The organism is Variovorax sp. MSC1_012, assembly GCF_023667525.1.
GTDB lineage: Bacteria > Pseudomonadota > Gammaproteobacteria > Burkholderiales > Burkholderiaceae_C > Variovorax > Variovorax beijingensis_B.
The window spans coordinates 228,137-341,689 of sequence record NZ_JAMOZJ020000002.1; the positions used below are offsets into that span (position 1 = coordinate 228,137).

Annotated in this window: 101 protein-coding genes and 1 pseudogene (2 of these 102 only partly in view); 33 read left to right on the plus strand and 69 right to left on the minus strand. The window is 67.9% G+C overall.

Features of this window, described 5'->3' with window-relative positions:
• The 13 genes from L1081_RS26450 to gspG all read right to left on the minus strand — a co-directional run.
• On the minus strand, positions 1–7,099 hold the 5' portion of the coding sequence (locus L1081_RS26450; RefSeq protein ID WP_489417988.1) for a filamentous hemagglutinin family protein. Its footprint begins 5,558 nt before the window's first position; the window shows 7,099 of its 12,657 coding nt (coding positions 1–7,099); its start codon is at positions 7,097–7,099; its stop codon lies off the left edge, out of view.
• A gap of 182 nt (positions 7,100–7,281) precedes the next feature.
• A complete protein-coding gene (locus L1081_RS26455; protein ID WP_489417603.1) occupies positions 7,282–7,662 on the minus strand; it encodes a DUF4880 domain-containing protein in 381 nt (126 codons plus the stop codon).
• Between the two features lie 57 nt (positions 7,663–7,719).
• Positions 7,720–8,715, minus strand: coding sequence for a FecR domain-containing protein (locus tag L1081_RS26460; RefSeq protein ID WP_489417604.1), 996 nt, complete (start codon positions 8,713–8,715; stop codon positions 7,720–7,722).
• On the minus strand, positions 8,715–9,266 hold the full coding sequence (locus L1081_RS26465; RefSeq protein ID WP_164547839.1) for an RNA polymerase sigma factor: 552 nt from the start codon (positions 9,264–9,266) through the stop codon (positions 8,715–8,717). The genes L1081_RS26460 and L1081_RS26465 overlap by 1 nt, the downstream gene beginning before the upstream one ends.
• Positions 9,263–10,021, minus strand: a complete 759-nt coding sequence (locus L1081_RS26470) for a hypothetical protein (protein ID WP_489417605.1) — start codon at positions 10,019–10,021, stop codon at positions 9,263–9,265. Before L1081_RS26470 ends, L1081_RS26465 begins: the two co-directional genes overlap by 4 nt.
• Positions 10,022–10,279: 258 nt before the next feature.
• The gene (locus L1081_RS26475) at positions 10,280–11,521 is read right to left on the minus strand and encodes a substrate-binding domain-containing protein (RefSeq protein ID WP_489417606.1); all 1,242 of its coding nucleotides are present in this window, start codon (positions 11,519–11,521) and stop codon (positions 10,280–10,282) included.
• A gap of 209 nt (positions 11,522–11,730) precedes the next feature.
• Positions 11,731–12,936, minus strand: coding sequence for a type II secretion system inner membrane protein GspF (gene gspF / locus L1081_RS26480; protein ID WP_489417607.1), 1,206 nt, complete (start codon positions 12,934–12,936; stop codon positions 11,731–11,733).
• Positions 12,937–12,946: 10 nt separating this feature from the next.
• Complete coding sequence (gene gspE / locus L1081_RS26485; RefSeq protein WP_489417608.1) at positions 12,947–14,374, minus strand: type II secretion system ATPase GspE; 1,428 nt, start codon at positions 14,372–14,374, stop codon at positions 12,947–12,949.
• A 22-nt stretch (positions 14,375–14,396) separates the two neighbouring features.
• Positions 14,397–16,982, minus strand: a complete 2,586-nt coding sequence (gene gspD, locus L1081_RS26490; RefSeq protein WP_489417609.1) for a type II secretion system secretin GspD — start codon at positions 16,980–16,982, stop codon at positions 14,397–14,399.
• A 23-nt stretch (positions 16,983–17,005) separates the two neighbouring features.
• Positions 17,006–17,608: a type II secretion system protein M gene (locus tag L1081_RS26495; RefSeq protein ID WP_489417610.1), complete on the minus strand. Its 603-nt coding sequence runs from the start codon at positions 17,606–17,608 to the stop codon at positions 17,006–17,008.
• Entirely contained in the window at positions 17,605–18,813 is a 1,209-nt protein-coding gene (gene gspL, locus L1081_RS26500) for a type II secretion system protein GspL (protein ID WP_489417611.1), read from the minus strand. Before gspL ends, L1081_RS26495 begins: the two co-directional genes overlap by 4 nt.
• The gene (gspK, locus tag L1081_RS26505) at positions 18,792–19,751 is read right to left on the minus strand and encodes a type II secretion system minor pseudopilin GspK (RefSeq protein ID WP_489417612.1); all 960 of its coding nucleotides are present in this window, start codon (positions 19,749–19,751) and stop codon (positions 18,792–18,794) included. The genes gspL and gspK overlap by 22 nt, the downstream gene beginning before the upstream one ends.
• A gap of 93 nt (positions 19,752–19,844) precedes the next feature.
• Positions 19,845–20,294 carry a type II secretion system major pseudopilin GspG gene (gene gspG / locus L1081_RS26510; protein WP_489417613.1) on the minus strand — a complete coding sequence of 150 codons (450 nt, stop codon included), beginning with the start codon at positions 20,292–20,294 and terminating at the stop codon, positions 19,845–19,847.
• 431 nt (positions 20,295–20,725) lie between these two features.
• Between gspG and L1081_RS26515 the strand changes: the two genes are divergently transcribed.
• A complete protein-coding gene (locus L1081_RS26515; protein ID WP_489417614.1) occupies positions 20,726–21,247 on the plus strand; it encodes an arsenate reductase/protein-tyrosine-phosphatase family protein in 522 nt (173 codons plus the stop codon).
• A gap of 1 nt (position 21,248) precedes the next feature.
• Here L1081_RS26515 and L1081_RS26520 read toward each other — a convergent pair whose 3' ends face one another.
• The 16 genes from L1081_RS26520 to L1081_RS26595 form a co-directional block, all read right to left on the minus strand.
• On the minus strand, positions 21,249–22,163 hold the full coding sequence (locus L1081_RS26520) for a DNA/RNA non-specific endonuclease (protein ID WP_489417615.1): 915 nt from the start codon (positions 22,161–22,163) through the stop codon (positions 21,249–21,251).
• Between the two features lie 53 nt (positions 22,164–22,216).
• On the minus strand, positions 22,217–22,459 hold the full coding sequence (locus tag L1081_RS26525; protein ID WP_124959605.1) for a hypothetical protein: 243 nt from the start codon (positions 22,457–22,459) through the stop codon (positions 22,217–22,219).
• Positions 22,460–22,467: 8 nt separating this feature from the next.
• Positions 22,468–24,111: a S8 family serine peptidase gene (locus tag L1081_RS26530; protein WP_489417616.1), complete on the minus strand. Its 1,644-nt coding sequence runs from the start codon at positions 24,109–24,111 to the stop codon at positions 22,468–22,470.
• Positions 24,112–24,302: 191 nt separating this feature from the next.
• Positions 24,303–26,513, minus strand: a complete 2,211-nt coding sequence (gene paoC / locus L1081_RS26535; RefSeq protein WP_489417617.1) for an aldehyde oxidoreductase molybdenum-binding subunit PaoC — start codon at positions 26,511–26,513, stop codon at positions 24,303–24,305.
• Positions 26,514–26,518: 5 nt separating this feature from the next.
• Positions 26,519–27,469, minus strand: coding sequence for an FAD binding domain-containing protein (locus L1081_RS26540; protein WP_489417618.1), 951 nt, complete (start codon positions 27,467–27,469; stop codon positions 26,519–26,521).
• The gene (gene paoA, locus L1081_RS26545) at positions 27,466–28,113 is read right to left on the minus strand and encodes an aldehyde dehydrogenase iron-sulfur subunit PaoA (RefSeq protein WP_489417619.1); all 648 of its coding nucleotides are present in this window, start codon (positions 28,111–28,113) and stop codon (positions 27,466–27,468) included. Before paoA ends, L1081_RS26540 begins: the two co-directional genes overlap by 4 nt.
• Positions 28,114–28,342: 229 nt before the next feature.
• Positions 28,343–29,305 carry an AraC family transcriptional regulator N-terminal domain-containing protein gene (locus L1081_RS26550; protein WP_489417620.1) on the minus strand — a complete coding sequence of 321 codons (963 nt, stop codon included), beginning with the start codon at positions 29,303–29,305 and terminating at the stop codon, positions 28,343–28,345.
• A gap of 133 nt (positions 29,306–29,438) precedes the next feature.
• Positions 29,439–30,428: a tripartite tricarboxylate transporter substrate-binding protein gene (locus L1081_RS26555; RefSeq protein WP_489417621.1), complete on the minus strand. Its 990-nt coding sequence runs from the start codon at positions 30,426–30,428 to the stop codon at positions 29,439–29,441.
• 23 nt (positions 30,429–30,451) lie between these two features.
• Positions 30,452–31,690 (minus strand): SDR family oxidoreductase, encoded by a 1,239-nt coding sequence (locus tag L1081_RS26560; protein WP_489417622.1) that lies wholly within the window; start codon positions 31,688–31,690, stop codon positions 30,452–30,454.
• A complete protein-coding gene (locus L1081_RS26565) occupies positions 31,690–32,235 on the minus strand; it encodes a nuclear transport factor 2 family protein (protein ID WP_489417623.1) in 546 nt (181 codons plus the stop codon). The genes L1081_RS26560 and L1081_RS26565 overlap by 1 nt, the downstream gene beginning before the upstream one ends.
• Positions 32,232–32,612, minus strand: a complete 381-nt coding sequence (locus tag L1081_RS26570) for a VOC family protein (RefSeq protein WP_489417624.1) — start codon at positions 32,610–32,612, stop codon at positions 32,232–32,234. The genes L1081_RS26565 and L1081_RS26570 overlap by 4 nt, the downstream gene beginning before the upstream one ends.
• On the minus strand, positions 32,609–33,367 hold the full coding sequence (locus L1081_RS26575) for a glucose 1-dehydrogenase (RefSeq protein WP_489417625.1): 759 nt from the start codon (positions 33,365–33,367) through the stop codon (positions 32,609–32,611). Before L1081_RS26575 ends, L1081_RS26570 begins: the two co-directional genes overlap by 4 nt.
• A complete protein-coding gene (locus tag L1081_RS26580) occupies positions 33,364–35,496 on the minus strand; it encodes an acetate--CoA ligase family protein (protein ID WP_489417626.1) in 2,133 nt (710 codons plus the stop codon). Before L1081_RS26580 ends, L1081_RS26575 begins: the two co-directional genes overlap by 4 nt.
• Position 35,497: 1 nt before the next feature.
• Positions 35,498–36,259 (minus strand): enoyl-CoA hydratase/isomerase family protein, encoded by a 762-nt coding sequence (locus L1081_RS26585; RefSeq protein WP_489417627.1) that lies wholly within the window; start codon positions 36,257–36,259, stop codon positions 35,498–35,500.
• Positions 36,256–37,368 carry an acyl-CoA dehydrogenase family protein gene (locus L1081_RS26590; RefSeq protein WP_489417628.1) on the minus strand — a complete coding sequence of 371 codons (1,113 nt, stop codon included), beginning with the start codon at positions 37,366–37,368 and terminating at the stop codon, positions 36,256–36,258. Before L1081_RS26590 ends, L1081_RS26585 begins: the two co-directional genes overlap by 4 nt.
• A gap of 3 nt (positions 37,369–37,371) precedes the next feature.
• Positions 37,372–38,532, minus strand: coding sequence for an acyl-CoA dehydrogenase family protein (locus tag L1081_RS26595; protein ID WP_489417629.1), 1,161 nt, complete (start codon positions 38,530–38,532; stop codon positions 37,372–37,374).
• Between the two features lie 228 nt (positions 38,533–38,760).
• On the opposite strand from L1081_RS26595, the gene L1081_RS26600 reads away from it, so the two are divergent.
• Positions 38,761–39,711, plus strand: a complete 951-nt coding sequence (locus tag L1081_RS26600) for an IS110 family transposase (protein ID WP_209503614.1) — start codon at positions 38,761–38,763, stop codon at positions 39,709–39,711.
• 41 nt (positions 39,712–39,752) lie between these two features.
• Here L1081_RS26600 and L1081_RS26605 read toward each other — a convergent pair whose 3' ends face one another.
• Both L1081_RS26605 and L1081_RS26610 read right to left on the minus strand, forming a co-directional pair.
• Positions 39,753–40,688 carry a flavin reductase gene (locus L1081_RS26605; protein WP_489417630.1) on the minus strand — a complete coding sequence of 312 codons (936 nt, stop codon included), beginning with the start codon at positions 40,686–40,688 and terminating at the stop codon, positions 39,753–39,755.
• Between the two features lie 21 nt (positions 40,689–40,709).
• On the minus strand, positions 40,710–41,801 hold the full coding sequence (locus tag L1081_RS26610; protein ID WP_489417631.1) for an LLM class flavin-dependent oxidoreductase: 1,092 nt from the start codon (positions 41,799–41,801) through the stop codon (positions 40,710–40,712).
• A 102-nt stretch (positions 41,802–41,903) separates the two neighbouring features.
• Here L1081_RS26610 and L1081_RS26615 point away from each other — a divergent pair, with 102 nt between their 5' ends.
• Positions 41,904–42,812 carry a LysR substrate-binding domain-containing protein gene (locus tag L1081_RS26615; protein WP_489417632.1) on the plus strand — a complete coding sequence of 303 codons (909 nt, stop codon included), beginning with the start codon at positions 41,904–41,906 and terminating at the stop codon, positions 42,810–42,812.
• Positions 42,813–43,139: 327 nt separating this feature from the next.
• On the opposite strand, the gene L1081_RS26620 is transcribed toward L1081_RS26615, so the two are convergent.
• Positions 43,140–43,718, minus strand: a complete 579-nt coding sequence (locus L1081_RS26620) for an SbtR family transcriptional regulator (protein ID WP_489417633.1) — start codon at positions 43,716–43,718, stop codon at positions 43,140–43,142.
• 150 nt (positions 43,719–43,868) lie between these two features.
• Here L1081_RS26620 and L1081_RS26625 point away from each other — a divergent pair, with 150 nt between their 5' ends.
• From L1081_RS26625 to L1081_RS26635, 3 genes are read left to right on the plus strand one after another with little or no spacing between them, the layout of a single operon-like run.
• Entirely contained in the window at positions 43,869–44,603 is a 735-nt protein-coding gene (locus tag L1081_RS26625; RefSeq protein WP_489417634.1) for an SDR family oxidoreductase, read from the plus strand.
• Positions 44,604–44,623: 20 nt separating this feature from the next.
• Positions 44,624–45,391: an SDR family oxidoreductase gene (locus L1081_RS26630; protein WP_489417635.1), complete on the plus strand. Its 768-nt coding sequence runs from the start codon at positions 44,624–44,626 to the stop codon at positions 45,389–45,391.
• 29 nt (positions 45,392–45,420) lie between these two features.
• A complete protein-coding gene (locus tag L1081_RS26635; protein ID WP_489417636.1) occupies positions 45,421–46,020 on the plus strand; it encodes an NAD(P)-binding domain-containing protein in 600 nt (199 codons plus the stop codon).
• Positions 46,021–46,123: 103 nt separating this feature from the next.
• Here the strand turns inward: L1081_RS26635 and L1081_RS26640 are convergent, their stop codons facing one another.
• From L1081_RS26640 to L1081_RS26650, 3 genes are all read right to left on the minus strand, one after another.
• On the minus strand, positions 46,124–46,795 hold the full coding sequence (locus L1081_RS26640; RefSeq protein WP_489417637.1) for a hypothetical protein: 672 nt from the start codon (positions 46,793–46,795) through the stop codon (positions 46,124–46,126).
• 48 nt (positions 46,796–46,843) lie between these two features.
• On the minus strand, positions 46,844–47,143 hold the full coding sequence (locus L1081_RS26645; protein WP_489417638.1) for a hypothetical protein: 300 nt from the start codon (positions 47,141–47,143) through the stop codon (positions 46,844–46,846).
• Between the two features lie 75 nt (positions 47,144–47,218).
• Entirely contained in the window at positions 47,219–47,521 is a 303-nt protein-coding gene (locus L1081_RS26650; protein ID WP_489417639.1) for a hypothetical protein, read from the minus strand.
• Between the two features lie 188 nt (positions 47,522–47,709).
• Between L1081_RS26650 and L1081_RS26655 the strand changes: the two genes are divergently transcribed.
• Positions 47,710–47,937: a hypothetical protein gene (locus L1081_RS26655; RefSeq protein ID WP_489417640.1), complete on the plus strand. Its 228-nt coding sequence runs from the start codon at positions 47,710–47,712 to the stop codon at positions 47,935–47,937.
• A 653-nt stretch (positions 47,938–48,590) separates the two neighbouring features.
• On the opposite strand, the gene L1081_RS26660 is transcribed toward L1081_RS26655, so the two are convergent.
• A complete protein-coding gene (locus L1081_RS26660) occupies positions 48,591–49,472 on the minus strand; it encodes an SMP-30/gluconolactonase/LRE family protein (protein ID WP_489417641.1) in 882 nt (293 codons plus the stop codon).
• A 139-nt stretch (positions 49,473–49,611) separates the two neighbouring features.
• Here L1081_RS26660 and L1081_RS26665 point away from each other — a divergent pair, with 139 nt between their 5' ends.
• A complete protein-coding gene (locus L1081_RS26665) occupies positions 49,612–50,571 on the plus strand; it encodes a tripartite tricarboxylate transporter substrate-binding protein (protein ID WP_489417642.1) in 960 nt (319 codons plus the stop codon).
• 12 nt (positions 50,572–50,583) lie between these two features.
• On the opposite strand, the gene L1081_RS26670 is transcribed toward L1081_RS26665, so the two are convergent.
• The 3 genes from L1081_RS26670 to L1081_RS26680 all read right to left on the minus strand — a co-directional run bounded on the left by L1081_RS26670 (position 50,584) and on the right by L1081_RS26680 (position 53,979).
• The gene (locus tag L1081_RS26670; RefSeq protein WP_489417643.1) at positions 50,584–51,795 is read right to left on the minus strand and encodes a CoA transferase; all 1,212 of its coding nucleotides are present in this window, start codon (positions 51,793–51,795) and stop codon (positions 50,584–50,586) included.
• Between the two features lie 100 nt (positions 51,796–51,895).
• The gene (locus tag L1081_RS26675; RefSeq protein WP_489417644.1) at positions 51,896–53,194 is read right to left on the minus strand and encodes an aspartate carbamoyltransferase; all 1,299 of its coding nucleotides are present in this window, start codon (positions 53,192–53,194) and stop codon (positions 51,896–51,898) included.
• Between the two features lie 83 nt (positions 53,195–53,277).
• Positions 53,278–53,979, minus strand: coding sequence for a TetR family transcriptional regulator (locus tag L1081_RS26680; RefSeq protein ID WP_489417645.1), 702 nt, complete (start codon positions 53,977–53,979; stop codon positions 53,278–53,280).
• Positions 53,980–54,148: 169 nt separating this feature from the next.
• Here L1081_RS26680 and L1081_RS26685 point away from each other — a divergent pair, with 169 nt between their 5' ends.
• Positions 54,149–55,072, plus strand: a complete 924-nt coding sequence (locus L1081_RS26685; RefSeq protein ID WP_489417646.1) for a c-type cytochrome — start codon at positions 54,149–54,151, stop codon at positions 55,070–55,072.
• Between the two features lie 31 nt (positions 55,073–55,103).
• On the opposite strand, the gene L1081_RS26690 is transcribed toward L1081_RS26685, so the two are convergent.
• The 4 genes from L1081_RS26690 to L1081_RS26705 are packed head-to-tail and all read right to left on the minus strand — an operon-like array spanning position 55,104 to position 59,371.
• A complete protein-coding gene (locus L1081_RS26690; protein ID WP_489417647.1) occupies positions 55,104–56,717 on the minus strand; it encodes a GMC family oxidoreductase N-terminal domain-containing protein in 1,614 nt (537 codons plus the stop codon).
• Positions 56,714–57,718, minus strand: coding sequence for an ABC transporter substrate-binding protein (locus tag L1081_RS26695; protein WP_489417648.1), 1,005 nt, complete (start codon positions 57,716–57,718; stop codon positions 56,714–56,716). Before L1081_RS26695 ends, L1081_RS26690 begins: the two co-directional genes overlap by 4 nt.
• A gap of 50 nt (positions 57,719–57,768) precedes the next feature.
• Positions 57,769–58,584 (minus strand): ATP-binding cassette domain-containing protein, encoded by an 816-nt coding sequence (locus tag L1081_RS26700; protein WP_489417649.1) that lies wholly within the window; start codon positions 58,582–58,584, stop codon positions 57,769–57,771.
• Between the two features lie 16 nt (positions 58,585–58,600).
• A complete protein-coding gene (locus L1081_RS26705; protein WP_015865572.1) occupies positions 58,601–59,371 on the minus strand; it encodes an ABC transporter permease in 771 nt (256 codons plus the stop codon).
• Between the two features lie 93 nt (positions 59,372–59,464).
• Here L1081_RS26705 and L1081_RS26710 point away from each other — a divergent pair, with 93 nt between their 5' ends.
• Both L1081_RS26710 and L1081_RS26715 read left to right on the plus strand, forming a co-directional pair.
• A complete protein-coding gene (locus L1081_RS26710; protein WP_489417650.1) occupies positions 59,465–60,190 on the plus strand; it encodes a GntR family transcriptional regulator in 726 nt (241 codons plus the stop codon).
• Positions 60,187–61,332, plus strand: a complete 1,146-nt coding sequence (locus tag L1081_RS26715) for an enolase C-terminal domain-like protein (RefSeq protein ID WP_489417651.1) — start codon at positions 60,187–60,189, stop codon at positions 61,330–61,332. The genes L1081_RS26710 and L1081_RS26715 overlap by 4 nt, the downstream gene beginning before the upstream one ends.
• A gap of 1 nt (position 61,333) precedes the next feature.
• Here the strand turns inward: L1081_RS26715 and L1081_RS26720 are convergent, their stop codons facing one another.
• Positions 61,334–61,669, minus strand: coding sequence for a cupin domain-containing protein (locus L1081_RS26720; RefSeq protein ID WP_489417652.1), 336 nt, complete (start codon positions 61,667–61,669; stop codon positions 61,334–61,336).
• Positions 61,670–61,863: 194 nt separating this feature from the next.
• On the opposite strand from L1081_RS26720, the gene L1081_RS26725 reads away from it, so the two are divergent.
• Positions 61,864–62,127, plus strand: coding sequence for a type II toxin-antitoxin system prevent-host-death family antitoxin (locus L1081_RS26725; protein ID WP_489417653.1), 264 nt, complete (start codon positions 61,864–61,866; stop codon positions 62,125–62,127).
• A gap of 4 nt (positions 62,128–62,131) precedes the next feature.
• Positions 62,132–62,458 (plus strand): CcdB family protein, encoded by a 327-nt coding sequence (locus tag L1081_RS26730; RefSeq protein WP_489417654.1) that lies wholly within the window; start codon positions 62,132–62,134, stop codon positions 62,456–62,458.
• A gap of 56 nt (positions 62,459–62,514) precedes the next feature.
• On the opposite strand, the gene L1081_RS26735 is transcribed toward L1081_RS26730, so the two are convergent.
• Positions 62,515–64,659, minus strand: coding sequence for a glycoside hydrolase family 3 N-terminal domain-containing protein (locus L1081_RS26735; RefSeq protein WP_489417655.1), 2,145 nt, complete (start codon positions 64,657–64,659; stop codon positions 62,515–62,517).
• A gap of 134 nt (positions 64,660–64,793) precedes the next feature.
• Here L1081_RS26735 and L1081_RS26740 point away from each other — a divergent pair, with 134 nt between their 5' ends.
• The 4 genes from L1081_RS26740 to L1081_RS26755 are packed head-to-tail and all read left to right on the plus strand — an operon-like array spanning position 64,794 to position 71,508.
• Positions 64,794–66,089, plus strand: a complete 1,296-nt coding sequence (locus L1081_RS26740) for a glucoamylase family protein (RefSeq protein WP_489417656.1) — start codon at positions 64,794–64,796, stop codon at positions 66,087–66,089.
• Positions 66,086–67,462 carry a glycoside hydrolase family 15 protein gene (locus L1081_RS26745; protein ID WP_489417657.1) on the plus strand — a complete coding sequence of 459 codons (1,377 nt, stop codon included), beginning with the start codon at positions 66,086–66,088 and terminating at the stop codon, positions 67,460–67,462. Before L1081_RS26740 ends, L1081_RS26745 begins: the two co-directional genes overlap by 4 nt.
• Positions 67,463–67,465: 3 nt before the next feature.
• The gene (locus L1081_RS26750; RefSeq protein WP_489417658.1) at positions 67,466–69,226 is read left to right on the plus strand and encodes an SbmA/BacA-like family transporter; all 1,761 of its coding nucleotides are present in this window, start codon (positions 67,466–67,468) and stop codon (positions 69,224–69,226) included.
• Entirely contained in the window at positions 69,223–71,508 is a 2,286-nt protein-coding gene (locus L1081_RS26755; protein WP_489417659.1) for a CocE/NonD family hydrolase, read from the plus strand. The genes L1081_RS26750 and L1081_RS26755 overlap by 4 nt, the downstream gene beginning before the upstream one ends.
• Positions 71,509–71,512: 4 nt before the next feature.
• Here L1081_RS26755 and L1081_RS26760 read toward each other — a convergent pair whose 3' ends face one another.
• Positions 71,513–73,150 carry an alpha-amylase family glycosyl hydrolase gene (locus tag L1081_RS26760; RefSeq protein ID WP_489417989.1) on the minus strand — a complete coding sequence of 546 codons (1,638 nt, stop codon included), beginning with the start codon at positions 73,148–73,150 and terminating at the stop codon, positions 71,513–71,515.
• 214 nt (positions 73,151–73,364) lie between these two features.
• Between L1081_RS26760 and L1081_RS26765 the strand changes: the two genes are divergently transcribed.
• The 3 genes from L1081_RS26765 to L1081_RS26775 all read left to right on the plus strand — a co-directional run bounded on the left by L1081_RS26765 (position 73,365) and on the right by L1081_RS26775 (position 75,454).
• A complete protein-coding gene (locus L1081_RS26765) occupies positions 73,365–73,934 on the plus strand; it encodes an acyl-CoA thioester hydrolase/BAAT C-terminal domain-containing protein (protein WP_489417660.1) in 570 nt (189 codons plus the stop codon).
• Positions 73,935–74,141: 207 nt separating this feature from the next.
• Positions 74,142–74,822 (plus strand): hypothetical protein, encoded by a 681-nt coding sequence (locus L1081_RS26770; protein WP_489417661.1) that lies wholly within the window; start codon positions 74,142–74,144, stop codon positions 74,820–74,822.
• A 260-nt stretch (positions 74,823–75,082) separates the two neighbouring features.
• On the plus strand, positions 75,083–75,454 hold the full coding sequence (locus tag L1081_RS26775) for a DUF4279 domain-containing protein (RefSeq protein WP_489417990.1): 372 nt from the start codon (positions 75,083–75,085) through the stop codon (positions 75,452–75,454).
• A gap of 199 nt (positions 75,455–75,653) precedes the next feature.
• Here the strand turns inward: L1081_RS26775 and fusA are convergent, their stop codons facing one another.
• The 9 genes from fusA to L1081_RS26820 form a co-directional block, all read right to left on the minus strand.
• Entirely contained in the window at positions 75,654–77,714 is a 2,061-nt protein-coding gene (gene fusA, locus L1081_RS26780) for an elongation factor G (protein ID WP_489417662.1), read from the minus strand.
• Positions 77,715–77,840: 126 nt separating this feature from the next.
• Positions 77,841–78,188 carry a GFA family protein gene (locus L1081_RS26785; RefSeq protein ID WP_489417991.1) on the minus strand — a complete coding sequence of 116 codons (348 nt, stop codon included), beginning with the start codon at positions 78,186–78,188 and terminating at the stop codon, positions 77,841–77,843.
• Positions 78,189–78,266: 78 nt separating this feature from the next.
• The gene (locus tag L1081_RS26790) at positions 78,267–79,082 is read right to left on the minus strand and encodes an SDR family oxidoreductase (RefSeq protein WP_489417663.1); all 816 of its coding nucleotides are present in this window, start codon (positions 79,080–79,082) and stop codon (positions 78,267–78,269) included.
• Between the two features lie 33 nt (positions 79,083–79,115).
• A complete protein-coding gene (locus L1081_RS26795; protein ID WP_489417664.1) occupies positions 79,116–80,717 on the minus strand; it encodes a lactate permease LctP family transporter in 1,602 nt (533 codons plus the stop codon).
• Positions 80,718–80,809: 92 nt separating this feature from the next.
• Positions 80,810–81,127: an NIPSNAP family protein gene (locus tag L1081_RS26800; RefSeq protein ID WP_489417665.1), complete on the minus strand. Its 318-nt coding sequence runs from the start codon at positions 81,125–81,127 to the stop codon at positions 80,810–80,812.
• Between the two features lie 44 nt (positions 81,128–81,171).
• Positions 81,172–82,149 carry a tripartite tricarboxylate transporter substrate-binding protein gene (locus L1081_RS26805; RefSeq protein ID WP_489417666.1) on the minus strand — a complete coding sequence of 326 codons (978 nt, stop codon included), beginning with the start codon at positions 82,147–82,149 and terminating at the stop codon, positions 81,172–81,174.
• A gap of 33 nt (positions 82,150–82,182) precedes the next feature.
• Positions 82,183–83,868 carry a thiamine pyrophosphate-dependent enzyme gene (locus L1081_RS26810; protein ID WP_489417667.1) on the minus strand — a complete coding sequence of 562 codons (1,686 nt, stop codon included), beginning with the start codon at positions 83,866–83,868 and terminating at the stop codon, positions 82,183–82,185.
• A 135-nt stretch (positions 83,869–84,003) separates the two neighbouring features.
• Positions 84,004–84,921 (minus strand): helix-turn-helix domain-containing protein, encoded by a 918-nt coding sequence (locus L1081_RS26815; protein ID WP_489417668.1) that lies wholly within the window; start codon positions 84,919–84,921, stop codon positions 84,004–84,006.
• A gap of 122 nt (positions 84,922–85,043) precedes the next feature.
• The gene (locus L1081_RS26820) at positions 85,044–85,574 is read right to left on the minus strand and encodes a MarR family transcriptional regulator (RefSeq protein ID WP_489417669.1); all 531 of its coding nucleotides are present in this window, start codon (positions 85,572–85,574) and stop codon (positions 85,044–85,046) included.
• 110 nt (positions 85,575–85,684) lie between these two features.
• Here L1081_RS26820 and L1081_RS26825 point away from each other — a divergent pair, with 110 nt between their 5' ends.
• Positions 85,685–86,485, plus strand: coding sequence for an SDR family NAD(P)-dependent oxidoreductase (locus L1081_RS26825; protein ID WP_489417670.1), 801 nt, complete (start codon positions 85,685–85,687; stop codon positions 86,483–86,485).
• Positions 86,486–86,509: 24 nt separating this feature from the next.
• Positions 86,510–86,664 (plus strand): annotated as a pseudogene (locus tag L1081_RS26830) (alkene reductase); the annotation flags it as partial.
• 42 nt (positions 86,665–86,706) lie between these two features.
• Here L1081_RS26830 and L1081_RS26835 read toward each other — a convergent pair.
• The 3 genes from L1081_RS26835 to L1081_RS26845 form a co-directional block, all read right to left on the minus strand.
• Complete coding sequence (locus L1081_RS26835) at positions 86,707–87,153, minus strand: hypothetical protein (protein ID WP_489417671.1); 447 nt, start codon at positions 87,151–87,153, stop codon at positions 86,707–86,709.
• Between the two features lie 117 nt (positions 87,154–87,270).
• Positions 87,271–87,732, minus strand: coding sequence for a methyltransferase (locus L1081_RS26840; RefSeq protein WP_489417672.1), 462 nt, complete (start codon positions 87,730–87,732; stop codon positions 87,271–87,273).
• Between the two features lie 107 nt (positions 87,733–87,839).
• Positions 87,840–88,733: an FAD-dependent oxidoreductase gene (locus L1081_RS26845; protein ID WP_489417673.1), complete on the minus strand. Its 894-nt coding sequence runs from the start codon at positions 88,731–88,733 to the stop codon at positions 87,840–87,842.
• Positions 88,734–88,892: 159 nt separating this feature from the next.
• Between L1081_RS26845 and L1081_RS26850 the strand changes: the two genes are divergently transcribed.
• The gene (locus L1081_RS26850; protein WP_489417674.1) at positions 88,893–89,471 is read left to right on the plus strand and encodes a TetR/AcrR family transcriptional regulator C-terminal domain-containing protein; all 579 of its coding nucleotides are present in this window, start codon (positions 88,893–88,895) and stop codon (positions 89,469–89,471) included.
• A 91-nt stretch (positions 89,472–89,562) separates the two neighbouring features.
• Here the strand turns inward: L1081_RS26850 and L1081_RS26855 are convergent, their stop codons facing one another.
• The 4 genes from L1081_RS26855 to L1081_RS26870 form a co-directional block, all read right to left on the minus strand.
• Positions 89,563–89,862: a hypothetical protein gene (locus tag L1081_RS26855; RefSeq protein WP_489417675.1), complete on the minus strand. Its 300-nt coding sequence runs from the start codon at positions 89,860–89,862 to the stop codon at positions 89,563–89,565.
• Positions 89,852–90,394, minus strand: a complete 543-nt coding sequence (locus L1081_RS26860; RefSeq protein WP_489417676.1) for a 2'-5' RNA ligase family protein — start codon at positions 90,392–90,394, stop codon at positions 89,852–89,854. The genes L1081_RS26855 and L1081_RS26860 overlap by 11 nt, the downstream gene beginning before the upstream one ends.
• 86 nt (positions 90,395–90,480) lie before the next feature.
• The gene (locus L1081_RS26865; RefSeq protein WP_489417677.1) at positions 90,481–90,882 is read right to left on the minus strand and encodes a hypothetical protein; all 402 of its coding nucleotides are present in this window, start codon (positions 90,880–90,882) and stop codon (positions 90,481–90,483) included.
• Positions 90,883–90,945: 63 nt separating this feature from the next.
• Complete coding sequence (locus tag L1081_RS26870) at positions 90,946–91,338, minus strand: VOC family protein (protein ID WP_489417678.1); 393 nt, start codon at positions 91,336–91,338, stop codon at positions 90,946–90,948.
• Positions 91,339–91,414: 76 nt separating this feature from the next.
• Between L1081_RS26870 and L1081_RS26875 the strand changes: the two genes are divergently transcribed.
• Positions 91,415–92,176, plus strand: a complete 762-nt coding sequence (locus L1081_RS26875; RefSeq protein WP_489417679.1) for a response regulator — start codon at positions 91,415–91,417, stop codon at positions 92,174–92,176.
• 62 nt (positions 92,177–92,238) lie between these two features.
• Here L1081_RS26875 and oxlT read toward each other — a convergent pair whose 3' ends face one another.
• Entirely contained in the window at positions 92,239–93,591 is a 1,353-nt protein-coding gene (gene oxlT, locus L1081_RS26880) for an oxalate/formate MFS antiporter (protein WP_489417680.1), read from the minus strand.
• Between the two features lie 223 nt (positions 93,592–93,814).
• On the opposite strand from oxlT, the gene L1081_RS26885 reads away from it, so the two are divergent.
• The 4 genes from L1081_RS26885 (at position 93,815) to L1081_RS26900 (ending at position 105,015) form a co-directional block, all read left to right on the plus strand.
• The gene (locus L1081_RS26885; RefSeq protein WP_489417681.1) at positions 93,815–95,635 is read left to right on the plus strand and encodes a histidine kinase; all 1,821 of its coding nucleotides are present in this window, start codon (positions 93,815–93,817) and stop codon (positions 95,633–95,635) included.
• A gap of 201 nt (positions 95,636–95,836) precedes the next feature.
• The gene (locus L1081_RS26890; RefSeq protein ID WP_489417682.1) at positions 95,837–96,271 is read left to right on the plus strand and encodes a DUF4019 domain-containing protein; all 435 of its coding nucleotides are present in this window, start codon (positions 95,837–95,839) and stop codon (positions 96,269–96,271) included.
• A gap of 717 nt (positions 96,272–96,988) precedes the next feature.
• On the plus strand, positions 96,989–104,152 hold the full coding sequence (locus L1081_RS26895) for an ESPR-type extended signal peptide-containing protein (protein WP_489417683.1): 7,164 nt from the start codon (positions 96,989–96,991) through the stop codon (positions 104,150–104,152).
• Between the two features lie 29 nt (positions 104,153–104,181).
• Complete coding sequence (locus L1081_RS26900) at positions 104,182–105,015, plus strand: OmpA family protein (protein ID WP_489417684.1); 834 nt, start codon at positions 104,182–104,184, stop codon at positions 105,013–105,015.
• A 71-nt stretch (positions 105,016–105,086) separates the two neighbouring features.
• On the opposite strand, the gene L1081_RS26905 is transcribed toward L1081_RS26900, so the two are convergent.
• On the minus strand, positions 105,087–105,677 hold the full coding sequence (locus L1081_RS26905) for an exopolysaccharide biosynthesis protein (protein WP_489417685.1): 591 nt from the start codon (positions 105,675–105,677) through the stop codon (positions 105,087–105,089).
• Between the two features lie 527 nt (positions 105,678–106,204).
• Between L1081_RS26905 and L1081_RS26910 the strand changes: the two genes are divergently transcribed.
• The 5 genes from L1081_RS26910 (at position 106,205) to L1081_RS26930 (ending at position 109,294) form a co-directional block, all read left to right on the plus strand.
• On the plus strand, positions 106,205–106,834 hold the full coding sequence (locus L1081_RS26910; protein WP_489417686.1) for a hypothetical protein: 630 nt from the start codon (positions 106,205–106,207) through the stop codon (positions 106,832–106,834).
• Between the two features lie 22 nt (positions 106,835–106,856).
• The gene (locus tag L1081_RS26915) at positions 106,857–107,624 is read left to right on the plus strand and encodes a helix-turn-helix domain-containing protein (RefSeq protein ID WP_489417687.1); all 768 of its coding nucleotides are present in this window, start codon (positions 106,857–106,859) and stop codon (positions 107,622–107,624) included.
• Positions 107,625–107,925: 301 nt separating this feature from the next.
• Positions 107,926–108,279, plus strand: a complete 354-nt coding sequence (locus L1081_RS26920; protein WP_489417688.1) for a hypothetical protein — start codon at positions 107,926–107,928, stop codon at positions 108,277–108,279.
• A 20-nt stretch (positions 108,280–108,299) separates the two neighbouring features.
• Positions 108,300–108,647, plus strand: a complete 348-nt coding sequence (locus L1081_RS26925; protein ID WP_489417689.1) for a type II toxin-antitoxin system prevent-host-death family antitoxin — start codon at positions 108,300–108,302, stop codon at positions 108,645–108,647.
• On the plus strand, positions 108,647–109,294 hold the full coding sequence (locus L1081_RS26930; protein ID WP_489417690.1) for an AAA family ATPase: 648 nt from the start codon (positions 108,647–108,649) through the stop codon (positions 109,292–109,294). The genes L1081_RS26925 and L1081_RS26930 overlap by 1 nt, the downstream gene beginning before the upstream one ends.
• 51 nt (positions 109,295–109,345) lie before the next feature.
• On the opposite strand, the gene L1081_RS26935 is transcribed toward L1081_RS26930, so the two are convergent.
• The 5 genes in view from L1081_RS26935 to L1081_RS26955 are tightly spaced (at most 25 nt apart) and all read right to left on the minus strand, a layout consistent with a single transcriptional unit that may run on beyond the window.
• Positions 109,346–110,353 (minus strand): hypothetical protein, encoded by a 1,008-nt coding sequence (locus L1081_RS26935; RefSeq protein WP_489417691.1) that lies wholly within the window; start codon positions 110,351–110,353, stop codon positions 109,346–109,348.
• 25 nt (positions 110,354–110,378) lie between these two features.
• Complete coding sequence (locus tag L1081_RS26940) at positions 110,379–110,861, minus strand: hypothetical protein (protein WP_489417692.1); 483 nt, start codon at positions 110,859–110,861, stop codon at positions 110,379–110,381.
• 23 nt (positions 110,862–110,884) lie between these two features.
• Complete coding sequence (locus L1081_RS26945) at positions 110,885–112,069, minus strand: hypothetical protein (protein ID WP_489417693.1); 1,185 nt, start codon at positions 112,067–112,069, stop codon at positions 110,885–110,887.
• 2 nt (positions 112,070–112,071) lie between these two features.
• On the minus strand, positions 112,072–112,428 hold the full coding sequence (locus tag L1081_RS26950; protein WP_489417694.1) for a PAAR-like domain-containing protein: 357 nt from the start codon (positions 112,426–112,428) through the stop codon (positions 112,072–112,074).
• On the minus strand, positions 112,425–113,553 hold the 3' portion of the coding sequence (locus L1081_RS26955; RefSeq protein WP_489417695.1) for a DUF2169 domain-containing protein. It continues 212 nt past the right edge of the window; the window shows 1,129 of its 1,341 coding nt (coding positions 213–1,341); the start codon falls outside the window, past its right edge; it ends in the stop codon at positions 112,425–112,427. Before L1081_RS26955 ends, L1081_RS26950 begins: the two co-directional genes overlap by 4 nt.

The following is a 113,553-nucleotide window of genomic DNA, read 5'->3' on the forward strand; positions in this document are numbered from 1 at the left end:
GGTGGTACACCGACAGCGAGCTCTTGCCATCGGAAGTGAAGCGCTCGGTGGCCGTCAGCTTCACGTCGGCAAAGCCCAGCGCGAGCCGCGCATCCGTTTCGATGTGGGTCGGTTGCGCGTAGGGGCCGTGGCCGAGCACGATCGACCGGGCGGCGATGTCGAGCGTGCCCTCGCCCAGCAGTCCCGGCATCGCCGCGCCGGGTTCGTTTTCAGAGCCGGTCCAGACGAACTCGCCGGCGCGGATCGAAGCGACGTCGCCCGCGGCACCGTAGCCGTAGATGGCGGGCGTGCCGAGCACCAGCCGCTCCAGGCTGGAGGCATCGAGGCTGGCCGCGCCGTAGATGTTCACCGCGTCGCGCGCATTGAGCACCAGCGTCTCCAGCGCCGGGGCGCCGGTGGCCGTGTTGCCGGCCAGCAATTGGCCGAGCCTTGCCTGGTTGAGCACGAGGCCGTGCGGCAGTTGCCCGTTGGCGTCCGCGGCGGCAATGCGCGCGTCGTCGCCCAGGTTCACCGCGGCGAGCGCCAGCACGAGATTGCGCGTGCCGTAGGACACGTTGTCTGCCAGCGTCAGCGAGCCATCGGTCGCGACTGCGAGCGTGCCTTCGGACACCAGCCGGGTCTCGCCGCTGCACGCCGCGCTCACGCAGCTGCCGACATTGACCGTCACGGGCTGAAGATCTGCGTTCACCGGCGCCAGCATCAGGTTGAACCAGCCGTTGGACAGCGCCAGCACGCCGTTGCCGGAGAACAGGTAGCCGTCGTTGGAGCCGTAAGCGAAGGCCTGGCGGCCGACGGTGCTGATCGACGCCCCCTGCTCGATGGTGATGGCCGGGTCGCCAGCATTGCTCGGGCCGCTCGCCAGCACGATGTCGGCGGCCGACAGGTGCGCGCCACTGCGCACGACGAGGCTGCCATTGCCGGCGATGGTGGCCACGCGGCCGGCCTGCCCATAGACGGGGGTGATGCTGCCGTTGATCACCAGGCGCGCGGCGCCCAGCCGGTTCAGCGCTTCGTCGTGGACGGAGGCGCCTTCCAGGCCGGTGGCCGCCGTCTGTCCGGCGCCCAGGATCTCGCGCACGTTGCGGACATTCACGGTCCCGCCGAAGCCCTGCGTGCCGGCCGCGGCGCCCAGGCGCAGTTCGCCGTCGAACGCAAGCCCGGTGCGCTCGGCGTCGTCGTCCCTGGGCTTCTCCAGGAAGACGTCCAGCGTCTTCGCGTCCGAGGTGAGCATGCCGCGCAGGAAGCCGCGCCGCTCGGCGTCGGCCAGCACGAAGGCGTTGTAGCCGGTCTCGTTGTAGCTCGCGTGGCTGCGCACCTTGTCGCCCGGCGTGACCAGGACCTGGGTGGGCACCGCATCGCGGATCGCGGTGTGCGCCACGCCCAGGTAGCCGGGCGTGAGGTACGAGCCGTGGCCCACGCCGCTGGCCCCTGCGAGGCCGATGCCGTCGGCCGCGCCGATCTCCACCCGGAATGCGCCGGGCAGCAGCGCGTAGTTCGACGGCATCAGCGTGTAGGTTCCGGCGGGCAGGCCCGGAATGCCCGCGGGCACGGTGATCTGCCGGCCGATGCCGGGCGTGCCGAAGCCCGCCTCGGGCGCCACCGGCGCATAGCGCGCGGCGCTGCCGGGCACGATGGCATACACCGCGTTGCCGGCGCTGCTGTAGCGGTTCAAAGGGTTCGCATTCGCGAGCGGCGTGTTCAGTACGTCGACCGAACCGCCTCGCCCGCTGACGAAGCCGGCGCCCGAGAGCGTGCCGCCGCCCGACAGGTCGAGCACGGCGCCGCCCTGCGCATCCAGGTGCCTGGCCACCACCGAGATGCCGCGTGTCAACGCGCCCACGCTGTCGAGTTGCACAGCCTGGCCGTTGTATGCATAGCTCAGGCCGTCGACCGTGCCGCCGTACGGCATCGTGAGCCCGGCGCCGCTCACCGAGGTGATGCTGCCCGCAAGCAGGTTCACGCGCTCGGTCACCGCGCCAACCTCCGCGCCGGTTCCCAGTGTCAGCAGGCCCAGCGGCGCCCGCACGATGCCGCCCTGCTCGATGGTCTCGGCGCCCAGGCTGAGACTGCCGAAGACCGAATAGGGCATGGCGACTTCGCCTTCGCCCTGGCGACGGATGGAGAGGACGCTTCCGGGCTGGTAGTCCACGATGCCGTCGATGCTGCGGTAGCCGGCCTGGACCGTGGCCCGTGCGCCCGTCGTCGGGTAGATCTGTTCGGCAGCGAGCGCGAGGTTGCCCGTGATCGCGAGGCTGCCCCCCAGCATGCGGATGTCGCCCCGGCTCGTGAGCTCGGCGGCGTCGAAGCCGCGCCGGTCCACCGTGTAGCGCGAGGTGCGCAGGTCGAGCTCGGCGTGGGTGCCGAAGCCGACGTCGTCGCGCACGTCGATCAGGTCGGCCAGCACCGAGAACATGCCGTCGGTGGGTTGCTGCGACGGGCCGGCGGCCCAGTTGGCCCTGGGCATGGTGAAGCCGTCGGGCGCGGTCAGGGTCGTGCCCGCCAGGCGCACATAGGGCGCCGACAGCGACACGTTCGTGCCCGCGGCGGCATTCTCTGCATGCGCATAGGTGCCCGCATAGAGGCGCAGGCTCTGGCCCATGTGCAGCGCCACGTCGCCATCGAAGCTCAAGGGGCCGTTGGCGAGGATCGACAGGTTGTCGAAGCCGCCGGCCTCGATGCGGTCGACGCCGATGCGCGCCGTGCCGGTAAGCAGCTGCTGCTTCGCATCCGGTCGGGCCAGCCCCGCCGCGAGCAGGCTGTCGCCCTGCTCCTGCGCGAGCACCAGCTCGCGATGCCGCAGCACGTCGCCGCGCGTGGTCGAGGTGGGATAGATGGCCGACTCGAGCGCCAGCCCCAGCGTGCCGCCGGCCGCGCCGGCGCCGCCGGCCGCCGCGCGCAGCGTGCCGTCCAGGTACAGGCCCTGCACGGACTTCAGCACGATCGAGCCGCCGTCGGTGGCCACCTGCATCGGCGCGAAGCTGCGGTCGATGCTGTCCATGGCGCGGTCGAACGTGGCGCTCGTTCCCGAGGCGTCGAGCAGTGCGCCCGGGCGAATGACGACGAAGGCATGGGGCGCGTCGGCCCGGCCCTCCTCTTCCCAGTCGAGCGCGCCGCCGATGCGGATGGTGCCGCCGTCGGCCGCCTGTCCGTAGCGCCGGCCGTACACGTCCTGTGCGGTGACGGCGCGCGCCGCGACGTCGAGCACCGCGCGCTCGCCGATCCAGAACAGGCCGGGCGCATCGGGGATGCCGCCGCCGTCGATGGCGATCGTGCCGCCCGGTGCGGTCAGCCGGCCGTCGACCGTGACATCCCGGCCATTCAGCGTGATCGACTGGCCGGGGTCCACGGTGACGGCGGCGCCAGCGCGCACGTCGACCGGGCCGCCGGGGCCGGTCGACGCGCCCGAGCCTGCGCCCGATTGCAGCGTGAGGCTCGCGCCGCGGCGCTGGGTGAGCACGCCCTTGAGCGCATCTTCCTGCCAGAGCGGCGGGGTCCAGCGTTCGAGCGCGGCGGCGGGATCGCTGCCGGTGGCGGCCGTCTTGGACGCATCGGTGAAGCGGTAGACCGGCATGCGCACATCGAGCGCGGCGTTGTCAGCCACGGCCACGCCCAGGCGGCCATTGAAGTCGTAGTTCGCGAAGCCGGACTGGAGCATGCCGGCGCCGATCGAGAGGCTCGCGCTCGTGACCACCGGCCGAAGGAACACGGCGCCGGCGGCGATGCGCGTGCCGCTCGCGATGGTGAAGTCCGCCGGCGCGGCCCGGCCCGCGGCAACCGTGACCGTCTGGGCCTCGATGCCGAAACCGTTGGGGAACACGTTGGCGGGCACGACGTAGTCCACCGGGAAAAAATTGGAGCTGACCATGCGCACCACTGTGGCGCCGGCCGGGACCGTCTCGCTCTCTCGACCGGCACCCGTGAGGAAGGCCTGGAATGATCGCTGTTGGCCGTTGACGATCGCAAACACCGTGTAGCCGACCGTTCCCCTGGCATCGGGAAGCCGCCAGTCGGCGGCCAGTGTCACGGCCCTTGTCGCGTCGTCGAACAATGGCGGGCTGGCCACGGCTTCTCCGGGCAGCGCGCGCGTGCGTTCGTAGCCGTAGTCCACCGGCAGGATGTCGCCAGCGTGCACCTGGTAGTTCTGCAACAGGATCGCATCGAGCGGTGCCGCTTCGCCCGCGCCCAGCACGCCGTCAGCGCCTTGCACCTTGCCGCCGACCACGATGCCGCTGCCCGACACCATCCGGAGCGTGCCGCCGCCGTTGACGCCGTAGCCGCGGATGTCGCCATCGACCGTCAGCAGCCCGTTCGTTGCCACCCCATCGACTTGGGCATCCGCCACCAGGCTCACGTCGCCGCCGCGGCCGCCGCGCGTCCTGCCATTGGCCAGCAGCGCGCCGCCCGAAGAAACGTCCACGAGCGAGCCGGCCGCAAGCGTCACCGCGCCGGTGCTGCCGATGTTCACCGAGCCGCCGTCCAGGAAAGCCAGCCCCTTCGCGTCGCCCGGCTCCAGCTGCAGGTTGCTCCAGAGCCCCCGCGCATCGAGCGTCACGTCCCTGGCGACGATCACCTCGGTCGGCTTGCCCTCGCTCGCCGGCAATGCGCTCTCCACCGGGGCGCCGGCCGCGGTCACCGAGCTGAGCACGTTGCCCAGCGCGATGGCACCGCCGCGGGCCGTGAGGTCGGCGTTCACCGTCACCTGCGGCGCGTGCAGCGCGATGCGGCCGCCGGGCGCGACGCTCAGGGCCTCCCCGACCTCCACGCTGTCGCTGGCCGCGGCCATCACCGTGCCGAGGCCGAAGCCGCTCAGCCGCTCGCTGTCGAGCAGGAGCGCGTCGCGGCGCGCCTGCGGCAGCGCGGTATCGGGTGCCAACACGGCGCCGGCATCGGGCGGCGCGGGGCCGAACACGATGTTGTCGAACGTGGGCACGAGGTTGTGGAAGACGCCTACCGGACCGACCTTGGCATCACCGTTGTAGGCCGTCTCGTAGCGCCCGAGCACCAGCTGCCCGGCCTGCGCCGCCGCGTTGTGCGACTGCGCGTAGCCGTCCAGGCCCGCATCGCCGCGCTCGACCTGCCGCGCGCCCTGGAAGGCATGGGCCGTGATGTCGCCGTCGAGCACCGCGGCGCCGGTGGCCACCACCAGCCGCCCCGCGTCGCGGCCCACGGTGTAGCCGTTCTCCAGCCGCTGCTGCGGTCCGATCAGCGGGTTGTAGAAGTAGCCGGTGGTCTTCTCGCCCCAGCGCTTGTGCGCGTCTTCGTAGCCCTTGTAGAGGCCGCTGTAGGCGAGGTCGGCGGGCGCGTTCGACACTTCGTACAGGCGTCCTTCGGGCCCCTTGAGCCAGCTCTGGCGGATGAAGCCGGTCTGCACGTCCAGCGTGCCGCCCGAGAGGTTGATGTTCGATCCGGCCTGCGTGACCAGTTCGCTGCCCGCGAAGACGACGCTGCCGCCCTGCGCGGCCCACTCGCCGATGCCGTGGCCCTGCAGGCCGAGGTAGCCGCCGACTTCCAGCAGGCCACCCGAGGTGTACCAACGCTCGCCGTCGTAGCCGCCCACGCCTCGCGCCACGCGCACCAGCTTGCGCCGGTCGATGAACACGTTGCTGCTGTTGAGCATCGAGGTGTCGCGGTTGAGCGGCGCATCGCGCTGCTCGTTGCCCTGGATGTTGATCTGCACGTTGTTGGACGACATCGCCACCTGCACGCCGACCGCACCCGAGACGTCGATGCGCGCCCCGCTGCCCACGGTGCTTCGTCCGCCGGCGGCGCCCGCGGTCACCGCGAGCTGCCCGCCGGTGGCCAGCGTGGTCGAGCCGCCCTCGAACAGCACGCTGCCGCCCGAGACGATCTCGATGCGCGACTGGTCGCGCCGGTCGTCCAGCAGCGAAAGGTTGTCGAAGGCGCCCTGCACGCTCGCGCGGCGCAGCACGTCCTGCCTGGCCGATTCGGTGATGAGCGCCTCGCGCTGGCTGTCCAGCGCGGTGCGGCCGTTCTGGCCGTCCAGCAGCACCGCGTTGACCGCGCGCTGCGTGACCGTCACGCTGCCCAGCTTGTCGCTCGCCGAGTTCAGCAGATGGATCGAGCCGCGCGCATCCACGGTGGTGGTGGCGAGTGCCACGCCGTCCTGCACCACCTTGCGTCCGGCCAGCGTGACGTCGCCCTCGGGCGCCTGCAGCAGGCCGGTATTGACGACCTTGCCCGAGCTGCTGTCGGCATCGAACTGCGGCGCCACTTCATTGCCGCGCGTGGTCGAGACCTGGTTCGCCGCCGTGCCCTGGCCGGGACGCACGATGAAGAAATCGCCCGCGGCCAGCTGCACCTGCCCGCGCGGCGTGGTGATGGTGCCGGCGTTGCTCACCTCCTGCCCCATCAGCAGCACGTAGCCGCCACCCTGCTTCACGGAAGCGGGCGTGCGGGTGGCGAGCTGCGCGCCCGCCTCGACCTTCACCGCGCCGCCTGCGTCGGTGAAGCTCGGCGCATAGCCTTCGCCCGCGGGCGCGCTGTGGATGCCGCGCGCCTTGAACTGGTCGTCGCTGATCTTCGCGGCGGCCGCCACCAGGTTGCGCGTGTCGGTCTGGCTGCTGCCGCTGAAGACGATGCCGTTGCGGTTGGCGATGAGCACCGTGCCGTCGGCCTTGATCTGCCCCTGGATCTGCGAGGGCCGCGCCTGCGGATCGTTCACGCGGTTGAGCGCCGCCCAGTCGGCCTGCTGCCTGAATTCGACCGTGGTGTTGCGCCCGACGTTGAAAGTCTCCCAGTTGAGGATGGCGCGGTCGCCGGTCTGCTGGATCGCCACGTTCGTGCGGCCATCGGCCTGCTGCGATTGCACCGGTGCATTGGCGTTGTGCCAGCCCGCGGTGAGGCTGTGGGTATCGACCCGCAGGCCGCCTTCGGCCAGGCCGTCGGGCACCGACGACGGATCGCGCAGCGCCGCCTCGCGCGCCGCGGCCTGCGCGGCCTGTTGCGCCGCGATGGCTCGCGCGGCCAGGTTCAGGTTGCCGATCGAGCGCTGGAGTTGCTCGCCGGCCTGCTGTTGCTGCTGCGACGGGCTCGCAAGGCTCGACGCCGGCATGCCGTTCGGCAGCCTGCCGGTCTGCATCGCGCCGGCCTGGGCCGCACCCTTGTTCGCAAACCACGCAGGGCTGAAGGTCTGGCCCGCGTGCGCCGGGCCCAGTGCGCCGGCCGCCGCCAGCGCCACCGCCATGGCACGCGCCAGCGGCGTCAGGCGCAGGCCACCGCTACCGGACGATGCGGATCGGCGTGAATGAGGGGTGTGCGGATTCAAGACCATGATTGCCTGCGGCGATAGTGCGGGAACGAGATGTCGGAAGCAGCGCCGCGAGCGGCACCGCGGTCGGTGATGCGAATGTCGCCCGCGGTGCAGGCGATCAATGGATGGCCGGCGGCCCCTCGGCGGCGAACGGGTGGCGGCGATGGCGAGAGGCCGTGCGCAGCGGGCAGCAGCAGCCGCCACAGCACCAACGCCTCGTGCCAGGCTTGGGCATGCGTGGCACTGCGCGCGCGCCAGACGTCGAGCGCAAGAAGCTCGGCCTCGCTGACGCTGAGGCGGTTCAGGCGCACGATCCAGTCCAGCGCCTCGCCCAGGCAGGCTTCCTTGCTGCGGGCTTCGCGCGGCCGTTCGTCATGAGGCGTCGGTTGCATACCCCCATGACGAGCCTGCGTGAGGCGACCCGTAAATTATTTTTCGAAAAAACCGTCTCAGCTCAGCAACACGATGCCGCCCGGCAGGCTGCGCACCTTGGCGCCATAGAGTTCGCGGATCATCACCAGTGCGTTGTCGATGCTGCGCAGCGACAACTGCATCCGCACCAGCGTGCGGCCCAGCGACTCGTTGCGCAGGATGACCTTGCCCGGGCGATAGCGGTTGATCTCGTCGATCACTTCGGCGAGCGGTGTGCGGTCGAAAGACAGCACGCCCGTGCGCCACGTGCTCACGCTGGCCACGTCCGCACGCACCACGTCCTGGATGCCGGCCCGGTCGTACACCACCTGCCGGCCCGCTTCGACCGAGCGCTGCTGTCCGCCCACCGACACCAGCACGCGGCCATCGAGACAGGTCACGCAGACCTGCGGCCCGGTGTGGCGGATGTTGAAGCGTGCGCCGCGCGCCAGCAGGCGGCCGCCGCCCGTCTCCACGAAGAAGTCGGCGCTGCCTGCCGCCGCGATCTCCGCCTCGCCGGCCAACAGTTCCATGCCGCGCAGGTTCGCGCCGCTGCCGATGCGGTTGATGAGCGTCTGCGTGTTCATGCGCACGCTGACGTCCTCGCCCAGCGCCACCTGCCGCTGCTCGCCCGTGGCGGTGCGGTAGTCGGCGGCCAGTTCGCCGACCGACGGCCACAGCCCCAGCGGCGGATCGACCGCCAGCACACCCGCTGCCACGGAAGCCGCGACCGCGCCGCCCATGAACGCCCTGCGCCCCGGGGACCGCAGGGCCTCGGACACCCCGGGCCACGAGAACAGCGGCGCCCGCGCCGCCTGGCGCGCAGCTTCTTCGGCCAGCAGCGGATCGAGCGCCGACCACACGCGCATGACCTCGCGCCAGGCTTGCGCGTGCGCGGCGCTCAGGGTCGCCCATTGCCGGAATGCGTCGGCGTCGGCGCGGGTCGCCTGGCCCGAATGCAGCCGCACCCACCAGGCATGGGCCTGGCGTTGCAGCGCACCGGGGTCGAGCTTGGAAGAAGACATGACGCTCATCAGTATTTTCTCGGGCCGGCAAAATGGCCGCGCTGGGCGGCCTCCACATCCGGCAAATGCTTCTTGCAGTATTCGAGGGCCGCGCGCAGTTCCTTCTCGACCGTGCTCACGGAAACATCGAGATGCTGCGCAATCTCGCTGTTGAGCTGGCCTTCGACGCGCGCCGCCACCAGGATGGCGCGCCGCCGCGCCGGCATGCGCGCGAGCACGAGGCTCAGTGCCTGCACATCGCTGCGCCCGCTCGCGATGCGTTCGGGGTCGCCCACCTCGTCCACCATGTGCACCAGCGCGTCGATCTCGCCGCGCGCGAGCAGCACATTGTCCTGGCGGTAGCGATCGGTGGCAATGTTCGCGGCCATGCGAAGCAGGTAGGCGTCGGCATTGTTCACCGTCGTGGTGCCGTCGCTCATGGCCGCGAGGCGAAGCCAGGTCTCCTGCATCGCGTCGGCCGCATCGTCGCGCGAACCGACGATGCGCTCGAGCTTGCCGCGCAGCTCGACGTAGCGCGCGACCATGCGCGCGCGCAGCGTGGACGCCATGCCTTCGCTCATTGCGCGTAGACCTTGCCGCGGTAGGCGGCCTGCCCGCAATCGACCTGCGCGCCCGGCCCCTCCGGCAGCAGCAGGATGACCAGCGGCTGCGGCAGCGACGGCGGGGGTGCGCTGCCGATGGACAGGCTGCGCACCCGGCTGCGCACGGCCGCATCGCGGTTCGCGTCGCCGGTCGTGCTGAGCAGGCGGAAGCTGTCCACCGCGCCGCGCGCATCCAGCCGCAGCTGCAGCGCCAGGCGATAGCTGCCTGGCCGCGTTTCGGCCGAAGCGCACAAGGAACCGCGCAGGGCCTGCTGGACCTGGGCGGCGTAGGACTGATGCAAGACTTCCCCTTCTTTGAACCCCGACCCCTCCAGCCCCGGCGCATCCGCTCCTCGCGGCGCGTCCGCAGCGCCGGGTGCGCGCGAGGTCTGGATCACCAGCGAACTCGCATTGGCAAGACGCGCTTCCAGGCCGGTACCTGCCAGCATTGCTTCCATCGCTTCCGCCGCGGTCAGCAAGCCGCGCACGGCAGTCGAGAGGCGCTGCGCGTGGTGGCCATCGATCAGCACATCCATCCGCGTCGCCGCGCTGTAGGCTTCGATCGCGTCTCCCAGGCGCTGGGCCGGAATATCGAAATCGATGCGCGCCGTGGACGCCTGCTGCGCCGCGGGCTCCGGCTGCGCATGCGCCTCGCCGCACCCGAACAACGCAACCGCGCCGGCCAGGCACCAGGCCAGTGCCAAAACACTGACCGATGCCGAAATCGCTGTCATACCGGGTTGGCGCACATGTCCCTGAGTTGCCGCGTCCGCCGCACAGGCCACCAGGCGCTCTTGCAGACCCGGGTGAAGTTAGTCGCCCGAGGTGACGTTCGCGTGACATCGCAAGCCGCTCCATGTGCGCTGATCGGGCAGACGGCCCAAAGCCCCGGGACCAGGGCCGTGCCGTGGCACAGCCCTTTTCCCGGGGCAGGTTCGCAGCCGCAAGCACCGAGGTGCGACGACTCCGAACCTATGGTCAGCAGATGCCGATCAGTTCGCGAGCGGACGGCCGATGCCGTTGCAGACGTTGACGTTGCCGATGCCCAGCGGGTGGGCGGCATTCAGGAACACGCTGGAGATCTGGGTCTTCCAGTTGTTCGCGCCGACCGTGCCGTCAGGCAGGTTCACGAAGTTGTGGGTGGTGATCGGCGTGTTGTAGGTGGTGCCGAGCAGGCCGGTCAGGAAGTTCTTGACCTTGGTCTGCACCGCAGCGTCCTTGTAGCACTGGTTCACCAGCAGGTTGGTGGTGCCGAAGATCGGGTAGCTGGAGCCCGTGCCCGTTGCCGGGGTCGGCTTCGAGTAGGCCGGCACCCAGGCGAGCGGGTTGCTGGCCTGCGCAGCACCACCCACCGGCAGCGACACGGCGGCCAGCGCGGTCTGGATCGACGAGGCCAGCGGCAGGTTGCCGTTGACCCGCGCGACAACCGCGTTGCTGCTGCCCGTGTAGGTGGAGTCGGGGCTCAGGTAGCCGACACGCGAGTCGGTGCCGGTGCCGATGAAGGCATTCGACACGCCGGCGTTGCCGTTGGCGCCGAACCAGTGGGCCGGGATCGTGCCGCCGGTGACGGCACCGGCCACCATGGTGGCGAAGTTGTTGGAGACGACGAAGCCCGAGGTGGGGCAAGCCGCAACCAGGTAGCGGCTCAGCAGTTCGGTGGTGCCGCTGTTGTCGGTGCGATAGACCACCTTCACCGTCGTGGCGTCGGTGGTGCCGCGCAGCTGGCCCCAGGTCTGGCCGCCCGTCTTGTTGCTGAAGACCGCGCACATCTGTGCGTCCGACAGGTTCAGGTTGCTGATGCCCGAGCGCTTGTAGGGGATCAGCACCGAGGTGGCAACCGCGGGGATCTGGATCATGCGGCTCCAGGCGGCCGGGCCGGTCACGCCGGTGACGTGGGCGGTGTTGTACGCGTCACGCTCGGCCGCGGTCACGGCGGAATCGCTGCCTGCGAAGTGGACCGACTGCGTGGCGGTCCATGCCGGCGTGCCGGACACGGATTCGTTCTTGAACGCGGTGGCGCTGTTGCTGAAGAAAGCCGACTTGCCGGCGCCGCTGCCGGTGCCGGTGTAGCTGAAGTTGGTGAGGCCCACGCCGCTCGGCAGGATCTCGTCATACAGGATCTCGGGCAGTGTCGCGCCACCGCCGACGGCGATCTGCGCGGACGCAGCACCGGCAGCCAGCAGGCAAGCCATCGTCACGGCCGACAGTGCGGCCGTCTTGAACTTTGCATTCATGGAAACTCCTTTGAATGGACCAGATAAATGAACTACCGAAGACCGTGCGCTCACTCGAGCACCTGTCTTCTCGCTACCTCTGTCGCCTCTCCAGCGACGCCTTTGATCCTGCGTTTCGCAGGTGACAGCAGGCCGAAAAAAGCTCGGGAACACGCACCGCGAAAACTCCCGAACACGCAGCTGGTTTCGAGAGGCCTGCTCCCGAACATTCAGCGCACCATCTGGTTGATCTCCATGATCGGCATGAGCACGGCAAGGACGATCACCATCACCACGCCGCCCATGCCGACGATCATCAACGGCTCCAGCACGGTGGTGAGGCGCATCGCCCGGCGCTCCAGATCACGGGAGAGGTTCTGCGCCGCACGCTCGAACATGGCTGCCAGCGCGCCCGTCTTCTCGCCGCTGGCCACCAGGTGCACGAGGTTCGACGGAAAAATCTTTTGCGCCTTGAGCGCCGCCGCCAGCGGCGTGCCCTCCTTCACGCGGCCCGTGGCCTCGAGCACGCAGCGCTTGATCCATTCGTTGCCGAGCGTCTGCCGCGCGGCTTCCAATGCGCGCAGCAAGGGCACGCCGGCGTCCATCAGGATCGACAGCGTGGAGGCGAAGCGCGCCGTGTCCACGCCCAATGCATAGCGGCCCACCATCGGCAAGCGAAGCACCAGCGCATGCCAGCGCAGCCGCCGGGCCGCATCGCGCAGCGACGCGCGGCCCAGCACCCACGCGCCCACGGTCAGGCCCGCGGTGAGCCAGCCCCATTCGCGCACGAAGGCGCTGGCGGCCAGCATGGCCCGCGTGATGGCCGGCAGCTCCTGCCGCGCCTGCGCAAAAGCGCCGATGACCTGCGGCACCACGTAGCCCAGCAGGAACACGACGATGCACAGCGAGACGAAGCCCACGATGGCCGGATAGATGAAGGCCGTGAGCACCTTGCTGCGCAGGTTGTCGCGGTTCTCCAGGTAGTCGGCCAGCCGCTCCATGACGCGCGCGAGATCGCCCGAGTCTTCGCCCGCGCTCACCAGCGCGCGGTAGATCTTCGGAAAGTCGCGCGGCCGCTCGCCCAGCGCATCGGCGAGCCGCATGCCGGCGCGCACGCCTTCACAGACCGCACCCAGCGCTTCGGCCACGTGCTTGCGCTCGGCCTGCTCGATGGTTGCGACCAGCGCGGCCTCCAATGTCAGCCGCGCGCCCAGCAGGCTCGCAAGCTCGCGCGTGGCCCAGCACAGGTCGCCGGCGCTCAGCTTCGGATTCATCCAGGCCAGCGCGCCGCCGCTCGCGGCCTTCTCGCGGATGTCCAGCGGCGTGAGGCCGCGCTCGCGCAGCTGCGTGCGCACCGATCGCGCGGACTCGCCCTCGGCGGTGCCGCGCTGGATCTCGCCGGCGCCGTTCGCGGCCTCGAACTCGAAACGTGGCATGCCGCGGCTCCTAGGCGTCGCGCGTCACGCGCAGGATTTCCTCGGCGGTCGTCACGCCCTCTTGCACCCAGCGCTGCCCGTCCTCGCGCATGGAGCGCATGCCGTGGCGCACCGCCGCGGCGCGCATGGCCTGCTCGTCGCCGCCTTCGTGGATGAGGCGCCGGATGTCGTCGTGCACCACGAACAGTTCGTGGATGCCGGTGCGGCCCTTGAAGCCGGAGTTGCCGCAGGCGGGGCAGCCCACCGGCACGTAGGCCATGCTGCCGTCGGGCCGCGGCTGCGGCGCCTTGCAGGCCGGGCAGAGACAGCGCACCAGCCGCTGTGCCAGCACGCCCAGCAGCGAGGACGACAGCAGGAAGGGCTCGATGCCCATGTCGCTCATGCGGGTCACGGCCGAGACGGCATCGTTGGTGTGCAGCGAGGCCAGCACGCCGTGCCCGGTGAGCGAGGACTGCACCGCGATCTGCGCGGTCTCGAGATCGCGGATCTCGCCGATCATGATGTTGTCCGGGTCCTGCCGCAGCGCCGCGCGCAGCGCCGCACCGAAGGTCATGCCGATCTTGCTGTGCACGGGGATCTGGCCGATGCCGGGCAGGTCGTACTCCACCGGGTCTTCGACGGTGAGGATGTTGCTGGTCCTCAGGTCGAGCTGGCCCAGCGCCGCATAGAGCGTAGTGGTCTTGCCGCTGCCGGTGGGGCCGGTGACGAGCACGATGCCGTGCGGCTGGCGCACCAGCCGCGTGAGCTCGGCCAGCGTGTCGGGCGCCATGCCGAGGCGCTCGAGCCGCAGGCGGCCCGCGTCCTTCTCGAGCAGCCGCAGCACCGCGCGCTCGCCGTGCGCGGTGGGCACGGTGGACACGCGCACGTCGATCGGCCGGCCGCCCACGCGCAGCGTGATGCGCCCGTCCTGCGGCAGCCGCTTCTCGGCGATGTCGAGCTGCGACATGATCTTGATGCGCGAGATCAGCGCCGCATGCAGCGCACGGCGCGGCGCCACCACGTCGCGCAGCGTGCCATCGACGCGGAAGCGCACCACCGAATGGGTCTCGAACGATTCGAGGTGCACGTCGCTCGCGCCATCGCGCGCGGCCTGGGCCAGCAGCGCGTTGATCATGCGGATGACTGGCGCATCGTCCTGCGCGTCGAGCAGGTCGGTGACGGCGGGAATGTCCTGCATCAGGCGCGCAAGATCGACCTGCTGCTCCACCGCGCCGACCACCGAGGCGGCATCGCCGGCGTCGGCGTAGCTGCTGGCCAGCAGGCCGTTCATCTCATCGTCGCCGATGCGCTGCAGCGGCAGCTCGCCCAGCAGGCGGCACGCCTCGACGACGGCCCAGCCCGGTGTGGCGGGGCACACTGCGATGCAAGGCGCATCGCCCTCCTGCCGCACGACGATGCGATGGCTCCGTGCCCATGCATGCGGCAGCGCGGCGGTCATTGCTGCACCCTTGACGCGGCGCTCATGGCGCCACCACCAGCTCGGGGCGGTAGCCCAACTCGCGCAGCACGGCGATGGCGTTGTCCACCGCCTGCGGATCGCGCGGGATCTCCACCCGCACCAGGTTGCCTTCCCCTCCCGGGCCGCCGACGATGTAGGCGCCGATGCCGCTGATGCGCACCCGCTTGACGATGCGCACCGCATCCTGCTCGGCGTTCACGTCGGCAATCTGCACCACGGTGACCTTGTCGTTCATGCCGCCATGCAGCGCGGCGGGGTCGGATTCCACCGTCACGCCCACCGGCAGCTGCGACCGCAGCTCGGGTGGCGGCGCCGCGGCGGCCGCCGGCGCCTGGCGCACCGCGCTGGCCGAGGCGGTGGGCGGCGGCGCCTGCTCTCGCGTGCGCTCCCAGTTCTGCGGACGCAGGTCGACCTCCGGCGCGCGCCGCACGGCGGGCACGTCCGCCGGGGGCAGCGCGGGTCCGCCCAGGTCGGGCAGCAGGCCGTGCGGCACCGGCCGCGCACGGCCCTGCTGCATGCGCATGAAGTTGTAGCGGTCCAGCGTGAGGCCGCGGCTCGCGTTCGCATCCCGGATCACGTAGGGCCGCAGGAAGACCATCAGGTTGGTCTTGACCCGCTGGCGCCTGTCGTAGCGAAACAGGTTGCCCAGCACCGGTAGCGAACCGAGGCCCGGCACGGCTTCGCTGCCGTTGGTCACGCTGTCTTCCATCAGCCCGCCGAGCACCATGATCTGCCCGTCGTCCACCAGGATGCTGGTGTCCAGTGCACGCTTGTTCGTCACGATGCCGGAGGCGCCCGAGTTCTGCTCGTCGATGGACGAGACCTCCTGGTAGATATCGAGCTTGACCGTGCCGCCCTCGGAGATCTGCGGGCGGATGTTGAGCTTGAGGCCGATGTCCTCGCGCTGGATGGTCTGGAACGGATTGGTGCTGCTGTTGCCGTTGGTGATGTACTGCCCGCTCACGAAAGGCACGGTCTTGCCCACCATGATCGAGGCCGGTTCGTTGTCCAGCGTGAGGATGTTGGGCGTGGAAAGAATGTTGGCGCCGTCCTTGCCCTGGAGCGCGCGGGCCAGCATCTTGAGGTTGAGGATCTCGCCCACGCCCGGCAGGTTGATGGTGCCGTCGACCACGCCGATGTTGAGGCCCCTGGGCATCACGTCGATGGTGTTGGCCGCGTTCGCATTGAGCTGGGCACCGCCGAAGTTCGTGCCCGCGCGCACCCGGCCGTTGCTGCCGCCCGCCATCCACTGGATGCCCAGTTCGGAGGCGTCGCGCTCCGTCACCTCGACGATCAGGCTTTCGACCAGCACCTGCGCGCGGCGCTGGTCCAGCAGGTCGATCACGCTGCGCAGGCTGCGGTACATCGGCTCCGGCGCGGCAATGATCAGTGTGTTGGTGGAAGCGTCGGCCTGCACCGTGACGCTGCCCGTGGAGAAGGCGGTCGACGTGCTTCCCGCCGCGGCGCCCGAAGGCTGACCGGCGCCGCCCGCAACCGCGCGCAGCCCGCCGCCGGTGCTTGCCTTGCCGGCGGCGCCGGTCGTGCTGCCGGCGCCAGGGATGGTGCTGCCGCCTGCGGTGGCATTGCTCCCGCTCCCGTTCGCTCCCCCTGCTCCGCTCAGCATGCCGCCCGACCCCAGCGCCGCGCGGACCGAGCCGCTGCCGGTGGCTGACGCGTCCACCGACTCACCCGTCAGCAGGCCGCGCAGCACACCGGCCAGATGCACGGCCTGCGCGTTGCGCAGGTAGACCACGTGCAGGTTTCCCGCATCGGTCTGCGCGCTGTCGAGCTTGGCGATCAGTTCGCGCGCGAGGGCCGTGCGCCCCGGGCTGCTGGCACGGATCACGACGCTGTTGGAGCGCGGGTCCGCGAGCACCACGATGTCGCGGCGGCCCTTTTCGCCGCTGCCTTCCAGCAGTTCGGTGGCGAGCGCGGCAATGTCCACGGCAATGCCGTTGCGCAGCTTCACCAGCTCGGAATCCAGCGATGCCGGGGTGTCGATGCTCTCGATGATGCGGGCCAGGCGCTCGAGGTTGTCGATGTGGTCGGTCACCACCAGCGTGTTGTTCGATGCGTAGGCGGCAATGGTGTTCTCGGCCGCGATCAGCGGCTTGAGCACCGGCACCAGCGCTTCGGCGTTTTCATAGTTCAGGCGGAAGGTGCGCGTCGCCAGGCCGCCGCCGGGATTGCGCGTGTTGACCGCCCCGCCCTGCAGCTTCGCATCGGCCGCGGGCACGACGCGGCTCACCTCGCCGACGTCCACGATCACGAAGCCGCGCATGCGCAGCGCGGTCGACAGCATGCCGTAGGCCGTGGCCGCAGGCACCTCGCCTTCCGAGACGAGCGTGATCTGCCCTTTCACGCGCGGGTCGAACAGGAAGTTGCGGCCCAGGAAGCGCGCGAGCGCCGACACCACGGAGGTGATGTCCGCGTCGACGAAATTCAGCACCACCTTCTCGTCCTTGCCACCGCCCCTGGCGGGTTGCGGCGCGCGGGCATCGGGGCGGTTCGGCGGCAATGCGGAAGGCGGCGCGGCCGCCGCGCACATGGCCAGGCCCAGGCAGCATGCCACTGTCCATCGGCGCATGGCTGCACCCTTTCGATCTCGTGTCACTGGCCATCCTTGTTGAGTTGCCTGGACTGCACGTCCACCACGCCGCGCACCAGGCCTTGCGAGCCTGTAGCGGGGTCCCCCGCACCATCCACGCGATCCAGGGCGGCACGCACGATCTCGACGTCGCCGCGTGCCGCCACGGCCATCAGCCAGGAGAACACCTGGCCGGCAGGAGCCGGTTCGGCAAATTCGATCCGCCACGCTTTCGCTGGCGATGCCTTGCCCGCAGCCGGCGGCGCGTCGGCCGCGGCGTCCTGTAGCCCGTAGAGCCCTCGAAGGCCCGCGCGGTCCAATCCAGCCTGCAGCGGCTCGGCCACGCCGCGCGCTGCGCGCGCAACGGGAACGCCCGCCAGCAGCTGGTCGAGTTCGGCGGACTGGGCCTGCAGCTTCGGCAGGTCGCGCTGCCATCGGGCCACGGTATCGAGAGCGGGCCGGGCCAGGACCAGCCACAGAAAAGCCAGCGTCGTCACGAGCACGGCAATACCCACGGCCGTGCGATCGCGCGCAAGCAGTGCGCGCCAGCGGCCTGCGCCTTCGCGGGCGAACTGCCGCGCCGGGCTCATGCGGTGAACCAGCGCTCGCAGGCGATCGCGGATCACGGCGGGTCTTTCCGCTGCGGGTCGGGCGCCGCGGCGTCGGCCACCGCGCTGCCTGCCGCCATCCGCACGCGCAGCACGCCCGCATCGCTCTCGACAGCCAGGCCCTGCTCGCGGGCCCGGGCCTGCAGCGTGCCCCATGCCTCGGACGATGGCGCCCCGCCATCGCGCCAGCGGATGCGCAGTTCCTCCGGTGCATAGCGCAGGCTCTGGACCTGCCCGGCCGGCACCTCCGCGAGCAAGCGCACGGCCCCCTGCGCAAGACCCGCGTAGCCGCTGCCGGCCGCCTGCGGTCCGCCCGCCGCGAGCGCCTCCTTTTGCTGCCGCGCCTGCTGCACCGGGTTGACGACCAAGGGCAGGTCGGGGAACGCGGCCTTGACCCGCGCGGCCATCTGCCGCTTCAGCGCCTGCCCCTGCGTTGCCAGTTGGCCGGCGTAGACATTCAGGCCACCCAGCCAGACCGCGGCGGCGATGGCGCCCCAGCCGAGGGCAGGTCCGGCGAGCGCGGCGCCGCCACTGGCGCCCGCCGCTTCCGCGGCAGGCAGCGACCAGCGCCAACCCTCGCCCGACCAGCGCGCGGCCGCATCGGCTTCTTCGATATCGAGCCAGCGGATGGAAGCAGGTGCCCCTTGGGCCGCCAAGCTCGCGGCGTGGTCAGCGCCCTGCGGCATCCAGTGGGTGAAGCCCTGGCTCCGGCCCGTACGGACGATGCACCAGCCATCGATCCGGCATCCCACCCAGCCCTGCGCCGCAAACGGCAGGAAAGCAGTTGGAGGACAAAGCCCGCGCACCGCAATGCCGCTGCGCCGCAGCAGTCTCGTCCAGCCGTCCATCGCATGGGCGCCGAGCCATGCCGCGCCAACCGTGCCGTCGGCCTCGCGCGGACCGAAGCCGACCACCAGGCTTTCCAGCGGCTGGAGCGCGCAAGGTTCGACAGCGCCCAGGACGGCGGCACGAAGACGCCGCCCCGACAGCGGCGGCAGCGTGAAGCCGGCCATCGGCAGGTCGCCGGGATGCAGGCAGGCCTCATAGCGTCTGGACCGGAAGCGGCCGGCGACATCGCCCAGGGCCAGCGTGCCGCCGTCGCGCCACGCGCCGTCGGATCCGCGCCAGCCGCAGCGCACGGCAAGCGTCGGATCATCCGGGCCTGTCCAGGGCGGCAGTTGCAGGCGCAGCAGGTCGACCTTCACACGCCCTCCCGCAGCCACACCACGCGTGGCAAGGCATTCTTGTCATCGTGCAGCAGCGCCACCTGCACGAACTTCGTACGCGCGGTGTCGAGCACGCTGGCAACGCGGAACCAGTTGCTGGTGATGCCGATGCGAATCTCGTCGGCCTCCAGTTCCGGCATCTGCAGGCGGTTGGTGAAGTCGCCCCGATTGATGAACCACTGGCCGCGGTCGCGCGCGGCCAGCACGGCGCGGGCCCTGTCCAGCGAAAGGCCCGACACGCCAGCCGCCAACAGTTCCGCACTCGCGGTGTTCGAATTGATCCAGGTCCGCTGCGGCAGCACGGTCACGAAGGGGGCCAGCCTCGCGAGCACGCCGGCATCCACGCCGGAAACGGCGAGCAGGTCTTCCAGTGCGCGCAGTCGCGGCGCCTGCGCGGTGCGCGGCAACACCGGCGGCAGGTCCAGCGTGGCCGCCAGCTTGCCGGCCCGCTCCTGTGCCGCATCCGGCAGGGCATCGGCCGGCAAGGCCTCCGCATCGCCCAGGCTCACGATGACGCGGCGCATGATGGACCGGGCCGGTGCCTGCGGCACGCCCACCATCGCGCAAAGCCGCGTGAACACCTCCGCCTCGGCGGGATCGATGCGCCCCTGGTCCACCAGGTTGCGCAGATTGAACTTGCCCTGCTCGTCGGTGATTTCGCTGACAAGGCGCCCCCCCTCGACGGCCACCTGGCCCGACGCCTGCCTCGAGAAAGGCCGGCTCCACGCCCCGTCGAGACGGGTGGTCGGCTCGCGCACGGCCTCGGCGCGCAACAGGCGCTGCGCCGCGCTGATTTCGCCACGCAGCAGCCAGCGCGCCTGCACGCGGGACTGGCCGTCCTGGGTGGTGCGGATGAAAGCGGATTGCCGGCCCAGCAACGCAGCCGCCAGCGCGGCGATGACGGCCACGATCAGCAGCGCGCTGACCACCGCCATGCCCCGTGCGCGCGCCCGGCTCCGCCGGCCCACCTTCGCGGCCGGGCAGCCGTCCGTCCTGATACCCACCAATCTGCCCACGGTACTGCCGCGCTACCAGGAACCGATGTCCGCGGCGGCCTTTTCCCCATCGGGCTCGCCATCGGCGCCCAGCGAGAACACGTCGACCTCACCGTGGGTGCCGGGATTCAGGTACTGGTAGGCATTGCCCCAGGGATCCTTCGGCAGGCGCTCGAGGTAGGTGCGCCAGTTGGCCGGCACCTTGCCGGAGGTTGGCTTCTCCACCAGCGCGCGCAGGCCTTGCGCGGCACCGGGGTAGGCACCGTTGTCGAGCCGGTAGAGCTTCAGTGCCTGCATGATCGCGGCCACGTCCTGCCGCGCCGCGGTGGCGCGCGCCTGGTCGGGCCGGTCCATCAGACTCGGCACGATCAGCGCGGCGAGCACGCCGATGATCACCAGCACCACCATCAGCTCGATGAGCGTGAAGGCGCGCTGCAGAAGAGGACGCCGACCTGCGCGACAACGAGTTGAACGTGCGGCCATTTTCCACTCCCAGAGCAAAGGACATCAAAGACAAGCACCAGCGCCGATCGTTACCGCGCCGCATGTCAGCGAGATTGAAAATCCTCGGGAGTTCGCATGGCCGAGGGATGAGGCGTGGGCTTTTCCGGATGTTGCGGCGGTTGGCGATTCGGAGAAGGCCGCCCATCTGGCGATACAGACGCTGTATGCACTGCCGCCGGCGGCTGGAACTGTTTGTCAGCCTGCCGCTCCAGGGCACGGATCGCGCCGCCATCCGATCGGACCTTCGGGATCTGGCGCACATGAGATAGCGCCCGGGAGAGGCGCCCGCGCCGGCCTGCAATCCCTGCCCGCCATTGCGGGCGTCATACACCCGTCATGCCGGTCGGGATCAATGCGCGGAATCATCATCCACATGAAGGCCGCCTGCGCGCGGCCGCATTTGCCACGCCATGAACCCGAGCCACCCTGTTCACGTCCTCTTCCTCTGCAACAGCAACGCGGCACGCAGCCTGATCGCGGAATCGCTGCTCAATCACCTCGGCAAGGGCCGCTTCCTCGCGTGTTCCGCAGGCCTTGCGCCCACGCCGGACGGGAAGCCCGATCCCCGCGCCATCGAAGCGTTGAAGGATGCGGGCCTGCCGACCGATGGGTTGCGCAGCAAGAGCTGGGACGAATACGGCCTGGCCTCGGCGCCGCACATGGACCTGGTCGTCACGCTTTGCGACGAGGCCGCGGGCGAGACCTGCCCCGTCTGGCCCGGTCAGCCCGCCGCGGCGCACTGGTCCCATCCGGACCCCCGTGCCGAAGGCGGTGGCGACATCGACGCCTTCGTGAAAACGATGCACGCGATCCGCCGCCACGTGGAACTGCTGGTCAACCTGCCGGACGAGCGCATCGACCGCCTGGTGATCGAGTCCGAGGCGCGGCGCATCGGCACGCCTGCCGGGGAGCCCGCCTCCCCCGCGCCATAGATCAGCCCGGAAGCCTGGTGTCGCTGAAGCGCCGGATCGGCTGGACGAAGCTGATGTCCGCGCCGTCGAGCACATCGCGCCCTTCGAGGCTTTCGAACTTGAGCCCGGTCTCGGCTTCGATGAACGAGAGCGGGCGCTGCGACGTGGCAAAGTCCTCCAGATCGCGCGCCACCCCCGAATCGAGATAGGTGCCCTGGCTCATCAGGTAGGCGATGGCGGCCAGCTCGCCGGTCGCCTCGCTGATGAAGGCAACGACCTTCCAGAAGTCGCGCGGGATCCGGACGCCGAATCTCTCGGCATCGTCCGGCCGGAGAATCGGCCCGGTGAAGACGCTGATGCGCTTGTCGTCGCCTTGCGCATTGCCGAGGACGTAGTCCTCCAGGTCGCCCCACAGCCCGTCGTTGAAAGGCTGCCACTGGGGACACGCATTGGTTGCAAAGAAGGTGTCGATGTTGGCCCGCTGCGCGGTCGCCAGCGAACCCCAGTTCGGGTCCTGCCTGCGCGTCATGTGGCCGCGCGAGAACTTCCTGTCCTGCTCGGGGCCGTAGGCTTCCCGCAGCATCTGGTATTCCTTCTTGATGCGGCCGTCATAGTTCCAGGTATCGTGGCGCGGAACGTTCTTCGACCTGGACCCGTCGACGTTGCAGGCGGAATAAAGCGGCACGCGGCGGGAAATGCACTGCACCGTGCTGAAGTGCTGGTACTTGAGCTCGAAGGAGCCGTCTTCGAGCGTGGCGATATCGTCCATCGATATGGCCTCGCTCATCGAGGGCAGCTCTACGCGGTTGCCGTCCCCGAAGAAGTCGGGTGCGTAGCCTTGCCGGCCCCTGAAGAATTCCGCCGGCTTGGGCGTTGCGGCAACGCGCTGGATACCGGTCCATGAGTTGCTCACGACCTGGACGTCTGTATCGGACATGGAACTTCCTCTCCAAAAAACCCGCGGCCGGTAGCGGCCGGGGCGCCTCGCGACTATTTGCCGAGCTTGGCGCGTGCGTTTTTCAGATTGAAGACAGGCTTGCGGATTTCCGCAAAAGTCGGTGGGGTCACCACCCATTCGGGATTCTGTTCAAGCGCCGCCAGTTGCGCGTCGTCGTCGATCTGGGCCTCCACCAGGGTGCCCGTCTTCGGCGTGAGAACGACGCCCGGCACGCAGCGCCGCAGCCGCGCCTCGGCCGACAACTTCTGGTCGGGACGGCCTGTGTAGGTCAGCACCACGCTTGTCACTTCAGAACTCCAAACCCTTCGTATTCGGCCGACCAACCCACCTTTCGGGCTGCCTGCGACAGCATCTTGACGATGGCGTCGGCCTTTTCAGGACCTCTGGCCATGTTAAGCAGCTTCTGATTCCCTGACAACAGACGGGCCGCCATGCCCGACGTGAACGGCGTGGCCATCGACGTGCCGGACATCATCGCGTATCGCCCGCCCGGAAACGCCGACAGGACGGCGACGCCCGGGCCGATGAAGTCGGTTGAAAGCCCGTAGTTCGAGAACTCGGCAACGAATTCCTTCTTGCGGCGGATTTCGCTCTCCTGAAAGCTCTCGGGACAGTCCGCCGGAAACGTTCCGTCGCGGCCGAGCGCGCCGACTGCCAGGGTGTGGCTGTAGCGCGCGGGATAGCGCAGCAGCGACTGCCCGTCGTTGCCGGTGGCCGCGAACACCGCAATGCCGGCGTTGCGCGCCTTTTCGAGAATGTCCGGCATCTCCGGCATCGGCTCGAGGCTGCCCATGCTGATGTTGACGATGTGGCAGCCGTCGCTGATCGCTCGTTCGAGCGCGCTGGCAATGTCGCTGGATTTCGCACGCCCGCGTTCGCCTGTCTTGGGGCACACGCGGTAGGCCAGCAGGCGGCAGGCCGGCGCCAGGCCGTAGATCCCGGTGCCAGCAGCCATCCTGCCCGCGATGATGCCGGCAACATGGGTCCCGTGCCCGATGCCGTTGTCGAGGAAATCCGCGGCATCGTCGCCAGTGACGAAGCATCCGCCGCCCGCCACGGCAATGTCGGCATGCGGCCCGACGCCGCTGTCGATCACGCCGACCGTGACGCCCGCTCCCGCCTGGGGATCGTAGGGCGCGTAGTTCGCAAGCAGTTGAAAGCTATCGGGTGCCAGCGCCGTGGTCCGGACATCCAGCCGCTTCGGTGCCGCAACACGGTCGAACCCCTTCAGGAAGACCGACCAGTGCGTGTGTTCCGGCTCGACCAGGATCATTTCCACCCGCGGGTAGAGCACCGGAATTCCGAGGCTCGCGATTCCCTGGCTGTCGGTCACCGCCGGCACGTGTGCGCCATCCCAGTCGACGAGCGCCTTGACCCGAATCCCCGGCACGGGGTTGCCCAGCGAGTCGGCAAGGCGCAATTCGAAGCGCTTGACCTTGGCTCCCGCCGCAACCTGGATCGCACTGGACTCCAGTTCCTCGCCCAGCGGCCGGATGTACTGGAGGTAGGCCCATGCAGCCGGTGCAACCCGCAGTCCGGGCGTATTGCGGCGCATCGCCAGCAGTGCGGACGAGTTGGCCTTCATGACCGACACGCCGTCCAGCTGCTTGACCAGATTCATCCGTGGCGCACCGCGGCCTTGCACCCCTTGCCCGAGCGCTTCTTCGGCGTTGCCCAGGTTGATGGCGCCCAGCGTCGCCAGCTCGCTGCCACCGGGCGCTGCGCTCTTCGAAGGCCACACGATGACGTCGTCGGAAAACTTGGGCTCCGCCGCGATGCGGCGCAGACGCAATTCCTGCAGCAGGCGCTCGATCTTCTCGCCGTCCGACTTCGACATGTCGCCTTTTGCGTGCTGGTAGGTGCGCTCGGTTCGACGCGGCGAACCGGCCTGTCCCAGAACTTCCTTTCGCTTGCGCTCTGCAGCCATGGGCTCTCCTCGTAACCCGGCTTATCGCACAAGGGCGTTTCAAGCCAGTGAAAGCCGAGCTGCTTGTGGTGCTCTCAGCCCTTGCGGCTCAAGCAGATCGATGCGGCGTCTTCTCAGGCGCAAGAAACGCGTCCAATCTGTTGAATATCTGCCATCCGCGGCCGATGGCACGACCGCCCTGCTTCGTCGCCTCACACCACCGGCGGCAACCGGTCCAGCAGCTTGTCGAGCGTGATCGGATAGCTGCGCACCCGAACGCCCGTGGCGTTGTAGACGGCGTTGGCCACCGCGGCCGCGACGCCGCACATGCCCAGCTCCCCGACCCCCTTGGCCTTCATCGGCGAGGAGATCGGGTCCGTCTCGTCGAGGAAGACCACGTCCTGGTGGGGAATGTCGGCGTGCACCGGCACCTCGTAGCCCGCGAGGTCGTGGTTGACGAAGAAGCCATGCCGCTTGTCGAGCGCGAGATCTTCCATCAGCGCCCCGCCGACGCCCATCGTCATGGCACCGATCACCTGGCTGCGCGCCGACTTGGGATTCAGGATGCGCCCCGCCGCGCACACCGCGAGCATGCGCCGCACGCGGATCTCGCCGGTGGCGGCATCGACGCCCACCTCCACGAAATGCGCGCCGAAGGTGGACTGCTGGTACTTCTTGTCGAGGTCGCCGTACTCGATGCCATCCTCGACCATCAAACCTTCGGCGCCCGCTGCTTCGGCAAGCGGCACCGCACGCTCGCCGGCGCGCACCATGCCGTCGGCGAATTCCACGTCGACCGCGCCGAAGCCCAGCTTGCTCGCGACGGCCTCGCGCAGCTTCATGCAGGCCGCATAGACGCCCGAGGTCGAGTTGTTGGCGCCCCATTGCCCGCCCGAGCCGGCCGACACGGGATAGGCCGAGTCGCCCAGGCGCACGAGCACCCGGTCCAGCGGCACACCCATCGTCTCGGCGGCGGTCTGCGCAATGATGGTGTACGTGCCGGTGCCGATGTCGGTCATGTCGGTTTCCACCGTGACCATGCCCCGGTTGTCCAGTCGCACGCGCGCGGCCGACTTCATCAGGAGGTTGTTGCGGAACGCCGCGGCCACGCCCATTCCCACGAGCCAGCGTCCGTCGCGCTGCTGTCCCGGGGCCGCGTTGCGCTTGCTCCAGCCGAAGCGCTCGGCGCCCGTGCGCAGGCATTCGATCAGCCTGCGCTGGGAATACGGACGCTGCGGTTTCTCCGGATCGACCTGCGTGTCGTTCCGGACGCGGAATTCGACCGGGTCGAGCGCGAGCTTCTCCGCCATCTCGTCCATGGCAATTTCCAGCGCCATCATGCCCGGCGCCTCGCCTGGCGCGCGCATGGCGTTGCCCTCGGGCAGGTCCAGCACGGCCAGCCGCGTGGTCGTCAGGCGGTTGGCACCGGCGTACAGCAGCCGGGTCTGGTTGACCGCGGTTTCCGGCTGTCCGCCCGGCAGGTCGCCGGACCAGCCTTCGTGCGCGATGGCGGTGATCTTGCCGTCCCTCGCGGCGCCGATGCGGATGCGCTGGATGGTCGCGGGCCGGTGCGTGGTGTTGTTCATCATCAAGGGCCGCTGCAAGGCCACCTTCACGGGCCGCTTGGCCGCCCGCGCGCCCAGCGCGGCAAGCACCGCATCGGCGCGCACGAACAGCTTGCCGCCGAAGCCGCCGCCGATGAAGGGCGAAACGAGGCGCACGTTTGCCTTCGGGATGCCGAGCGTCCTGGAGACGTCGCCCACGCCCCAGTCGATCATCTGGTTCGATGTCCAGAGCGTGAGCTTGTCGCCCTGCCACTGCGCGATGGAGGCATGCGGCTCCATCATGGCGTGCGACTCGTCGGGGGTGGTGTAGGTCGCATCGAGCTGCACGGCGGCCGCGGTGAATGCACCCGGAAAATCGCCGGTCTTCGTTTGCGGCTCGCCCGAAAACGGACTGGGCTTGGGCATCTGTGCCGCGTCTTTCTCGGCGGCAAGGTCGAAGCGGCCCGGCGCACGCGTGTACGCGATGCGCACCAGCTGCGCCGCGGCGCGCGCCTGCTCGAAGGTGTTTGCGACGACCAGCGCGACCGCCTGGTGGTAGTGGTCGATCTCGGGGCCGCCCAGGAGCCTGGCCGTATTGAAGTCGCCTTTGCCGAGCTTGCCGGCATTGCGCGCGGTGACGATGGCCAGCACGCCCGGCGCGGCGCGCGCGGCGCCCAGGTCCATCGAGGCGATGCGGCCTTTCGCGATGCCGGCACCCACCACCCAGCCGTAGGCGGCGTCGGGCACCTCGGTGTGGCGTTCGTAGGCGTAGCGTGCGGTGCCGGTGGTCTTCATCGGGCCGTCGATGCGGTCGGTCGGCTTGCCGATGATCTTGAGCTGGTCGATCGGATTGGTGGTGGCGGGCGTGTCGAATTTCATGCTGCTCAGCTCCTTGCTTGCGCCAGTGCCGCGGCCAGCGCGCGCTCGGCCAACGGCAACTTGAATGCGTTCTCGTGCGTCGGCTGCGCGCCGGCCAGCAGCTGCGCGGCCACCGCCTTGGCGCCCTGCGGCATCGCGGCCTCCGCGGCCTCCACGCGCCACGGCTTGTGCGCCACGCCGCCCAGTGCGACGCGGCCCGAGCCGTCGCGCTGCACGACCGCCGCAACGGACACCAGCGCAAAGGCGTAGGAGGCGCGATCGCGCACCTTGCGGTAGATCTGCGCGCCACCGATCGGCTTGGGGAGCGTGACGCCGGTGATCAGCTCGTCGCGCTCCAGCGCCGTCTCGATGTGCGGCGCGTTGCCGGGCAAGCGGTGAAAGTCGGCGATCGGGATCACGCGCGTGCGGCCGTCGGGGCGCACCGTCTCCACCGCCGCGTCGAGCACGCGCATTGCCACGGCCATGTCGCTCGGATGGGTGGCGATGCAGGCCGTGCTCGTGCCGATCACCGCATGCTGTCGCGTGATGCCGCCGATGGCGCTGCAGCCGCTGCCGGGCTGGCGTTTGTTGCAGGGCTGGTCGGTGTCGTAGAAGTAGGGGCAGCGCGTGCGCTGCAGCAGGTTGCCGGCCGTCGTGGCCTTGTTGCGCAACTGGCCGGAGGCGCCGGCCAGCAGCGCGCGCGACAGCACGCCGTAGTCGCGGCGCACGCGCTCGTCGGCCGCCAGGTCGGTGTTGCGCACCAGCGCGCCAATGCGCAGGCCGCCTTCGGGTGTGGCTTCGATCTTGTCCAGCGCCAGGCCGTTCACGTCGACCAGGTGCGTGGGCGCCTCGATCTGCAGCTTCATCAGGTCCAGCAGGTTGGTGCCGCCCGCGATGAACTTGGCGCCGGGGCTGCGCGCGACCGCCGCCGCGGCCTGCGCGGGCGACTGCGCTTTCTCGTAGGTGAAAGGCTTCATGTGCGGCTCCCGGCCACCTCGGTGATGGCATCGACGATGTTGGAGTAGGCGCCGCAGCGGCAGATGTTGCCGCTCATGCGCTCGCGCAGCTCTTCGGCCGACAGCAGCGGACGCGCGGTGAGATCGGCGCTCACGTGGCTCGGCACCCCGCGCTTGATTTCGTCGAGTACGGCCACCGCCGAGCAGATCTGGCCGGGCGTGCAATAGCCGCACTGGTAGCCGTCGTGCCTGACGAAGGCGGCCTGTAGCGGGTGCATGTTCTGCGGCGTGCCGAGGCCCTCGATGGTGGTGACCTGCCCGCCGTCATGCATGACGGCGAGCGTCAGGCAGGAATTGATCCGCCGGCCGTCGGCAATGACCGTGCAGGCGCCGCACTGGCCGTGGTCGCAGCCCTTCTTGGTGCCGGGCAGGTGCAGATGCTCGCGCAGTGCATCGAGCAAGGTCGTTCGCGTATCGAGCTCGAGCGAATGAGCCTGCCCGTTGACGTTCAGCGAAAGCTTCGCGCGGGGTCCTGCCGCTGCGGCTGCTCTCGGGGCCGCGGCTTCGGCTGGCGCCGAAGAAGAAACCGCCGCGGCGGTGGCAGTGGCGGCGCCGGCAATGAGTGCGTCGCGCCGCGAGATCAAGGGGATCGTGGGACTGTCCATGTCGGCTCCTGTTGTTCGAGGTTCGGGTGCATCGATCGGCCATCGTTTTTTTCCTGATACCACGCGCCATCGGCGGTCGCAATAGGAGAACGGATGCCATGCACCTGCGAACAGTTTCATCGTGTCTTCGGCTCACCATTTTTCTGGCGCGGCGCGGGGATTGATAGAGCATTCCGCTCGTTTTCTTGCCCAATCCGCTGATGCCGCAACCGCCTGCGAACGGAAGTTCCTATGCCAGGCTCGCGAGCCCTTGCCCGGGCGCCTCGGCGCCCCTGGCGGCCCCTCGCAGCACCTCGATGTCCCGCTTGGGCGGCGCACCGAACAGCCGGCTGTACTCGCGGCTGAACTGCGAGGGACTTTCATAGCCCACCCTGAACGCCGCACCCGCTGCATCGAAGTGTTCGCTCAGCATCAAGCGTTTCGCTTCGTTCAACCGCAGCCACTTCTGATACTGCAGCGGGCTCATCGCGGTGAGCTGGCGAAAGTGGTGATGGAAGGTGGGTGCACTCATCTGCACACGCGCCGCGAGCTCGTCGATGCGCACCGGCAAGGCGTAGTTCAGCTTCAGCCAGTCGATGGCCCTCGCGATCCGGTAGCCCTGTCCGTCCACCGAGGCGATCTGCCGCAGCCTCGCTGCCTGGTCGCTCATCAGCAGCCGGTAGTGGATCTCGCGCTGGATCAGCGGTGCAAGAACAGGAATGGCATGGGGCTCGTCCAGCAGTTCGAGCAGGCGCGCAAACGGCGCCAGGATCGCCGGCGTTGCCGCGCCGATGCCCACCCCCACGCCGACCCGGCGATCACGCGGCGGCGGCAGGCCGCCCTGCGCGATCAGCTCGGCCAATATGCGCACGTCCAGCTTCAAGAGCAGCCCCAGGCAGGGCTGCCCGGGACTTGCCACCTTCACCTCCGAATTGGCGGGCACGTCCAGCGAGGTGACGAGAAATCGCGAAGTGTCATAGGCATAGGCCTCGCCGCCCACCCACATCTGCTTGGCGCCCTGGGCAACGAGCACGATGCTCGGCTCGACCATGCAGACGACGGGCGGGGCGGGACATTCGCGCCGAAAGAAGCCCAGGCCGGCGATCGGTGTTTCGAAGTCGCCCGCGCCCGGCGTGCGCGCGCCGATGATCTGCGCCATCGCCTGCTGCGGCGGCCCGCACTGAACCGCCGTGTCGTGGTGTCTGGATGCCATGCTGCGTGGAGCCTCCGCGGAAGACTCTAACCCGCGGGCCCGAACTTCATCCACAAAAGGGTGCCACCGCCACAGGATCAGGCAAGAAATCCAGCGAAGTGCGCAATCGATGGCCTGTGGATCCCGCCAACGCTCAATCGAGCCGCAGCTTCGCGACTCGGGCCAGCGACTGCCAGGCCGCGAGGTCGCGCCGCACGGTGGCCGCGAACTGGTCGGCGTCCTTGATGGGCGGGCGCGGCATGTTCTGCGCGGCGAACTTCTGGATGATCTCGTCGGCCGAGAGAATCCGGTTGATCTCCTGGTTCAGGCGCAGCACCACCTCGCGCGGTGTACCGGCCGGCGCGAAAACGCCATACCAGCCGTCCGCATCGAAGCGGTAGCCCTGCTCGGTCAGCGTGGGCACATCGGGCAGCGCCGGCCCGCGCGCGGAGCCGGTGCAGCCCAGCGCCCGCAGCTTGCCGCCGCGGATGTGGGGCACCGGCGATGCGATGTCGACGAAGCCAATGCCGATGCTGTTGCCCAGCAGGTCGCTCAGCAGCGGCGAGACGCCCTTGTAGGGCACGTGCACCATGTCCATGCCGTACTGCGCCTTGAGGCCCTCCATCACCAGGTGGCCGGTCGATCCGCTGCCCCAGGAGCCATAGGCCAGCTTGCCGGGGTTGGCCTTGGCATGGCGCACCAGGTCCGCCAGCGACGCGATGCCCGTGGCCGGATTCGCCACCAGCAGGATGCCCGCAGCGCCGACCTGGGCGACGGGCAGCAGGTCCTTCTGGGCGTCGTAGGGCATCTTCGGCTGGATGACCGGGTTGATGGCGATGGCCGAGGATGGCGACAGCAGGATCGTGTAGCCATCGTGCGGCGCCTTGGCGACCGCGTCGTTGCCGATCAGGCCGTTGGCGCCGGGCTTGTTGTCCACCACCACGGGCTGCCCGAGGGCCTGCTGCAGCGGCCCGGCCAGAAGGCGCGCGAAGATGTCCGAGCCCGCGCCTGCGGGGCCGGACACGACCATGCGCACGGGGCGTGCCGGCCAGCTGCCGGCTTCGCTGGCGCGCAGCGGCGCTTGCAGCGCGAGCAGGCCCGCGCCGGCCAGCAGGCGGCGGCGGGAAATGAAGGCGTCGATCATGCGGAGGTCTCCTTGTCTTTGGTTCAGGGTTCGGCCGCGCCGGCCCCGGGCCGCAGCACCTGCCCGGTCAGGAATTGCGCGCGCGCGCCGGCCAGGTAGCCGAGCAGCGGCAGGCAGCTGTCCGGTGCGAGGCCGGGCGGCAGTTCCAGCGCGTTGACGCGCAGTCCATGCGCGCCCCATTCGGCTGCCAGTGTGGCCACCAGCATGCGGGCGGCTTCGGCATCGCCGGCCAGCTCCCAGGGCAGCTGCGCAGCAGGCCACGGCAGCAGCAGCGTGAGGCTGGCCAGCGCCGCATGGCGCGCGCGGAAGCAGCGGGCCGCGTCGAGCACGGCATCGAGCTGCGCACCCGGCGGCGCATCGAATGCGCGGCCGTCGATGACGGCGGGATAGCTCTGGATGCCGGCGCGATCCGCATGCGAACGCACCCACGTATCCAGCGCAGCTTGCCAGTCCGGCACGCGCACCGCCTCGCAACGCGGCTGCAGCGGCGCCTCGAACGGCAGCGGGGCATGCGCGCAAGGCGGCAACGGCTGGCTGCCGCCGCAGATGGAGGAGCCGCCATCGAGCACCAGCAGCTGCCCCGTCAGCATGCGTGCACCCGCGCTGGCCAGGAAGCACAGCGCCTCGGCCATGTCCTCGGGCTCGGCCATCCGGCCCATGGGAATCTTCGAGATCGCCTGCACCGGGTTCAGCCGGCCGCCATCGATCAGGCGCTGCACGAGCTCGGTTCGCACGAAGCCCGGCGCGAGCGTGGTCACCGTCCAGTCGGGCCGGGCTCGCGCCAGCGCCCTGCCCTGCGCGATCAGCCCCGCCTTGCTTGGGCTGTAGAGCCCCCGCCACGGAATGGCGCGCAGCCCCGCGCCAGACGCCACGTTGACGATGCACGCGCCCGGCCGAAGCCGCGGCGCACAGGCCTGCACCATGCGGGCCGGGGCCGCCAGGTTGAGCGCCAGCAGGCGCGCGGCCGTGCCGTCGTCAGGGCAGGACGTGGCCTCGGCGCCGCCGGCCGACAGGCCCGCGTTGTTGATGAGGACATCGAGCGGCGGAATCTCCTGCCCCAGTCGCTCGATCCGCGCGGCATCGGTCAGGTCGGCCACCAGGCTCAGCGGCCGCTCGGCCTCGATCGGCCAGAGCGCTTCGAGGCGCCGCAGCGCGTGCGCATCGGCATCGACCAGCACGCAGCGCCAGCCGGCACGCGCGAGGCCCAGCGCCGCCGCGCGGCCGATGCCGCCGCCGGCGCCGGTGAGCAGCACCGTCGCCATCAGGCGCTCCGCACTGCGCGCAGCAGCGCATACACCGCGTCGTGCGGCGCCGCGATGCCCACCGGCCGGCGCGCGCCGAACAAGGCGGTGTCGTCCTGCTTCAGCTCCGGCCGCGTGCGCTCCTCGATCCAGTCGTAGATCACGGTGCGTGCGGCCACGCGCCACTCGCCGCCGCGGCGCTCGAAGCGGTCCGCATAACGGCCGCACAGGAAGGTTTCGCGTTCGGGCTGCGCGGCCGTGGCCTGCAGCGCGAAGAAGCTGCTTTCCACCGCCGCGGCATCGCCGTGCAGTTCGATCATCACGTTGGTGATCTGGTGGACGCGGCGGCCGCCCTGCCGCAGCTTTTCAAGCGCCTGCGCGATGAAGCCGGTGGCGCTGCCGTTCCAGGCGCCGTGGCAGTCCGTGGCGTCCTCCCAGTAGGCCGAACGCAGGGCCGCCTCGTCGCAGCGGTCGATGCCCCGGCAATAGCGCAGCAGGCAGTCGCGGATCGCCTCGCGGTCCAGCAGGGCCTGCAGCGTGGCCGGCACTTGCACGGAGGCACTCATGCGGCCGCGGGCGCGGCGCGCCGGAACAGCTGCACCAGGTTGCCCTCGGGATCGCGCAGCGACAGCACGGCGCCGTGGCTGTCCATGTCGCGCAGGCCCAGCACCTGCCCGCCGGCGGCAGCGATGCGCTCCGCCGTACCCTCGAAGTCGTCCACCTCCAGCACCATCACCAGCCCGCTGGTGGCGGGCGCCGCCTCCTCGGTGCAGGCCAGCGCCACGTTGGTGCCGCCCACGCCGTACTGGATCCAGCGGTCGCCATCGCGGAACTTCATCGGCAGGCCCAGTGCGGCCTCGTAGAAGGCATGCAGGCTGGCCGGCTGCTTCGCCACGACGAACACGTTCTGCACGCGCTTGGGCGGTTGAACGGCGGCGCTCACAGAGATGTCTCCGAGGCGCCGCCGTCCAGCCGCAGCACGTCCGCGTTGAAGAAGCGCGAGCCGTCGCCGGCCAGGAAGCAGATGGCGTCGGCGATGTCTTCCACCGTGCCCAGGCGCCCCAGCGGCGTGCGCGCGATGCGCCGGGCGTCGAGCTCCGCATTGCGGTGCTTGGCCGTGCCCTCGGTGGGCACGGCACCGGGCGCGACCGCGTTCACGCGGATGTTGCGCGCGCCCAGGTCGGCCGCCGATGCGCGCGTGATGCCCAGCACGCCGGCCTTGATGCCGCTGTAGACCACCGAGCGCATCGGCGACTTGAAGGCCGCGATGGAGGCCACGTTGATGATCGAGCCGCCGCGCTCTGGATCCATCGCCTCGGCCGCGGCCTGGATGCCCCAGATCACCGACTTGAAGCCGATCTCCACCATGCGGTCCATGACCTCCGGCGTGATCTCGGGCAGCGGCTGGTAGCGCACCCAGGCGGCGTTGTTGACCATGACGTCCAGCCGGCCCGCATCGCGCGCGAACTGCGCCACGGCCTCGCGCATGCCGTCGCGCGTCGACACGTCGCAGGGCAGCCCGATGGCCTGGCCGCCGAGCGCGCGGATCTCGGCCACGGCCTCCTCCACGAACTCCGGCTTCAGGTCGTTGATGCCGACGGTGGCGCCCAGGCGCGCCATGGCGCGCGCGGTGGCGCGGCCGATGCCGTGACCCGCGCCGCTGATGAAGGCCGTGCGGCCTGTAAGGGACATGTTCATTGCTTGCCTTTCATGGCGTGTTCCTCGGGCACGAGCAGCGCGTCGAGCGCATGCGCGCCGCGGCCCTGTTCCAGCACCACCAGGGGGTTGATGTCGATCTCGGACACGCTGTCCGCATGCCGCACCGCGAAGCGCGACAGCGCCGCGATGGCCTTCGCCGCCGCCTGCACGTCGGCCCTGGGCCGGCCGCGCGCGCCGTCGAGCAAGGGGAAGGCCTTGAGCGAGCGCAGCATCGCTGTGGCCTGCGCCTCGTCGACGGGCGCGAGCTGCAGCGCCACGTCCCTGAAGATCTCGGCAAAGATGCCGCCCAGGCCGACCATCACCATCGGGCCGAACACCGGGTCCTTCCTGGCGCCCACGATCAGCTCGACGCCGCCCTGCACCATCTGCGCGACCAGCACGCCGGCGATGCGGGCGCCGGGCGCCTTCAGCGCCACGCGTGCCAGCAGCTGGTCGTATTCCTCGCGCAGCTGCGCTTCGGAACGCACGCCGACGAACACGCCGCCGACCTCGGTCTTGTGCGCGATGTCGGGCGAGACGATCTTGAGCACCAGCGGAAAGCCCATGTCGCGCGCAGCGGCGAGCGCCTCGTCGACGCTGCGCGCGACCGCCTCCCGCGGCACGGGCAGCCCCGCCTCGGCCAGCACCGCCTTCGCACTGGCCTCGGTGGCGAAGGCCGCGGCGGCCAGCGGCGCGCGCGCGATGGCCGCAGGAGCAGCCCGTTCGGCATCGCGCGCGCCGAAGCGCAGCAGCGCAGCCACCGTCGCGCAGGCCGCATCGATGCCCTCGACCACCGGAAAGCCCATTGCGTTGAGCCGTGCACGCACCTCGTCGGGGGCCCGCGCGCACAACAGGATCAGGCGCGCGGGATGGTCCTTGCGCACCTGCGCGAGCGCGTCCAGGAACACGTCGCGCAGCCGCGGCACGTGGAAGGCGTTGGCCGACTGCAGGACCAGCGCGTCGCAGCTGTCGTCGCGCGCCACGGCATCGAGCATCCGCGCCAGAACCTCGGGCCGGCTCGACACCTGCGCCGTCATGTCCACGGGATTGGACGGCGCGGCAAAGGGCACGGCCGACAGGATGCGCTCCTGCGTCTGCGCCGCGAGCCTGGGCAGCGCCAGGCCCTGCGCGCTGGCCGCATCGGCCAGCAGCACGCCGAAGCCGCCGGAGGCCGTGAGCACCGCCACGCGGTGGCCGCCGGGCACGCGCGCCGGACCGACCACCGACAGCGCATGGCCGACCTCGAGCAGCAACTCGATGCTGGGCACGCGCAGCGCGCCGCCCTGGCGCAGCACGGCATCGAACACGGCGTCCGACCCGGCCAGCGCGCCGGTGTGCGAGGCCGCGGCCGCGCTGCCGGCCTCGGAGACGCCGACCTTGAGCACCACCAGCGGCTTGCCGGCCTCGCGGGCCATCGCCATGGCCTGCATGAGCTTGGCGCCGTCGCGGCAGGTTTCCATGCAGCACAGGATCACCGAGGTGCCGGGGTCGGCCGCCAGCGAGGCGATGGCATCGGCAATGTCCACGTCGCATTCGTTGCCCGTGGTCAGCATGCGGCTCACGCCCAGGCCGCGCTCGCCGGCCAGCCGCAGGGTGAAGCTGCCGAGGTTGCCGCTCTGCGAGACGATGCCCACCGAGCCCGCCGCGGGAAAGCACGATTCCAGCGCCACCGAGAAGGTCGCAATGCTCTTGTCGGGCACGCCGATCGCGCCCAGGCAGTTGGGGCCGACGATGCGCATGCCGCTGGCCCGCGCCACCTCGCCGATGCGCGCCTGCAGGCGGCTGCCCTCCTCGCCCATCTCGGAGAAACCGGCGGACAGGATGACCGCGGCCTTCACGCCGCGCTGCGCGCAGTCCTGCACCGCGTCGAGCACGCCCGCGGGCGGCACCGCGATCACCGCGAGCTCGGGCACTTCGGGCAGTTCCTCCAGGCTCGCATAGGCCTGCAACGACTGCACCAGGCCGCCCTTGCGGTTGATCGGGTAGATGCCGCCCGCATAGCCGTACTTCTGCAGGAACTGCAGCGGCCGGCCGCCGATCTTGGTGACGTCGTCCGAGGCGCCGAAGATCGCGATCGAGCGCGGCTTGAACAGCGCATCCAGCCCGCGCCCCACTTTCACTGCCTGCATCTCAGCGCCCCTGGTAGACCGGCTTGCGCTTTTCGAGGAAGGCCTTGCGGGCCTCCTGCGCATCCTCGGTCTTGGCCAGCGCCATGGTGATGTTCTGCTCGAAGCGGTAGCCGTCGCGCTGCGGCATCAGGTCCATCATGTTGGCCGCCTGCTTCGCATAGGCGACGGCGAGCGGCGCCTTGGACGCGATCTCCTGCGCAATCTCCATGGCCAGCGGCATCAGCCGATCGCCCGGCACCACCTCGTCGAGCACGCCGCGGCGGTACAGCTCGGCGGCGGGTACCTTCATGCCGGTGAAGAACATGCGGCGCGTGAACGAGCGGCCGAACAGGGTGCGCAGCATCGAGACGCCGCCGGCCAGGCCGACGTTGATCTCGGGCATGGCGAAGGTGGCGTCCTCGCTCGCAAGGAAGATGTCGCACGCGGCCATGAGGCCGAAGCCGGCGCCCAGCGCGGGGCCGTTGACGGCCGCGATCACGGGCTTGGCGCATTCGCGGATCGCATTGCCCGTCTCGCGCGTCCAGCGGTTGTGGTCGAGGAAGTCGCCCGCCTTCTGCGCATCGGGCCGGTCCTTGAGGTCCGCGCCGGAGCAGAAGAACTTGCCGCTGCCCGTGAGGATCGCCACGCGCACGTCGGCGCGCTCGGAGACCTCGTCGAAGACCTCGATCAGGCGGCGCCGCGTGGCGCGGTCCAGCGCATTGACCGGCGGCTTGTCGAGCCGGACGACGGCGATGTATTCGGAAACTTCCAGTTCGATGCTCATCGCACACTCCGGGTTGGGTTGGAAAGAAAAACTTGTGGCGCGGGCTCGTGCGGCGCGAGCAGCCGCGCCACATGCAGCAGCCGGTCGCCGTAGCGGAACTCGGAGGCGATCAGGCGCTGCGCCGTGCGGGTGGCCAGCACCTCCTCGCTCACGCCCATGCCGCCGTGCATCTGGATGGCCGATTCGGCACAGGCGCGCGCCGACTCGGCCAGCGACACCTTGGCCAGGCGCAAGGTGCGGCGCAGGCCGACCGCACCCTGCTCGTATTCGTGGAAGCAATGGATCACCAGGCCCTTGGCGCCCAGGTACTTCACGTACATGTCGGCCACGCGATGGCGCAGCACCTGGAAGCTTGCGAGCGCCACGCCGAACTGGCGCCGCTCCTTCAGGTGGAGCACGGTCTGGCGGATCAGGGTGGCCAGCGCCGCCACCGTGTCGGCGGCGGTCAGCAGCAGGGCCGCGTCGGTCGCCTTGGCGCGCGCCTCTCGCACAGCGGTGCCGCGTGCGATGCAGGCGCCCTCGGGCAACGCGAGCTGCTCCAGCACGAAGTCGGCACCCGTGCGGCCCTCCATCGTCCGGTAGCGGGCCGTCGGCGCGCCGATGCGCTCGGCATCGACCAGGAAGAGGGCCTCCTCGCCATCGTCCAGCTGCGCGGGCACAAGGTAGTGCGTGGCGGGCAAGGTCAGGTCGACGCCCTGCACCACGCCGCTCAACGCATAGCCGATGTCCAGGTGCCGGGCCGTCACGGCAGGGTCCTCGGGCGTGGCGGACAGCGCGGTCATCGGCGCGATCCGCGCGCTGCCCTCGGCCACCGCCTCCAGCCAGCGATGGGCCGTCTCGGCGCCGGCCGCCTGCAGCAGCAGCGGCACCACGGCGCAGGTCTCGACCACCGGCAGCTGCAGGCCATGCGTGGCCAGCCCCTCGACGATGGAAGCGAGGTCGTTCAGGCTGCCGCCGACGCCGCCGGCTTCCTCGGGCACGAGCGTCGCGGTCCAGCCCAGTTCGCGCACGGGGTCGCCCTGGATCTGCTGCGCGATGTGATCCTCGGCATAGCGGCTCGCCGCATCGAGCAGCATGCCGGGAAAGAGCGGCGGGAAAGAAGTGGACATGGCTCAGGCTCCCAGCAGTTCGTTGGCGACCACGTTGCGCTGCACCTCGGAGGTGCCGCCGGCGATGGTGCGGGCGCGCGTGAACATGTAGTTCTGGATCCAGGTGGCGTCGGGCACGTCCTCCCCCGCATCGACGAGGAAGCGGTGCGCCGCGTCGGGTCCGACCGCATCGAGGGCGATGGTCGTCAGGCGCTGCGCCACATCGGCGCAGGTCATCTTGATGGCGGAGGGCTGCACGCCCAGCGGGCGCTGGTGGATCAGGTCGTCGGTGGCCTCGGCCATCATCACGCGCGCGCCCTTCACGTCGGCCTCGCACAGCAGCAGCTTGTGGTGCAGGCCGCTGAAGTCGCGCTGTCCCGCGGCAGCGCGGCTCGCCTGCTCGACCAGCTGCGTGACCTGCCGGCGCATGAGCTCCAGCCGCGCCACGTTGGCCGGCGGCAGGCGCTCGCGCTCGAGCAGGAACTTGGCGCAGGTCCAGCCCTTGCCGACCTCGCCCAGCAGGTTGTCGGCGCGCACGCGCACCTCGTCGAAGAAGACCTCGTTCAGGTGGTGCCAGCCGTCGATGGTCTTGATCGGGCGCACGGTGATGCCCGGGGTGTCCATGGTCACCAGCAGCAGCGAGATGCCCTCCTGCTTCTTCGCTTCCTTCGAGGTGCGCACCAGCATGTAGATCATGCTGGCCTCGTGGGCATGCGAGGTCCAGATCTTCTGGCCGTTGACGACCCACTCGCCGCCTTCGAGCCGCGCGCTGGTGGACAGCGAGGCCAGGTCGGAGCCCGAGCCGGGCTCCGAATAGCCCTGGCACCACCAGTCGGAGCCGTCGAGGATGCGCGGCAGGAAGCGCGCCTTCTGCTCCGGCGTGCCGAAGCGGATGATCACCGGGCCGATGTGGCCCAGGCCATGGTGGTAGAGCGGCGGGCAGTCGTTCTCGGCCATCACCTCCTCGAAGATCAGGCGCTGGCGGATGTCCCATCCGGTGCCGCCCGCTTCGCGCGGCCAGCTCGGCGCGCCCCAGCCCTGGGCGTTCAGGATCTGCTGCCAGGCCTGGTATTCGCGCTTGGTGATTTTCTGGCCGGCCGCGACCACGGCGCGGATCTCGGGCGGGCAGGCTTGGCGCGCGAACGATTCGAGTTCGCGCCGGAAGCCGGCGTAGTCGATGGACATCTTGTCTCCTTATATCTTTCGAATAGTTCAAACTTCATTGCTCGAGGTGCTGCAAAGCACGTCGATCAGTGAACGGGTTGACTCGCCACCGCGCAGCCTGGGTCTCCTGCGAGCCCGAGCTCGACCTACAGCACAGGGCGCGCGGTGGTGGTCTCTTTGTTCTGCTGCATCCCGAATGGTTGATCGAACACATTTCGTATTCATAAGGCTGGGAGCCGGAGAACTGTCATGAGTGAACCTGTCTACGTAGGCATCGACATCGCCAAGGCCAGCTTCGAGGTGGCCGCCAGTGGCGAGACACAGACCTTGAACCTGGGCAACGACGAGGCCGGTCATGCCGAGTTGTGTCAGGTGCTCGTGCCGCTGGCACCTCGCCTGATCCTGTTGGAGGCCACCGGTGGCCATGAGCAGGGTCTGGCGCTCGCGCTGGCAGCCGCTGGTCTGCGCGTGTCGGTCATTAACCCGCGACAGGCGCGCGACTTCGCGCGCTGTATGGGCAAGCTGGCCAAGACCGATCGAATCGACGCGCAGATGCTTCGCGGATTCGCCGAACTGCTGGACGCCCAGGGCCATGAGCCACGCGCGCTGGCCGACGAGCAGCAGCGTGAGCTCACCGCCATGGTGGCCCGCCGACGCCAGCTGGTGGCCATGCTCGTGGCCGAACGCCAACGCCTTGCACTGGCTCATCCGAAGGCCAAGGCCAGCATCCTGGCGATCATGGATGCCATTGCCGCCCAGCTTCACGACATGGACGGCGAGCTGCGCGAGCACGTGCACGCACATCACGCAGACCTGGCGCGTTTGCTGACCTCGGTCAAGGGGGTGGGGCCGACCACGGCCAGCACCCTGCTGGCGCAATTGCCCGAACTGGGCAAGCTCAACCGCAAGCAGATCACTTCCCTGGTGGGCCTGGCTCCAGTCAACCGCGACTCGGGCACCTTGCGCGGACAGCGTCACATCTTCGGTGGACGCGCGGACGTGCGCCGCGTGCTGTACGTCGCCGCTTTGGTAGGCACGCGATTCAATCCCGTGCTCAAGGCCTTCTATGCGGCCCTGCTGGCCGCAGGCAAGCCAAAGAAGGTCGCCTTGGTGGCATGCATGCACAAGCTGCTCATCATCCTCAACGCCATTGCCAGAACCAGGCAACCTTGGCGCGACGACTTTGCGGTGGCAGCTTGAGTTGGTCATACAAGATGGTTGCTGTTGGAAATGGAAAGGGCTCAGCCCTTGCGCAGCTGCGTGATCAGTTCGTCCAGCGCGGCGGCGGCGCCCTCCGGGTTGCGCCGGCGCAGGTTGTGCGCCACCTTGCGGCGCAGCGGAAAGAGGTCGGGGCGCGGGCGCACCGAGAGCACATGCGTCATGCGTTCGCGCAGCACGCTGGTCATGGTCTGCGCCATCAGCGTCAGCGCCTCGTTGTGGCCGGCGGCTGCGATCGAGGCGAAGAAGGCGCTGGCGGAGGCGATGCGCTCCTTGAGTGGCGCGTCGTCGGGATGCGCCTCGATGGCATCGGCGGCCCGGTGCACTGCGTCCAGCTCGGCTTCGGTGGCGCGCTCGCTCGCCAGGCGCAGCAGGGTGCCGTAGAGCGTGCGGTAGGCCTCGTCGATGTCGGCATCCCCGAGCCGGCCCTCCACGACCAGCTTGCGCAGCGACTCGGCCAGCATCATGTAGGCACCCTTGTAGAACACCAGCGCCTGGTCGGGCACGCCGGCGCTCAGGTGCCGGACCTCGCCGATGAAGATGGTGTGGTCGCCGGCTGCGTGGGCGGCATGCACGCGGCATTCGAAGCTGGCCAGGCAGTCGTCGATCAGCGGCATGCCCAGCCGGCCCGCGCGCCAGGCCACGCCGTCGAACTTGTGCTCGATCCGGCTCGAGGCGAAGCGGCCCGACAGCGCATCCTGCTGCTGCGAGAGGATGTTGATCACGAAGCCCTCCGCGGCCTGGAAGGTCGGCAGCAGGCGGCTGGCGTTGCGCAGGCTGAACAGCACGAGCGGCGGGTCGAGCGACACCGAGCTGAACGAATTGCAGGTCAGGCCGGCCGGCTGGCCGTCCGGCGTGCAGGTGGTGATGACGGCCACGCCGGTCGGGAAGCATCCGAGCAGCTGGCGCAGCTGCGCGGGCTCGATGGCGGGGCGGAGGTCTTCGGCGACTTCAGGCATGGCGTCTCGCAGCGCGCGGCCTCAGGCCGCGGCGAGTTCGGGCCGCGCCGCGGGCCGGTGCGGCGGATCGTTGGCGATCTCCTGCTGCACCGCCGGGATGATGACCTTGCCCCAGGTCTCGAGCTGGCGCAGCATCGCCTTGTGGTCGAAGTCGCCCATCTGCGTCTGGAAGCAGTAGTGCACCGGCTTGAGCGTGCGGATCTCGTTGACCACGCGCTCGATCACCGTGTCGACGCTGCCCACGGGCAGCAGCGCGCGCATCTCGTCCAGGCTCGGCTCGCCCTCGACGATGCCTTCCTCGACCTGGTAGTCGTCGGCGATCTGCGCGGTGCGGCGCTTCAGGCTCACGGCGATGCGGCGCTGGTAGCGGGCGCACTCGAGGTAGCGCTCCACCTCGTCCTTGTTGTTGCTGGCATAGGCCGCGCGCAGCAGGCCGACCTGTACGCCGGCGGGGTCCTTGCCCTCGGCCGCGGCCACCTTGTCGATCAGCGCGCGGGTGCCGGCCAGCTTCTCCAGGCCGCCGTCGCCGCCCGAGACGAACACATGGTGGCCGGACTTCACGGCGCGCGACAGGAAGGCCGGGTCGACGCTGGTGATCCACATCGGCGGCGTGGGCCGCTGCACCGCGCGCTGGCTGATGGCGCTCATGGGCTGGCGGTAATGCTCGCCCTCGTAGCTGAACTTGGGCTGCGTGAGGCCGGCCTCGAGCATGTCGATCATCTCGAAGGTGCGGCCCTTGGCGGATTCGAGCGACACGCCGAAGCGCTCGAACTCGAAGTGCTGGTAGCCCGAGCCGATGCCCAGGTTGAGGCGGCCGTCGGACAGCTGGTCGACCATTGCGACGTCGGCGATCAGTCGCGCCGGCGTGTACAGCGGCGCGACCACGATGCCGGTGCCCAGCCGGATGTTGCGGGTGACTGCGGCGCAGTGCGCGATCATGGTCAGCGGCGAGGAACACAGGCCGTAGTTGCTGAAGTGGTGCTCGGCGTACCATGCGGCACCAAAACCCAGTTCGTCCGCCAGGCGAGTCTGCTCGACGGCGTCGCGCAGGATCTGGTGGGAGGTTTTGTGCTTGTTCCGCTGCTGCATCAGAATGAAGATTCCGAAATCCATCGCTGTGACTCCTGGTTGGCTGGTTTTGATCGAGGTCCATCGTAGGAACTCGAACCGCCTGCGGATCACCAGCGAACGCACACCTTCTTTGCGTCTTTCGAAATGAAGGCCCTCGATTCGCTGCGCATCTTCGTGGCCACCCAGAAGAAGGGCAGCCTCTCGGCGGCGGCCCGCAGCCTCAGCCTGTCGCCGGCCACCATCTCGCGGCGCATCAGCGCGCTGGAGGAAGAACTGGGCGTGCAGCTGGTGGACCGCACCAGCCGCAACCTCAAGGTGACCGAGGCGGGCCAGGCCTTCCTGGAGCGGGCCGAGGCGGTGCTGGAACTCATGAGCGAGGCCGAGCAGGTGGTGCACAACGCGCGCCAGCGCCCCGAAGGCCGGCTGCGCGTGCATTCGCGCACCCACATCGGCCTGCGCGTGCTGGCGCCGCTGCTGCCGCGCTTCGCGGAGCTGTATCCGGACATCCGCGTCGAGCTCGAACTCTCCGAACATCCGGTCAACCTGGTGGAGCACGACTTCGACGTCGACATCCGCACCGGCGAATCCACCGATTCGGGCTTCGTCATCAAGCGGCTGCTGTCGAGCGACGAGGTGCTGGTGGCCAGCCCGGCCTTCGTGAAGACCTATTCGCGCATCCGGCATCCGAGCGACCTGCCGCAGGTGCGCTGCCTCACCTACCGGCGCGAGCGCGAGGTCATCACCTGGAAGTACATCGACGAGGCGGGCGAGCAGCAGGAGCTGGCCATCCAGGGCGTGCTGAGCGCCAACAACGGCGAGCTGCTGCGCCTGGCCGCGATCGGCGGCATGGGCGTGGCGCTGCTGTCCGAGGCCACCGTGCGCAAGGACCTGCAGGGCGGCACGCTGGTGCGGCTTTTGCCGGACTACCGCTTTGCGGTGCGGGCCTTCTCCAACGGCGTCTTCGCGGTCTTCCGGCAGAGCCGCGTTCTGCCGCTGAAGGTGCGCGCCTTCGTGGACTACGTGGCCGACGCGCTTCGAAACGAGAAGCGCTAGTTCACGGGTTGGCCGGGAGCAGCGCCGGCAGCGGAACGGCGTCGCGCTGCGGTTGCGATGGGCAACGCCGTCCGGTTTTTCACCACCACGGCTGTTCCTTGCCATTAATGTCGGAGACACCCGCTCTCGCGCCCGCGGCCCGTCGCGACTGAGGTGGGGTCCTGAAGTCTGAGGCTCGGTCCAGAAAGCACTTCGTGTGGGCGATGCAGCGGCATTAAGGTCGGAGACTGACCAACCTTGGCAAGAGCACAAGAATGCACACTGGCAGACGGCTTCCGGGCCATAAGCCGCCCTTCGAGTGCCGTCGTCAACCGATCATCGATCTGATCAGGCGCGTTGCCCCTGGACATCGCTGCTCGATCGATTTGTCAGGATGGCGCTCGCGACGATGCGAAAGAGACGATCGGCCCGTGGGGCAAATGAGGGCTGGCCGGCGAGCCAGCTGAGTGCCGACATGAGAGCGAACAGGTCCTCCCCGTCCATATCGGCGCGCGCGGTTCCCTCGGCCTGAGCTCGGCGCAGCAGTCGCGCGCCCGCAGAGTGCAGCGCTGTGCTTGAAGCGTGAAGCGCCGAGTCCGGGTCCGCGTGGGCGCTCGCCATCAAGTCGCAAACGCCGCTATAGGTCTGCGTGAATCCCACTGCTTCGCGAAACCAGGACACGAGCGCTTCGTCAGGTGGGCTCGACGTTTCGAGTTCGGTCGCCTGCTGGGTCAGTGCGTCCGCATTCTTCCGCAGCAACGCGTCGAACAAGGCTTCTCGTGTCGGGAAGTGCCGAAGCAGTGTGGCCAACCCGACCTCGGCCCGGCGGGCGATATCTCGCATCGACGCGTCGGCGCCATGCTCGGTGACGACGTCACGCGCGACTGCAAGTAGATGGCTGTGGTTTTTTTTGGCGTCGGCTCGCATCGATGATCTTGACAAATGGATCAGTGATCCGTATATTCGGATCAGTGGTTTGGATGTTGTTAATCTTGATTTGGACCACTGATCCACATGATACCGCGCCTTCGTACCAATGGGAACAGCGGCACTTCAACACCAACCAAGGAACATCACATGACCAGACTGAATGGAAAGACCGCCGTGATCACCGGCGGCGCGACGGGCATCGGTTTTGCAGCCGCCAAGCGCTTCATCGAGGAGGGCGCCTACGTCTTCATCTTCGGCCGCCGGCAGGAAGCACTCGACGCCGCTGTGGCCGAGCTTGGACCCAATGCCCGCGCAGTGAAGGGCTCGGTTTCCAATCCAGCCGACCTCGACCGGCTCTATGCCGCGGTAAAGGCCGAACGCGGCACCGTCGACATCGTCTTTGCCAACGCCGGAGCGGGAGGCCCGCTTGCGCTCGGCAAGATCACCGCCGAGCACATCGACGAGGCCTTCGACACCAATGTGAAGGGTGCGATTTTCACGGTCCAGCAGGCGCTGCCGTTGATGAGCAAGGGTGCATCGATCATCCTGACCGGATCGAGCGCGGGCACCACGGGCGCCCCAGGATTTACTGCCTACAGCGCAAGCAAGGCGGCAGTGCGCAACCTCGCGCGGACCTGGGCGGAGGACTTGAAGGGCACCGGCATCCGGGTCAACGTGCTGTCGCCCGGACCAACGGCGACTGACCTTGCGAAGGCAGCGCTGGGCGAGGAAGGCGTCAAGGCCTTCGGCGCGATGGCGCCACTTCAGCGTATGGGCGATCCGGCGGAGATCGGCGCCGTGGCTGCCTTTCTCGCGTCGTCGGACAGCAGCTTCATGACCGCAAGCGAGGTCGCCGTCGACGGCGGCCTGGCGCAACTCTGAACCCAACGAAAGAAAACCAAATGGAACAATCCCTCAAAGGTAAGACTGCTCTCGTTACCGGGGCATCGCGTGGCATTGGCCGCGCCATAGCCGAACGACTTGCGAAGGATGGTGCGACGGTCGCGCTGACCTACAACGCCAGCAAATCTGGCGCAGATGAGGCGGTCGCGGCCATCGAGAAAGCTGGAGGCACTGCGTTCGCGATCCACGCGGACCTCGTTGACCCGGCGACCGTCCCGACCTTGTTCGAGAGACTGGACGACGAGTTCACCAAGCGGAACGGAAGCAAAGCCCTCGACATCCTGGTCAACAACGCTGGCAATTCCGGCTATGTCGGTTTCAAAGACGCGACGCCGGCCAGTTGGGACACGCTGATCGCGGTCTACGCCCGCGCGCCCTTTTTCATCGTTCAGGCCGCGCTGGATCGTCTCGCCGATGGCGGACGCATCATCAACATCTCTTCCGCTGCGGCCACGAAGCCCGTGACGGCCGCGCCCATTTACTCGATGGCCAAAGCGGCCATCAACAACCTGACCCAAGCGCTCGCCTCCGAACTGGGGCCGTGCGGAATTACCGTGAACGCGGTAGCGCCAGGCTTCACGCGAACGGAAGCGAACGCAGCCTTCCGAGAAAACGCCGAACTCGTCAAGGCGGTCGAGGCCGACATCGCGCTGGGACGTTTTGGCGAGCCTTCGGAGATCGCCGCCGTCGTGGCGTTCCTGGCTTCCGATGACGGCCACTGGGTCACCGGCCAGACGATTGAAGCAAGCGGCGGCTACAAGCTCTGACCGAGTCTAAAAACCAAAAGGAAAATCATATGAACTACGCAATCATCGGCTTCGGCGAGATCGGCCAGACCCTCGCCAAGGCGTTTGCTCGCAAGGGCATCGCCGTATCTGTCGCAACCACGCGCGACCCGGAAAGCTTTGCATCGGCCGCGACCGCGATCGGGCCCGGCATCATCCCCACAACACTTGCGGAGGCGGTCAAGGCGGACGTCGTCTTCCTGGCTGTCCGTTTCCAATCGCACCCGGAGGTCGCAAAGGCACTGCCGAACTGGCAGGGCAAGATCATCGTCGATGTGACCAATGCCTACGGCGTGTCCACCGAGGAGTTGGGCGGACGGCCTTCGGCCAAGGTCGTCGAGGAGGCCTTTGCGGGCGGCAGGTTGGTCAAGGGCTTCAACCATCTGGTCGCTGCCGTCCTGGACCAGGATCCGGCGGTACACGGCGGTAGGCGAGTGGTGTTCTTGACGAGCGACGATGACGATGCCGCAACGCAGATCGGCGCGCTCGCGGAAGATCTGGGCTTGGCACCGATCCAGCTTGGCGGGCTTTCAGAAGGTGGGCTGCTGGTGCAGGCGCACGACAAGAGCTGGGGCCGCCTGATCTTCAAGGACTTGGTCAAGTTCGATTGATGAACAGCACGAGCGAGGGAATAGTCGACCGCTTTTGAGCGATCTGAATCTCTGCAACGGGCCCACAAGAGACATAGCAGCATTTCTGAAGAAGTCATTCAATTTACGAAGACCTCCGCTTGACACTGGCAGCCCGCCTGAAGAAGACGGCGATGGCCAGCAGTCCCGCAAAGGCAACGCCCTCGAGCCATGCCTCGCCCAGACGGCCATCGATCGCCACCTCCGCAGGGCTTGCCTGCCCTGACCTGTAGGTCACCCAGACATCGTCAGCCCAGAAGCCCACACAGAAGTCCCCGACCTCTTTCGCGCATTCCGTGTGCAAGGAGTACCCGCGCCCATCGAGACGTGTCCCTTGCTGTTTGTCAGTGCCGACCACCCAATTTCGGTACTCGTCGTGGTCCGGGAGCCTCTTGTTCTGATCGATGAAAGTCCGTGCGTAACGGGACACGATTTCGATGTGATTTTGATCAGAGGGGCTGATTCGATGCGTCAGGTGCGTGGCATCAAAACACGCGATGACAAAAATCGGTGCCGCGAGGATCAGAGCGAACCAAGAGATCGCCACGCAAAGGGACTCCAGCAGGCGTGCCAAGATCGGCGTTCGGTTGCCCTCAACTTGTCGAGCTTGTGCCATCTGGTTTGAGCCTACGTGCAAAGTGCGAAATTTCTGCCGCAGGCTATCGCGGGTGGGTTCGCGCTTGATGAAGTCCGAATGAAGTCTCGCGGCACATCCGACCTGTTTGCGTGGCTTTGCGACCCAAATGGATTCACACACTTAGATTCCCGCTCCTGGTCGGATTTTGCCCTTGTCGCTCATACGCCACTACGGATACCAAACAAGCGAGCAGCCTTCCGACAAGGCCCCCTCATAGTGCTTCTTGAACGCATGCATCCGCGGGTCATTGAGCGACTCAACTTCGATCGGTCGCCCAGCGCCGACGCGAAGTTCTATGAACCCAAATCGTGCGAGCTCCGATGTTGCCTTGTCTTCTCGAGATACATCGTCTTCTTGCGCCAGAAAGAGGATGACCTTATGTTTGCCGCCGAGCGCGGGCGCTTCCCACTCGAAGTCGCAACCTCCGACATACGTCGCTTCAGCCCCGTAAATATAGATCTTGGTCATGTTGGCCCCCGCCAGGCCGAATCATTCGGACTTGCTCCGGAATGTCGGCTTCTGGCCGGTTTGAGTCCTCATGGGCTAATTCGGATTCTTGTCCTCGGCTCGAGTCCAAGCAGCCTGCGGCGAACTGCGAACTGCAGTCCACCCCGGGGCTAGATCAGCCAACTCGAGCACTGTTGGATCTCGTTCCACCATGCTGCGCAGCGTGACCAGAAGCGCCTCTGACATATCTATCGACTCCCCTGTGAGAAACGACCAACCTGCATCTTCGACATCGCGAGACACCATGAGCAAAGGCTTTGTCGCCTGAACAATGGACTTCACGGTGAAACACATGACGTTGGGCGGATCCTCGAACGGCCATGGGGTCGAAGTGCTCATCTAGACGGCCTCTGTGAATGTCTGGTGTGGAGCGAATTCTGGCGCAGAGCGGGAGGACTGCTTCTGGCCGACTGTAGACGGTCGGCCTGCAAGATGCCCTCAGCGTTTGTTGTCGAGACAATGGGATGCCGGGCCTGAGAATCGGCGGAAAATCCACTCCTCGTCCAACCATACAAGCTGAGTTCTTTATGACCGCCGAACCTAAGAAGTCCTGGATAGTTGCGAGCGATGTCAGTAGTCGAGATGGAATCGGCATCGAACTCCTTGTCAATGACGAGCTGGTGCTGGAGATTTTCCGCGACGACACGGCGAAAACACGAGAAGTGACGCTCCATCAGAAAGAAGTGTCGCTTGAACTGCTGGAAGAATCCATCGCGATGTTCAAGCGAGAGATACCGTGGGAATTTCTGGATTGAATGCCGGGGCTGCTTGACGGACACCCATTCGCCGATGGGTTCGGAGGTCCGCTCCTGGCCGACGGGCGACTATCGGCAGCCACATTCATTGGGCCCATCGCGGGAGCCTGTCATGGTCTTAGGATAAATGGGCACCATCTGACCTTGCTTCGCTCGCGCCGCGCAATAGGTTCGACATTGCTCCTCTAGGCGCGAGCCAAGCCAGCCAGCGCCAAAGGCAATCAGCACGCTCACCACGCCGAAGGCCACGATAGCTCCAAGCGCAATCAGGCTAGGCGAAATCCGGCGTTTCATGTTTGGACAAGGCGCATTTTGGCCAACGAGATGAATGTCTGGTTGTGGCCGACGGCGGCCGATTGGGCTAGCGCGCCGACTTTCGCTCAATGCGAATCACCTGGGGGTCAACGGCATCCATGAACATGTAGCAGCGGCCGAAGAGCGCCGCCTTTCCATGGTCATCAAACACGTTGGGCCCGGAGCCGGTAATTAGAACCTCATCAGTGGCCAGGGCGTCCAGATGCCGCTGCTGAATCTCTGCCCAGTGGTCGTCAACCAACTCCTTGAGGACGACCGTCGCGACGTTTGGGCCAGACCTGTCAGCGACATCCGCACGAACATCGAGCGATTTTGTCTTTAGCTTCCAGCTCGGCGCGCTAGCAGCCTCCGTAGCGGTCGGGCAGGCGCCCCGGCGCAGGCAGCCCCTCGATCCGGAACAGCCCGCCGTCCTGCGCCTTGTTCCCCTGCAGGCGCGCGCTGCGAGAAATGCTGGTCAGGTACATGTGCTCCAGACGTGGCCCGCCGAAGCAGATGCTCGTGGGATAGCTCGCGGGCAACTCGATCAGGCGTTCCAGCCTGCCGTCCGACGCGTAACGCGCGAGCCTGGCGGCGCGGGTCAGCACGGTCCAGACGAAGCCCTCAGCATCGACCGTCGCGCCATCGGGACCGGAATCGAATTCACGCGTCCTCGCGAACACGCGCTTGTGGCGCAGCGGGCCGTCGGGGTCGTAGTCGTAGGCCCAGATGGTTCGCTCCAGGCTGTCGGCCAGGTACAGCACGCGGCCGTCGGGGCTGAAGCAGGGGCCGTTGGCAAAGCCGATGTCGTCGGCCAGCTGCTCCACGCGGCGGTCGGTGCGCAGCCGGTAGAGACCGCCCATCACCGGCTCTGCGGGCTGGCGGTCGACGTGCATGGTGCCCGCCAGAAAATTGCCGGCCGCGTCGCACTTGCCATCGTTGAAGCGCACCTTCGGGTGGTCCACCGGGATGCGGGCCAGCGGCTCCAGCGTGCGCGCAGCGAAGTCGTAGCGCGCGAAGCTGTTGCGCAGCGCCACCACCACGGCCGCTCCGCGGCAGGGCGCAGTCGAGCCCACGGGCGCCGGCAGCTCATGCCGCTCGGCCTGCTCGGCCCCGGCGTGCAGCCGCCACAGCGCGCCGCCCAGCGCGTCGATCCAGCTCAGCGCCTGCGCATCGGCATCCCAGCAAGGGCTCTCGCCCAGCTGGTCCCGGGTCGTCCCGATTCTGGTGATCTGCACGGTCATCGGCGAAGTGTGCAGGGCCGAGCTGCGCGCTGCCGGCGCTTCCCGCAAAGCTGCTTTTCATTTCGTGCAGCGCTGCGCCGAGGGCGGCCACCTAGACTGGCTCCAGAGCCCGATCCCGGGCCGGAAACAGGAGACAAGAATGAGCTACCGCAAACTCGTGATCGGGCTGGCGCTGGGTGCCTGCGCGCTCGTCGCCCCCGCACTCGCCCAGCAGGTGACCCGCATCGTCGTGCCCTTTGCCGCCGGCGGCGGCACCGACCAGTACTGCCGCATCCTGGCCCAGGAGCTCAACAAGCAGGGCCTGAACGTCATCATCGAGAACAAGCCCGGCGCGAGCGGCATCCTCGCCGCCGACTACGTCGCGCGCGCCAAGCCAGACGGGCAGACGGTGCTCGTGTCCTCGCTGGGCACGCTCGCGAACAACAGCGTGCTCTACGACAAGCTGCCCTACGACCCGGCGAAGGACTTTGCCGCCGTCGCGCAGATCGCCTACCAGCCGGCCATCGTCGTCGGGCGCACCGACCTGCCCTACAAGAACATCAAGGAAATGGTGGCCTATGCCAAACAGAACCCCGGCAAGATCAACCGCGGCTCGCCGGGCGCGGCCATCCTGACCAACCTCGCGCCCATCGCCTTCGAAAAGGAGCAGGGCTTCAGCACGCTGCACATTCCCTTCAACGGGGATGCGCCGGCCGTGCAGGCACTGCTGAGCCAGCAGATCGACATCCACGGCACCTCCATCACCGGATCACTGCCCCATGTGAAGTCGGGCAAGCTGCGCGTGCTGGGCGTGATGGATTCCAAGCGCCTGCCGCAGGTGCCCGACGCGCCCACCTTCAAGGAGCAGGGCTTCGACATGGAAGCCACGCTCTGGTACTCGCTCTCGGTGCCCGCCGGCACGCCGCGGCCCGCGATCGAGCGCCTGAACAAGGCCGTCAACCAGGTGATCGCCGACCCCGACTTCGTCGCGCGCGCCCGCGCCATCGGCATGGAGCCGCGCGGCGGCACGCCCGAGGAACTGGACAAGTTCATCAAGGCCGAGGCGGACCGCTGGCTTCCCGTGCTGCGCGGCCTGAACCTGCCCAAGCAGTCGCACTGAAGGGCGCCATCCTCATTTGATGACGCTCCTGCGGGCCAGCGACTCAAGCTGGCCCTGGTCCATGTCCAGCAGTTCGCGCAGCACCTCGGCCGTGTGCTCCCCGAGGTGCGGCGGAGGATGGCGCACGTCCGATCGCGCGCCGTCGATGACGTAGGGCGGCGCATGGACGGCCTGCGCGCCGGCCTCCGCATCCTCGAACCGGTGCCAGACGCCGGCCTGCGCCGTCCGCTCGGACTGCAGCGCCTCGTACAGGCCCAGCACCTCGCCGCATGGAATGCCGGCCTCGTTCATGCGCGCGAGGAGATCGGCGCGAGGGAACTGCGCGATGCGGCCGAGCAGGATGGGCAGCAGTTCATGCCGGTGCTTTGAGCGCTCGGTGTTGGTGGCGAACTTCGGATCGGCCGGCAGCTCGGGGCAGAGGATCACCTCGTCGCAGAACTTCCTGAACTGGCCGTTGTTGCCGACGGCGATCACGAGCGGGCCGTCGGCAGCCTCGAACACGCCGTAGGGCACGATGGACGGATGCGAGTTGCCGAACTTCGCGGGATCGCCCTTGTGGAGCCAGGCGGTCAGGCCGTAGTAGGACGTGATCATCATGCCGCTGTCGTAGAGCGACATCTGGATGTGGCGGCCTTCGCCGGTGCGCGTGCGCTCGTACAGGACCGCGAGAATCGCCTGGGCCGAGTACATGCCGGTGAACATGTCGACCGCGGCAATGCCGAACTTGAGTGGCCCCTGCCCCTCCTCGCCGTTCATGGCCATGAGGCCGGTCTCGCCCTGGATCACCAGGTCGTAGCCCGGCCGCGCCTTCTCCTGGCTCAGCACCGAGTAGCCCGAGATCGAGCAGTAGATGATCTTCGGGTTGATCCCGCGCAGGTCCTCGTAGCCCAGGCCCATCTTCTGCGCACCGCCGTACTTGAAGTTCTGGATCAACACGTCGCACTGCGCCGCGAGTTCGCGCACGAGCGCCTGGCCATCCTCGTCCTGCAGGTCCACGCAGATCGAGCGCTTGTTGCGGTTGCAGCTGTTGAAGTAGGAGGTGTTGTGGTGGCCGATGCGCACGCCCCAGTCGCGCGTGTCGTCGCCGCGCTCGGGATGCTCGACCTTGATCACGTCGGCGCCCAGGTCGGCCAGCGCCATGCCGCACAGCGGACCGGCCATCACGCGCGACAGGTCGAGCACGCGCACGCCGGCCAGGGGTTGCATGGAAAGGTGGTTCTTCATTCGGGGTCCTCGGGGCACCCGCCCCGGGGCGCCAGAACACCCAGTCTAGGAGCGCACCCCTCCCGCCATGCACCGGCGCATGAAAAGGTGCTTTGTAGTTTCAGTCGAGTCCGTCGAAGTCCGCGTCGTCGGGCCCGATGTGCGCGGGCGAGCGCCAGCCCGCATCGCGCATCGAGCGCGCGACCTGCTGCTCCACGCCCATCAGCACCGCGAAGATCGCCATGCGCACCGGGATGCCGTTGTCGGTCTGCCTGAAGATCGCCAGCCGCGGATCATGGTTGAGGTCCACGCTCAGGTCGTTCGCGCCCGGGCGCCCGTCGCGCGGCAAGGGATGCATGAGAATGGTGTCGGGCTTGCAGGCCGCATCCACCAGGGCCTTGCACACCTGGAACTCGGGTGTGTAGCCCTCCAGCGTTTCTCCGTTCGCGAACCGCTCCTTCTGCACGCGCGTGGCGTAGACCACGTCGGCGCCGCGCAGCCCCTGCGCCAGCGAGGAGGTCTGCTCGACGACGTGGCCGTTGCGCGCGACCAGCTCGACCAGGTAGGCCGGCATCTCCAGCGAGGGCGGCGCCACCAGCGTGAACTTCAGCCCGCGGTACAGCGCCAGCAGCCGGATCAGCGAGTGCACGGTGCGGCCGTACTTGAGGTCGCCGACCATCGCCACGTGCGTGCCGTCGACCAGCTTGCCCATGCGCGAGAACTCGCGCTGGATGGTGTACAGGTCGAGGATGGCTTGGCTCGGGTGCTCGCCGGGGCCGTCGCCGGCGTTGATGACCGGAATGTTGGTGGCGCGCGCGAACTCGGCCACCGAGCCCTGCTCGGGATGGCGCACCACCAGCGCATCGACATAGCCGCTCATCACGCGGCTGGTGTCGTAGATCGACTCGCCCTTGGCCATCGACGAGAAGGTGAAGCCCGTGGTGTCGCACACCGTGCCGCCGAGCCGGCAGAAGGCAGCGCCGAAGCTCACGCGCGTGCGCGTGCTGGCCTCGAAGAACAGGCTGCCGAGCACGGCACCTTCGAGGATGCGCGTGACCTTCTGCCGGCGCGCGATCGGCTGCATCACGTCGGCGACGTGGAACAGGTCCTCGAGGCTGCCGCGGTCGAACTGCGCGACCGACAGCAGCTGCGGCTTGCCTTCGGCCGCGATGCGCTGCGCGAGCGGGCGCTGCTGCCCTGTGCCCGCCAGGCCGGCGCCGGTGTCGAGCGCCTCGCGCTGAAGAATCTCGGCAACGAACTTGCCGACCATCTCCGGCATCGCCCGCGACTCGCTCGAGTCGGACGGCAGCAGCCAGGTGTCGAGCGCGCGGCGGCGCACGCCCAGCCGTTCGGAAAATGCGTCGCGCGTGAGATTGAGGCGGCGCATCGCGTCGCGCAGGAGGTCTTGCTGTTGGCTCATGTGCGAAATATACGCGATGAGCAAAACTTCAGACAGAAAATATACTCAGTGCGTATATTTTGTTCCGCCTGTCCGGTCGATGGCTAAGGCGCGCTGCCTCGCGCCTTCTTCTTCGGCGCATTCCGCGCCTCCCTCCGCGATGCGCCCGGCGGGCCAAAGTCCGGCAACGGCCGGCGTGCCATGGCCTCGGCGGCCGCAAAGGACATGCCCAGCCCGCGCAGCACCATGGCGGCCACGGTCATGTCATGGTCCGGCGGCGCCGCGCCACTGGCCACCGTGCGCATCGCCTGCGTGCAGGTGCCCATGATCATGTCGAGGGCCGCCGCCTCGCTGCTCACCTTGAAGACCCCTTGCGCCTGCCCCAGCCGCAGATCGGCCAGCGCATAGGCCGCGACGTGCGACAGCAGCTGCGGTGCCGCCGCCGCCACGTCCATCATCAGCAATGCCCAGGCGGGGCTCTGCCAGGCCAGCCAGAGATAGCGGCGATTGCCGATCGCCATGCGCCGGGCACCTTCGGCCACGCCGACCTGGCTGTCGGCAATGCGCTCGCACATCGTTTCCGCGAGCCAGACCGCGACCGCCTGCACCACCTCTTCCTTGGTGCTGAAGTGGTTGTAGACCGTGCTTGGTGTCATGCCGGCCTGCCGCGCGATCTCCTGCATGGTGGCGGCGCCCACGCCGCTTGCGGAAAACGCCTGCACGGCGGCAGCCAGCAACTGGCGGCGTGTGCGCTCGCGCTTGCCGAGGCCTTCGGGCTGGGCCGCCAGGGCCTCGGCCAAAGGCATAGGCAATCCGGACAGTGCCAATCCCTGAAAATTTATCATATCGTTCAATTTTGGACACATCGTCCAAATTTGTCCATAGCGAGCATTTCATGGAGACCCTCATGTCGGCCATCCCGAACCTTGCATATCCGCTGCCCCGCCGCCGCAATCATCGAGCCGAGGCCGCGCGATGAATGCATCCACAGGACGTGCAGCCCGCTGGCTGCGTCGCGGTGCGGGGCTGCTGCTGGTGCTCGTGCTGCTGGCCGGGGCGGTGGTGTGGGGCGGCCTGCAATTGGCCGACCGGAAGATGGCGCGCCGCGTCGATGTCGACGTGCAGCCGGTGGCCTTGCGCGCGCTCACCGACACGGCAGTCATTTCGCGCGGGCAGTATCTCTATGCCTCGCGCGGCTGCGTCGACTGCCACGGCGCGAACGGCGGCGGGCGCACTTTCATCAATGACCCGAACGGCCTGCGCGTGGCCGGGCCGCAGATCGCCCCCGGCGGCGCGAGCGTGACCGCCGCCTATCGGCCGGAGGACTGGGTGCGCGCGATCCGCCACGGCGTGCATCCGCGCGGCCGGCCGCTGATGATCATGCCGAGCGAGGACTACAACCGCTTCACCGACGACGACCTGGCGGCCCTCGTTGCCTACATCCGCAGCATGCCGCCCACGCAGGGCACGCCCGCGGTGGTCGACCTGCCCGTGCCGGTGCGCGCGCTCTACGGTTTCGGCGTGATCCAGGATGCCGCCGCGAAGATCGACCATGCGCGGCCGCCCGCCGCGCCGGTGCCCGAGGGTGTGAGCGTGGCGCACGGCGCCTACGTCGCGAATATGTGCCTCGGCTGCCACGGAGCGAAGCTGGAGGGCGGCAAGATACCCGGCGGTCCGCCGGACTGGCCCCCGGCCTCGCGGCTCGCGATCGGCGACGGATCGGTGATGCCGCGCTATCCCGATGCGGAATCGATGATGCGCCTCTTCAAGACCGGCCAGCGCGCCGACGGCACGCCGGTTCGCGTGATGCCCTTCGAGTCGCTGCGCGAGATCAGCGAGACGGACGTGCGCGCACTCCATCTGTTCCTGCAGCAGCAGCGGCCGTCGCCCCAGGGCTGAAGGCCTTTGTGAACGATCCGGCGAGGCGCCATCACTGCGCCTGCAGCACCAGCGCCGCCCCCTTCTCCGCAATCATGATCGACGCGGCATTGGTGTTGGTCGACACCATGGCCGGCATCACGGCCGCGTCGATCACGCGCAGCCGCTCGATGCCGCGCACGCGCAGCTGCGGGTCCACCACCGAGAGCGCGTCGCCCCCCATGCGGCAGGTGCCGGCGGGATGGAACACGGTGCCGCCCTTGTGGCGCGCAAAGGCCTCGAGCGCGGCGTCGTCGGCCGCATCGCGCCCGGGCAGGTATTCCTCGTCCGTGACCAGCTCGCGAAAGGCCGGCTGGCGGTAGATCTCGCGCAGCATCTTCAGGCCCGCCACCAGCACCTTGGCGTCGTGCGGATCGCTCAGGTAGTTGGAGACGATGCGCGGCGGCGCCAGCGGATCGGCCGAGCGGATCTGCACCGTGCCGCGCGACAGCGGCCGGCACTGGGTGGCCGAGGCCGAGAAGCCGGAGAAGCGGTGCAGCGGATCGCCCGGCTTGTCCACCGACAGCGGCATCACGTTGAACAGCACGTCGGGGCGGCCGCCCTCGGCATGCGGGCTGCAGACCATGCCGCCGACCTGCCCCGCGCCCACCGTGAGCGGACCGCGCTGGCGGAACAGCCACTGCGCGCCCATCGCGGCCAGCGCGAGCGGGTTGCGCACCTGGTCGTTCAGCGACATGCGCTTCTTGAGCTTGACGATCACCCGCGCCTGGTAGTGGTCCTGCAGGTTCTCGCCGACCTGGGGCGCATCGGCCTGCACCGCGATGCCGTGGGCACGCAGCAGGCCGGCCGGACCCACGCCCGACAGCTGCAGCAGCTGCGGCGACTGCAGCGCGCCCGCCGCCAGCAGCACCTCGGCGTCTGCGCGGGCGCTGCGCAGCGCGCCGTCCTGCAGCCATTCCACGCCGACCGCGCGGCCCTGCTCGATCAGCACCCGCGTCACGTGCACGCCGGTCAGCACCGTGAGATTCGCGCGGTTGCGCACCGGCGCCAGGAAAGCCGTGGCCGCATCGCAGCGCCAGTGGCCGCGCAGCGTCAGCTGGTAGGCGCCCAGGCCTTCGGTGCGCGCGCCGTTGAAGTCCGGGTTGCGGCCGTGGCCGGCCTGCACGCCCGCCTCGATCCAGGCGGCGCAGTAGGGATGTTCGTTCCGCAGGTCCGAGACGCACAGCTCGCCCGAGGCGCCGTGGTACTCGCTCTCGCCGCCCTGGTAGCGCTCGGATTTCTTGAAGTACGGCAGCACCTCGCGAAAGCTCCAGCCACCGGCGCCGGCCACGGCGGCCCAGTCGTCGAAGTCGGCATGCTGGCCGCGGATGTACAGCAGGCCGTTGATGGCGCTGGAGCCGCCCAGCACCTTGCCGCGCGGCCACACGATGGCGCGGTTGCCCGTGGCCTGCTGCGGCTCCACGGCAAACTGCCATGAATAGCGCGGGTCGTAGATGGTGCGGAAGTAGCCGATCGGCATTCGCAGCCAGAAGGCGCCGCCCTCCCCGCCCGCCTCGAGCACCAGCACGCGGCAGCGCGCATCGGCGCTCAGGCGGTTGGCCAGCACGCAACCGGCCGAACCGGCGCCGACGATGATGTAGTCGTAGCCGCCGGCGCCCGCCGTCATGCCTTGACGGTCTCCAGGAAGGGCTTGGCGTCGAAGTACTGCTCGGCCTTTAGCGCACCCTGGATGTTGGCGTTGGCAACGAAGAAGTCCGTCACCTGCTGCAGCCACTTGGTGACCGTGCCGTCCTGGTAGCGCGTGCGCCATTCGGCGTTGGTGTAGTACTTGGAGGCCTTGAACTGCTCCTTGAAGTCGGCCAGCGGCACCTCCTTGTACTGGGTCTTCTGCAGCATCTCGGCCGCGGCGTCGGGCTTGCCCGTGACCACGTCGTTGACCTCGGCCCATGCGGCGATCAGCTTGGCGATGACGGCGCGGTTCTTGTCGTAGTAGTCGTTGCGCGCGGCCCAGCCGCCCATGATGGCGGCCTCGGGGAAGAAGGCCGAGGCGTCGATCAGCTTGCGCGCGCCCGGCAGCTTCTGGCGGATCACCGAATCGAAGGGCACCCACAGCGCCACCGCCGGCACCGCGCCGGAGATGAACGAAGTGACGGCCTCGGTCATGCGCTGGTTGACCAGCCTCACGTCCTTGGCCGGGTCCAGGTTGCCCGAGCGCAGCGCGCGGTCCAGGAACACGTGCGCCGTGGTGCCCGTGGTGGTGGAGATCTGCTTGCCCTTGAGATCGGCCACGGTCTTGATGCCTGCGTCCTCGCGCACCCACAGCTGGGCCGTCGCGTACTCGATGTTGTTCATCAGGAACACCTTGCCCTGGCCGCGCGCCGGAAAGTTGGACACCACGGCGCCGGTGGACAGCATGTCCAGGCTGCCGCCGATCATGGCCTGGAACAGCTCCAGGCCGGTGGTGAACTGGATCAGCTCCAGCTCGAGCCCCTGCTTCGCAAAGGCACCGCTCTCCTGCCCGATCCAGATGTGGCCGTCCACGGCCGGAGTGTGCAGGTAGCCCACCTTGACCTTGGTCCGCGCCTGGGCGAAGGCCGGCATGCCGCCGGCCAGTGCGGCCGCGCCGGCAGCGGCGGCCTGGATCAGTTGTCTGCGTCGAAGGGCCATGGTGTGTCTCCTGTGGCGGGGTGGTGAAAGCGGCAAATGGGAGCGATTGGCTAGTCCGACATGCGCACGGCCTGCCGCGCCTGCGCGGCGTATTCCTGCATGACGAGGTCGCGGATGTGGGCGCGCAGTTCGGCGAAGCGCGGATCCTCGTGCAGGTTCTCCGCGCGCGGATAGCCGAAGGGAATGTCGATCACGGTGCGGATGCGCGCCGGCCGCGCGGTGACCACGACGATGCGCGACGACAGGTAGATCGCCTCCTCCACCGAATGGGTGATCAGCATCACGGTCTTGCCGTCGCTCTGCAGCACCTGCAGCAGCAGGTCCTGCATGGCCGAGCGGGTCTGCGCGTCGAGCGCGCCGAAGGGCTCGTCCATCAGCAGGAACTCCGGCCGCACCGCGTAGGCCCGCGCAATCGCGAGCCGCTGGCGCATGCCGCCCGACAGGTGCTTGGGAAAATGCCCGGCAAAGTCCGACAGCCCCATCAGCTGCATGTAGCGCTGCACGATCTCCTCGCGCTCGCTGGCCGGCACGCGGCTCGCGGAGAGCTTCAGGCCGAACTCGATGTTCTGCCGCACCGTGAGCCACGGGAACACGCCGTACTCCTGGAAGATCACGCCGCGGTCGGGCCCCGGCGCGGCCACCGGCTTGCCATCGAGCAGCACCTGCCCGCTGGTGGGTTGGACGAAGCCGCCGACGATGTTCATCATCGTCGTCTTGCCGCAGCCCGACGGGCCGATGATGGAGACGAACTCGCCGTTGCGGATATCGAACGACACGTCGTCGAGCACGCGCATGGGGCCATGCTCGGTCGGAAAATCCACCGACACGTGGTCGAAGCTGATGCGGATGGGTTGCGGTTGCGTCATGGCGGGCGGCCCTCCTTCAGGCGATACGGTCCTGCCAGGCCACCAGCCGGCGGGTGGCAAGGCGCAGCAGCAGGTCCATGACGAGCGCGATCACGCCGATGCAGATGATGCCCACGTAGATGATGTCGAGCTGGAAGAACGAGGAGGCGTTCTGGATCAGCGCGCCCAGGCCCTGCTGCGCCGCGATGAGCTCGGACGCGACCAGCGTGGCCCAGGCCACGCCGAGCGCCACGCGCACCGCCGTGAGGATGTGCGGGATGGTCAGCGGCACGATCACCTTGCCGAAGATCTCCACATCGCTGGCGCCCAGCGTGCGCGCCACCTTGATGTAGATCGGGCTGATCTGCGCGATGCCCTCGTACATCACGATCACGCCCGCGAAGAACGAGGCGTAGAAAAGGATCGCGGTCTTGGCCGCTTCGCCGATGCCGAAGTACACGATCACCAGCGGGATCAGCGCGATCGGCGGCAGCGCGCGGAAGAAGTTGATGACCGGGTCCATGAAGCTGCGCAGGCCCCGGTACCAGCCGAGGCAGAAGCCCACCGGCACCGCGAGCGACACGCCCAGCGCCACGCCGATGAAGACACGCTGCGTCGACATGTAGATGTCTTCCCAGAGCCTGCCGCGCGACAGCTCGACGAACTTGGCCAGCACCATGTGCGGCGCCGGCACCAGCGCGGGATTGACCAGGCCGCTGGCGCGGATGGCGTACCAGAGCGCCAGGATCAACAGCCACGGCGCCACGATCAGCAGCGCGCGCGTCAGCGGGGAAGAGGAGCTTCTCATCGGCGGTTTGTCTCTCGTTGGCGGACGTCGGCCCGTGGGCTCTTGTCTCTATGGGTCTGTCATACTATAGACCATACGTTTGCTTGATAAAACATGTCTTCCAAGTTTCTCGACAGCCCGATGCCCCGCTACCACCAGCTGGCGGACCTGCTGCGGCAGCGCATCGCCCGCGGCATCTGGCCGCGCGAGCACCGGCTTCCCTCGCTCGAGGAGCTGACGGCGGAGTTCGGCGTGGCGCGCGTCACGGTGCGCCAGGCCATCGACCTGCTCGCGCGCGAGGGCCTGGTGTCGCCGCAGCAGGGCCGCGGCACCTTCGTCACCGGCATGCCCAACCGCGACCGGTTCATCAGCGTGGTCACCAGCCTGGACGAGCTGGCGCGCGTCTACGAGGACACGCAGCCGAAGATCATGAACATCGACGAGGCGGCAACCTCCCCGCCGCTCGCACCGGGCGAAGGCAATCCCGCCGCGCGCTATGCCTTCATGCGCCGCGTGCACTTCCGCGACGGCCGCGCCTACTGCGTCATCAACATCTACCTGGACGAACGCATCTTCCGCAAGGCGCCCGAGAAGTTCCGCACCAAGACCGTGATCCCGCTGCTGATCGCGATGAAGAGCGTGAAGATCGCCCAGGCACACCAGGTACTGACCATCGGCACGGCCGACATGGAGGTGGCCGGCCTGCTGGAACTGCCGATGAATGCGCCGGTGGCCGAGGTGCGCCGCATCTTCAAGGACGCCGAGGACACCGTGATCTACCTGGCCGACGTCACCTACCGCGGCGATGCCATCCGCGTCGAAATGAACCTGAAACCATGAAACCGCTGCCCCTCTCCCCTGTTCATGCCGCGCGCATCGAGGCCTTCGTGTTCCGCTGCCCGATCGCCACGCCCGTGCGCACCTCGTTCGGCACCATGCACGACCGGCCGGCCGTCTTCGTGCGCGTGGAAGACCACGACGGCGCCACCGGCTGGGGCGAGGTCTGGTGCAACTTTCCTTCCTGCGGCGCGGAACACCGCGCGAAGCTCATCGACACCGTGATGGCGCCGCTGCTGGCGAGCCGCGCCTTCGACGGCCCCGCCGAAGCCTTCGACTGGCTGACCGAGCGCACTGCCGTACTGGCGATCCAGTCCGGCGAGCCGGGCCCGATGGCGCAGGTGATCGCCGGCATCGACCTGGCGCTGTGGGACCTGTGCGCACGCCGCGCCGGCCAGCCGCTGTGGCGCTACCTTGGCGGCAAGCACGACGGCGTGGGCGTCTATGCCAGCGGCATCAATCCCGACCGCCCGCAGGACCTGGCCGCCGCGCGGCTGGCCGAAGGCTACCGCGCGTTCAAGCTCAAGATCGGCTTCGGCCGCGAGCGCGACCTGGCGAACCTGGCGGCGATGCGCGAGGTGCTGGGCCCCGGCCTGCCGCTCATGACCGACGCCAACCAGGCCTGGAGCCTGGACGAAGCCCGCGGCATGGCGCCGCAGCTGGAAGCCTTCAACCTCGGATGGCTGGAGGAGCCGCTGCGCGCCGACCGGCCCTGGCACGAGTGGCAGCAGCTGTCGCAGGCCACGGGCATTCCGCTCGCGGCCGGAGAGAACATCGCGGGTCCAGCGGCCTTCAATGCCGCCATTGCGCAAGGCGTGCTCTCCGTGCTGCAGCCCGACAGCGCCAAATGGGGCGGCATCTCGGGCTGCTGGCCCGTGATCGCACGCGGCCAGGCCGCAGGCCTGCGCTACTGCCCGCACTACCTGGGCGGCGGCATCGGCCTGCTGCATTCGGCCCACCTGCTGGCCGCGGCCGGCGGCAGCGGAATCCTCGAGATCGACGCCAACCCCAATCCGCTGCGCACCGCGCTCGCGCCGGCGCTGTCGCGCGTGACGGAAGGACGCTGCAGCCTGGGCGAGCAGCCGGGCATCGGCGTGGAGCCCGACCTGAGTGCGGTGGCGCAGCTGGCCGCGGCGGGCTGCTGACTCAGTCGGTGCGGCTGGCCGGCAGCACGACGGTCATCAGCAGCCTGGCATCTTCCAGTGCATGCAGGCCGTGCGGCACGCCGCCCGCCAGGTACATGACCTGGTCGGCCTCGAGCAGCTTCACGTCGCCGTCCAGCTGCACCTCGACCTTGCCGCGCATGCACTGCAAGGTCATCGAGGTCGAGACGGCATGCGAGGGCACCTGCTTGCCGGCCGGCAGCACCAGCCACATGAGTTCGATGTCGCGGGCCTTCAGCAGCGCGCAAGTTTCGGTTGCCTGACCGTCGAGCGCGTCGAGGTTCACGACCTGGCCGGAGGATGCGTGCGTGAGTGCCATGCGGGCAGTGTGGCAAGGCGCGCGGGCACTGTCCAGAGGGCGGTCCTCCGGCGCAGCGCCTGCCGATTTCGCCGCAGAGACTGGTTGCATTGCCCACCGCGACCGTGAAGCCCACAGCGAACTCGGCGCCCGGACTGGGCATCGGCATCCGGCGCGCTAAACTGTCCATGTTAGCTACTTTGCAGGATCGGGCAATGATCACCGTCACCTCCGTCGAGGCGCAAAACAAGTTTGGGCAGCTGCTGGACACAGCACAACGCGAGCCAGTCATCATCACGCGTCACGGGCGGCCCGCTGCCTACATGATCTCGCCTCAAGACATGAAGGAGTTTCAGGAGGCGCGTGCACGCTGCGGCCAAGGCAAATCTGCGCGCGACTGGGCCACGGCAAGCGCACAGGCCTGGAATGAATTCGACACCAAGTTCGGCTCGTTCGCGGACGAGCACTCGACTCTCTGAACCAGTGGCGCAATTCGACGTTCATCGCAACAAAGGGAGTCAGAAAGAAAGCATCCCCTTTGTGGTGGTCATCCAGTCTGCGCGATTCGATGCCTACCGCCGCAGAGTGGTTGTTCCCTTGGTCTTGCGCCAGTACGCCCCTGGCTCATCGGTTTCCGGCTCCCGGATGAATCCCATCTTCCGCATGGGTGGTGTCGAAGTCGTCCTCAATCCTTTGCAGGTGGTATCCGTGGCGACCGATCAACTCGGTGCCGTGGTCGACTCTCTTGCGGAGCATGGGCAACAGATCATTGATGCGATGGACGAGTTGACGACCAGAGTCTGGGGATAGGAGAACAAAGCGCGTTCGAGGAGCTTCGGTCACAGGCGACCGACATCCACGGGGTTTCAATACAACTCGATGGTCTGGCGCAGCAAGCCTGATTGCTCGGCACTCGGCCCGACGAGGATCTCGACTTCGCCCGGCTCGAACAAGGGCTGCAGGTCCGGCCCGAGATAGCGCAACTCGGCCGCCGGCAGCTCCAGATTCACCGAGCCGGCAACGCCTGGCTTCAATCGCAGCTTCGCGTAGCCCTTGAGTTCCAGCAGCGGCCGGGTGACGCGGCTCAGCTTGTGGCGAACGAACAGGAAGACCGTCTCTTCGGCCTCGCGCGCGCCGACGTTGCGCAGGCTGACGCTGATCGCAAGCAGGTCCTGCTCGCGCACGCGCCGCGGCTCGACCTGGAGTTCGTCGTAGTCGAACCGGCCGTAGGTCAGGCCGTGTCCGAAGTCATACAGCGGCGTGTTGGCCACGTCCAGGTACTTGCTCGTGAAGTGGTCGGCGGGATTCATCGGCCGGCCGGTGGGACGCTGGCCGAAGTGGATCGGCACCTGCCCGAGAGCGCGCGGCCAGCTCATCGGCGTGCGGCCGCTGGGCGATACCCGGCCCGTGACCACGTCGGCAATCGCATGGCCGGCCTCGGTGCCGAGGAACCACGCAGCCAGCAGCGCATCGGCGTTTTCAGCCAACCAGGGTATGACGAGCGGCCGGCCCGAAAACAGGATCGCGACGACGGGGATGCCCAGTGCGCGAGCACGCGCAGTCACCGCTTCGGCCAGCGCCTGCTGCCGCCCGGGCAGCGCGGGCGTGGCGCGGCTCGCCGCCTCGCCGCTCATCGTGGCGCGCTCGCCCAGGCACAGCACGACCGCGTCGACGCCGTCGCACATCGCGATGGCCGCTTCGATGCCGCCGTCGTCGCCGCCCTCGATGGCGACGCCGGGTGCATGGCGTATGTCGGTCTGCGGCAGCGCGGCGCGCAGGCCGGCAAGCACGCTGACGGCCGGCTCGTGCTCGCCGGCGCCCCACCACGGGCCTTTCATCTCGGTGCTTGCATCGGCCAGCGGGCCGACGACGCACAGTGCCCTCGGTGCCACAGGCAAAGGCAGCGTGTCCCGCTCGTTCTTGAGCATGACAATGGCCCTGCGCGCGGCGTCGCGCGCCAGCGCGTGCCGCTCGGCAACGACCGCCGCGGGTTCCGGTGCCGCGCCGCGGCGGTAGGGGTCGTCGAACAGACCGAGCTGCTCCTTGAGCCGCAGCACGCGGCGCACGCTCGCGTCGATCTCTTCGATCGTCACCCTTCCCTGCTCGAGTGCGATCGGCAGACCCTTGCGATAGGCGTCGGCCATCATGTCGATGTCGACGCCGGCCTTCAGCGCCAGTACCGCGGCATCGACGAGATCGGCCGCGACGCCGTGCTTGATCAGTTCCGCGATCGCGTTGTAATCGCTGACGATGACGCCGTCCCAGCCCATCTCTCCGCGCAGCCAGTCGCGCAGCAAGGGGATGTGCGCCGTCATCGGCACGCCGTTGAGATCGGTGAAGGCGGGCATCAGCGTCGCGACGCCCGCGCGCACCGCTGCTTCGAAGCCCGGCAGATGCACCTCGCGCAAAGTACGCTCGGAGATGTCCACCGCGGCGTACTCCCGCCCCGCGGTGACTGCGCCGTACGCGACGAAATGCTTCGCACAGGCGGCCAGCGATTCGGCCGACGACAGATCGGCCCCCTGGAACCCGCGCACCTTGGCCTCGGCGATGCGTGCGTTGAGCCAAGGGTCTTCGCCAGGCCCTTCCGCGGTGCGGCCCCAGCGCGGATCGCGCGATACGTCGAGCATCGGCGCGAAAGTCATTGCCAGGCCCTCGGCGGCGCCTTCGCGCGCGGCCTCGCGCCCCGTGCGCTCCCAGAGGTCTTCGTCGAAGCTGCCGGCCTCCGCGAGCGGAATCGGAAAGAGCGTGCGATGGCCGTGAATGATGTCCAGGCCGATCAACAGCGGAATGCGAAGCCGTGATTTCTCGACGGCCAGCCGCTGCATCTCGTGCGTGGGACCGGCGCCGACCATGTTCAGCAGATTACCGACGGTGCCGTCGATGATCGACTGCGTGGAGTCCCCCGCGAGCACCGGTCCGGTGACCGTGTAGCTGGAGGCAGTCATCGTCAGTTGACCCAGCTTTTCGGCTAGCGTCATCCGGGCCATGAGGGTGTCGATGCGGCTCATCAGGGATTTCGAATAGAACCCAAGGGCCTTAATGATGGCATGCTGCGGGCAGAGAGCCCTCGGCCGTGTGGCGCCGCCGACGATTCGGCGAAACCAAACGTGACACCCGGGACCACCAACGAAAGGAGCCATGCGTGTTGAAGGATGACAGGAACCCGAAGGCATTGGCAGCCCTGCCCGATGAAGCCTTGATCGATGCCGTGCAGCGGCAGACCTTCCGCTATTTCTGGGACGGTGCGGATGCCGCCAGCGGCCTGGCGCTCGACCGCCGCACGCTGGTCGGCGCCACGGGCGAAGACCTGGCCGACGACCGGGTCGCGATCGGCGGCACGGGCTTCGGCATCATGGCCTTGATCGTCGCGGTGGAGCGCGGCTGGGTCACGCGCGACGCGGCGCTCGAGCACCTGGGGCGCATGCGGGACGCCCTCTTTCGCGCCAGGCGCTACCACGGCGCCTTCCCGCACTTCATGGATGGGGCAAGCGGCGCGACGATCCCGATGAGCCCCAAGGACGACGCGGGCGACCTGGTCGAGACCTCGTTCCTCTGCATGGGCCTGCTCTGCGCGCGCCAGTATTTCAGCGAGGACACGGCCGCGGCGCGCCGGTTGCGCAGCGACATCGACACGCTGTGGCACGAGGTCGAATGGAACTGGTTCACCCAGGGCGGGCGCGACGTGCTGTACTGGCACTGGAGCCCGAAGCACGGCTGGGCGATGAACCATGAGGTGCGCGGCTGGAACGAGTGCCTCATCACCTACTTCCTGGCGGCGGCCGCGCCGCGCCATGCGATCGATCCGAGGGTCTACCACCGCGGCTTCGCGGCGGGGCCCGGTTTCCTCAACGGCCGGTCGTACTACGGCATCGAGATACCGTTGGGCATGCCGTACGGCGGCCCGCTGTTCTTCACACACTACTCGTTCTGCGGCCTCGATCCGCGCGGCCTGAAGGACCGCTACGCCGACTACTGGGATCTCAACACCCGCCACCTGCAGATCCACCGTGCCCACTGCGCCGCCAACCCTCGGGGCTTCCCGGGCTACGGCGAATCGTGCTGGGGCCTGACCGCGAGCGACGACCCCGACGGCTACCTCGCGCACGATCCGAGCAACGACAACGGCACCATCTCGCCGACGGCCGCGCTGGCCAGCCTGCCCTACGCGCCCGCCGAGGTGATGCGGGTGCTGCGGCACTTCCTCACCGTGCATGGCGAGCGGGTGTGGAGGGACTACGGCTTCGTCGATGCGTTCTGCGAGGAGCGAGGCTGGTTCGCAGACACCTTTCTGGCCATCGACCAGGGCCCGATCGTCGTGATGATGGAGAACCATCGGACCGGCCTTCTGTGGAAACTGTTCATGAGCGTGCCCGAGGTGCAGGCCGGGTTGCGCGCCCTGGACTTCAGCAGCCCGCATCTCGGGTCGTCGGCCGCGTGAGCTCCAGCGTGGCGAGCCAGCAGGACCCGGCGTTCGAGCCCTGGCTCGAAACACAGCTGCGCCATTCGGCGGCAGCGATGCTGTCCAGCATCTCGCCGGTGTCGATCGTCAAGCACCGGCCGGGCTTCGGCCAGACCGTGCGGCCGATCCCCGGCGCCGTGGTCGCCTCGCCCGTCCTCGCCGACTACAACCCGGACCCGGATTATTTCTTTCATTGGTTCCGCGATTCCGCCGTCGTCATCGATGCATTGCGCCTGCTCTATGCCGAAGGGCGCGTCGGCGACGAAGCCCTGCAGCACCTGCGCGACTTCATCCGCTTCAGCCTGGACTTGAACCGCCTCGACGGTCGCGCGGCTGCCGCGGTGGAGGACCGCAGCGCGTGCGTGGCTCCCGAGCTCCTGCAGTACCTGCGCGAGGACCATGACCTTGCGAAAGCTTTCGGCGACCTGGTGGCCGCCGAGACGCGGGTGAACCCCGACGGCACGCTCGATGTCTGCCGATGGAATCGCCCGCAACACGACGGCGCGCCGCTGCGCGCGCTGGCGCTGCTGCGCTGGGCGGCCGGCGGGTACCTCGACGCGCCGCTGCTGGCGGAAGCTGCCGAGCTGATCCGCTTCGATCTCGACTTCACGCTGCGCCGCTGGCGCGAACCCTCCTACGACATCTGGGAAGAGGAACTCGGCCACCACTACTACACACTGCGCGTCGCGGGAGCGGCGCTGGCCGAAGGCGCGGCATGGCTGGAGGACCTGGGCGAGGCGGCGCAGGCGCGGCGCTGCCGGGAAGAGTCGCGCGCGGTGCTGCGCCTGCTCGACGACTACTGGGTGGACGAACGAGGCGCCACGCGTGGCTACTACCGCTCACGCGCGCTGGAGGACGGCCGGCCCGGTCCGAAGGCGCTGGACATCGCGGTGATCCTGTCGGCGATCCACAGCCTTGGCATCGAGATCGCGCATGGACCGGCCGATCCGCGCATGCAGGCCACGCTGGCGCGCCTGGACGCGCTGTTCGATGCGGCCTATCCCATCAACCGCGGCCGCGCCGCAGGCCGTGGCGCGGCAATGGGCCGCTACGCCGGCGACGTGTACTACTCGGGCGGCGCGTACTACTTCTCGACGCTCGGCGCCGCCGAGTTCTGCTTTCGTGCCGCGGCGGCGATGGGCGGCGATGCACGCCATTGGTTCGAACGCGGCGACGCCTACCTCGCCACCGTGCGCGCGTACACGCCGGCCGGCGGTGATCTGTCGGAACAGTTCGACCAGCGAAGCGGCGCGCAGACCTCGGCCAAGCAACTGGCCTGGAGCCACGCCGCGTTCATTTCGTGTGTCTCGGCGCGCCGCAGCGCGGCCGCCGCTTGCCAGGCGCCGCGGTAGGCGATGAGCGCGAGGCCGAAGAACCGCGTCGAGCCGGCTGCAAGGACCGGCTTCTTCCGTCAGGTCAGCGAGCTGCTCGGCGCCTTGCGCGTGTCCCCGGTCGCGAAAACGCTTGTCGTGCTGATGGGCGCGATCGTCGTGGTCGTCGCGCTCACAGCCTACGGGCAGATCGAGCTCAACAGCTGGAACAAGCCGTTCTACGATGCGATCTCGCGCCGCGACCTCGGCGAATTCGTCGTGCAGGTCGGTGTCTTCGCAATCATTGCGGGCGCGCTGCTGGTCCTGAACGTGGCGCAGAGGTGGCTCGGCGAAACCTTGCAGCTGAAGCTGCGCGAGGCCGTGGTCAACGACCTCGTGGGGCTGTGGCTGCAGCCGCGCCGGGCGTTCTGGCTGCAGGCCAGCGGTCCGATGGGAGCCCACCCCGATCAGCGAATGCACGACGACACGCTGAAGCTGTGCGATCTGTCGGTCACCCTTGGCGTGGGCCTGTTGCAGGCGGCAATGCTGTTCGGCAGCTTTGCGAGCGTGCTGTGGGTCCTCTCCAAGGACTTCAGCCTCTTCTTCAATGGCAAGGACCATGTGCTGCCGGGCTTCATGTTGTGGGCGGCCATTGCCTATGCGATCGCCGGCTCGCTGGTCACCTACTGGGTCGGCAGCGGCCTGATCTCGCGCAACGCCGAGCGCTACGCGCGCGAAGGCGAATTGCGCTTCTCGCTGACGCGCATCAACGAGCATCTCGACGGCATCTCCCTGGCGGGTGGCGAGGCCGACGAGAAGCGCCGCGTCGCCATGCATTTCGGCGACGTCTTGCGCGCCACGTCGCGCGTGGTGCTCGGCCTGACCAACCTGACCTGGGTCACCGCGGGCTTCGGCTGGGTCACCATCATCGCGCCGACGCTGGTGGCCGCACCCCTGTACTTCTCGGGGAAGGTGTCGTTCGGCGGCCTGATGATGGCCGCCGCGGCCTTCACACAGGCGCAGTCGTCGCTGCGCTGGTTCGTCGACAACTTCAGCATCATTGCCGACTGGCGCGCCACGCTGCTGCGCGTTGCCGACCTGCGCCGGATGCTGGCGTCCGACCTGGAGGCACGCGCAAGCGGCAGCCGCATCGCCTACGAGGAGGGCGAAGCCGGGGTGCTCGCGATCGACGCACTCGAAGTCCGCTCCTGGACCGGCCACGATCGGCTGGACGCCCCGGGTCTTGTCCTGCACCGCGGCCAGCGCGTCCTGATCCTCGGCACGCCGGGTACCGAGAAGACCTTGCTGTTCCGGGCGCTCGCAGGCCTTTGGCCCTGGGGCTCCGGCACCGTGCGCCGGCCTGCCGGCGAGACGATTCACTACATGCCGCGCGGCACGCCCTACATCCCACGCGGTACGCTGGCCGAAGTGCTGTCGTATGCGATGGAACCGTCGAGCTACCCGCGAGAGGCCATGGTGGCCGCACTGGCGAGCGTGGGCCTCCAGCGCCTGGAACCATTGCTGAACAAGACGGGCCGCTGGGAGAGCGAGCTCAGCATGGACGAGCAGTTGCGGCTGGGCTTCGCCCGCGTGGTGCTGCAGGCGCCGCCCTGGCTGGTGATGGACGAAGCCCTCGGCGCGTTCGACGACGACACGCTCGAACTCATCATCGGCCTGCTGGGCAAGCTCGAGCACACCGGCATTGTCCACATAGGCTCGGCCGGAGAAGCGCGCGACCGGCTGTTCACGCAGGTGGTGCATCTGGTCAAGGCGCCGAACGCCGTGCGCGAGGAGCAGCAGGCATGAGACACCTCGGGTCCACCTTCGGTCGTGCGCGCCGCGCCCTGATGCGGCTGATGCTTGCGCTGCCCGCGTGGAGCTGGGCGGCGGATTTCGGCTTCAAGCCACCACGCGATCCTGAGGATGCCGCCGCCGCGGACCTGATGCGGGACCTGGCCGAGCGCATCCTGCCGGTGTACCAGGACGCGGACACCGATGTCTTCCTGGCCAACCTGACCGCCCTGCAGATTGTCAGCGGCGCCTACCGCGCAGCCTCCGACAGCAGCCGAGCCCTGCGCACCCGCCGCCAGGGCAAGCCGTTCGACGACCTGTTGCAGCGTGCGGTCCTCGATGGCGTCTATGCGCGTGCGCGCGCACTCGAAGCGAACGAGCGCCTCGGCTTCGCCGAAGCCTATGCGCGCGCGTTCCGGGAACTGGTGTCGCCGCTCGACAATGCGCAAGCCCAGGCCATCATGGCGCGGCTCGAAATCCCGGCGGCGGTGTATGCAGAGCCGCTGCGCCGGGCTTTCGATCTCTGGCGCGCGAAGGGCAGCCTCCCGCAGGCCGATGCCCTGGCGCTGGTGCGGACCTGGCATTCGTACGAGTCGCGCCGCAGCTTCGGTGCGCTGCTGCCCGAACTGTTCGCGGCGGAAAACCGCAACCGCTACGTGACAGAGGCCGACGTCAGGATTCCCGTACGCGGAGGTGTCATCTTCGCGAGCCTGGTTCGGCCCGGCCGCGCCAATGACGCGCTGGGCACCCTGCCAACGCTGCTGCGCTTCACGCTCGATCCGGCCGAGGACGACGCCCAGCGCAGCGCCGCCAAGGGCTACGTCGGCGTCACGGCATACGTGCGCGGACGCACGCCCGACGGCAAGGGCGCCGTGTGGCCGTTCGTTCGCGACGGCGAAGACGCCGCCGCCGTCATCGACTGGATTGCCCGGCAGGCGTGGAGCGACGGACGCGTCTGCATGATCGGCGACGGCTACTCCGGCTATGCCGCCTGGGCCGCCGCCCGCAGGAGACCGGCGGCACTCAAGGCCATCGCCACCATCGCGCCGATGGCGCCGGGCATCGACTTTCCGATGGCCGGACAGATCTTCCGCAACGCCATGGTCCGCTGGGCGCAGGAGCACGCGGATGACGAGCCCCTGCGGGCCCTCGCAGACGCCGACCCGGACACGATATGGCAGGCACTCGACGCGCGCTGGTATCGCGGCAATCGTCCCTACTGGGACCTGGACCGCGTCCTGCTGGGCAAGCGCAGCCGGCTGATCCGAACCTGGCTGACGCACCCGAGCCACGATCGCTATTGGCAGAAGTTCCTGCCGTCGGCGGAGCAGTTTGCGCGCATCGACATTCCGGTGCTCAGCTTCGCCGGCTACTACGGCGCCGATGCCGGCGCGCTCTACTTCCATCAGGAACATCGTCGCAACCGGCCGCAGGCCGACACGACGCTGCTGCTCGGCCCTTACGACGCGGCCTCGATCCGGCAGGGCACGGCGCCGATGCTGCGCGGCTACGCGCTGGACCCCGCCGCACGCGTCGACCTGGCCGAGTTGCGCCTGCAGTGGCTCGACCACATCCTGAAGGGCGCGAACAAGCCTGCCCTGCTGATGGACCGCGTCAACTACCAGGTGATGGGTACGGACCAGTGGCGCCATGTGCCGACGCTGGACGCGCCGCAGCGCACCCGGCTGCGCTTCTATCTCGACACCCGCGAGCGCAACGACCCGCACCGCCTGTTGCCGTTGCCGTCCGAAGGCGGTGGCAGCGCGCGGCTCTCGGTCGATCTTGCCGATCGGCGTGACGTGCGCATTCCGTGGCCGGACGCGCTGCGCGCCGCGCAGCTGCCGGCGCGCAACAGCATCCGCTTTGTCAGCGATCCGCTCCCGGAGGACACCGAGATCTTCGGCAGCTTGCACGGCGTGTTCGACATCACGCCCTCGCGGCAGGACATGGACTTCAGCATCTCGCTGTACGAGCAGACGGAAAGCGGCGAGTACCAACTGCTGTTCGATCCCTACGACTTCCGCGCCAGCTACGCAGGCCATCGCGTGCGCCGCAGGCTTCTTCGGGCCGGCGAGCGCCAGCTGCTCGCGTTCACCACCGAACGCGTGACCGCTTGCAGGCTTGCGGCGGGCAGCCGCATCGTGCTGCTGGTCGGCCTCAACAAGCGGCCCGACCGGCAGATCAACTACGGCAGCGGCAAGGACGTGAATTCGGAAACCATCGCCGACGCGAAGTGGCCTGTGCGCGTGCGCTGGCACGCGCGCAGCTACATCGAGATCCAGGCCGGCAAGCCTTGATTGCTCATCGCGTCGCCGGACCTTTGTCGTTCATGGCGCCGATGATGACGCCTTCGCAAGGCGCCAACTCCAGGGGCCCCTCGATGGACTCGGCGCGCGCAGGATCGGTCGATGCCAGCACGATCGGCTGGCGCGGCATCAACGCCGGTGAGATCGGCGCCGGGGTGGCACCGAAGTTCAACAGCACCACCAGCCGCTGTCCTTCGAAGCTGCGCGCATAGGCGAGCACCTCGTCCTCCGCATCGAGCGCTTCATAGTGGCCCCGGTTCAGCGCAGGCTGCGCGCGGCGCAATGCGATGAGACGCTGGTAGAGCGCCAGCATCGAGCCTGCCTCAAGCGATTGCGCTTCCACGTTGCGCGTGGGCCAATCGGCTGCCAGGCGCAGCCACGGCGTACCGGTCGTGAAGCCCGCATGCGCTGCGGCGCTCCACTGCATGGGTGTTCGCTCCGGGTCGCGCCCCAGGCCCATGCCGGGCTTGTTCTTCTCGAACGGGTCCTGCACTTCATCGGCGGAAATGAGAACGTCCGTCATGCCGATCTCGTCGCCGTAGTAGAGCGTCGGCGTGCCGCGCAGCGTGAGCAGCAGCATGGCCGCGAGCCGTGCCATCTGTGGCCCGACGCGGCTCGCAATGCGCGATCTGTCGTGGTTGCCCAGCACCCAGTTCGGCTGGGCGCCGCCGGGCAAGGCGGCTTCGTAGTCGCGCACAAGGCGGTCGATGCGCGCCGCCTGCCACTCGGTCGCAATCAGCTGGAAGTTGAAGGGCAGCTGCACGCCTTCGAGCACGCCTTCGGTGTTGAGTCCGTAGTAGGCGACCAGGCGCGCGAGCGGCAGGTAGAGCTCGCCGATCAGCACGCGCGACGATCGTGCGTCGCTGAACTCGTCGACCACGCGGCGCATCTCGGCCACGATGGGCTGCAGCTCAGGCAGGTCCGTGTTGTAGAGCATCAGCCAGCGAAAGAATGGGTCTTGGCCCTCGATGAAATCCGGGTTCGGCGGGTTGTCGCGGAACTGCGCGTCCTTGATGATCTGGGAGAGCACGTCGACGCGGAATCCGTCGACGCCGCGCCGAAGCCAGAAGCGCAGCACCTCGTACATCGCGGCCCGCACTTCGGGGTTGCGCCAGTTGAGGTCGGGCTGCTCCTTCAGGAACGAATGGCCGTAGTACTGGCCGGTGGCCGGATCGAAGGCCCAGGCAGGGCCGCCGAAATTGCTGAGCCAGTTGTTGGGCGGCCCGCCGCCCGGCGCCGGGTCGCGCCAGATGTACCAGTCGCGCCGCGGATCGCTGCGTGCGCTGCGGCTTTGCACGAACCACGGATGACGGTCCGAGGTATGGTTGGGCACGAAGTCCAGGATGATCTTGAGTTCTCTTGCGTGCGCCTCCTGCACCAGCGCATCGAAGCCCTCCAGCGTGCCGAAGCGCGGATCGATGCCGCAAAAATCGGAGATGTCGTACCCGAAGTCGGCCATCGGCGAGGGATAGATCGGCGAGATCCAGACGGCATCGACGCCGAGCGAGACCAGATGATCCAGCCGGGCGCGGATTCCACCCAGGTCTCCGATGCCGTCGCCGTTGCTGTCCTGGAACGAACGCGGATAGACCTGATAGACGATTCCGCGCTTCCACCAGTCGTCGGCTGCCATCTTGATTTCCTCATGGTCGGTTTCGAGCGGATCCATTGTCTCCAGAAAGTGTGCAGCGCATCAGCACGCCGTGGCCGATACCTTTCGAGACCGATCTGCCTCGGTGCACAGGCGTCCCACGCGAACGGATTGCCAAGGGTAGATTGCGTGAAGCGATGTCCGGCCAGCCTGAAACCTGTCGAGCGCAATCTTCACGGCGGATTCAACCGGTGTTGTGGACCTTGGCGGCCACGCTCCCACTTCGGGCTCGTACCAAGGGGTTGATGCGATGGGGCTTTTTAGGGACGGCGGCGCGCCGCCCATCTCTCGGCGCATCAAGCGCGTCCTCGCCGGTGCCGGGGTTGTGTCGCGTGAGGTCCGAGACAGAGGGCTTGTCGGCAAATTGTTTGCGCCCGACCAACCCGGCCCGCACCGGGCAGTGCTCGTGGTTGGAGGTTCCAACGAAGGATTGGCATGGTCCCAGGAAATGGCGGCCCTGCTGGCATCTCACGGGTATGCAGTTTTCGCGCTGGCGTATCTCCCCATGGAAGGCCTCCCGCCAACCCTCGACCGCATTCCGCTCGAGTACTTCGGCACGGCGTTGGATTGGCTTTCGGAGCAAACGACCGTTGCGGCGAACAAGATAGGCGTTGTGGGCCTCTCGCGAGGCGGAGAGTTGGCATTGCTGCTCAGTGCGACCTACCCCGGCCGCGAATGCTTGCGTTTTTGCGCGGTGCGCTCGTTGACGACCAGGATTTGTTCAAGCCCACCGGAAGACTACAGTCGGCCCCCTAGCGGCCGTTGAATATGCGGGAGAACTCCATGCCTGGAATGCGCGCCTTTTGCCAGTCGAGGGGGCGATGAGATCGCTCGAAGGATCCTGGCGAAGAAAGCAGCAGCCCTTCCGCGGCAATGATGTCGAGTTGCACTCGCTGCACGGGTGGCGGGCCCGGGTTGCCGCTGACACGATGGTGCGGTAGCCTCCCGGCTCCACCACTGCCAGGAGTCACCGATGCCCAGTCGCGTCATTCTTTCCACTGGCGCCGCCGTCGCAGCCACTGCACTGATCATCGGTTGCGGTGCGATGCGTTCATCGAGCGGCAACTCCATGAGCTTCTTCATCACCAGCGTCAACCCCGGCAAGGGCGGCGACCTCGGTGGCCTGGCCGGAGCCGACCGCTTCTGCCAGTCGCTGGCCACGGGCGCCGGGGCGGGCAACAAGACTTGGCGTGCCTACTTGAGCACCGCTGCCGCGAACGGGCAGCCGGCCGTCAATGCGCGCGACCGGATCGGCACTGGTCCTTGGACCAATGCCAAGGGAGTGGTCGTCGCCACCAGCGTCACCGACCTGCACAGCGCCAACGCCAAGGTCGGCAAGGACACCTCGCTGACCGAGAAGGGCGAGGTTGTCTCCGGCTTCGGCGATCCGGTCAACCGCCACGACATCCTCACCGGCTCGCGCCCTGACGGCACCCTGGCGGTGCCCGATCCCGGCAAGGACACCACATGCGGCAATTGGACCAAAAGCGACGGCGGCTCTGCCATCGTGGGTCACCACGACCGCAAAGGCACCAATCCCGATCCAGTCGCCAACGCTTCGTGGAACTCCTCGCACGGCACGCGCGGCTGCAGCGTCGACCAACTCAAGATGAGCGGCAGCGCTGGGCTGATGTACTGCTTCGCGACGAACTGACCTTGGCCGACGGGCAGGCCTCGGCCCGCGTCGTCTCGACGAGGCTATCCCTTGGCCAGTTCGAGCATGACGATGCAAGTCATCTCATTGCCGCCTCTGCGGCTACATTCGGCCAGAAGCGGCTGTCGGGTCGCGGCAGCCATTGCTGAGACTCCGGCTAACAAGCGACCACAACAGGGTAGCTATCGAAAAGGCCATACGTGCAGCTCTACTCATATTCGCTGGCTCTGCGCATCTGGCATCCGAGCATCGACCCTGCAGTGATTACTGGGAAGCTTTCGCTTGAAGCTAAGCACGCCTACGCGGCAGGCCGGCCTCGCCAAACCCCGAATGGACGCTTGCTCGGTGGCAACCACGCGGAGAGCTATTGGCACTCCGACCCGTTCGCTCGCGGAGAGTATTCGTCCACAGATGACGCCGCAGAAGATGCTCTCGCAGACGTCACAAAGGTGCTCCAACCGCACAAGCAGTTTTTGCTTCTGCTTCGTGAGCAAGGTGCTCGCCTCCATCTCCAGATAAGTTCGTTCTCCAGGCGGAACTACGCGTTGGAACTCTCACCGGATTTCCTCGCAGAGTGTTCAGCGCTCGGTCTCAGCATTGTTCACGACGTCTATCCCTGCGCCCAGAACTGAAGGTCCGCTTCGGAGCGACGCGTCCAGCCGCTTCAATGGGCTGCGTCATGCGCCGCTTCGGTACAGCGTCGGCGGCTGGCCAAAATGGCGCTGGAACGCGCGCGAGAAGGCGGTAATGCTGGCATAGCCCGCCCCACTGCGATGTCGCGCGCCGACAGCTCGCGCGCAACCAGATGGCCTCTGCGCAGGATGCGCGATGCTATTCCTCGTCGCGCACCCGGTACTGGCTCACCAGCGTCTGCTGGACCGTCGGCGGCACCGCTTCGTAGTGCGACAGCGCAATGGTGTAGCGGCCCTGCCCGCTGGTCATTGCATTGAGCCGCGACTGGTAGCTGGCCAGCTCGGCCTCGGGCACCTGCCCGCCGATGGCCACGGTGCCGCCTCCCAGGCCCGAGGTGCCGGTGACCAGGCCGCGGCGCGCCGACAGGTCGCTCGTGACGTCGCCCACGGCATGCTCGGGCACGGCGATCTCGATCTGCACGATCGGCTCGAGCACCACCGGCCGGGCCTCGCGGACCGCGGCCATGAAGGCCTTGCGGCCGGCGGTCGCGAAGGCGATGTCCTTGCTGTCGACGCTGTGGTGCTTGCCGTCGTACACCACCACGCGCACGTCGACCACGGGGTAGCCTGCGATCGCACCGTACGTCAGCACCTCGCGCACGCCCTTCTCGACCGCCGGAATGAACTGGCCCGGGATCGCCCCGCCCCTGACTTCATCGGCGAACTGAAACCCGGCGCCGCGCGCGAGCGGCTCGATGCGCAGGAAGACCTCGGCGAACTGGCCGGCACCGCCGGTCTGCTTCTTGTGGCGGTGGTGGCCCTCGGCCGGCGCGCTCACGGTCTCGCGGTAGGCGATGCGCGGTGGCCGCGTCTGGACCTCGAAGCGGTACACCTCGCGCAGGCGATCGAGCACGATGCGCAGGTGCAGCTCGCCAAGCCCGTAGAGGACCGTCTCGTTGGTCGCGGCCACATGCTCGATGCGCAGGCACGGATCCTCGGCTGCGAGCTTGCCGAGGATCTCCCAGGCGCGCTGCTCGTCGCCATGGCGCTTGGGCTCCACGGCCAGGCCGTGCACCGGCACCGGGAACGGCAGCGGCGCGAGGTGCACGTGGGCGTCCTCCGCCGCGTCGTGCAGCACGGCATCGAAATGGATCTCCTCGACCTTGGCCACCGCCACGATGTCGCCCGGCACCGCATGCGACACCTCGACATGGTCCTTGCCCTGGAGCATGAACAGGTGCCCCACCTTGAAGGGCTTGCGCCCGTCGCCGATGTAGAGCTGGCTGTCGCGCGTGACCGTGCCCTGGTGCACGCGGAAAATGCCCATCTTGCCGACATAGGGGTCGACCGTGACCTTGAACACGTGCGCCAGAACATGCAGCGACGGGTCGGGACTGGCCTCCATGGGCTGGGCCTGCGCGCCCTCGCCAATGATGAAGTCCGGCGGGTTGGCCTCGGTCGGATCGGGCAGCAGCTTGACGATCACGTCCAGCAGTTCGGCCACGCCGGCGCCGCTGCGCGACGAGACGAAGCACACCGGGATCAGGTGGCCTTCGCGCAGTGCCTGCTCGAGCGGCGCGTGCAGCTCGGCCGGATCCACGTCTCCCTCCTCGAGGTAGCGCTCGACGAAGGCCGCGTCGACCTCGACCACCTGTTCCACCAGCGCGCGGTGCGCCGCTTCGACCGGGCCGAAGTCGGATTGCCCGAAGCGGTTGAAGAAGCAGTCCACCACCTGCCTGCCGACCCCGTCGGGCAGGTTCAGCGGCAGGCATTCGCGGCCGAAAGTGGCCTGGATGTCCGCCAGCAGGCCCGCCAGCGAGACGCCCTGCGAGTCGATCTTGTTGACGATGATCATGCGGGCCAGGTGGCGCGAGGCCGCGTATTCCATCATGCGCACCGTCATCGGCTCGATGCCGGTGGCGGCATTGATGACCACCGCCGCCGTCTCGACCGCCTCCAGCGCCGGCAGGCTCTGGCCGAGAAAGTCGGGCCCGCCGGGCGTGTCGATGAAGTGGATGCGCGTACCGGCATGCGTGAGGTGCATCACCGAGGCGTTGAGCGAGTGCAGCATGCGGCGCTCCAGCGGGTCGTGGTCGCTGACGGTGGTGCCGCGCTCGATGCTGCCGCACGCTGCGATGGCGCCCGCCTTGTGCAGCAGGCTCTCGGCGAGCGAACTCTTGCCGGCGCCCGCGGCGCCCACCAGCGCCAGCGTTCGCACGGCCTGCATTTCGGCCGCAAGGCCGTTCGATCGGCTTGGCATGGCATGCACTCCTTTGCGCGCCCGCAAGGCCGGCCCGGCGGCCCGCAAGGGCTCGGGTGCTGCGCATGGACGCCGGTCCAGCGTACGGGATTGCCCGTGGCGATGCAAGCGGGTGGCTGCCCAGGCCTACTTCGAACGCCCGTCGAAATGCTGCACCAGCACCGCCTCGAGGTCGATGCCCTCGAGGCTGCGGATGTTGATGGCCGCCATCCTGTTGCCCTTGGGATCCGTGCCCTCGCCAAAGGTATGAATGCCGCAGACCGCGCAGAAGCGATGCGAGATCACATGCTTGTTGAACATGTAGGTGCTGATGTCCTCGGGCGGCGTCTTCAGCCTGAGCCGGTCGTGCGGCACAAACCACAGCAGCGACCCCTTGCGCTGGCACATCGAGCAATTGCATGCCATGGCCCCCTGCAGTTCGCCCTCGACTTCGAAGGCGATCCGACCGCAGTGACAGCTGCCTTGGTAATTCATCGTCATCGGCCCTCCAAACGAAAAATTGCGCGGTCCGCAGTTTAGGCGGAGTACGGGCCGGCCCCGGACGAAAAGCGCCTATTCGGACGGACGCGTCGCCGTCAGCCCCGTGGGTGGACCATCGATCGCGGTCCACCCCCCATCCACCGACAGCGAACTGCCCGTGATGTAGCTGGCCGCGTCGGACGCGAGAAAGGCCACCGCCGAACCCACCTCCGACGGCTGCCCCCAGCGATTGAAGACCGTGTGGGCCGCATAGGTGTCGTAGATGGCCGGGCGCTCCTTGAGCGGCGCGGTCAGCCTGGTCTCGATGATGCTGGGCATGACCGCATTGACGCGCACGCCGTAGCTGCCCACCTCCGACGCGAAGCCCTTGACCATCTGCGCGATGCCGGCCTTGGTGGCCGCATAGATCCCGAGGCCGGGCTCGATCGTCACCGCACGCATCGACGAGCACAGGATGAGGCTGCCGCTTCCCTGCTTCATCATCGGCGCGCCGAAGCGGCGCATGAAATGAAAGGCGCCCTTGAGGTTCAGGTTCACGACCTGGTCGAACTCTTCGTCCGTGTAGTCGACGATGAGCTTGCGGATGTTGAGCGCCGGCGTTGCCACGGCAACGTCGATGCGTCCGCGCGCCGCCAGCGTGTGCGCAGCCAGGGCCGCGATGTCCGCGCCGCTGGCCGCGTCGGTGCTGCGCCATTCGGCGGAGCCCGCGCCCGATTGCGTGATCTGCTCGGCCGTGGCCTTTGCGCCATCGGCGTCGCGGTCCGCGCACACGACGTGCGCACCGAGCGCGCCCAATGCGTGGGCCGACGCCTGGCCGATGCCCGACGCCGCGCCCAGCACCACGGCCGTCTTGCCGCTCAGATCGAAGAGTTGGCGGTAGTTCTGCATGTTGGATCTCCGTGGATCAGGAAGTGTGGGAATTCAGGGAAGCATCCAGGCCAGCGGGCCGGCCTGCAAGTAGACCAGCGTGGAAAGCCCCAGCAGCAACAGCAGGCTCCAGCCGATCACCTTGCGGAAGATCGCGCCCTCCTGCCCGATGATGCCGACCGCAGCCGCGCCAACAGCCAGGCTTTGCGGCGAGATCATCTTGCCGAGCACGCCGCCGGATGCATTGGCCGCGGCCAGCAATGCGGGGCGGATGCCGGTCTCATTGGCCGCGGCGACCTGCAGCGCACCGAACAGCGCGTTGGAGGAATTGTCCGACCCGGTCACGGCCACGCCGATCCAGCCGATCACCGGCGAGAGGAAGGCGAAGGCCGGACCGGTCTGCGCCATCCAGCGGCCGAGCGTGATCGTCTGGCCGGAGTAGTTCATCACGAAGGCCAGGGCCAGCACGCACAGCACGGTGGGAATGGCCCAGCGCAGCTGCCTGAGCGTGGTGCCATAGGTACGCACGGCCGCAGCGGGCTGCACGCGCAGCAACATCGCCGACAGCAGCCCTGCCACGAGAAGAAGCGTGCCGGTCGCCGACAGCGAATTGAGCGTGAAGACCGAGGACACGGGCTTGCCCGCCGCATTGACGATGTCCACCCCCGGCCACGGGAAGCGCAGGGTGCCTGCCGAAAGCCATTGCTGCACGCCCTTGATCTGCGCCAGGGAGAAGATGGCAATGATCAGGATGTAGGGTGCGTAGGCGATCCATACGGTGCGTGCGTCGTGCCGCGCCACCGCCAGCTGCGACGGCTCCACGTCTTCGATGCGCCCGGGTGGCACCGGCTGCCAGACGCGCAGGAACAGCATGAGCGCGCCGGCCGAGCCAAGGGCGCCGAACACGTCCGCCAGCTCGACAGAAATGTGGCTGGCGGCAATCCACTGCGCCGCGCCGAAGGCGAGGCCGGCAACCACGGCGGCGGGCCAGGTCTGGCGCAGGCCGCGCTTGCCGTCGAGCAGGCCCACGAGGATCAGCGGCACGAAGGCCGCCAGGATCGGCGTCTGGCGCCCCACGATGGCGCCCAGCAGGCCGAAGGGTTCGCCCGACACCTGCGCCAGCGTGACGATCGGCACCGCGAGCGCACCGAAGGCGACGGGCGCGGTGTTGGCCACCAGCGCCAGCACGGCGGCCTTCATCGGCTTGATGCCGATGGCCAGCAGCATGGCGCCCGAGATGGCGATGGGCGTTCCGGCGCCGGCCAGGGCTTCGATCAGCGCGCCGAAGTTGTAGGCGATGATGATCGACTGGATGCGCGGGTCGGGACTGATGCGCGCGAAGCTGTCCTTGAGCACCGCGAAATGGCCCGACTGCACGGTCAGGTTGTAGAGCCAGATCGCGTTCACGATGATCCACAGCACCGTCAGCACGCTGAAGGCCGCGCCGTAGAGCCCGACGTTGAGCGTCGCGGCCCACGGCATGCGGTAGGCGAACCCCGCCACCAGGACGCAGATGGCGAGCGAGACGAAGGCCGCGATGTGCGGCGCGACTCGCAGCCATCCCAGCATGACGAACATGGTGAGAAGCGGCAGCGCGGCCAGCGCCGACGACAGCAGCAGGGACCCGCCGACCGGGTCGTAGATCTGTTGATACAAGGGATGTCTCCAAGGGTGTTGTGGCGGCGCGGCCGTCTTTGCGGCCGTCTATGCGGCTGGCGGTGCTGCGCGTGCGCGCAGCGCAATCCATGTCAGGGTTTGAAGAAGGACGTCGGCACCATCAGCCTCGTCTCCTGGGAAACGAGGTAGGCGGCCGCCGCGCTTTTCTCGAGATAGCTGGCCCAGGCCGGGTCGCGCTGCATCGCGGCGCGCTTGTTCGCGCGATCCGCCGCGTCGGCGAAAACCCAGATGTGCGTGTAGCTGTTGACGTTGCCGGTCTCGGTCTGCAGATAGGCCAGCGGTTCGCCGAGGTGGCGGCGCTGGGTGTCGAAGCCGTGCTCGGCATACAGCGCCAGATGGCGCTTCAGGGTGCCGGGGCGGCAGGTGTAGGTGCGGACGTCGTAGAGCATGTGTTTCTTCCGTTTCTCTTGCGGTTCAGGGAGGGTTCTTTCATTCAGTCCACGGTCGCGCCGGAACGCTCGACCAGTGCGCCCCAGCGCTTCACTTCCTCTGCGACGAAGGGCTGGAAGGCTTCGTGCCTGTCGCCGATGGCGTCGGCGCCGAGTTCCTTCAGGCGTGCCTGTACGGCCGGATCGGCCACCGCCTGCGCGATCGAGGCGGACAGCCGGGCCACCACCGGCGCCGGCGTGCCGGCCGGCGCGAAGAGGCCGAACCACGAGCGCGCCTCCATCTGCGGATAGCCGGCTTCGGCGAAGGTCGGCACCTCGGGCAGGTTGGCGCGGCGGGCCTTGCCGGTCAGCGCCAGCGGCCGCAGCTTGCCGGCCTGCACCTGCGAGAGCACTTCGGGCAGGTTGGCGAACATCGCCTGCACCTGGCCGCCGATGAGGTCGGTCTGGGCCAGCGCGCCGCCCTTGTAGGGCACATGCAGCATGCGCGTGCCCACCAAGGTGTTGAACTGCTCGCCCGCCAGGTGCGCCGCGGTGCCGGTGCCGCCGGAAGCGAAGTTGAGCTTGTCGCCCTGCCCTTTCGCATAGGCCGCGAACTCGGCCGCGCTGCGTGCCGGCACGCCAGGGTTCACCACCAGCACCAGCGGCACCGACGCCAGGTTCGACAGCGCCGCAAAGTCCTTCGTCAGGCTGTAGTCGAGCTTGCGGTAGAGCGTCGCGTTGATCGCATGGCTCGACGTCGCCATCAGGATCGTGTAGCCGTCGGGCGCGGCGCGGGCCACGGCCACGGCGCCGATGTTTCCGTTGGCCCCGGCCTTGTTGTCGACCACGACGGGCTGGCCGAACTGGTCCGACATCTTCTGTCCCACCACGCGGGCGATCACGTCCGTTGCGCCGCCGGCGGCAAAGGGCACCACGATCCGGATCGGGCGTGCCGGGAACTCGGCCGGGCTCTGCGCCTGGGCCTGCACGAGCGCGCAGGCGCCCAGTGCCGCCAGGGCCGAAGCCCGCAGCAATTTGTTCATGTCTGTGTCTCCTCTTGGGTCGCGAAAGGTCGGTCAGGATGCGGCGCGCAGCGCCTTCTCGCGCAGCTCGCTCAGGGTGGCGCGCGGTGTCAGGATCTCGGGCTCGATCGCGAGCTCGATGAGCGCGCTGCCGCCGGCGCCGAGGGCGCGCTGCAGCGCGGGAGCGAAGTCGTCGCTGCGCTCCACCCGCTCGGCATGCAGGCCGAAGGATTGCGCATAGCGCACGAAGTCGGGGTTGCACAGGTCGGTGCCGATCGGCCGGCCCGGGTAGTTCACTTCCTGATGCATGCGGATCGTGCCGTACATGCCGTTGTTGAAGACGATGAAGACGATCGAGAGCGCATGGCGCCTGACGGTCGCGAGTTCCTGCGAGGTCATCAGGAAGCAGCCATCGCCCGCCAGGCAGACCACCTGGCGCGACGGATGCTGCAGCTTGGCGGCAATGGCGGCCGGAACCCCGTAGCCCATCGCGCCGCTGGTGGGCGCGAGCTGGGTGTTCGGCCGCGAGAACGGGTAGTAGCGGTGCGCCCACGCGCTGTAGTTGCCCGCGCCGTTGGTGAGAATGGCATCGGGCTCGAGCGTGTCGCGCAGCGTCTCGACGATGCGGGCCGGGTCAAGCCTGGCCTGGCGCACCGAGGGCGCAACATAGCGCTCGTAGGTGGCGCGCAGCTGGCCGAGCCATGCGCGCCGCGGCGCCAGGCCGGCCGGTGGCATCGCGGCGGCGGCCCGCGCGAACGGAACCGGGCTGCTCAGTATCTTGAGCGCAGGCTGGTACACGCGCCCGAGCTCCTCGGCACAGGGCAGCACGTGCACCAGCTGCTGGCGCGGCACCGGCACCTCGAGCAGCGTGTAGCCGCTCGTGACGATCTCGCCCAGCCGCGTTCCCACGGCGATCAGCAGGTCGGCCTCGCGCACCGCGCGGGCCAGCTCGGGATTGATGCCGATGCCGACCTCCCCCACGTACTGCGGATGGCGATTGTCGAAGAGGTCCTGCCGCCGGAAGGCGCAGGCCACCGGCAGCACGTTCTGCACGGCAAAGCGCTCGATCGCCTCGCGGCCTGGCGCATTCCAGCCTGGGCCGCCGAGCAGCAGCAGCGGCCGCTGCGCGACGGCAAGATGGTCGCGCAGGCGCAGCATCGCATCGGGCGCGGGGTGCGCCTGCGGCACCTCAACGCGCGGCACCACAGAGGGAAAGGCCGAGTCGGTCAGCATGTCTTCGGGCAGCGCGAGCACCACCGGGCCGGGGCGCCCGGACATCGCGACCGAATAGGCACGTGCCATGAATTCGGGAATGCGTGCGACGTCGTCGATCTGCGCCACCCACTTCACGAAGGGACCGAACATGCGCCGGTAGTCGATCTCCTGGAAGGCCTCGCGCTCGATCATGTCGCGTCCGACCTGGCCGATCAGCAGGATCATCGGCGTGGAGTCCTGGAAGGCAGTGTGCACGCCGATGCTCGCGTTGGTGGCACCGGGTCCGCGCGTGACCATGCAGATGCCGGGCCGGCCGGTGAGCTTGCCCTGGGCCTCGGCCATGAAGGCGGCCGCGCCCTCGTGGCGGCACACCACGACACGCACGGCTTCCTGCTGGGCATGCAGCGCGTTGAGCACGTCGAGGTAGCTCTCGCCCGGCACGCAGAACACGGTGTCGGCGCCTTGCGCGAGCAGCGCGTCGACAACCAGTTGGCCGCCGGTGCGCAGTTTGGGGGAATCGTTCATCGCCAGCCATCGGGCCGCCATCGCGGCGGCGGAGTTGAGATGGATGCACTTTAGGCAGCCGAGCGCCCGGGGCGGTAGGACGATTGCGAACTCGTCTTGTACTTTTCGACGGCCCGCACTAGGGGCTTACGCCAGCTAGCGAGGCGTGCCGTAGCGCTTCTTGAACTCGCCGGGTGTCAGCTGCGTGCGCTTCTTGAAGAAGCGGCTGAAGTAGGCGTGGTCTTCGAAGTGAAGATGGAACGCGATCTCGGCAACGCCCATGTCGGTGTTGCACAGCAGCCGCTTGGCCTCGAGCACGAGGCGCTCGTGAACCAGCTCGCCCGCGGTCTTGCCGAGCGTGCGCTTGACGGCGTCGTTGAGCTGGCGCTCCGTGACATGCAGCCGCTGCGCGTAGTCGCGCAGCGGGCCGAAGTCGAGGTAGTGCTGGTCGATCAGGAGCTTGAAGCGCTTGGTCAGCGAGTAGCTTTGCGGAGAGGCGCCGTCGGCGGCACGCGCCGGATAGAGCCGCCGCAGCCGGGTCAGCAGCACGAGCAGGTAGGAACGCACGATGTCCAGCCGCGCCTCTGCCCGCCCGAGCATCTCGTCTTCCATTTCGAGCAGCAGCGGTAGCAGTTCGTCATGCTGGGCCTGATCGAGGTAGAGCACGGGAGCATCCGAAGCAATGTGGAAGAACGGGTACTTCGCGATGTCGTCCGAGCGCGGGAACATCTGCACGAAGAACTCGGTGCTGAAATTGATGACGAAGCCCTTGGGCTGCACGGTCGAGGCCCAGGCGTGCAGCTGGCCGGGCGAGACGAAGAACACGGTGTTGGCGCGCGCCTCGAAGGTCTCGAAGTCCAGCAGATGCGTGCCCGCGGCCTCGCTCATCCACAGCAGGTGGTAGTAGTTGTGGCGGTGCGGGAAGCCGCGCGGGATGTCCGGGCGATCCTCGAGCCGCACGAGGTCGAAATGGAACGCACCGGCCTCGCCGCTGAAGTCGGAACTGTCGAAGACAGGGAAGTCAGCGGGGGGTGGCGTGTGCACGAGGGGCTTGCGATGGACGAACGAAGCCATCGATTATCGGACAGCGGTGCATGTCGCCATGCGGCACGAAGCGTATGGCACCCCGCTCAGCCGCCGGTCCTCTTGCGCGCATGCAACTCGTCGGACTCAGGCCCGCCCTGCGGGGCCGCCGATCAATCCTTCGACTTGTATGCCGCCAGGAACGCGTCGGAAGACACCTGATCGGCCAGGGCCCGGAGGCTCGCCGCCGAGGCAGGGCCCAACACGGCCTCCACGCGGTCGTTTGCCGCGGCCCAGCGCACCACCGCTTCCGACAGCCGAGCCCTGCCACGCGGAGTGAGCACGCCGTGCTTGGTGCGCCGGTCCTTGGCGTCCGCACGCAACTCGACGAAGCCGTCGCGCACCAGCGGCCTGAGCGCGTGGGTCAGCGCCGACAGCTGGATGGCGAGCCGGGCTGCCAGGTCCTGCAGCGTCGGTCCTTGCGGGGCGGTCACCATGAGCTTGTCTATTTCCGCGATCAGCGCGAGCTGCGTGGCCTTGAGGTCCAACGGCGCCAGCGCTTCGTCATACAGCTGGCCAAGCCGGCGGGCGGCAAGGCGCAGTGCCGTATTGGTGCAGACACGCCCGCCCAGCACGCCCTGTTCGTCCGCGGCGGGCTCGTGCAGGCTGTTTTTCGCGTCGACGGCTTTGGTGTTTATTCCCATGATCAAAAAATGGTTGAGTGCTGCACCAACGGCAGCCCGTGGCGGATCGCTTCTACATTTGAGCCCTCAACTTTTTTGGTTGAGCCCTCAATTTTATTGGAAAGCCATCCATGACACATCCCAGTTCCAGGAAAGTCGCTCTTGTCACCGGGGCTTCCTCCGGCATCGGCGCCGTCTATGCGGACCGCCTCGCTGCGCGCGGCTACGACCTCATTCTTGTCGCCCGCCGCGCCGACCGCCTCGAGGCCCTCTGCGCACAGGTCTCGAAGGCGCACGGCATCAAGGCCGAGCCGGTCACCGCCGACCTGACCCAGGACGAGGACCTGGCGCGCATCGAGACGATCCTGTCCACCCGCGCCGACCTGCGCGTGCTGGTGAACAACGCCGGCATTGCGCGGCTGGGACCGGTGGCCCAGAGGTCCGCAGGCGACGCGCTGTCGCAGATCGCCCTCAACGTCACGGCGCTGACGCGCCTGACCCAGGCGGTGGTGCCGGCCTTCATCGCCAGAAATGACGGGGTGATCATCAACATCGCTTCGGTGCTTGGCATCCATGCGCTGCCCATCAGCGCGGTCTACAGCGGCACCAAGGCCTTCGTACTGCAATACAGCCGGGGCCTGCAGGAAGAGCTGGCCGGCACCGGCGTGAAGGTTCAGCTGGTCCTGCCGGCCTCGACGGCCACCGAGATCTGGGACCTGTCGGGCGTTCCGCTGGCGGCCCTCAACAAGGACGCCTTGATGACCACCGAGCACATGGTCGATGCGGCGCTCGCGGGATGGGATCAGGGCGAAGCGGTCACGTGGCCGTCGGTCGCCGATGCAACGCTGTGGGAGAAGTACGAAGCGGCGCGCTCCGCATTGTTCGCCGCCACCCAGGTGGGAACGCCGGCCCCGCGCTACCGGGTCGCTTGAGCCCCTGCAAACCGAGGCCATTGCGCGAACCTGACGGCCATGGGCAGGGCTTTCTATCGCCAACCCCGACCTGTTCGACCGCATGCGCCAGGACGCGCCGCTGAACGCGCCTACTCCCGGAAACCTTCTACACGCCCGGCGCCAAGGGCTACACGGACTGTCCGACGCTAGTGGGCTAGGCATCGCAGGGATGCAAGCATGCCGGCGGCGTTGCCCATGGCTCAAGCGCTCCGGCTGAACAGCCGGAACGGCGAACTCAACAGACAGCCCAGCCAGAGCGACGCAAGTCCGTTGGAGGCGTTGTCGTGCCAGCCATGCTTGTCGTCCCACAGCAGCGCGTTATCTTCGATCTGCACGCGCCACTGCGCATCGGCAAGCACTTCGCGGCGAATTTGGTTGAGACACTCGATCCAGCGGCGGGCGCCCTTGTGCATGGCGAAGGGCTTGTTGTCGGGCAGGGCCGTCGCGCCCGAGAACACCTCTGCGCCGGTCAGCCGCGATGTCTCGTAGCGCGTGAAGCTCTCCCAGTTGAGGCCCTTGCCCGTGTGCGCGTAGCGCTCGACGTCGGCGATGACGTCGAAGGATTGCACGATCGCATCGATGCGCTGCGACTCGATGGGGGTCAGTGGCGTGTCCCGCTTCGCGGTGTAGTAGATGCTGAAGCCCATGGTGCGATGCCTGTGTGCCGGGTGGGGTCCGCGGCGAAGAGCGTTGGTCGGTGGATTCTGCCGCAGGCCATGGACCCAACTTGTTGGGTGCCGGGCACGATGCAGACCAGTTAGGCCTCATACCCATCTGCGTACCCGCTCTTTGTAAGCCTCGTATTCCGCCCCAAATAGAGACGCCAACACGCGTTCTTCCGGGATGATTTGGAACCGAGTGATGTAAAGCACGTACACGACAACCCACAGGGCAGCAAGCGGATTCGCCAGAAACACGGCCCACGCCAACAGGGTCAGCAAGAGCCCGACATACATGGGGTTGCGCGTATAGCGGTACACGCCCCGGATGACCAACGAGGACGCCAAGCTTGCCTTGATCGGGTTCACGGTGGTCTTGGCGCGCCGAAACGCAACCATTCCGGCGATGCTGATGCCTTGGCCGACGCACACCAAAGCGACGGCACAGAGCACGCGGGCCGGATAGGGAATCTGCACAAGGCCCGCGACGGCTGGCGTCAGCCACATGAGAAGCGCCAGGACAAGCGCCACGATGGGGGGAGGAACCTTCAGTTCAAGCACGCTCATATCACTCCATGACGATACCTGGCGCCCGGCATCACCCGCCGCGCACACAACGGGATGGCCCTTCTTGCGACGGCCCGCGGCGACCGGAGAAGGGAATCCCTATGCCCTCAAACCACCATCGATTGCTGGGCGAAGATACCCGCCATCGCGCCCTGCGACGATGCCTGGGTGACCGAGGGCAAGAAGGGCGTGGCGAGGTCGCCGGCGGCATAGATGCCGGGCATGCTGGTTTGGCGGCGCTCGTCGACCTTGAGGACGATGCCGGTAGGCGTATCCACCGTGGCGAGGCCCAGTGATTCATGCAGGCTTGCGGACGGCTTGTTGCGCGGATGGGCGAACAGGATGTCGACCGCGATATTGCGGCGGGTATCGAGATTGACGGTGGCGATATGGCCCTTGCGATGGGCGATCTCGACGATCCGGCCATCGACGACAGGCATGTTGCGGCGCGCCAGATCGGCCTGGATGTCGGGCGGAATGTCGTGACCATCGGCGAAAACAGTCAATTTGTCGGTCCAATGTTGGAACAGCCTGGCCTGATTGTGCGATTGCGGGCCGGACCAGACGAGGCCCCAATGTTGGCCGGCGACTTCAAAGCCGTCGCAATAGGGGCAGGGCACGATGGACGTGCCCCAGCTTTCGGCAAAGCCCGGAACATCGGGCATCTGGTCGGCGATGCCATAGCTCAGGATCACGCGGCGCGCCCCAAGGTTTTCGCCATCGCCAGTGAGGACGGAGAAATCGTCGATCGCGCCGGAGACGCTGTCGGCCCGGGCATTGACCAGCTTGATCGCGGGATAACGCGCCAGCTGCTGCCGCGCCTCGGCCAGGATGTCCAGCGGTGGCTTGTGATCGTGGCCGAGCAGGCCATGCGAGTGGCGGGCGTTGCGATTGCGCGGCAGGCCGGTATCGAGAACGGTGACCTTGCGGCGGGCACGGCCGAGCTGGAGGGCGGCGGCGAGGCCGGCAAAGCTGCCGCCGATGATGATGACGTCATTCATGGTGATGGGCTCCGTGTGGGTTGATTTGTTACTGGACTATCAAGTACAGTAATTTGCATCGGATATAGTAAACTGTCAAGTCCACTAAATCTGCCCATGGCCCACCCCCCAGCTCCCGCTCCCAAGCCCCGACGCGGGCGGCCGCGCGATCCCGAGCGCGTGCGTCGCATCCTGGAAGCGGCGCAAAGGCACTTCAACGAGCATGGCCTGGAGCGTGCCAGCGTGGATGCCATCGCCGCGGACGCCGGTGTGTCCAAGATGACCGTGTACAGCAACTTCGGCTCCAAGGAGAGGCTGTTCCAGGCGGTCGTGCGCGACAGGACGGCGCCGGTGGTGGCTGGTGTCCCGGGCGCCGGGGCGCTGGACCCGGACCAGCCGGAGAAGGCGCTGCTGGCGATCGGCGCCCGGTTTCTCGCATTGGTGCGGGGGGACGACGCCCTGGGCGCGTTGCGCTCTGTCTACGGCGTCGCGGGGGCGCAGCCGGAAGTCTGCCGTGCGTTCTACGAGGAAGGCCCGGAGCGTGCGAACGGCGAGCTGGCTGCATACCTGCGCCGTGCCCACTCGGCGGGCACGCTGAAGGTGCGGAACCCGCTTCAGGCAGCGGACCTGTTCCTGTCGATGTTCCTGGGCTCCGGGCACTTCCGCGGACTGCTGAAGCTCGAGTTGCCGGATTCCCGGGAAAACAGGGCTCTTCTGCGCGAGGCCGTACGGGTCTTCATGGCGGCCTACGGCGCGTAGGTACCCGATCTCTCGTGCGGCGCTTGGTTGGCTCGCACAACATGCCGATCCCGAATGTCGAGCCTGGTGTTCTCCTCAAGTGTCGTCCGCGCTATGGCGCAACGCCGGCCGCAATCCCGATCACTCCGAAGGAGAAGGCGAGAAAGCCTGCCAGCGCCCACCACATCTTGCGCCGAGCGGCATTTCCTTCTTCATTGAAGAACGAGCCCATGAGCAAGGATGGAACAAAGAATCTTCCCCACTCGCGATCGCTTCTGAAATTACGCATGACCTTCATCGTGTAGAAGCCGCAGAGGCAGATGCAGACAAAGGCGCCAGCCAGACACAAGGCGAACGCGAGAACGACCAGGTAGTGGCTTGGCATCTGAAACCGAGTGGCGTCAATCGTCACGGGCCAGGGTATCGGCCGGCGCCAGGTGGAAGACATGCAATTCTTCCCAACGACCTGTCGAGTTTTCGATCAGCACGACCGAGGTGCAATCCGCCTGGATGCCGCCAGATGCATCCAGCCGCTCCTGCAACTCGGCAGCGGCTGCATCGGCCTCGGATGGGTTTCCATGGGCAACGGTCAGGTGCGGAATCACGCCTTGGTGCTCCCCTGCGTACGGCTGGAAATCTGGAAAGACATCCACGAGCGCCTTGGTCATGGCGATGAACGGCTCGGGCGGTTCCGGTGCGAGATACGCGGTCGCCGGGAAACGCGCCACCCTGTCCAGCGAAAAGGAAAAGGCGGCGACTCGATTCAACGCGTGTTGCGCCCGGTCCAGTACGGCAGGCGTGATGTGCTGAGGGTCCATGAACGGCACAAGCACAGTGATGTGCGCTGGCACGCCTAGCTTCGTCGTCGCGTCGAAGCGCTGCCGAAGGTCGCCGACCCACGGCTCGGCCGAGGGCACTTTGACAGCAAACGCGGATATCGCCATGGGCCACATGATATTCAACAGGCGGTGAGCCGAAAGGTCCGCTACAAGCCGGCGGTCGCAGGCCGCGACCGCCGCAGCTTCGAGTTCTAAACCGTCTCCAACGATGCTTCGAAGCGGTCGTAAGTGACGGCCTTGTCACCAAACTTCAATTCGAGCGCGATGCGAATCAGCGCGGGATAGGCGAACCAGTACTGACGGCGGAGGGCATCACTCACAAACCGATCACCCAGTTCTGAGCGGTAGTAGCGTTCATGCCATGCATCGAGCGGTTCACTGTCGATTCGCAGGAGCCGCTTTCGATGATGAGTCATGAGCGCCACGAACTGGCCTCGTGTCCTGATGTTGAATCTTGCGAGTTCAGGCAAGAGTTCTTCAAACGAGGCCTCTCCATAGTCGTTTTTTCTGGGGAAAATCTTCCTCATCAAAGACTGGAGGAGAGCCGGCGTGAGCGACTCGGCGGCGCGGAGTTTTCGTGCAGAAATCGGCATTTCTATTCGTCAATCCTTTGCGTCGAGTCGCCCTTTTATGCCCTTGTGCCACCGCAAGCCAGTTCAGCTCCCCACCCTCGATGCAAGGTCCTGGCCAATCATGAGTCGGTGTCCGTCAGGCGTCGCGACCGAGAACTCGCGCATGCCATGCGGCTTGTCTGCCGGCGCCTGCTTTATCAACGCGCCGCGCCGGACGAATTCCTCATGGAGCGCATCGACGTCATCCACATGCAGATAACCGAAGTAGCTGTGGTCGCCCGTCGCAGACGGCGGCAGGGCGTCCGGACAATGGCCCATCATGATGCGCACATCTCCTCGCGAAAGAAGCTGCCATCCGGTCCCTTCCGGCCACTGCGCCTCGAAGCCCAGGGCGTCCCTGAAATAGGCGGTGTTTCGCTCGAGGTCCGGGACAGCGAGCACGAACGAAAACGGACGCAGCTGGTTGGCATGTGACATCGGATTTCCTTTTGTGCAGCGGTCGACACGGCAAATTGTGACGGGCCGGAGCCCTCGGGGCACAATCGTCCCTGCCATGAGCACCATTGCCGAACCGTCATCCTCTTCTTCGCATGCCGCGCCCAAAATCCGCGTGCTGATTGCCGACGATCAGGCACTGATCCGCCGCGGCATGGCCATGCTGCTGGACGCCGCGCCGGACATCGAGGTGCTCGGCCAGGCGGCCGACGGCGTGGAAGCCGTGGAGCTCGCCCGCCGCCTGCTGCCCGACGTGGTGCTGATGGATCTGCACATGCCGCGCAAGGGCGGCGTGCTCGCGACGCGCGAGATCTCGGCCGCCTTGCCGCACACGCGCGTGATGGTGCTGACCACCTTCGACCGCGACGACCTGGTGTTCGACGCGGTGCGTGCCGGCGCGCAGGCCTATCTGCTCAAGGACGCTTCGGAAGAAGAGGTGCTGGACACCGTGCGGGCCGTGCATCGCGGCGAATCACGGCTGACGCCGCAGATCGCGCGCAAGGTGATGGACCAGTTCCGGCTGCTGGCCGATCGCGTCGCGCAAGAGCCGCCCTCCCCGCCGGCGCCAGATCCCCGCGCCGCAACACAGGCCGCCGCGCCCGGCGAGCCATTGCCGTCCGATTCGACGACGGCGACCAAACCGCTGACAGAACGCGAGGCCGCCGTGCTCGAACTGATCGCCAAGGGCTATGGCAATCGCCAGATCGCCACGGCGCTCAACCTGGCCGAGGGAACGGCAAAGAACCACGTGAGCCGGATCATGCAGAAGCTTCACGCGAACACCCGAACCGAACTGGCAGTGCTGGTGCTCAAGAAATAGGGGCGCACCCGGTGGCCCGGCAAAGCCGGTTCCACGGGTGCGCTGGAATGGGCAGCGGGGTGTCAGGCCGTGCGGCCTGCGGCCGACAAGCCGCCGGGCATTGCGAGATCGGGCGCTTGCGAAGGCGCATGCGATGCGGCGGCATTGCTGGCGGTGTGCCTTGCGAGCATCGGCCGCAGCGCGACGATGGCCAGGAAGGCGGCGAACAGGTCGAGCGCTGCGACTGTGTAGAGCACGGTCGACCAGGTGCCGGTGGCTTCCATCATCAGGTTGCCGAGCGGCACGAACAGCGCGCCGATGCCCTTGGCGCAGTACAGCACGCCATAGATCTTGCCGATGTGCTTGGTGCCGAAGGCGTCGCCCGCGAGCGCCGAGAACAGCGAATACACCTCGCCCCAGGCCAGGAAGACCACGCCCGACAGGATCAGGAAGGCCCACGGGTTGTGGCCGAAGTAGCCCAGCGCGATGATGCCGATGCCCTCCAGCGTGAAGGCGATCACCATCGTCTTCTCGCGGCCGATGTGGTCGGAGATCCAGCCGAACAGCGGGCGCGAGATGCCATTCATGACACGGTCGAGCATCAGCGCGAGCGGCAGCGCGGCCATGGTGACGAAGTACAGGTCCACCTTGAAGTTCTTCACGCCCAGGTCCTGTGCGATCACGCCCAGTTGCGCCACGGCCATCATGCCGCCGGTGACCACGCAGGAGAACATCAGGATCATCAGCCAGAACAGCGGCGTGCGAAGCGCCTCGCCCAGCGTGTAGTCGCGCCGGCTCTGCACCAGCTTGGTCGAGCCCCGCACTTCGTCGCCCTTGGGCGCGCGCAGGAACCAGGCCGCAATGAAGGCCAGCGAGCCCTGCAGCAGGCCGAAGAACAGGAAGGCCTGCTGAAAGCCGGAGCCTTCGATCATCGCGGCGATCGGCAGGATGGTGGCGGCCGAGCCGGCGCCGTAGCCGCCAGCCGTCAGGCCCACCGCCAGGCCGCGCCGGTCGGGAAACCACTTGAGGGCGTTGTTGATGCAGGTCGCGTAGATCGAACCCACGCCGATGCCGCCGATGGCCGCGCCGATGTAGAAGCCCATCAGTGTCGTGGCCTGCGAGTTGACGACCCAGGCCGCGCCGATGAACAGCGCGCCGAAGGCCACGATCAGGCGCGGACCGAACTTGTCGATGAAGTAGCCTTCGATCGGCGCCAGCCAGGTCTGCACCAGCACGAAGATGGTGAAGGCAATCTGGATCGATGCGCGCTCCCAGCCGAACTTGCCCTGGATCTCCGGCACGAACAGGGTCCACGCGTACTGGATGTTGGCCGTGGCAATCATGCAGACGATGCCGACGGCCAGTTGCAGCCAGCGGTTGTCGAACAGGCGTGGTGGCGCGCCGGATGCGATCTGTGTCAGGGAAGTGGGGTTCATTCGTTGGGTCTCCATTCGTTGTCGCGCCGATCGCGTCGCGGCACGTTGAGGGTTGGGATTCAGTCGCGCTGCGGGCACGGATCGCGATGGGTGCAACTGTTGCCGCAAACCGCCGCCGGCGCGCCTGCCGGAAGTCACGCGGCAGATCGAGACAAACCCCGAGTACTCAGGGGAAGTACCCGTGCCGAAAGTCACGGCCGCCGTTTGCGAGAATCCGCAGCCAATGAACCTCGCACGTCGCATCGACCCACGGCGCTCCATGGCTGCCGCGATCGGCTGGCTGCTGATTGCGCTCACGCTGTGCCTGGCGCTTGTGGCCAACCTGTGGCTGCGCAGCTTCGTGCGTGCGACGCTGCTCGAACAGCACGGCCAGCGCCTGGAAGCCGCGGCCGAGCATGTCAATGCCGAGCTCGACACCGCGCTGCTGCTGCGCCTGCAGGCCGTCAGCGTGGTGGCGGCCATGCTGTCCGAGGACGTGCAGCACAGCGAAGGCGCACGCCTGAAGCGGTCGCTCGAGGCGGTGCGCCGCGGCGTGCCGGACCTCATCTGGCTGGCGGTGACCGACGCCGACGGCTTCATCGTCGCCGCGACCGACGAGCAGGTGGTCGGCCAGAACGTCAATCAGCATGCGTGGATCTCGCAAGGCCTGGACGCCGCGTGGATCGAGGAAGGCCGCTCACCGAACGAGCGCTTCCTGAAGCTCACCGCGCCGGTGCGCAACGCGGACGGCGCGATCATCGGCGTGGTCGCCGCGAACCTTCGCTGGAACTGGGTGCAGAAGATGATGGCCGAGATCCGCGCCTCGCCGGGCGAATGGCTGCTGATCGACCGCGACGGCATCGTGCGCCACGGACCGAGCGCGCTCCTGGGGCAGCGCTGGCAGGATGCCGGCGATCCCATAACGCCCTTCGATCCCGTGGTCGCAGGCCTGGGCAACGACGGATCCGATCTGCCCACGCGCATCCGGACTAGGCGGCTGCTGGACAACCGGCCCTACTTGATCGCGACCCCGCCCAATGCCCGCGACGGCACGCTGCGCCGGCTCGGCTGGCAGGCCGTGGTGATCCAGCCGGTCGAATCGGTCGCGGCGTTTGCGACTGCCATCGAATGGCGCATCTCGATCGTGCTGAGCCTGCTGGGCCTGGCCGCCGCGATTGCGGGCATCGTCATGGCGCGCCGCCTCACGCGCCGTGTGAGCGTGATCGCCCATTCGGCGGACGCGGTGCTGGCCGGCAACGCCACGCGCATCGAGGTGCCGCAAGGCGCCGACGAAGCCGCGCGGCTGGGCAGCGCACTCGACCGGCTGCTGGACACGCTGCGGCGCGAACGCGACGAGTTGCGCCGGCTCAATGCCGAGCTGGACGAACGCGTGCGGCAGCGCACCGAAGAGATCAATCGGCTCGCGCAGGAATCGCGCGATGCCGCGGTGGTGCGCGAGCGGCTGCGGCTCGCGCGCGGGCTGCACGACACGCTGGCGCATTCCATGATGGCAATGCTCACCGAAATCCGCGTGCTAAAGCACCTCGCATCGAACCGGCCCGATGCGCTGCCGGACGAGCTGGTGCGAGCCGAGCGGGCAGCGCGCGACGGGCTGGACGAGGCACGCCGCGCGATCGACCAGTTGCGCAGCAACCCGGTGCGCGACATCGGGCTGGGGGCGGCGCTGGCCGAGCTGGCCAAGAGCCTGGGCGAGCGCTCCGGCATCGAGCTCGACTGCCGGATCGACCCTGCCTTGTCCGCCCTCGCGGCCGAGCCCGCCGAAACCGTGTTCCACATGTGCGAGGAAGTGCTGCGCAACGTCGAACGCCACGCGGGCGCGGCACGGCTGCTGATCCGCCTGCAGCGCATGGGGAGCGAAGGCATCGAACTGGAGATCGCGGACGACGGCATCGGCTTCGAGCCGAGTGCAGGCGCCGCGGGGCACTACGGGCTCGTGGGGCTGCGGGAGCAGGCCGACGCGATCGGCGCCCAGCTGCGCATCGACAGCCGCAGCGGCGAAGGCACCCGCGTGTCGCTGCGCTGGACGCAGGCGGGCGCAGCCTGAGCCGGGCTCCGCAAAAGACTCGCCCTTCAATGGCAATGGAAAGATCGGTCGGCTCCATTAATTGCCTGTCATCGTGCAATCGCAGGGCGGCATCTGCATTGCGCCTCAATCCTGAGTGCTATAAACGAATGGCACCATGAAAGTGCCACATGAAAATCGGCATACTTACATATTGAAATCAATATCACTCCCGGACCTGACATGACCTCAAAAAGCAAACTGCTGCTCGGCACCGCATTCCTGGCGGGTTGGATGAGCGTGGCCTCGGCCCAAGACGCCGACCCGACGAACATGGTTCGCGGCGGCCTGCAGGCCATCCAATTGGTGGACCAGGGCAAGATCGGCGAGCTCTGGGACGGCTCGGGCCCCGCCACCAAAAAGCGGGTCGCACGTCCCGAGTTCGTTCGCCAGGTCGAGGCGTCGCGGTCGCCGCTCGGTGCGGCGCAGCAGCGCACGTGGGTTTCGGTCAATCGCCAGTTGGTTGCAAACGAAGATCCCGATGTGGCCGGTCAATACATCAACGTCGAATACGAAACCCGTTTTGCCAACGCCAGCAACCGGGTGGTGCGCGAGATGACGAGTTTTCGCCTCGACGCCAGCGGCACGTGGCGCCTGAGCGGCTACGTGCTGCGCTAGGCCGGCCCCTTCGATGCGCCGCGATTCCCGCGGCGCATCTCCCTCGCGAACGCCCCATGGCGGCAGGCATTCGCAGCAAACGCCCCCTCCTCCCTTCATCGGCCGCCGCACCGCCTCCTGAGCCCGGGCTGTAGCCATTGGCGACAGCCCGCACCGAGGCACTTCGCGAGCCCGGTCAGCCGCAGTTCGCCATCTTCTGCGGCCCTTCCCCTGCTTCCCCGAGGCCTGCTCCTCCAAAGCGAGGTTGGGCCGATTCGGTGCCGTCCGATTGGGGCGTTCCAATTCAGTGCGCTACCGCCGGATAGCAATTGATATGAATTTTCAATCAGCTCCCACGGAAATCAGTAGCAACAAACCAAACATATAAAAACTTAGTATTACTATTTGTATTTTGTGCGCAATAGATATTTCCAAACGAATTCATTGAAAAATCATGCTATGTATTTTCAATGAATAATGAATTCACATTACTACCTCCAAGACCTTCCCGATAAGAATTCCCAATTGCCGCAATGCGGCATTGACGTTAATCCGCCACACGCCAGTTGCATTCCGCCTCGATCTCTTAAGATCCGCCAAAAAAAATGTTTCCGTTTAATTGCAATTGCTCGAATAGTTTTGCAATTACTTCTAAAGGTTCTATGGGCATATGCCATCCGTGGATACCGCTTGCCGTGAGCAAGGCTTCTGGCGTCTTGAACAATCGAGGAGAAATGCATGAATAAGTCGTACCGCAGCATCTGGAATGAGGCATTGGGCGCCTGGGTGGCGGCATCCGAAACCACCCGCGCACGTGGCAAGCGAGGCGGCAGCAGGGTGGCCATTGCCGCAGCGGCGAGCGTGCTCGGATTGCTATCGACCTCGGCGCAGGCGCAGTCAGTGAACTGCAATGTGTCGCCTTGGAATGCGTACAACGGCACGGCATCCTGCATGGGCCTCAACTCCTCGGCAGCGGGGATCGGAGCCACTGCGCTGGGCTCTCTCGCGGCTGCCGATGTGCTTGGCGCGCTCGCAGTGGGGTATGCCGCCCATAGCACGGGACAGAATGCCATCGGCTTGGGTTTCGGGGCCTACGCCACGGGGATCAATTCGATGTATCTGGGCGCTCGCACCGCCGCCGGTACGGGTGCGTTGGCTGGCGGTGCTATCGGCATCGGCACGGATGTGACGGCATCTAATGCCAACACAGTTGCGATAGGAACCCAAAGCAAGGCAACCGGGGGGCAGGCCGTTGCTATCGGTCTCTCGGCCATTGCGAGCGGCCTGGAGAGCACTGCGCTCGGTTATGCGACCGGTGCCACGGGCGTCAACGCCACCGCACTCGGCAATCAGATCAGCGCATTGGCCGACGGCAGCATCGCCATCGGCGCCAATACCGGCGTCGCCGTCGACGCAGCCTCGACCAATGCCATCGCCATCGGATGGGCGGCAAAGGCGGTGAATGCGCCGTCGAGCGTCGCAATTGGTGACGGGGCGGTTACGAGCGGGCTGCGCAGCACCGCCATTGGCCCCGGAGCAACGGCGAGCGACGACGCCACCACCGCCGTCGGGAACAGCGCGCGGGCACTGGGGAACAGTTCCCTCGCGCTCGGTGCGCAAGCGGTCGCTGTCGGGACCAGCACTGTGGCGGTCGGCCAGGGCGCCGGCGCAGGCTCGACGGTCGCCAATACGGGTTCGACCGCCGTGGGCATTGCCGCCGGCACGCTGGTCAGCGGCGCGCTAAACACCGCTCTGGGCGGCGGCATTGCGAGCGTGATGCGGGGCGCGGGGTCGGGCGTCACGGGAACGCGCAACGTCGCCTTCGGCTCGGGCGATGGCACGGTCGCCTACGATGGCACCTTGAAGGCTTCGGCAGGCAGCCTGGTCAGCGGCAATGACAATGTCGCCATCGGCACCAACGCAGGTATCGGCGTCGCGGGCAGTGCGACCACGTCGATCGGCTTGAACGCGAATGCGGGCGCGGACAACGCAATCGCCCTCGGTTCGCGGGCAACGGCATCGGCAGCAAATACCCTCGCTCAAGGCACCGGCACCAGTGCTGGCGGTCCGAACGCCATCGCGATCGGCTTCCAGGCGGTTGCATCCAAGATCAACTCCATCAATCTTGGCGCGCGCACGGCTCCAGGAGCGGGCGCCCTGGGGGAGAGCGCCATCGCTATTGGCACGGACGTGACGGCCTCGCAGGATCGGGCTGTCGCACTGGGAATCGGAAGCCGGGCAACCGGCCTGGATGCGCTGGCGGCCGGCACTCGCACCAATGCGGCTGCCAACTATGCCACCGCCCTCGGTTCGGGCGGGACCACCGCTGCGACGGCCGTGCGCGCCACCGGCGTCGGCGCGGTGGCGATGGGCGGCAACGCCACCGCGGGCGCCCTTGCATCGGGCGCCAATGCCATCGCCATCGGCGGTGAATCCGTGGCCGATGCCGATGACGCGGTTGCCATCGGCCGGGGCTCCAGGGCCACCGGCGGCCGCGCGGTTTCGATCGGCTCGGGCAACGTCGCCAACGGCGACGGCGCCGTGGCGATCGGCGATCCCAACACCGCGACCGGCAACGGCGCGATCGCATCGGGCCTGGACAACACCGCCACCGGCAATGGTTCGGTCGCGATGGGCAACACCAACATGGTGGGCGGCGGCGGGCAGGCCGTGAGCACGCCCGGCACGGCGGCCCAGGGCGCGGTCGGCATCGGCTACCGGAACACGGTGGTGGGCCAGGGCAGCGTCGCGATCGGCAGCACCAGCAGCGCGCTGGCGGCGGGTGCGGTGGCCTTCGGCGACACGGCGGTAGCCAACAACGCGGACGACGTGGCGCTGGGCTCGGGTTCGGTGACGGCTGCGGCGGTAGCAACCCCCAGCGCCACCATCGGCGGCACGACGTACAACTTCGCCGGCATCGCGCCGACGAGCACCGTGAGCGTCGGCAGCCTCGGCGCCGAACGGACCATCACCAACGTGGCGGCGGGGCGGATCGCGGGCGACTCGACCGACGCGATCAACGGTAGCCAGCTCTACGCCACCAACCAGGCGGTTGCGGCCATCGCGGCCAGCACGCCCACCCACTACTACAGCGTGAACGACGGTGGCGTGCAGCAGGCGAACTACACCAACAACGGTGCGACCGGCGTCAACTCGTTGGCGAGCGGCGTGGCCGCCTCTGCCTCGGGCGATCAGTCCGTTGCGCAGGGCTTCGGGGCGAGCGCGTCGGCCGGCGATGCGATTGCGATCGGCACCGACGCCAAGGCTTCGGCCGTCAGCAGCACCGCGATCGGCGTCAACGCCACGGCATCGGGGGCCAGCGGCTCCACGGCGTTAGGCGCCTTCTCCACCGCCAGCGCTACCAACAGCCTGGCAGTTGGCGAGTTCGCCAACGCGTCGGGCGAGGCGGCCTCGGCCATCGGCCCGGGCGCGATTGCCGCGGCGGCGCGTGCCACGGCGGTCGGCAACGGCTCGCAGGCGCTCGCAGCTTCGGCCCTGGCGCTCGGCGACACGGCGGTGGCCAACAATGCAGGCGACGTGGCACTGGGCTCGGGCTCGGTGACGGCCGCTGCGGTCGGCACGGCCAGCACCGTGATCAACGGCACGACCTACAACTTCCAGGGCACCACGCCCGCGAGCACCGTGAGCGTGGGGGCTCCAGGCGCCGAGCGCACCATCACCAACGTCGCGGCCGGCCGGATCTCCGGCACCTCGACCGATGCGATCAACGGCAGCCAGCTGTTCGCCACCAACTCGGCCATCGATGCCGTGGCCGTCACCGCGGGCAAGGGCTGGAACGTGACCACGGCCCAGACCGGCACCGGCACCGCGACCGGCACCAGCGTGCAGAACATCGCCCCGGGCGCCACCGCCACCTACACGGCGGGCAACAACATCGCCATCACGCAGAACGGCGCCGAGGTGCAAATCGCCACCAGCGCAACGCCCAGCTTCACCAGCGTGACCACGGGCGGCACGGTGATGAACAACAACGGCGTCACCATCACCGGCGGTCCGAGCATCACCACCACCGGCATCAATGCCAACAACACGGTGATCACCAACGTGGCACCTGGCGTGGCACCCACCGATGCGGTCAACGTGGACCAGTTGAACGACACGGTGGCGGCCAACAAGACCAAGTACTACAGCGTGAACGACAACGGGGTGGCCGGCGGCAACGTCAACAACGACGGGGCGCAGGGCATCAACTCCATTGCGGCGGGCGTGGGCGCCAGCACCACCGCGGCGGCCACCGGCAGCGTGGCCATGGGCACCAACGCTGCGGTCAGCACGGTCAACGGGGTGGCGCTGGGCTCTGGCGCGAACGCGAGCGCCAATGCGGGCGACGTGGCACTGGGCGCGGGCTCCACGACGAGCAAGGTGGTCGGCACGGCCAGCACCGTGATCAACGGCACGACCTACAACTTCCAGGGCACCACGCCGGCCTCGACAGTGAGCGTCGGCGCTCCAGGCGCCGAGCGCACCATCACCAACGTCGCAGCGGGGCGGATCGCGGGCGACTCGACCGATGCGATCAATGGCAGCCAACTGTTCGCCACCAACTCGGCCATCGATGCCGTGGCCGTCACCGCGGGCAAGGGCTGGAACGTGACCACGGCCCAGACCGGCACCGGCACCGTGACCGGCACCAGCGTGCAGAACATCGCCCCCGGTGCCACCGCCACCTACACGGCGGGCAACAACATCGCCATCACGCAGAACGGCGCGGAGGTGCAGATCGCCACCAGCGCAACGCCCAGCTTCACCAGCGTGACGACGGGCGGCACGGTGATGAACAACAACGGCGTCACCATCACCGGCGGTCCGAGCATGACCATCACCGGCATCAACGCCGGCAACACGGTGATCACCAACGTGGCACCCGGCGTGGCGCCCACCGATGCGGTGAACGTGAGCCAGCTGAATACCCAGATTGACGGAGCCAAGATCCGCTACTACAGCGTGAACGACGGCGGCACGAAGCAGGGGAACTATGCGAACGACGGCGCCACGGGCCTCAATGCCCTGGCGGCGGGCGTGAACGCATCCGCGGCCGGTGCCAGCGGCGTGGCCATGGGCAACGGTTCGCGCGCCAGCGCCGCGGACACCGTGGCGATCGGCAGCGGCGCGACGGCCGATTCGGCGGAGGCGGTGGCCATCGGCAAGGGAGCGACGGCCACGGGCGGCAAGGCCATCTCGATCGGTTCGGGCAACACGGCCTACGGCGACGGCGCCGTGGTGATCGGCGATCCGAGCTATGCGAGCGGCACCGGGGCCTTTACCGGCGGTGCCAACAACACCGCCAACAGCGACGGCATGGCCTCGGCCACCGCGGCCAACCAGGCCAACGGTGCCGTCGCGATCGGCAATGCCAACAAGGCGATCGGCCAGGGATCGGTCGCACTGGGCAATGGCTCCACCGCCGGCGCGGTGGGCAAGGCGGGCAGCGTGGCCATCGGCGATGCTGCGACCGCGACGGCCAGTGCGGGCGACGTGGCGCTGGGCTCGGGCTCGGTGACAGCCACGGCCGTCGGCACGGCCAATGCGGTGATCAACGGCACGACCTACAACTTCCAGGGCACCACGCCCACGAGCACCGTGAGCGTGGGCAGCGTGGGCAACGAACGCACCATCACCAACGTCGCAGCCGGGCGGATCTCGGGCACCTCGACCGATGCGATCAACGGCTCGCAGCTGTTCGCCACCAACCAGTCGATCGAGGACCTGAGCACCACGGTCACGACCAACAAGACCAAGTACTACAGCGTCAACTCCACCGGCGGCAGCAACGAAGACAACCTTGGCGCCACCGGGGCCGACGCCATCGCGTCGGGCAAGAACGCGGCGGCGAGCGGCACGTCGGCGGTGGCCATCGGCCTCGGTGCCACGGCGGCGGACGCCAACAGCGTGGCGCTGGGCTCGGGCTCGGTGACGGCCGCGGCCGTCGGCACGGCCAGCGCAGTGATCGGCGGCACCACCTACAACTTTGCCGGCACCACGCCGGCGAGCACGGTGAGCGTGGGCAGCGTGGGCGCCGAGCGCACCATCACCAACGTGGCGGCGGGCCGGCTTTCCAACACCTCGACCGATGCCATCAACGGTTCGCAGCTCTTCGCCACCAACCAGCAGGTGACGGCGAACACCACGCAGATCACCAACCTCGGCAACACGATCGGCGACATCAACAACGGCGGGGGCATCAAGTACTTCCACGCCAATTCGACGCTGCCCGACTCGCAGGCGCTGGGCATCGACTCGGTCGCCATCGGCCCGAATGCGATCGCCAACAACGCGAACGACGTGGCGCTGGGCGCCGGCTCCACCACGGTGGCCGCGGTCGGCACGGCCAGCACGGTGATCAACGGCACGACCTACAGCTTTGCAGGCACCACGCCGGCAAGCACGGTCAGCGTCGGTGCGGTGGGCGCGGAGCGCACGATCACCAACGTGGCGGCGGGCAGGATCTCGGGCAGTTCGACCGATGCCATCAACGGCTCGCAGCTGTTCGCCACCAACCAGTCGATCGAGAACCTGAGCACCACGGTCACGGCCAACAAGATCCGGTACTACAGCGTCAACTCCACCGGCGGCGGCAACGAGGACAACCTCGGCGCCACGGGGGCCGACGCCATCGCTTCGGGCAAGGATGCAAGCGCAACGGTCGCCGGCGCGGTGGCCATCGGCTCGGGCGCAGTGTCCGACCGCTTCGTCGCGCCCTCCACCGGCACCATTCCGGCGGGCAGCTCGCTGATCAGCTACAACACCACCGACCGCGCGCTGCTGGGCGCCCTGTCCCTGGGCAGCGCCACCAGCTACCGCCAGATCACCAACGTGGCCGACGGCACGCAGGCGCAGGACGCGGTCACGGTGCGCCAACTCTCGGGCGCGCTGATGTCCTTCGCGGTCACGCCGACGCTGTACTTCCATGCCAACTCGAGCGCGGCGGACTCGCTGGCCGTCGGTGCCGAGTCGGTGGCGGTGGGCCCGCGGACGGTGGTCAACGGCAACAACGGCATCGGCATCGGCAACGGCGCGGTGGTGCAGCAGACCGCGCCGGGCGGCGTGGCGATCGGCCAGGGCGCGACCTCGCACATGGCCGACTCGATTGCGCTGGGCACGCAGTCCTCGGCCGCGGCCGTGCAGGGCGTGGCGCTGGGCGCAGGCAGCAGCGTGACGCAGGCCGGCGGCGTGGCGCTGGGCGCGGGCTCGGTGGCTTCCACCGCCGCGGGCGTGGCCGGCTACGTGCCGCCCACGGCCACCGAAGCGCAGCGCATCGCCATCGGCGCCACCACCAGCACGCTGGCGGCAGTGTCCGTGGGCGATGCGGCCAACGGCCAGTTCCGCCAGATCACCGGCGTGGCCGCGGGCTCGGCCGACAGCGATGCGGTCAACGTCTCGCAGCTGCGCGGCGTGCAGGGCCAGGTGGCGGTGATCGACCAGTCGACGGTCAAGTACGACACCAACCCGGATGGCTCCATCAACTACAACAGCGTGTCGATGGGCGGCAGCAATGCGACCGGCCCGGTCACGGTGCACAACGTGGCGCCCGGCGTCGCAGGCACCGATGCGGTCAACGTGAACCAGCTCAACAGCGGCATCGCCGGGGCCAATGCCTACACCGATGCGCGGGTCAACGCCCTCGGCGGCGAGATCCGCAGCATCGCCAAGGATGCCAGCGCGGGCGCAGCCGGTGCGATGGCGATGGCCAACATGCCGCAGGCCTACATCCCGGGCAAGAGCATGGTGTCCGCGGGCGTGGCGGGCTTCGACGGCCAGGCCGCCCTCGCCATCGGCGTGTCGAAGCTCTCGGACAACGGCCGGTGGGTCGTGAAGTTCAGCGGCTCGGCCAATTCCCGCGGAAAAGTCGGCGTGGCGGCCGGTGCGGGCTTCCACTGGTAAGCCGGCGGCATCAAAAGAGGAACAACATCATGACAACGCAATTCCATCGCTTCACGGCCATTGCAGCAGGAGCCGCGGCACTGCTGGTGCTGCAGGGCTGCAGCTCCTACGTGAGCCGGGGCATCACCGACGACGGCAAGGCCACGGAAGTGATCTTCCCCAACATCGACAACGATGCATGGCTCAAGGAAGGCACCTTCCCGAACCTGGACAACCTGCGCGCCGTGGCGCCCGGTGTCACGAAGGACCAGCTGTACGACCTGCTCGGCCGTCCGCACTTCAGCGAAGGCATGGCGGGCCCGCGCGAGTGGGACTACATCTTCCACTTCCGCAAGGCCGGCGGCGGGGTGACCACCTGCCAGTACAAGGCGATCTTCGACAAGGACTACAAGGCGCAGACCTTCCATTGGCTGCCGGCCGGCTGCGGCGATGTGCTGGCGGCGCGCGCGCTGCCGGCGGCCGAACGGCCGGCCGCCGCGAGCCCGGCGGCGCCGCGCCGGACCACGCTGGGTGCCGATGGCCTGTTCCGCTTCGACGGGGGCTCGATGGCCGACCTGCTGCCGGAGGGGCGCCGCAAGCTCGATGCGCTGGCCGGCGACATCAAGGCGACGGATGCCGTCAGGGTCACCGGCCATACCGACCGCCTCGGCAGCCAGGCCTACAACAACGCCCTCTCGCTGGCACGCGCCAACACCGTGCGCAGCTACCTCGTGCAGGCCGGCGTGCCGGCGCAGAAGATCCAGGTGCAAGGCAGGGGCGAATCCGAGCCGAAGGTGCAGTGCGCGCAAACGGCGCGCGCGGCCTTGATCGACTGCCTGGCACCGAACCGCCGCGTCGAGATCGAGGTATTCGGCGAACGCTGAGCTTCGAGCGGGCCTTGTCCAGGCGAAGGCCCGTTCGATCGCCGCCGGTTCGCACCGGGCGAGTTCGCGCATCACGCAAGCACGACCCCCACGAACGCGACGGCCGCCGCCGCCGCGATGAACGCTGCCACCATGAGCGCCCCATCGTGCACGAGCAGCGCAAGTCCGAAGAGGGCGATGGCCAACATCGGCGCGGTGCTCGCAAACGGGACGAACTCGAGCAGCGGCACCGTGCAGGCCAGAAGAATACATGCCATCGCGGCCGCCCGAACGGCCGTGCCCCGCGTGAGCTTGCGAAGCCGCCCATGGAACCAGCGGTCCAGGCGCCTGGCGAGTGGGCGCATCTTTTCGGCGGCGCGGCGGATCTTCGCGGATGACACGGAACTTCGGGTCAACACCCGCGGCAGCCAGCAGCATTCCAGGCCGAACATCATCTGGCCGGCGACCAGCGCCACCACGAGGGCCATGGTGCTCGCGAAGCCCGGGACGCCGCCCAGGGGCGAGATCTCCAGCAGGGGAGGAAGCATCAGCACGGGACCATAGCTTCGGCTGCCGAAGGCGCGGACCAGCGCGCCACCGTTCACGCGGGGGCCCTTTGCCGCGAGTTCTTCGAGCCGCTTCAGGATGTCCGAGACGCTGTGGATTTCGCCGCTGGAACTCATGGCAGGCCCTTCTGGTTCGGACAGCCTCGCGGGCAGGCTTCGGCTGCGCTGAAGCAGCCATGCTATTTTTTTCCTTCGTGGCAGCGCTGTAGGGCGATGCTCATATCGGCGTAGGCGCGGCGACACCACGATCGAAGCCGTGTCGCGCATCGGCCACTCACCATTTTGTGGGAGTGCTGGCCAAGACCCGCCACCACACAATGAACTTGAAACGCCTCCAACGGCGGCTGTGGTTGCGCCTGTTCCTTTTGCGGCCCCGTCCATCTCCAACATTGCGCGAACCGCAAGAGGTCGAACGCCAAATGTGTCTGATTGTGATTCGGAACACATCCACGACTCGAAACCCGATGTCAAGCCGCATGTTGCTCCGTAGCATTCCCTGAAGACCGCTCACGAGCGGGTCGAAGAGATGGTTCAACGATTCAGGGTCATGCCAAATGCAGAGAAAGTGGTGTCACGCAGGCGATGGAACGATCGCCCTGCCACGGATGGAAAACAGGCTCTTCGGGCCGCGGTGGTGCGCGGCCATGGCCCATTTCCTCCCTGCGAAACGTCGCGGTGCCACCGCCGCCGCGGCGGCGAGAGAACGAAACCGCAGCCCGCTGCCCGACAGGGTGTGCGCGCTCTTCTTCATTGCCAATTTCGCGCAGCTGGTCGATACCGACGGGCCGGAAGTTGCCGCGGGCGTCAGCCGCGAGATCAGGCGCCGGATCCGCGCGAGCCTGCTGGCCTCGGCCGACACCGACCTGAGCTGCCTGCGCGACGACTGCTTCCTGCTGCGGACCCATGCCGCCTGCACGGCCAGCTTCGCACCCGCGCAGCGGTCCAATTGCGGGCAGCTCGAGGAGCTGCTGGCGAATCTCGGCAGCGAGCCGCTCAAGGTGCGCGGCATGACGGCACTGCCGCGGCTGCATGCGGACTGGATCGCGATGCGTGCGTCCAGGCGCATGGGCGCCGCGGAGATCGAGCTGGCGCTGTGGGCCGCGCAGGAGCGGCTCGCGCCGGATGTCGTGGTCGATTGCGTCGATCGCGTCTACGACGTGCATGTCGAAAAAAAGGCGGGAAGGCTCTGGTTGCGGGGCCGCGCCCTGCACGAGGCGGAAGAGCAAAGCCGCATCGAGGCGCTGTTCCGGCTGCTCCAGGCGGACTGCAAATGAGGTGGCCGACATAACTTTCGCCATGTACCTCCATCCCCTCATTGCCAGCGTGCCGCCAGCCGATCGGGCCGCCTTGATCCGCAGCAGCGAACTTCGGTCCTACCGGCGCAACGAGACGGTGCTTCTCGCGGACACCTGGACCGACTGCATCTACTGCGTGGCCAGCGGCCTGCTGCGAGCCGTCGATCGGGACGTCACGACCGACTTCATCCGCAGAGGCGATTTCTTCCTCGGTCCTTCATTGGGCGAGGACCGCTACCAGACCACGTCGACCCTGGTTGCAGCCCTGCCCTCCTCGGTCTACCTGATGCCGATTGCCGCGATCCGCAGGCTGTGCTCGACCTATCCCGAAGTGACCATCGGCCTGCTCGAGGTCGCGATGAAGCGCATCACCATGATTCGCGGCCAGCTGCGCCGGATCTCGTCGCTATCGGCCGAGAACCTGGTCGGCCGCGTGCTCCATGAGCTGACCCAGCTGGCGCCTGCGGGCACCGGCGGCTACGACAAGCGCATCACCCAGGCGGTCATCGCATCGTATTCGGGGCTCTCGCGCGAGGTGGTCAACAAGACCATGCGCGACCTGGAGAGCCGCGGCCTGGTCCGCCGCGACGAGAAAGGCATCCACATTCCGCAGAACTTCGCCTCGACGGACTTCGGCAGCCTGCTTCCGGAGGCGCAGGACGCATCCGCCGCTGAAGCCCAGGAAGCCCAGGAAGCCCATCCGATGTTCGACCCCGAGTTGTTCACCATGCCGGAAGACGCGGGCAACGCCGGACCGAAGCAGGATTGATTTTTTCCCGGGGCATTGCCAGTTGCCCCGGTCAGGGGGCAGGCACCTGAGCCGTCTCCCCTCCACTCCTGAGAGACGTGATCGCGAAGCTGACCGCGCGCTTCGAAGCCAGCTGCGATTTTCCGCATCGGCTGCAGCAATAGAACCGCAGCCAGGGAAGGAGCTTCATCCACCCATGCCGATGGATGCGCTCCAGGTGCGCGAGCCCGCATGAACAGTTGAGGAAGGGACTGCTTGCGGGGGCGTCCGCACACGCTTGAGAACCCGCCGGCTCCCGCGTTGCATGCCTCGGATCGCCGTGATGCGGTTCGCGCTTGTAGTTCATGCGAGCCATCGTGCCGAAGCGGCTGCGCAGCGCGCGGCAGGCTGTGATCTTCTTCACCTGCTGCAGCAGAAAAATCCTGGAAGAGACATTCGGCTGGAACCGAAGAGGCCGACGCCGGGCAGCGCATCGATGCCGCCAACCTCGAGGCCCGAGGTGCACAACGAGCTCAGCGACCGCGATGCGCACGGCAGCTTCGTTGCCATTTCGGTGGCGACCGTGACGCTCTATCTTCCCCAGCTGTACGACCCAGTCCCCGCGGCCGCAGCCTTTACGGCACCGGCGATCCGTAATAGCCGGCCATTTTGTCCAATTTTGCTATTTTTGCCATAATGGCCCCAAAGGAATACCCCATGGCCGCCATCCTGCCCAACCTCGACGAACTGCCGCGTCAGAACGCATCCCAGGTCAAGAACCGCTGGGGCGACGTGGTCCGCCAGGTCCAGAAGACCGGCAGCCTGGCCGTGACCAATCATTCGACGGTGGAGATGGTGCTGCTGACCGCAGCCACCTACAACCAGCTGGTGGAAGACTCGCAGGCGCTCAAGGCACGCGAGCAGTCGGTGCTCGACGAGCTCGGGCGGCGCTTCGACGTGCGCCTGGGCGTGCTGCAGCAGCCCGAGGCGGCCGCGCAGATGGGCAAGCTGTTCGCCGCCAAGGGCAAGCTCGGGCGCCGTCCCAAGGCAGGCGACACCTTCTGATGGCGGCGGCCGCGCGCCCGTTCATCCTGGTGCTGGCCGGCGTCAACGGGGCGGGCAAGAGTTCGGTCGGCGGCGCCCTGCTCGCCGAGCACGGCCTGACCTGGTTCAACCCGGACACCTGTGCGCGGGAACTCATCGCGCAGCTCGGGCTCGCGCCCGAAGAGGCGAACGCCCGCGCATGGAACCTCGGCCGCGAGCGGCTGGAAGCGGCCATCGCGCAGCGTTCCAACTACGCCTTCGAGACCACGCTGGGCGCGAGCACCATTCCCGCGCTGCTCGCGCGTGCCGCGTCGAGCCACGACGTGGTCATGATCTTCTGCGGGCTCTCTTCGCCCGAGCAGCACATCGACCGCGTGCGGGCGCGCGTGGCGCGCGGCGGCCACGACATTCCAGAGGCCAAGATCCGCGAGCGCTGGATCGCCTCGCGCGCCAACCTCATCAAGCTGCTGCCGAAACTCACGCGGCTTCAGGTCTTCGACAACAGCGCGGAGGCGCCGCCCGGCGGCGACATTGCGGACCCGGTGCTGGTGCTCGAACTGAGCGCGGGCGAGCCCGTCTTTCCGCAGCCGGGCGACCTGGCCGCGCTCGCGGCCACGCCGGCCTGGGCGCGGCCGATCGTCCAGGCGGCGATCGAGCTGCTGGGCTGATGCGTTGCCGTGGCGCGTGCCCCGGCAGCTGGTCACACCGCGCCCGGGCTTCTAGTCATAGCATCCGTGCGCCAGCAATGTGACGCGGTAGATGCGATCCTCCAGGAAACTGTAGAGCACGTGAACGTCGCAAAGCTCCGTGCGCCACAGCTGATAGCCGTCGTCGTCGTTCAAGGCCTCCTTGAAAGGGCGCGATGCTGCCTTCGCCATCGCAACATCCATCGTGTCGCTCATCCGCAAGCCCCACGGCAGGGGACCTGCGTAGCCGGTACTCTGAAAGTCCAGGTCTGCGCGGTAGCGCAGTCCGCTCAGACAGGGTTCGGCATTTCGGGGAGCGCCCGGAACGGTGTCAGCCATCTCCGCGCCCGGCTTGAAATAAAGCTCGATGCCGAGTTCCTCCGAGCAGTCGGCCTCGCCGTACTCCGCGATTTCGCGGGCCTTTTTGTCCAGGGAAAAAGGCGCGAAATGCGTGTCACGCTGCAATTCGGCCAGAGGTCGCCCGAATTGCCTTGCCAGTTGCTCGGGTGACGGCACGGCAATGACGGACTCCCGCGCCGCGCGAGGCCGGGTCATCGTCACCAGCTTGAGCCGCCCCGTGCCGCGCTCGAAGCTCACATCGATCTCGGCCTGCGGCGACAACCATCGGGCCTTCGAGACGTTCAGGCTGACTCGCCAGAGTTCCGCCGGCTGACCCAGGCGCTGCAGCACGTCGCCGGCGATATCGTCCGCGTGAAGCGCAAGCGGCAAGCTTCCTGCATACGGGGTCCATTGCGGATGAAAGTGCAAAAGCAGCGAGACCCGACTCAGTATCAGGCTGCCCTTGCCGGAAGGTGTCCCGTAGTGTGCTTCGTGACTGTCAGGATCGGTAAAAAACAGGTAGATGCCTTGCGCCGGATTCATCAGGGACAGACGGTGATCCGTTCGAGCCTTCTTCAGATCTTCGTCATCCATCCAGTCGAGCTGCTCCCAACCTTCGACCAGCGCTTGCACCCGGGCGTCCTCCCAGGCGTGGCCCAGCAGGTAGTTGCTGGCTTCGAAAGCGCTGGCCTGGCTGTTCATCGATTGAACCGGAGCACGCAAGGCTTCACTTGAAGGGGACCGAGAACGAAATGTTCTTCACCGAACCATCGTCCCGGTATGTTGTACGCACTTGCAGCCCGTCCTTGACCCATTGGTCCCACTCCACGACATCGTCCTCTTCCTCGGTCTGCTGCGGGGCACCGAATTCACGAAGCGCATCTTCTCGATTGGCGATCGGACCCTTGCTGAAGGGAATCGGCCCCGCGTAGGACTTGAAGGTCTTGCTGCCCGCGCCATAGGCAAACGCGGCCACCAGGATCGCCTCGCCCGCATTCTTGGGCGTGCCGTAGGTCTCGATGTAGTCCTCTCGCTCATTGAATGTCAGCGCCAAGCCTTTGTCATGGAGTTCGATGCCCTCCATGCCCTGCACGCGAAGCTTCTTCTTCGAAATCGAGCCGATGTCCGAGCCGGCGGATTTCAGCAGATGCGCGAGCCCAGCGTCCAGCTCGGAAGCGCCGAAGAAAGGCAATAGTTCATCCAGTGTCATGATCGTTCTTGCTCCTGTCCTGTTCAGTCTTCTGATGCGGATTTCATGGTCTTCTTGAGCCATTTCTTCCAGTCATCGTTGGTCATGTCCGTGATCTTCTTGGCCGCATTGCGATACGAACCCTTGCACCCGGGATCGTATTCGTCAATAGCGTCCAAAATCTTATCGGTGTTCTCCTTGGCAGCCCGCTGCAGATCCGACGCGTCCCGTGCGGGACGCTTCATGCCATCGACAGTCTGATGCTGCCGGCCGCCATAGCTTTCGCTGTGCTTTTGATGCAGCTGGGTCGGTATCGCAATGGTCGGGGCGTTGTCGACGATGGCCTTGATTTCCGCGGGCGTCAGGGCTGCACCCTTGGTCTGGCGGGCCGCCTTCAGCAGCGCTGCCTGGGACGGCACGTGATCCCAGTTCATCCCGGCATTGTCGTGCTTGTTGCGATCCTTGTAAGGACCTTGCTGACCGCACTTCGGCTTGGGCTTGACCTTCTTCTTGACCTGCGTGTCGTTGTTCTTCGACCCGCCGCCGGTCTGCGCCTCTTTTCCGGTCTTCCTTGCAGCCGCTTCCTCGAGTTCCCTTGCGGTCTTCTTCGCAAGACCTTCGGCAACTTCCTTTTCCGCCTCCTTCAGGGCCATCTTGCCGCCGGCATAGGCGAGCTTGCCGGCCTTGGCAGCGGCTCCGCCGCCGGGGATCAGATTGGCGGCGGCCGAAACCCCGGAGATCGCCGCATTGGCGTAGTCGCCCTCGGCCGCATAGATGCCCGCATTGAGGCCGTCCGAGAAGATCCCGACGACCGGGATGGCGCCTCCGACGTCGAGCACCGTGTGCACGACCGAGCTGCCCCAGCTGCTCCACCATCCCTCTTCCTTGGGTGTCTCGGCCTGTACGGGCGGGTTGGCCTGCGCCGCCTGGACTTTCGCCGAAGGCGTCTCTCCCACCACGGCGCCGATGGTGTTGCCGTTGGCGTTCGTGCCGGGCTTGCGGATCTTGGGGGGGCGGTATTCGGGAAGATCGAGATCCGGATTCTGGCGTCGGTACTTGTCGTATTCGTCATAGCTCAGATAGCTATCTGAAATCCGCTCTCCGAGCCCGTCCTGGCCAATCCATTCCTGAACATTGACTGTGTCTGCATTCGGCTGAACGTTCAGCGTATTGCCATTTGGAAGTGCTCGGGCAATCTTCCCTCTACCAACGTTGAGGGTTACTACCACCGCTATCTCCCATTCATCCAGAAGAGATCGTCATGGCGCACGACCAGCTTGCCCTCGGCGCGCACGGTGCTGCTGTGATCCTTCGGATAGCACTTGCCTTGCACGGTCCCGCTCTTGACGCCCTTGGCAGTTCCGGCGGCATCGCCGATCGTCGTGGGGACGATGCTCATGTCGTAGACCACCACCGGATGCCCGTTCGCGCGCACGCTCCTGGCGATGCCCGTCGTGGACTGGAGCTGGGCCGTCACCGGATAAGGGACCGGCGGAATCGAACTGCCCATGGGGGTCTTGCAGAAGTCAGGGGCGATGCTCACGACCTTCCAGCCTCCCTGCTTGCGCGCGACGACGTTGGCGCTCATCGCACGGGCTCCGGCACACCGGTTCCGGCCGCATGCGCAGGGCGAACCAGCGGCGCCTGCGGGTCGGTCTCGAACCGCGCCTCGGCGACGCGCAGCGGCGCATCGGTCGGAAGGCACAGCCGATGCACGAGCGTGAGCGTCAGTTGCTGCGCATCCACCAGCAGCGTGTCGGTCATCATCGGCATGGGCACGAGCGCGCCGCTGTCGAGCCGCAGCAGCACGAGGGCGCGATGCCCCGGCAGCGTCACCGAGAAATGTCCGTTCGGCGTCAGGGCCGGATCGGTGAGGTTCCACAGATCGATCCGCGCGTCGGGCGACAGGTAGGGAACCTGCTGATCGGCCGGCGCCGCATTCCAGAAGCCGAAGTCGAAATCCTCGGGCAGCCCCGGATGGCGGCGTTGCAGCCATTGCTCGTCGCAGGTGCCGGCCAGCGCGAGCCGTGGAGCCCACGCCCGCCCGACCACGCCGAGCCCCACGGGGGTCTGACCGTAGCGGTCGGCCGCCTGGGCCATGGCATGCGCGTCCTGAGGGCCATCCGCATGCCGCGCGACGACCGGCTGCTGCAGGCAAGTGCCGGCCGGTTCGATCTGGGGCGCCAACAGCCGCTCGACGTCCGACCGGCCCGCCTTGCGCACCTGCTCGAGGTAGCCTTGCTCGATCCAGCCCTGGCCGAGCGGGTTGGAAAAACACACCTCGTCTCGAAGGGGCGGCTCGCCCTCGAGCGCATCGGCCTTGCGCAGCAGACTGCGGCCACCGAAGGCATGCTCCCAGCGCATCGGCAGGCTGGCAATGGGTTCGGAATGACTGCGGGCCCACTCGCGCCCGCCGCGCCGGTACAGCACGGCCGGGCCGCGAACCGACAGCCTTTTGTCGAGCACCGTGTGGAGTGTGGACAGGGCCTGCGTCCAGCGCTTCGCGTCGCCCCACTCCTGCTGCTGGCGCGGCGTCAATCGCGCGCCAGGGTGCAAGGGCTTCGGCGACTCGGGCGGCTGCATCCACTGGCGCCTGGAAGCCACCTTGAGGCGCACCTCCCATTCGGGAGCCGCCACGCCGCCAGGCGCATGCGCCGTGGCATTGACGATCACGTCGCAGCGCGGCTTGTAAGGCGCCAAGTCGCTTTCCTCG

What these genes read in the sequence shown, in the direction of transcription:
- L1081_RS26455 (WP_489417603.1), bottom strand. Translation starts at nt 7,662, where the DNA reads ATGCAACCGACGCCTCATGACGAACGGCCGCGCGAAGCCCGCAGCAAG.
- L1081_RS26460 (WP_489417604.1), bottom strand. Translation starts at nt 8,715, where the DNA reads ATGAGCGTCATGTCTTCTTCCAAGCTCGACCCCGGTGCGCTGCAACGC.
- L1081_RS26465 (WP_164547839.1), bottom strand. Translation starts at nt 9,266, where the DNA reads ATGAGCGAAGGCATGGCGTCCACGCTGCGCGCGCGCATGGTCGCGCGC.
- L1081_RS26470 (WP_489417605.1), bottom strand. Translation starts at nt 10,021, where the DNA reads ATGACAGCGATTTCGGCATCGGTCAGTGTTTTGGCACTGGCCTGGTGC.
- L1081_RS26475 (WP_489417606.1), bottom strand. Translation starts at nt 11,521, where the DNA reads ATGAATGCAAAGTTCAAGACGGCCGCACTGTCGGCCGTGACGATGGCT.
- gspF (WP_489417607.1), bottom strand. Translation starts at nt 12,936, where the DNA reads ATGCCACGTTTCGAGTTCGAGGCCGCGAACGGCGCCGGCGAGATCCAG.
- gspE (WP_489417608.1), bottom strand. Translation starts at nt 14,374, where the DNA reads ATGACCGCCGCGCTGCCGCATGCATGGGCACGGAGCCATCGCATCGTC.
- gspD (WP_489417609.1), bottom strand. Translation starts at nt 16,982, where the DNA reads ATGCGCCGATGGACAGTGGCATGCTGCCTGGGCCTGGCCATGTGCGCG.
- gspK (WP_489417612.1), bottom strand. Translation starts at nt 19,751, where the DNA reads ATGGCGGTGGTCAGCGCGCTGCTGATCGTGGCCGTCATCGCCGCGCTG.
- gspG (WP_489417613.1), bottom strand. Translation starts at nt 20,294, where the DNA reads ATGGCCGCACGTTCAACTCGTTGTCGCGCAGGTCGGCGTCCTCTTCTG.
- L1081_RS26515 (WP_489417614.1), top strand. Translation starts at nt 20,726, where the DNA reads ATGAACCCGAGCCACCCTGTTCACGTCCTCTTCCTCTGCAACAGCAAC.
- L1081_RS26520 (WP_489417615.1), bottom strand. Translation starts at nt 22,163, where the DNA reads ATGTCCGATACAGACGTCCAGGTCGTGAGCAACTCATGGACCGGTATC.
- L1081_RS26530 (WP_489417616.1), bottom strand. Translation starts at nt 24,111, where the DNA reads ATGGCTGCAGAGCGCAAGCGAAAGGAAGTTCTGGGACAGGCCGGTTCG.
- paoC (WP_489417617.1), bottom strand. Translation starts at nt 26,513, where the DNA reads ATGAAATTCGACACGCCCGCCACCACCAATCCGATCGACCAGCTCAAG.
- L1081_RS26540 (WP_489417618.1), bottom strand. Translation starts at nt 27,469, where the DNA reads ATGAAGCCTTTCACCTACGAGAAAGCGCAGTCGCCCGCGCAGGCCGCG.
- paoA (WP_489417619.1), bottom strand. Translation starts at nt 28,113, where the DNA reads ATGGACAGTCCCACGATCCCCTTGATCTCGCGGCGCGACGCACTCATT.
- L1081_RS26550 (WP_489417620.1), bottom strand. Translation starts at nt 29,305, where the DNA reads ATGGCATCCAGACACCACGACACGGCGGTTCAGTGCGGGCCGCCGCAG.
- L1081_RS26555 (WP_489417621.1), bottom strand. Translation starts at nt 30,428, where the DNA reads ATGATCGACGCCTTCATTTCCCGCCGCCGCCTGCTGGCCGGCGCGGGC.
- L1081_RS26560 (WP_489417622.1), bottom strand. Translation starts at nt 31,690, where the DNA reads ATGGCGACGGTGCTGCTCACCGGCGCCGGCGGCGGCATCGGCCGCGCG.
- L1081_RS26565 (WP_489417623.1), bottom strand. Translation starts at nt 32,235, where the DNA reads ATGAGTGCCTCCGTGCAAGTGCCGGCCACGCTGCAGGCCCTGCTGGAC.
- L1081_RS26575 (WP_489417625.1), bottom strand. Translation starts at nt 33,367, where the DNA reads ATGAACATGTCCCTTACAGGCCGCACGGCCTTCATCAGCGGCGCGGGT.
- L1081_RS26580 (WP_489417626.1), bottom strand. Translation starts at nt 35,496, where the DNA reads ATGCAGGCAGTGAAAGTGGGGCGCGGGCTGGATGCGCTGTTCAAGCCG.
- L1081_RS26585 (WP_489417627.1), bottom strand. Translation starts at nt 36,259, where the DNA reads ATGAGCATCGAACTGGAAGTTTCCGAATACATCGCCGTCGTCCGGCTC.
- L1081_RS26590 (WP_489417628.1), bottom strand. Translation starts at nt 37,368, where the DNA reads ATGTCCACTTCTTTCCCGCCGCTCTTTCCCGGCATGCTGCTCGATGCG.
- L1081_RS26595 (WP_489417629.1), bottom strand. Translation starts at nt 38,532, where the DNA reads ATGTCCATCGACTACGCCGGCTTCCGGCGCGAACTCGAATCGTTCGCG.
- L1081_RS26600 (WP_209503614.1), top strand. Translation starts at nt 38,761, where the DNA reads ATGAGTGAACCTGTCTACGTAGGCATCGACATCGCCAAGGCCAGCTTC.
- L1081_RS26605 (WP_489417630.1), bottom strand. Translation starts at nt 40,688, where the DNA reads ATGCCTGAAGTCGCCGAAGACCTCCGCCCCGCCATCGAGCCCGCGCAG.
- L1081_RS26610 (WP_489417631.1), bottom strand. Translation starts at nt 41,801, where the DNA reads ATGGATTTCGGAATCTTCATTCTGATGCAGCAGCGGAACAAGCACAAA.
- L1081_RS26615 (WP_489417632.1), top strand. Translation starts at nt 41,904, where the DNA reads ATGAAGGCCCTCGATTCGCTGCGCATCTTCGTGGCCACCCAGAAGAAG.
- L1081_RS26620 (WP_489417633.1), bottom strand. Translation starts at nt 43,718, where the DNA reads ATGCGAGCCGACGCCAAAAAAAACCACAGCCATCTACTTGCAGTCGCG.
- L1081_RS26625 (WP_489417634.1), top strand. Translation starts at nt 43,869, where the DNA reads ATGACCAGACTGAATGGAAAGACCGCCGTGATCACCGGCGGCGCGACG.
- L1081_RS26630 (WP_489417635.1), top strand. Translation starts at nt 44,624, where the DNA reads ATGGAACAATCCCTCAAAGGTAAGACTGCTCTCGTTACCGGGGCATCG.
- L1081_RS26635 (WP_489417636.1), top strand. Translation starts at nt 45,421, where the DNA reads ATGAACTACGCAATCATCGGCTTCGGCGAGATCGGCCAGACCCTCGCC.
- L1081_RS26645 (WP_489417638.1), bottom strand. Translation starts at nt 47,143, where the DNA reads ATGACCAAGATCTATATTTACGGGGCTGAAGCGACGTATGTCGGAGGT.
- L1081_RS26650 (WP_489417639.1), bottom strand. Translation starts at nt 47,521, where the DNA reads ATGAGCACTTCGACCCCATGGCCGTTCGAGGATCCGCCCAACGTCATG.
- L1081_RS26655 (WP_489417640.1), top strand. Translation starts at nt 47,710, where the DNA reads ATGACCGCCGAACCTAAGAAGTCCTGGATAGTTGCGAGCGATGTCAGT.
- L1081_RS26660 (WP_489417641.1), bottom strand. Translation starts at nt 49,472, where the DNA reads ATGACCGTGCAGATCACCAGAATCGGGACGACCCGGGACCAGCTGGGC.
- L1081_RS26665 (WP_489417642.1), top strand. Translation starts at nt 49,612, where the DNA reads ATGAGCTACCGCAAACTCGTGATCGGGCTGGCGCTGGGTGCCTGCGCG.
- L1081_RS26670 (WP_489417643.1), bottom strand. Translation starts at nt 51,795, where the DNA reads ATGAAGAACCACCTTTCCATGCAACCCCTGGCCGGCGTGCGCGTGCTC.
- L1081_RS26675 (WP_489417644.1), bottom strand. Translation starts at nt 53,194, where the DNA reads ATGAGCCAACAGCAAGACCTCCTGCGCGACGCGATGCGCCGCCTCAAT.
- L1081_RS26680 (WP_489417645.1), bottom strand. Translation starts at nt 53,979, where the DNA reads ATGCCTTTGGCCGAGGCCCTGGCGGCCCAGCCCGAAGGCCTCGGCAAG.
- L1081_RS26685 (WP_489417646.1), top strand. Translation starts at nt 54,149, where the DNA reads ATGAATGCATCCACAGGACGTGCAGCCCGCTGGCTGCGTCGCGGTGCG.
- L1081_RS26690 (WP_489417647.1), bottom strand. Translation starts at nt 56,717, where the DNA reads ATGACGGCGGGCGCCGGCGGCTACGACTACATCATCGTCGGCGCCGGT.
- L1081_RS26695 (WP_489417648.1), bottom strand. Translation starts at nt 57,718, where the DNA reads ATGGCCCTTCGACGCAGACAACTGATCCAGGCCGCCGCTGCCGGCGCG.
- L1081_RS26700 (WP_489417649.1), bottom strand. Translation starts at nt 58,584, where the DNA reads ATGACGCAACCGCAACCCATCCGCATCAGCTTCGACCACGTGTCGGTG.
- L1081_RS26705 (WP_015865572.1), bottom strand. Translation starts at nt 59,371, where the DNA reads ATGAGAAGCTCCTCTTCCCCGCTGACGCGCGCGCTGCTGATCGTGGCG.
- L1081_RS26710 (WP_489417650.1), top strand. Translation starts at nt 59,465, where the DNA reads ATGTCTTCCAAGTTTCTCGACAGCCCGATGCCCCGCTACCACCAGCTG.
- L1081_RS26715 (WP_489417651.1), top strand. Translation starts at nt 60,187, where the DNA reads ATGAAACCGCTGCCCCTCTCCCCTGTTCATGCCGCGCGCATCGAGGCC.
- L1081_RS26720 (WP_489417652.1), bottom strand. Translation starts at nt 61,669, where the DNA reads ATGGCACTCACGCACGCATCCTCCGGCCAGGTCGTGAACCTCGACGCG.
- L1081_RS26725 (WP_489417653.1), top strand. Translation starts at nt 61,864, where the DNA reads ATGATCACCGTCACCTCCGTCGAGGCGCAAAACAAGTTTGGGCAGCTG.
- L1081_RS26735 (WP_489417655.1), bottom strand. Translation starts at nt 64,659, where the DNA reads ATGAGCCGCATCGACACCCTCATGGCCCGGATGACGCTAGCCGAAAAG.
- L1081_RS26750 (WP_489417658.1), top strand. Translation starts at nt 67,466, where the DNA reads ATGAGCGCGAGGCCGAAGAACCGCGTCGAGCCGGCTGCAAGGACCGGC.
- L1081_RS26755 (WP_489417659.1), top strand. Translation starts at nt 69,223, where the DNA reads ATGAGACACCTCGGGTCCACCTTCGGTCGTGCGCGCCGCGCCCTGATG.
- L1081_RS26760 (WP_489417989.1), bottom strand. Translation starts at nt 73,150, where the DNA reads ATGGCAGCCGACGACTGGTGGAAGCGCGGAATCGTCTATCAGGTCTAT.
- L1081_RS26770 (WP_489417661.1), top strand. Translation starts at nt 74,142, where the DNA reads ATGCCCAGTCGCGTCATTCTTTCCACTGGCGCCGCCGTCGCAGCCACT.
- fusA (WP_489417662.1), bottom strand. Translation starts at nt 77,714, where the DNA reads ATGCCAAGCCGATCGAACGGCCTTGCGGCCGAAATGCAGGCCGTGCGA.
- L1081_RS26785 (WP_489417991.1), bottom strand. Translation starts at nt 78,188, where the DNA reads ATGAATTACCAAGGCAGCTGTCACTGCGGTCGGATCGCCTTCGAAGTC.
- L1081_RS26790 (WP_489417663.1), bottom strand. Translation starts at nt 79,082, where the DNA reads ATGCAGAACTACCGCCAACTCTTCGATCTGAGCGGCAAGACGGCCGTG.
- L1081_RS26800 (WP_489417665.1), bottom strand. Translation starts at nt 81,127, where the DNA reads ATGCTCTACGACGTCCGCACCTACACCTGCCGCCCCGGCACCCTGAAG.
- L1081_RS26805 (WP_489417666.1), bottom strand. Translation starts at nt 82,149, where the DNA reads ATGAACAAATTGCTGCGGGCTTCGGCCCTGGCGGCACTGGGCGCCTGC.
- L1081_RS26810 (WP_489417667.1), bottom strand. Translation starts at nt 83,868, where the DNA reads ATGAACGATTCCCCCAAACTGCGCACCGGCGGCCAACTGGTTGTCGAC.
- L1081_RS26815 (WP_489417668.1), bottom strand. Translation starts at nt 84,921, where the DNA reads ATGGCTTCGTTCGTCCATCGCAAGCCCCTCGTGCACACGCCACCCCCC.
- L1081_RS26820 (WP_489417669.1), bottom strand. Translation starts at nt 85,574, where the DNA reads ATGGGAATAAACACCAAAGCCGTCGACGCGAAAAACAGCCTGCACGAG.
- L1081_RS26825 (WP_489417670.1), top strand. Translation starts at nt 85,685, where the DNA reads ATGACACATCCCAGTTCCAGGAAAGTCGCTCTTGTCACCGGGGCTTCC.
- L1081_RS26835 (WP_489417671.1), bottom strand. Translation starts at nt 87,153, where the DNA reads ATGGGCTTCAGCATCTACTACACCGCGAAGCGGGACACGCCACTGACC.
- L1081_RS26840 (WP_489417672.1), bottom strand. Translation starts at nt 87,732, where the DNA reads ATGAGCGTGCTTGAACTGAAGGTTCCTCCCCCCATCGTGGCGCTTGTC.
- L1081_RS26845 (WP_489417673.1), bottom strand. Translation starts at nt 88,733, where the DNA reads ATGAATGACGTCATCATCATCGGCGGCAGCTTTGCCGGCCTCGCCGCC.
- L1081_RS26860 (WP_489417676.1), bottom strand. Translation starts at nt 90,394, where the DNA reads ATGGCGATATCCGCGTTTGCTGTCAAAGTGCCCTCGGCCGAGCCGTGG.
- L1081_RS26865 (WP_489417677.1), bottom strand. Translation starts at nt 90,882, where the DNA reads ATGCCGATTTCTGCACGAAAACTCCGCGCCGCCGAGTCGCTCACGCCG.
- L1081_RS26870 (WP_489417678.1), bottom strand. Translation starts at nt 91,338, where the DNA reads ATGTCACATGCCAACCAGCTGCGTCCGTTTTCGTTCGTGCTCGCTGTC.
- L1081_RS26875 (WP_489417679.1), top strand. Translation starts at nt 91,415, where the DNA reads ATGAGCACCATTGCCGAACCGTCATCCTCTTCTTCGCATGCCGCGCCC.
- oxlT (WP_489417680.1), bottom strand. Translation starts at nt 93,591, where the DNA reads ATGAACCCCACTTCCCTGACACAGATCGCATCCGGCGCGCCACCACGC.
- L1081_RS26885 (WP_489417681.1), top strand. Translation starts at nt 93,815, where the DNA reads ATGAACCTCGCACGTCGCATCGACCCACGGCGCTCCATGGCTGCCGCG.
- L1081_RS26890 (WP_489417682.1), top strand. Translation starts at nt 95,837, where the DNA reads ATGACCTCAAAAAGCAAACTGCTGCTCGGCACCGCATTCCTGGCGGGT.
- L1081_RS26895 (WP_489417683.1), top strand. Translation starts at nt 96,989, where the DNA reads ATGAATAAGTCGTACCGCAGCATCTGGAATGAGGCATTGGGCGCCTGG.
- L1081_RS26900 (WP_489417684.1), top strand. Translation starts at nt 104,182, where the DNA reads ATGACAACGCAATTCCATCGCTTCACGGCCATTGCAGCAGGAGCCGCG.
- L1081_RS26905 (WP_489417685.1), bottom strand. Translation starts at nt 105,677, where the DNA reads ATGAGTTCCAGCGGCGAAATCCACAGCGTCTCGGACATCCTGAAGCGG.
- L1081_RS26910 (WP_489417686.1), top strand. Translation starts at nt 106,205, where the DNA reads ATGGCCCATTTCCTCCCTGCGAAACGTCGCGGTGCCACCGCCGCCGCG.
- L1081_RS26915 (WP_489417687.1), top strand. Translation starts at nt 106,857, where the DNA reads ATGTACCTCCATCCCCTCATTGCCAGCGTGCCGCCAGCCGATCGGGCC.
- L1081_RS26920 (WP_489417688.1), top strand. Translation starts at nt 107,926, where the DNA reads ATGCGGTTCGCGCTTGTAGTTCATGCGAGCCATCGTGCCGAAGCGGCT.
- L1081_RS26925 (WP_489417689.1), top strand. Translation starts at nt 108,300, where the DNA reads ATGGCCGCCATCCTGCCCAACCTCGACGAACTGCCGCGTCAGAACGCA.
- L1081_RS26930 (WP_489417690.1), top strand. Translation starts at nt 108,647, where the DNA reads ATGGCGGCGGCCGCGCGCCCGTTCATCCTGGTGCTGGCCGGCGTCAAC.
- L1081_RS26935 (WP_489417691.1), bottom strand. Translation starts at nt 110,353, where the DNA reads ATGAACAGCCAGGCCAGCGCTTTCGAAGCCAGCAACTACCTGCTGGGC.
- L1081_RS26940 (WP_489417692.1), bottom strand. Translation starts at nt 110,861, where the DNA reads ATGACACTGGATGAACTATTGCCTTTCTTCGGCGCTTCCGAGCTGGAC.
- L1081_RS26950 (WP_489417694.1), bottom strand. Translation starts at nt 112,428, where the DNA reads ATGAGCGCCAACGTCGTCGCGCGCAAGCAGGGAGGCTGGAAGGTCGTG.